Source organism: Alkalimonas sp. NCh-2 (genome assembly GCF_039631345.1).
Classification (GTDB): Bacteria; Pseudomonadota; Gammaproteobacteria; order Enterobacterales; family Alteromonadaceae; genus Alkalimonas; species Alkalimonas mucilaginosa.
Genome location: NZ_JBDIUV010000002.1, coordinates 346,030 through 461,372, shown reverse-complemented (window position 1 = coordinate 461,372; position 115,343 = coordinate 346,030). Strand labels below are relative to the sequence as shown.

Genomic DNA, 115,343 nt, shown 5'->3' with positions numbered 1-115,343 from the left:
AGAGCTTAATAGCTTCGGCTTCAGTGCTATCAGTAAAAAGCACCGGAATATCTTTTTTCACGGCTCCCTGCTGCAGCAAAGCAGCGAACTGCCGGGCACGCTCGGAGCGCTCGCCCACAATAATTCGCGATGGGTGAAGATTATCGTGCAACGCCTTACCTTCCCGCAAAAACTCGGGCGAGAAAATAAGGTTGTTCGTTTGAAACCGGGCCGCAGTGGCTTTGGTATAGCCTACCGGCACCGTAGATTTAATAACCATCAAGGCATTGGGGTTTATTGCCAGCACATCCTGGATCACGGCCTCAACACTCTGAGTATTAAAATAATTGGTCTCGGCATCGTAGTCCGTTGGCGTAGCAATAATAACAAAATCTGCATTGGCATAAGCCAACTGTTTGTCCAAAGTAGCGCTAAATTGCAAATCGTCGCGCGTTAGAAAGCTACTGATATCGCTATCTTCAATCGGCGACTTGCCCGCATTCAGCAAGGCTACTTTTTCCGGCACAATATCCACCGCCACTACCTGGTGGAACTGAGCCAACAACATGGCATTGGACAAGCCGACATAGCCAGTACCCGCAACAGCAATACGTAAAGCTGGCATATTCATAATTCAGCACTCTAATCAGTCGCAAAAAGTTAGCGCGCAATAATAGCATGGACACCTAAAGCTGAAAACGCTTGCTGCAATGCCAGTTTTGCCGGCATATCACCGTGCACAATACGGACCTGTTTTGGCTTTCGGCGCATCCGGCACACAAAATTCAGCAAGCCTTGCTGATCGGCATGGGCAGAATAGCCCCCTAAGGATATAATCTCTGCCCTAAGCGCAATACGTTCGCCATCCATGGTAATAAAAGCGCCGGGGCGGTTGCCAAAGCGCTGCAACTGCGCCCCCAGAGTACCGCGGGCCTGATAGCCAACAAAGATCACCTGATGCACCGGATCGGGCAGCATTTGCTTTAAGTAATTGACCACCCGACCGCCCTGACACATACCACTGGCGGCAATCACAATAGCCGGCATTTGAGTTTGGCTAAGGCGCTGCACCAGTTGCTGATGCTCAGCCACTGAGTCCACGGTAATTAATTGTTCAAAACTCAGTGGGTGCCGCCCTGCCGCCACTTTGGCTTTGGCTTCGTCATCCCAGCAGTCTTTCAGCTGGCGATAAGCCGCAGTAAAGCGGGCTGCCAGCGGTGAGTCGACAATCACCTTAAGCTCATCCCAGCGCAAGTGCCGGTGGATGGACTGGCCTTTTAACCGGTGAATCAGGCTTTCCAACTCGTACAACAGCTCTTGGGTGCGGCCAATGCTAAAGGCCGGAAAAATCACCGTGCCGTTATCCTGCAACGAATGCAGTAACGCCTGTTTTAATCGCTTGGTGCGCTCTTTACGGTTTTCATGCTGCTTATCACCATAGGTACTTTCAATCACCACCACATCCGCTCCAGCCGGTGGCTTCGGCGCTGGCAACAAGGGGGTGTAAGGCGCGCCCAGATCACCGGAAAATACCGTGGTAAACCAGCGCCTGCCAGGCAATGTACGATGGCGGATTTCCAGATAAGCCGAACCCAGTATGTGCCCCGCCACCTGAAAGCGGCACTGCACCTGCACGCCATCTGCTGGCGGCAAATCCAGCCATTGTTTGTAATCCACAGCTACAATTTGCTGTTGCAATAAAGACAAGAAGGTTTCTATCAGGGCAGGGTCACGGGTTACGCCCACTTTCAGTGCATCTTCCAGCACCAAAGGCAGCAACAGCGCCGATGCTTTGGTGCAATAAATAGGGCCACGAAAACCTGCCGCCAACAAATAGGGAATACGCCCCACATGATCAATATGCACATGGGTAACAATTAAAGCCCGGATCCCGGCAAGTGGAAAATCAATCGACGGCTCGCTGGCCGAGCCACCCGGCCCTGCTTCATCGCCCTGGAACAAGCCGCAATCGATCAGCACACTGTAATCTTCCTGCAGCAGGTACTGGTGGCATGAGCCTGTTACGCCGTCTACTGCGCCGTGGTGGAGGAAGCTTGGGAAGCTTATGGTCGTTGACATCCGGGCTCCGTTTTAGTTTTTAGTGTTTGGTTTTTAGTGTTTGGTTTTGAGTTGGCTTGGCTGGTTTTTACTATTTTGGTCAAAAGCTTGATGAGCTCATCGGTTTGCTCTAACAAGCTTGCTACGTGTGGTTGTTTGTTATCGAGATAACCGGTAACACACAAGAGTTCCAACCAATATTTAGTTTCTCTGGACTCTTTACTGGCTATACTCATTTTAGCGATAAAATCCGCTCTCGATTGACCGGCCTGAGCCTCGTTGATGTTCGCACCGATGGAAGTACCGCAGCGAAGCAGCTGCTTAGAGAGGACGTATTCTTTGTGTTCTTTGGTCAAGAACTGATAAAGCTTAACAACCCGAACAGCAAAATCAAAAGACTTACTCAGCACCCTGCTTGACTCAACCGGCATCCAAAGCCCCATCAACGCAATACAAAGCACTATTTATAGATCACAAATGAAACACCAGCAACCAATAATTAAACACTCAAAACTCAAAACTCAAAACTCAAAACTCAAAACTAATGTACTCAGTTTGCTTATGCAAAGCGAAGCACTAATCAAAATCCTCACCAAAATAGTCAAAAGCAGCCAAGCCAGCTCTTAATTCAAAATTCAACATTCACAATTCAACATTCAAAAAAGCTCAGCACCCTGCTTGACTCAACCGGCATCCAAAGCCCCATCAACGCAATACAAAGCACCATTTATAGATCACAAATGAAACACCAGCAACCAATAATTAAACAATCAACACTCAAAACTCAAAACTCAAAACTCAAAACTCAAAACTATCTAACCCGATCCCCCCGCCCCTTACCAGCAACAGTCATAAAAATGTACTTAAAGTAGTCTGCCAGGCTAAGCGACTGCAACATTTTTGCATCCGTTTCCGCCAGCAATACAGGGGTAGACATATCAATTTCATTCACTTGCGCTAAACCGGTAATGCCTGGCCGGGCTTTTAAGACACCGCGCGCTTCGCGCTCAGCAATCAATTCTTCCTGGTTAAACAAACAAGGGCGCGGACCCACCAGGCTCATATCGCCGCAAAGAACATTCCAAAGTTGCGGTAATTCATCCAGCTTGGTTTTGCGTAAAAAACTACCAAAAGGGGTAATGGCACTGCTACTGGCCAAATGACTGGCCACATGCGCAGTATCTTTTTTCATGGTACGAAACTTTACCAGGGTAAAAGGATTTTTGTTGCGGCCGACACGCTGTTGCCGAAAGATAGGCGACCCTGTATCAAAAAAACCAATGACCGTAAGAATAACCAGCACCGGAAAACCAACCACTAAGCCACAAAAGGCAAACACAATATCCAACAACCGAATCAACATAAAACCTCAAAAGCAAAATTCAACACCCAACAATGAGCACTCAACACTCAACACTCAACACTCAACACTCAACACTCAACACTCAACACTATGAAAGCAGCGAGCAATCCCCTCTTCCAAGGTAATCGGCGGTTTCCACCCCAACGTTTCTTTCGTATGAGTGATATCCACCTGCAAATTACCACACAAACGATCAATCACAGCAGACTTGCCGGTTAACTTACCAGCCAAACGCAGCCAGGATACAGGCACCGGCAATAGCCACGGCTTTTTGCCTGCTGCGCGAGTCATTAGTTCAAGCAACTCTGTGGTTGATACGTCCTGATCGTCGCTGACTAAAAAGGTTTGATTGGCGGCATTGGGGTGATCGATACAGGTTACAATTAAATCAACCAGATTATCCAAAGCTACCAGGCTACGTTTATTATGGATTGCGCCGAGTGGTAATGGCAGGTTTTGCTGTGCCAGCTTAGTAAGCTTGCCGAAATTACCTGGTGCATCAGCACCATACACTAAAGGCGGACGAATAATAACAACTTCCATACCTGACTCAGCTGAGATTTTCGTGAGACCTATCTCAGCATCTAGTTTGGAGACAGCATAATCCTCACATGGTGAGGGAGGATCAAATACAGTAAATGGTTTAGGACTAGATATACCATTCACACCAATGGAGCTTAAGAAAATGAAACGTTTTACCCCCCTACGCGCAGCCTCTTCAGCTAAGTTTAGAGTAGCCTGAGTATTTACATGTCTAAACTCAGCCAAAGATATGCCTGCCACATGCGCTTTTGCAGCTATATGAATAATGATGTCAACCTCTTTTATACTATCAAATAACTGAGGTAAGTTAACAATATCATTTATGAAAGGTGTGCTCACCTTGGAGTCATTGCTTTGCCAAGAGGCTCTCACTGGAGCAATAATATCAACAAAGTGTGACTGTAGGCGGATTAATGTTTTTCTTCCTATAAACCCGGTACTGCCGGTTAAAAGTATTTTAGGGTTCAAACATCCCCCTCAACATTCAATAAAAGCTGCTTGTAAACAGATAAGTGGACTTGAACCACAGCCTTAATATCAAACATTTTTTCAGCAAACAAACGACCTTCACGTCCCATCTGAGTGCGCAAAATCTCATCATTAATTAATAGCTCAATGGCATCACTTAAAGCATCAACATCTCGCGCAGGAACTATTATACCAGTAACATTATCTACTACAGCTTCTGCACACCCGGGATTATCAGTAGTTACCACTGGTCGCCCACAGGCAGCAGCTTCTATCAATACTTTAGGTAGACCTTCACCATAATAAGATGGCAAAACTATTATATTTGCATTAGAAAAAAGTGTAGCAATATCTGTTCGATGACCTAGTAACTCTACAACGCCTTCATGCTGCCATTGTATTAACTGCTCATCGGTTATACTATGTGGGTTACCATAATCTGGTGAACCAATCAGTTGAAATTTGCAATCTATTCCTTTTTCTCTTAATTTATTAGCAGCCTCAACATACTCGAAAACCCCCTTTTCTTTAAGTAACCTGCATGCCATAGCAACGACAGGTGTTCCAACAGGAGGAGTGCTCACAGAATACTCATCCAAATCAGCACCTGAGCCCTTAATCATAACTATATTATTGTCTTTTATTTTTGCTGCTGCTTGAATTGTATTGCGATCAAAGGTGTTCTGAAATATAACTTTAATGTTTTTTCCAGAAAGAGCAAATTTATAAGCTAGCTTTGCAAACCTTCTCAAAATTGAGGCCTTCATGGTATCACTAGTAAACACAAACCCCAGACCTGAGATTGCTGCTACAAAAGCCGGTACTCGAAGGGCCCTTGAAACTATACCGCCATATATAACAGGTTTTATCGTTACAGCGTGGATTAGATCAGGCTTCAGAAAGCGAATAAGACGAAAAACATTAGCAACAGTTGCCATTTCAACGAAAGGATTAAGACCACTACGGGTAAATGGAACTTCATGTAATGTAAATCCATATGACCGCAACTCATCTTCGCGCCCAGTGAATGCACAAGCTATGTGTACATCGTAACCATGCTTAAGAGCCTCAATAGCTATTGGCAGCCTATTTACAATAAATGCCCAATCAGCATTTACCAAGTATAAAATCTTTTTTGATTTCAAATCTTACTCACATTCATTATAAATTGATAACCAAGTCTCAACTGCTTTGTCGATAGAAAAAAGATTACAAACTCTTTTCCGACCCATATTAACTAAATGAGTTCTTTCTGATTCTGAAATTGACAAAGCCCGGACGATTGCATCTCGTAACGAACAACTATCAGCAGGCGGAACCAAATAACCGCAATCACCTAAGACCTCCTTAACGCCACCACAATCAGTTGCAACAGCTAATGTACCTGAAGCCATAGCTTCAGCTACTACCAAGCCAAATCCTTCCCAAGAAGATGATAATACAAACAGGTCAGATGCAGACATCAAATGAGGAACATCACTGCGAACGCCAGTGAATATTACATTCTTCTCGATATCTAACTCGATCGCTTTTTCTCGAAGTTGTGCCAACAATGGACCAGCTCCTACAATGAGAAGAAAAATTTGGTGCTCCTTGATGGAGGAAATGACATCCAATAATAATGTAAAATTCTTTTGGACATGCAGCCGCCCTACAGCTAAAACCAGTTTTGCTTTATCAGGTATATTAAACTCGGAACGTACTGTATGTCGAAATGTGATGTCGGGTCTGAATTTTTTTATATCAATACCATTGTAAACCAACTTAATTCTACCAGGTTTAGTTGCTCGATTACTGATAAACGAATCTACAGCTTCTTGACTGACATTAGTAAAGTAATCATTGAATGAATCAGTTACACGATAAAGTGCAACCCTAGAAAACCCACCATCATATGTATTATGCGCAGTACAAACTAAACGACGTAAACTGAAAACCTTTTTATACAACCTTGAAAATATTATCGCGTGAAAAAGGTGACTATGAACTACATCTGGGTTGAAATCTTTTACAACCTTCCTAAACCTGATAACCCCATTGAATATCGAAGCCATCCCTTTAAGACCGAGTGTAATTACTTGGATGTCATTAGACTCTGGTCTAACCTCGATTTCATCTATCATAGAGACTATTGCAACTTTATTACCTTGCTTATGTAATTCTGAAGCAAGTGCACAAACCTGAACTTCAGCACCGCCCATTTTCAAGCCTGATATAACAAAGAGAATATTCATAATTTAAAACCCAAAGTAAGATACACCATAAGGTGTCAAACTGTTGTTTTTGACAGTATCGACAAATGAAAAAGAACCAGCCAGTATGATTACAAAAACCAGAACAACATCCCTATATGAAAATTTTGCCACAATTGCAGCAATTATGAAGGGCAAAAAAGATATGATAAACCTACCAGCTAGAGGTGAAATAAAATACATTGTCAGATACGATAAAATCCCTATGAAAGCCAACCGGACAGTCTGGTCTTGATAAAAGTAATATCTAGATCGTGTGAGTAATATAAAAAAAACAAATGACCACAAAACCAGTGCACCGCCACCGACATTCACACCACTAGTTAAATGCTGTGCAGTAGCCTGTCTAGCACCTAAAAGCTGAGCAAGATAGATAAAAGATATTGAAATTACGAGAGAAAGCATTATCTGTGCAAAGAGCCGTAAATAGTACCTATTACTATAATTTTGCCCGGAAAGAGCAACATCTAGGATATACATTACAAAAAATATAAAAAAAGATGAGTGAACAAAACCAGCTGCGAGTATCACAAGCGCTATAAAATACTCTTTCCTTGTAATCAAAACAGCCCAAATCACCATTGACACTGCCAAACCTTGCCTTAATGTAACAAGCTGCAAGTGAAAAACTTGCGGAAGCAGCAGTAATATCACAAAGGAGAAAAATAGCATAACGCCATTTCGGCTGGACTTAAAAACAAAATATGAAACAGAAAAGCTAATGATAAAAACAAAAACAGATGGCATTTGTTCAGGCGCGAAAAATATCCGCCCAAGGTAGTTGAAAGCCAAAAACAATGGCTCATTAAAAGCTTTCCCTAAAAATGAATCATAGCGCAAGAATATTTCTTCATAGTTTCGTGCGTAAGCAAAATAATTTTCTCGGTCTCTAAAAGCCGCGCTTGGCAAATATGAAAGTACAGCAGAATAAGCTAATGCAAAAATTAGTGATAGTGAATTCATCAAATCCTTATGGGAAATACGAATATCTCTGTCTATCCATTGCATAGAAGTATCTTTTCCCATTTCGTGATAAAGGATTCAACATTGAACTCGGTTGCCTTGCGGAGCGATGAATTACTCATACAGGCATAAAATTCCGGATCGTTGAAAGAATTAATGGCAGTTATCATTGATTCTGCTAGTGATTGAACATCTTCAGCATTGCTTAGCCACCCAGTAATACCATGCTCTATCATTTCACCAGGTCCAGTATTACAGTCAAATGAAACAATTGGCAAACCAAAGCACATAGCTTCTAATAGAACCATCGGGAATCCTTCATACCTAGAGCTCATAACATAGGCAGAAGCGTTCTTATAATAGATATCAATTTCTTTTGTAGCTGGAATTAAATTAACAGAACCAGATAAATTTAATTTTTCAATTTGCACGGTAAGGTCATCACGTCTTTCTCCATTACCAACTATGTTTAGTTTCCATTCTGGATGTACTTTGATGACTATAGACCAAGCTTTTATTAATAAGTCATATCCTTTTTGATCTACCAATCGACCCACAGACAGAAACGATTTGCTGTTGATATTTGCCAACTCATTCGAAACATCGAAAGTTAATGGGTTAGATATAGCAGATACAGAAGCAAAACAAAATGATTCAGCCAACCAAAACTGTTTATCGCGCTCTGTTAGAGTAACAATATTATCAGCACGCAATGCAGCAAGGTGTCTTGCAATTCGTCTAGACCTCCTCCCCAAGTCAACATGGTAATTAAAGTGTTCCCATACTATGTGATTTAATTTCAGATTCCAGACAGCCGGGACAGCATAAATTGCAAGCATTGATTCAACAGTAATTAAACAATTTATTTGGTTAGTTCGTAAATAGGCTCGGAGCTTACGTGTTATTTCAAAGTACGCAGTAAGGCCAGCACCACGCACATTATTTAAGCTGTTGTATTGAATCTTCTCTGAAATTTGGAAAAAGGGTTTATCGCTGCTATAGAGATTAAGTACATGAACATCAAATCCCTTGTCACAAAGCTGATTAATCAGAATTGATGAAACTCTTTCTGTACCGCCAGAGTTACCCATGTCACTTATGAACAAACATATTTTTTTCATCGATATTAAGCCCAAATAACTACTCTATATGAAATGGATTGCCACCAAGTTCTACCAAGGAATGTGAAAGATCGTTAAATTGAGATTTAACCTCCGGCGAAACCAATGTATGTATATTAACCCACTCAACACCGATTAAATTAAAAAGAGCAGCACTACCAATTCCATATACATTAACTGTTTTGAATTTCTTACCAAGCTCAACAATTAAATCTTCTGCTATTAAATTTCCGGGCAGTTTTTCAAATGAATTGAAATAATTAGAGTTATCTTTTGGATGTTGAATGTAAAAAAAGTTCTCTAGACCCTTGAAATATTTTTCTAACTTTACACTCAAATAATCAGCGTTGGTATTCGCAACTACGTGCAAAAGACTTCCGAGAAAAACGTGACATTCATCATTTAAAACGGGCATATCCCTTGCCAGATTATCTTCACCAAATAAAGATATCAGGCTTACATTATCAATTATATTTTTCCTATTCGGGTATATGGAAAAATGCTCAACGGATGATCTTTTCACTTTCTCCAAGCTGTACCTGCAACCCAAAAGAAAGTAAATAATAGCAGTAAATTTTGAGCGCCTTGATATGTAATATATTGAGTCTTTAGAAATATTAGAGGCTCCATCATCAAAAGTTATCAATTTAGAAAAAACACAGTGAGTTAACACTAAATGAGCATAAACATTATCAACGCTGGCCAAGTAGATGCAGTTATATTTTTTGGCTTTAAACAAGCGCTTTATGTCTAAAAAATATTTTGGAAATCTAGTGCGACAGAGGTAAAAAATTGATTTTCTTGATTTATTTTCAAGCTGATGGAAATAGTATTTTTCCTTATCACTTTCAACATGCGTAAAATAAAATATCTCGTAATTAATCAATTTTTTTTCATGTATTATCCTTTGCGCAATTACTGTTTGCAATGCAGTACTACAAATAAAAAGATCCACAAGATACGTACCTTAACATTATTTTTGCAAGCCTTGGCTGTACCGCCTACAAAAAAAGTAAATTAAACAAATCGTAAATGAGTTCGTTATAAAAAGAGTGAAAGCCATCATTTTAAGATTGCTTGATCCCAAAGTCGCAATTAAAACAATATGTAAAGCAGATGAAACGCCTGTACCAATCGAAACGGCGACTGTTTTTCCATGATAAAACAAGTAATTAGCTAGTAGAAAGTAAGGGGCATTCATCGCAATGCCCAGAAGAAAAATGCACGCGTAAACTTTAGACTCAACAAAGTTATCACCAAATACATAAGCATATACTGAGCTTGGTAGCATATAGGCCAGTATAGCCGGCAAGGGGATTACAATTATAATATAAAACAATAATTTTCTGATATCACAAAATTCGAGTGATTTTTTCTTTAAAGCTTCGAAGTAGTATGGAGTTAGCGACTTCTGGGCTGCCATCAATATTATAGCTAATATCGAAGCAATCTGAAATCCAACTGAATATAAACCTAATTGCTCTTCGCTATAGAGGTTGTATACAAACACTCGATCAAGCTGCCCTTTAGAGAAAAGGCTAAGATTATGAATAATCAACGGTGTCCCGAATGATAAAATGAATAGTAAGGAGACTTTTATTTTTCTTCTGTTGATTCTTACTTTTCTGAAGCTTTCAGAGGCTCCACCAGCTACAACCATTACTGCAAGAATAATTGTTAGCAAATTAACGAGCATTACTATGTACAACCTTCCTAATGCGGATGCATTAAAAATTTCAAATAGTAAAACTGTAAGGAAAGCAGAGAATAAACTATTGAAAACCTGTATGTATAAATACTCTTTAACTTTCCTTTGCATTTGCCGAATTGTCAATTGATTCGAAATTATACTCTGCGTATAAGAAACTGATGCACAAACGAAAAGTATTTCACTTGCAGTTACAAAAGAAACAACGCAGATAATCAGATATATAACTGACGAATACAAAACCCCTGTAAAATTTATTAGCCCAATTGCTCGCTTTCCATATGCATAATAATAACGAGCAATAGCGCCATCTTGGCTCAGACTCAAAGCCACAATTAACAATGCTGCTATTACTTGGTAAAGAGATAACTCACCGTAGCCAGCAGGGCCAAGCACCCGAGTTAAATAAGGTAAAAGCAAAAAGGGAATTGCTTTGGAAAAAACTTCCCCTAACATATACAAGAAGCTAGCTTTAAAAATAACTTTTTCCTTTTCTAATTTCTCAAAACAACGAGTTTAAAATAAACTTTGAGACTCATTACTATGACCTGTAATACATTTCTTATAATTCTGAGATTTTCCAATTCCTATTCTATATATTTCATTCAATCTATCAGTAAAAATATACTATTTATAAGTCAATCTTCGACTATTTCTCTAACTTGGGTTTGATAGCTGAAAATAATCTATCGTAACCTTTTTCATTCAAATACCATCCATCTACAGTATGCTTATGTACACTAGAAACATCAAACCCAGAATCTATCAAACTAAAACTACTATTTACATTAGGTATGTTCGTCTAATATGCTGTTGTAGATATCAATGCGAGTACTCAATAGTGAGCTACCCTCTGCAACAGCACTGGAAATAAGCCCTGTCTTCATCGCCATTTTTTTCTACGCTTCTAATTGACAAACTGATAAATATGCGATGAGCATGAACATTCGGCATGTATTTCTCTGTAGGTTTGAAAAAAACTAAAGTGATGAGATTGTATACTATTATAAAGGCAACTAATTATCGTAGATAAAAGATAATTTCTTTTGAACTTATTTAGCGAACAAAACTATAGCACCAATTGCAACATAATAATGTAAGGATTACTCCTCAAAACGACCAGTCTTACAATCAATATTCAAACCCTCAGAAATAGACACTAGAAAAGATCTATTTATAAACTCTACTCCTTTAAATCTACATCTCATTTTATAGGGCCTAGTATCGTTTTAGCAATGCCTCTTACACGGAAGTACTATCGAAATACCAAGAATCAGTACACTGTTATTCATGCACATACCCAGCAATCTGATTATATGTATCCATTAAGTTTAACTGCTGTTCTATTGAGCACAGGTCATTATTTTCTCCGTTAAGAAAAGCTTTAACCAATAAATAAAGGCCGGGTTTATACTTAGTATCAAGCTGATTATCTATCTCCACACTTTCTAAGGCTATGCTCCCAAGCTTTTGAAGTTGTAACTGCTCCATTGGTCGTAAATACAACCTATGTTTGTGGGTAAGAATTTCAATACCCCATCTACCTGGTGCCTGCCAATTTGCATGATAAGAAAATAAAGCACCTGTTCTAGCAACACCAGAACCAGCGAAATTTGCAGACCTCTTATGCCAGTTTAATGATCCGCTTGTATAGCAAGATATCTGCTCAGGTATACCACCTAGATGAAATGCTAAATCAACAACATGGCTAGAATTGGCAGTAAACCACTCCTCCATTACACCATCAGCCTTTGTTAGCTTTTCTATTACATGAGACCATTCCGTAAATTCAAAATTGAATGAAGATACACCACCGTCTGCAGCAATGATTTCCTTTGCCTTCTGAACCGAGCTAAAAAACCTACGGTTATAAGCCACGAAAATCGTTGCACTTGCTGTCTTCGCACTTGATACCAAGAAATGTATTTCTTTACTATTCATACCCCCAGGTTTCTCGACAAGGATTTTTTTTACACCACCTTTCAATAAAGTTAAGCAGCTATCTGCGAGCATTTCGACACCGGTGGCTATTATTGCAAACTCAGGAGCTTTAAGCCCGCTTTCAAGGGCGTTTTCAACCCCCCCTGTGACAACCGATACACCAGTATCTCTCTCAAAACTTGCTGCGGAATCCTTGCCCCTGCCAATAACCATGAAATTCAAATTTAAGTCATTTAGGACCGTGCAGTAAGCCTTCGCCATGCTACCTGCACCGATTAACCAAATCATATTTGCTCCTGGATTTATGTTATTAAACAAGCATCTAGCTGTATACCAAGCTGCTTCGAAATATGATCGAGTACCACGTTAATGAACGGAATGTGAATAGCGCATGACTCCGTGAGCGGTGTCAACTGGCATTGATCAGAAGTAATTAGATCAGCTACGACACTACCTGTCAGTTGACTTTGTAGCAACGGCGTATAAGCTCGCCGCTCACTATCGCTACCTTTGTTACAAAGCCATGATTTATCAATTTCATTTATTAAGTGTATTGAATTACCATTTTCAACTTTCACTTCCAAACAGCAATCCAATTCTTGTCCACATACAATTTTTAATGAATGATTTCCCGCAGTAAGCTCTATGCTCCCAGTAATCTCATAATTGCCAGCACGCTTACTTTCTATCAACCCTGCATCTAACTCAATGCAACCCACTTGAAGCGCAGTATTGCCGATTAAAAATGTAAATAAATCAATAAAGTGAATACTGTTACAAGCCATTCCCCATGAATTGCCTGTTACAGTCATATGAATAGGCATATTTAAATCTAAAAAAGACCTAAGCTCCTGATAAGTTGGAAATATTCGACGAGGGCAGTTTACCCAACTCTTAATTTTCAAATCTTTGAGCAAAGATTGAATAGTTGAATAATCGTCAATTCTCTGAAAAAGCACCTTTTCAAAAATAATGTGATTTACGAGGTTTTTTTGGGTAACCAATAGTGTTTTGGTAACATCTGCTCGTACGTTTGCAGCCGTTGCAATAATACACACGTCAAAATATTGGAGCTCTGGTAAAACAGTCTTATAGCAAATCTGACTGTCTTTATTACCCCACTCGATCTGACGTGACCGATCCTCTGCAATACTCAATGCCTCAAGCGATGGGTCAACTACTGTAATATTCAGGCGACCTGTCGAAAGTAACGCACCTTGTAAATGTCTACTACCCAGTTGGCCAGCGCCAATAATCAATAATTTATGCATGTTCTTCCATATAATGTAAAACGGCTTCTGCAGTTAGAAAGTCCAATTCATGATCAATGTCGACGGACTTATTATTATCCATTACATATGCAAATATGTTTGAAGATAAAAACATCGATTTTTCTTGATAAAACCTGCTAACCCTAGTTAAGTATATTGCACCATTAACTCTGTAATAATCGGGAAGGTCCTGACTTCTTAACTGGCTAACTTCTTTACGAATAAATCCGCTCATAGAGTTATCAGCGGGCAAAGTATTCGACCAAAGTGGCGAGTGTTCGCACCGACAAACCGAAACGACTGCATCTGCTGAGTTAGATCGAAGTAATTCTATGGCACCACGAATATCGACAGCATCACGTATTGGTGATGTAGGCTGGAGCAACATGACAAAATCAAACTCTTCACCTTGGGATCGATAAAAATCTAGCGTGTGTCGAATGACATCTGTACTTGAACTGGTGTCAGTTGCCAGCTCTTGCGGGCGAAGAAACGGTATCTCAGCTCCGGCTTGTTTAGCGACCTCAGCAATAACCTCACAATCAGTTGTTACGATCACACTGGAGAGCTCTCTAACCGCAAGCGCAGCATCTATAGTCCATGTAATTAAAGGCTTACCATTCAAATTTTTAACATTCTTGCCTGGCAGACGCTTACTACCTGCACGTGCCGGGATTACCGCAAGTATTTTCATAAGACTAAAACTCTATAGTTGCTATATCTATTTGCGCACGTTCAAAGTCTTCCTTACGACCTATATCAAGCCAATACTCATGAATTGGAAACATCAACACTTCGCGATTACGCTCAATCGCTTGCTCTAGCAGAGTTGGCATATCCAAGCGTTGGTTCTGCTGCACCGACTTTCTTAGCTCCGGGCTGATAACATAGATACCTGCATTCACAAAATACCGCTGTATCGGCTTTTCTACCATGGAGACAATGCGATTACCTTCACCATTGATTACTCCGAAGGGCACCTGGTATTCATAATCACGAACACACATGGTAGCGCTCGCTGCATTTTTATTATGAAAGGCCAACACTCGCTCAAAATCTACATTGGTCAATACATCACCATTCATTAGAATAAGCGGCAGATCAGCAAGATCGGAAGGTAACAACCCTAAGGCTCCACCTGTGCCCAAAGGGGTTTCTTCGTGAACATAGGTAATGTTTACCTGCCACTTACTGCCATCACCGAAATACTCACGAATCATTTCAGGCATGTAATGTGTAGAAATGTAGAAGTTTACAAAGCCGGCTTTGATGAAATTGTCCAATACTATTTCTAGGATAGGCTTGCCACCTACTTTCAGCAGGGGTTTCGGACAGTTGTCAGTCAAAGGTCGTAGTCTGGTGCCAAAGCCACCAGCCATCAGAAAAACAGGGTTATTATAGGTTTGCTTGTGAAGCAACGCGTACAACGTCTCTAAACCAACAACCTCATTATTTGAAATGATAGGAATAGCATGCAACTGCTTTTTATCCATAAGCTCCAGCAATTTTTCACGCTTTGTGCCTAATATTGCAGTTGTAGGATTCCGGAACATCACCTGATCTATAGGGTCTTCAAGTGAAGCGCCTTTTAAGATGGCCCTACGAATATCACCATCGCTTACAGTGCCGAGCAATTGATTCTTATCGTCAATTACCATCGCCAATTTCAAGGCCTGTTGATTTATAACAGTTAAAACCTGCCGAATGGTTTCATTTGGTGATACCAAGACTTTTTGCCAATCATGACTCATAACTATGCCTTTTCGTTGTTCTGGCTTATCTGACGAAAAAAATCGATAAATGTTACCGGCGCAGAGAACTGAGCAAGTTCCCGACGCTCACGTTTTTCACCAGCGCTAAAACCCAAAGCAACAGCAGTTTTAATGGAGGCAATATTAGATTCAGCTATCCAAGCAATTAATAAGTTATAGCCAGGCCGTATTTTCTGTATAGCTTGCATAATCATAATTTTAGCTAAACCTCTACCAGCCCACTTTTCAGAAATACCGTATGCCAATTCAACCTGCTGCAGCTCAGCAGAATAATCTAAATATAAATAGCCCACGCCTTCATTCCCGGCCTTCAGTAAATATACCTCCCGGCACTCGCTACGCAACGCTTTGCAGAAGTGTTGCATTAATCCCTCTTTATCGGGGGCCTTTTCAAATCCCGACCAATAAATATTTAGTGGCTCAGATTTGAGACTAAGATAAATATCAAAATCTTCGGGACCGGCAGGAACTAATCTAAAGGTTTCGTTACTCATGGGCGAAACTCCTTAACAGATTGCAAACTCGCTCAATATCCTGTGAATTATATCTCGAGTCCAATGGCAGCGACAAAACATGATCTGATAAGTTGTTTCGTGCGACTTGCAATGTTGGCCAATGAATGGCCAAAAAAATATCTTTTTCCATTAATAACTTGCGGACCACATCTCTTCTCTTACACCATAGAGGAAGAAAACTAGGAAAAGCTGGCTTAATATCGATATATAACTTTCGCTCCAATAAGGATTTAGCCAATTCAAGATTAGCCTTTCGAATCGCAGTCTCTTCAGATAGTTTCTGAAAAAAAAGATTCGCCACGTAGCAACTCTTCGCACTTGCTTCAAAAATCCCCTGTTCCGTATCAAGAATCTGTTCTGCATATACAAACTGATCGAGGTAATCAACCTCTCTTCCAAGACCTCGCTGCAGAAAGTCATACTTCCTTGCTTTTGCGAGATACTTGGCGCAGGTAAAGTCATTCAAATACAATTTTGAGATTATACTTAAAGGCCGGTTAGATATGACTTGGCTATAGTCAGCAACAGCCGATATTTTTCTTAAACTATTAAAATAACACCAATGTACTTCACTTGAAATGCCGGGCGGTTGAATCTCAAAAACGTCATCAATTATTAGTGGTAAACGACTTCTCGCTAGAACTGCTTGCAAAGCCGCAGTGCTGTAACCAAAATAACGGACTACATACAAAGCATCGACGTCTGCCGATAAAATGCTTAAGTCAAATGACAGATCAGAAAGGACGGTGTAAAAAGAAACTTCTATATTGTAAGCTTCCAAAACATCCACAACGGCTTGGCACAAATAGTCCGGTATTAAAATACGTTTCCCTTTCAAGCGCATTGATTCTAAAATCCAGCGTAAAGAAGAGCGACCACTGTTAGTTGTACCAAAGTACAGATCTAGCGGAGCAAATTCCTGCTCTCCGCCAATCAATTTACTGTTACTTTTTGAGGTCATAAAATGGCTTGGCAAGCAACATAGTCAGGTCAATATCTATGAGTACATCAACTACCTTTTGTGAGCTATTCCCTTCCCCATATGGATTTGTCGTACTTCTGAGCTGTTTCTGAAAATCTGCAGAGTAAATAGTATTAAATGCACGCCCTATGTCTGCTTTATCAGCACAAACATCAATTGTGCTTTTGGCTCTAACACGCCCTTTTTGCCGGTCACCAATGTTAATCGTTGCAATTTTGAACGACGGGGCCTCAACTATACCGCTAGATGAGTTCCCCACAACAGCATCGACAAACTGCAAGGCAGATAAATAGCGAAGCTGCCCTAGGGATTGAAACGCTATAGCTTTATGACTGTTATCAACCACATACTGCTCAATCATCTGATTAATCATACGACCTCCAACATCGGCATTTGCTTTTGTGAAGATCAAAAGGGAATCATCCAGAATGTCTAATGCATCTAATAGTTGTGAAAAATTCTCTTTCACCTCTGCTACGGCCTGCGTAGTCTCCGGATGGTAAGTTATAAGCAAGTTCTTGTTTTTTAACGGTCGACCTATAGCCGATTCAAATTCGCCTTTAGATAACAATTTCATACGAAGTAAATTATCAAGACCAACTTCACCAACATTAAATACTTTTGACGGCTGCTCCCCCATCTGAATAATTCTTTGTGAATATTCTTCCATTGCAGTGAAATGCAACTGAGAAAGTTTAGTCACCGCATGCCGAAATAATTCGTCGAGAGCACCTTCCGTTAACTCACCGCCATTCAGGTGTGCTACGGGTATACGGAATATGTTTGCCGTGGCAACAACAGGAAGTAACTCATATCGGTCACCCAGAACTAAAATAATATCTGGTTTCAGTTCATCGAATGCTTCTGCAAAGCTTATTTGCGCTAACCCCATGCTTTTGCATACACCTATGGGTGTATCTGACGACAGCAGAATCTCGATCTTTTTATCAACTTTAAACCCATCGGCTTCGATTTGTAAATTAGTCAATCCAAACTCCGGAGACAGGTGGGTTCCGGTAGAGATAATCTGTAGCATTAGCTCTGCAGAGTTCTGAATATCATCCATCAGACATTTGAGCAGACCATATTCAGCCCGGGTGGCTGTGACTACACAAATTTTTCGCATTAGATTAGGTCCCCCACTTGATAGTCTTTGACAGCGGTTGAACCAACTACTTCATCCCAACGCGTTGGAGATATTCCTGTACCGGGACGTTTAATCACCAACATTTCGGCTGATATCAATGTCCCTTTTCTAATAGTGCTGGCTGCCACCAGACTTTTTCGAACCACACTTCGGTTCTTCTTTTCCATTGCCGTTGGTATCTTCCAACCTGAACCAAGCGCCTTCTCAACCCGGCGAATAGCTTTGACCATAGCTGATAGCTCTGCCGGTTCTAAACTTGCTTTATGATCAGGCCCTTCCATAGCAGTATTAAGTGTAAAATGCTTTTCGATAACTTTTGCTCCCAGAGCTACAGCAGCTGTAGGAATTTCAATTCCAAGAGTATGATCTGAGTAACCAACGGTAATACCGGGAAATGCCTGCTGTATCGTCAACATTGCATTCAAGTTCACATCCTCCGGAGCTGTTGGGTAATCCGTAGTCGCATGTAATACTGTAATTGAAGATAAAGGCAAACCGGCTTCAGTCAAAATAAATATCGCGTGCTCTACTTCAGATAAATACCCCATTCCTGTCGAAAGTATGACTGGTTTGCCAAAACCGGCAATATGACGTAAGAAAGGAGTATTCGTCAGTTCTCCTGACCCAATTTTAAATATATCCTGCAAGTCATTTAAAAAAGTTGCACTTTGTTCTTCATCTGGTGTTGACATAAACAAAATACCTTTGGAGTCGCAATACTGCTTCAACTCCTTAAAATCTTCGTAGCTAAGTTCTAAACGTTTCAACATCTGAAACTGAGATTCCTGACGCTGAGTGTTGTGCAATTGGTACTCTGCCATTTCTGCATCTTCAGTAACGAGTAGCTCCGTCTTCCAGGTTTGAAATTTAACAGCATCAACACCAGAACTGGCAGCAGTATCGATTAATTTTTTCGCTAACCGGATATCGCCATTGTGATTAACACCGGCTTCTGCAATAACAAACGTTTTATTTTTCATCTTACCCTCTCAAGCGCGGTAAAGCTGGAATAGTTTCGGCACAGATTGACCATGTTGCTCAAGCCACATTTTATTTAGCTTCTGTCGAGTGTCTGGAAGAAAGTCCAAACCTGCTATGTAAAAAGGAACATGTATTGGAGAGAATTTAGCTTTGAACTTAAACAAACTATCATCGGCAGATGAAGTTCGACCACCGCCCAACATCATGTAGCGACACCCAAGAGATTTTGCGTGCTCAAATGCAGCGTCAAGGAGAAGATAATTACCGTTCTCTTTTACAAGTTCCTGACTGTTGGCTGAAAGATGGTAGTGAGCTAACTCAGAGCAACACATGAAGAACCCTGCTGATAACACCTGTTTCCCTTTCAGAACCCCAATTAGATTGACCTGCTCTAACTTCAGTAATGATTTGAAATATTCTTCTTTAAAAAAGTAAAAATCAGCGGCCTCATTCTTCCGCATTGTTTGATAATACAGCTCCATAAATGACGGAAGCTCTAGTTTATCGATAATAACATCAAGGTTAAGTGCAGCCTTTTTGACAATATTACGTGTAGTCTTTGAGTATAGCGCGCGACGCTCCTCAGTGGATAAAGTGAGATCAACTAAAACTACTTCACGCTCCTGACAATGCATATCGAACAACGCAGGGTACTTTGACAGAGCATTAAATGGATGGAAGCGAATAAATTCACACACAATGCTCTGCGTAGCACAATAAGCTTTATAGTTTTTAAACGCTCTATTCAAGAACACTATGTCAGAGCTGTTCGTCAAGGGTCCACCATATCCATATGATGTTTCTAAATCATATAGCTCTTTTTGCAGAACCTTACCTGCAACTACATTAATTCGACGTTTAATGGAGCGAAATGTGACATAGAATATATCTTCGCTGTAGGTATACTCAAACGGCTCACTGTCGTCAGATACAATGTATAATTCTGTATACTCAGGTTTATAATAGATATCATCAGCAAGACTATTTATCGGCAACAAGTTCATAGCATATCCAAAACTACCGGCGAGCTGGGTAAATTAACCAGATGGCCTTCTAACCATTCTGATACAGCCAGACTGCCTCTGGGTGCATGCTGATACATGGGCAAGCGATGCATCAACTTCCAAATCGGTCGAGTCATCACTCCATTCTCATTAGTGACCTTCAACAACTGCTCACGGCTAGGGACATCCGGGCAAATAACCGCATTTAGCCAGTAGTTTGACTGCGCATAGTCAGGCTCTGAAACAAAGTTAAACTCTGAGTTGGCAAAGTACTGTTGATAGTGTGTGGCAAGGCTGCGTTTTTGTTGCAAGAACTTTGGCAGCACTTCCATTTGCGCGCACCCCAAAGCAGCGTTTAAGTTGGGTAAACGATAATTGAAGCCAGCTTCATCATGGAAAAACTCATAAGGATGAGGTACTTTGGCCGTTGTGGTCACATGCTTGGTGCGTAAACCTAGCGCTTCATCACGGCACAACACCATGCCACCCCCTCCCGTAGTAATGATTTTATTACCATTAAAACTAAGAGCTCCCAGCTCACCTATAGTTCCGGTATGCTTTCCTTTGTAATAAGAGCCTAAGCTTTCGGCTGCATCTTCAACCAAGCTTAGCTGCCACTTCTCACAGACAGCAAGCAACTCATCCAGCTCTGCTGGATGACCAAAAGTATGCATGGGCACAACTGCACGGATCCGGCGCTGATTTGCTTTGTGAAAACAACCCGCTTCATTGGAATAAGCATTCTCTGTTAAGAAATGCTCCAATGCCACAGGGCAGAGCGATAAGCTCACTTTGGACACATCCACAAAAATCGGTTCTGCACCCATGTGATGCAGTGCATTACAGGTAGCCACAAAAGTTAGTGCCTGGGTAATCACATAATCATCTTGCTTTACCCCTGCCATGTACAATGCGGTATGCAGTGCTGCGGTACCATTGACCGTAGCAACAGCTTTTGCCGAACCTGTAAAGCCTTCGATTTTGCGTTCAAACTCATCGACAAACTTGCCTACGCTGGAGACAAAAGTACTCTCAATGGTTTCGCTGACATACTTCTGCTCATTGCCTGCAAATGTTGGCGCATGCAATGGAATAAACTCATTGCTTTGGTATAGCTCGCGAATAAAACTTACTAGCGCTGTACTCATAATCTGGCCTACATTTTACTGTCTAGGTATTTGCCTGTCTCTTTGTGACCGAAACCAGGAATCATGGTGTGAAACAAGGCTACCAGCTCAGGCTTGGTCCAGGCTTTTTGCTGTTTCATGCGACGGATTTCCTGTTCAAATAAGCTAAGCAACTCAGGCTGGTATTCTGGCTTATTTTTAATCACGCCCAGGCTGTCAAACCGCTGCATATCAAGCTCTTCGTTTTCAGTAAAAAACTCTTCGAAGTCTTTTTCACCGGTAGTATCGCTTGATGTAAACAAGCAAGGCCATTTACCTTGCTCAGGCAGGGTTTTAGCCAACTCACGGGCTTCATCTTCGCTGCTGCACAGATGAGGTTCATACCCTCGCTGCTTTAAATATTTAACAGCAATCTCTGCAAAGGTAATTAAATGCAGTGCTTCGCTTAGTTTGGGAAAGAAAATATCACGGTTTTCACCAAAAATGCAGGACATCAGACAGAGTTCACCAGACTCTTGCGGTGTGACAAAATAACGTTTGATATCATTAGGGGCCACTATTGGTTGGCGCTTTTGAATTCGCTGATTAAAACCGTGCAGCAAAGAACCATCTGAAAACGCAACATTGGCAAAGCGGGCCGTAGAAATAGCGATCTCTTCGCTGCGTCGCATCAGAAACATTTCCATGATCCGTTTTGATGCTCCCATCATATTGACAGGATTCGCAGCTTTATCGGTAGAGACACAAAAATATTTTTTTGCTCCCTTTGCAATTGATTGAGCTATGGTTTTGTCGGTATTAAAAACATTTACATCAATCATCCGCATCAAGGTAAATGGGTCTTTTTCACTGCGAACATGTTTTAGCGCAGACAGGTTCAACACGTAGTCGTATTCACCGTCAGCTTCAATGAATGCATCGTACTCAACAGAGCCAATATCCAATGCAAAGGTTTGAAAATCACCGTTGATATAACCGAATGAACTTCGGATATCACGCACCAGCTCTACCATATTGTTTTCGCTGATATCGACAACGTGCAACTTTCTGGGATTGCGCTTAAAGATTTCCTTCGTGACCGCCTGCCCAATAGAACCTGCGCCTCCCAAAACAAGGAAACTAGCATCGCTAACAGACTTACTTAAAGCAGCAGAATATTCATCCATATCCTTGTAGAAAAGTGTTGAATCTCTGCCAATTAAGGATAAAACGTCTAACATCTAAGCTTCCTTATCTGTCTTAAAAAGTATATTGAAAATTAGAACGAGTACAGAAGCAAAAAAACCACCTAGTATTGTAAAAACAATAACAATGAGCGCTCGTCTGGGTGAACTTTTTTGTTCAGGGACGATCGCATGATCAATGGTTTGAAAAATGAACTCTTTTCGAACATTTGCGAGCATTAGTGACTTCGTTTGCTCTTCTATCAAAGAAAAAAGCATAGTGCGGGCATCTGAAAGCGTTGTACTAGCAACTTGCTCATTCAGATAAGCAATACTGCGCTCTGCCTCTTGCAACTCCCTCTGCCGCATTTCCTCATTAATTTCTAGTACAAGATAATCCAGCCACTCTTTAGCTAAATAGGGGGAGTAATGCTCTATCGTAAGACGGACCATTCCACTACTTGCATCTCTAGACACATTAAAAAGCTTCATAAACTCTTCATAGGTTTCTAGTTTGCTTGGCTTAGCTTTACGAGGAGGTTTAACATCTCTAACCCATTGACCTGTAGAAATATTAAATGCTGTTTTATCAAGGATAAGCGTGTTTGTTGCTATATCCCAATCAATCGCCGCCACCACAGGAACAAACAAGTCATATTTTTCAATAAAGCGACCGATAAACTCTCGGCTTCTTAACACCTCTATAGCTAGAGTAGTTTTATCAGCTCCACTACCAGCACCTAAACTAACACCTGCTAAAGCTGCCAAACCGCCAAGTTGACCAGGAATACGCATATTTTGCTCTTGAGCTACAGGTGCAAGTAAAACTTCCGATTTATAGATATTTGGCAAGTTTAAGGCATGAAGTACAGAGCCCACAGCAAAAACAAAGGTAACCGCAATAATAAACCACTTACCTTTCCATAGACTGACAAACAACTCGCGCAAATCAATTTCATCATCATGCACTCTTGAGTCTTTTTTTGAATCTTCAGTGGTCAAGGTTCAGTCCTTCTTATCGTTGCTTCAGACACGCTACCGCCCTTAGGTTTTTGGCCCCTAAAATGCCGCGCGCTATTACTAGTTTTAAGTGTTGAGTTTTTAGTGTTGAATGTTTAGTTTTCAGTGTTAAGTTGAAAGCTAGACAGCTTTTAATTCTTTCAGTGTTACTTCCAGTTCTTGTTCCTGGCCTAACAGGCTTAGCAAGATAAGTGCCCTGTCGCTGCCTTTGCTCGCTTTGTAAATAGCCTGTAGGCCAGCAAAAGGCCCGGCGGTCACTTCCACGGTACTCTCTGGTGCAAATAAAGGCTTAGATGCTTGCGGCCGCTGGGCTTGCTGCTGGATGCTCGCCATTAACTGAGCAGGCACGGTGGCAGGAACACCGCCAAAACGAACAAAGCCATTCACCCCCCTGGTACTGCGGATGGCATTGAAGTTGGCCTGCCCGGCATCCAGGTTTACAAACAGGTAGTTGGGGAATAGTGACTCCGTGACCAGGGTTTTACTGCCTTTTACCAGCTTTTCTTGTTGCCACTGCGGCAAATAGCTATCGTACCCCTGATTTTGCAAATGCAGGGCGGCACGATGCTCTTGTTTTGCTTTGCAATGCAACAGGTACCAGGCGGTCATAACGGCCTCTGATTGGTAACCAAAGCGCGGCCTGGCGAAACCAGACCAGCGCTTATCTGTGATGCGGCCGCCATCAGATCCTCGAAATAGCAGCCAAAGCCACCGCACTTTGATAGAAAATCTGGGTTACTTGCGACCATAGAGTCAGGTTGTCTTTGTACTCGGTATCCAAAGGTACAATAATGGTATCCCCCGGCTCCAGTGAGGCGCGACGGCCGCGTAACCAGCCGTTGCGTGGCAGTACGACAGAGCCATCGGCGCGAATCACAAAGACCCGATTGCCATCCGCCCGCTGCCGCAGCCCGCCGGCCATATTCAGATAGTCATCGACTGAGAGTTCACCATTAAAGCGGTGCGTACTGGCATGTTGCACTTCGCCCATAATGGCAATGGTGCTGTCCATGCGTGGCACATAGAGCACATCGCCATTTTGTACTTGCATATCGGCGGTTGGATCTTCGGCCAGAATGTATGGCAGGTTCACCACCAGGCGCCCCAACGAGCTTTGTGCTTCAATTTGCTGCAGCATCAATAACATATCTTGCGGTGAATTTTGTGCTCTTTCAGTAGACAAAGAGCGGGTTGCCAGCTCACCGCGCAATTGCTCTACCATTTTTTGTAAATGCGCTTTTTCACGCTCACGAATATGTTCACGGGTAAACACGGCCCCTTTGGCAAACGCATTTTGCGTAAGGCCGCCGGCCCGTTGCAATACGCTGGACAGGGTTTCGCCCTGCTGAATGCTGTAACGGCCGGGAAAGCGTACCTCGCCTTTTAGCTCGACTGTAAAGGTGTTGTTCCAGTCGGGAATAGAGAAAATATTGAGCCGGTCACGGCTTTGCAGTGCGAGGTACTCACTGCCGTTCAGGTGGCTTGGCAACGAAACCGCATAGTGCTGAACCCGGCTACCACTGCCTGCAGCTACTGTAGAAACCCGGCTTAGCTCTGCACGCTGGATAAAGGCGGAGTCATTCAGGCCTCCGGCAGCTTTCACCAAATGCGCTACGCCTGCATTTTGAGCCAGAGGGTAGTCGCCCGGAACTTTAACCTCACCACTCACACTGACAATATCTACCGGCTGACCATGGCGGGCCTGATGACGGATAGTGCTAAGTAAAGGATACAATAGCTCCGACCGCGTTAGGTGTACCGATTTCGCCAGGTAGCTTTCGTTGGTAAAAAGCTCCTGTAAAAAAGAGGACATAACCTCTGCCAGCACCTGCTGCTGCATACTCTTTTGCTGTTGTTCACGCTGCTGCTGCATCAACTGTTCATTTAACATCAGCGCATTAAGCGATACGGTGCCATCTTGTTGTTCGCTTTGCAGCAATTCAAAGGAGCGGCTCGCCAGTTCATCGCTGGCCAACCAACGATCTTCCTCATTGCCACTAAAACGTTCTTCCAGTTGTTTTCGTAAATAATCGTTCAGCTTATAACGCTGATGACTGTAGCTGGCATGGTGAAATACCAATAGGGTATCCCGTGCTGCCAGTTGCAGATCATCCGGGCTACCTTTGTGTTCGATAGCTTTGCCAAGATTAAACTGATGCACTTCAATAGTGCCCCGTTGATCCCGCTCACGCACCACCAGGGCGTAATCCAAATCGGTGCTCATCAGTAAGTCAGACCACAGCGATGGCAACAAATCGGAAACCCGCAGGCCATCACGCCAGGCATAATGACCTGGCCGTACCACTGCACCAGCCACGGTGACACTATTGATTGCCCGGGTAGAGGTTGCTCCAATTCGCAGGACATCACCAGCCCGCACGGCTTGTGCCCGGACGGAAGCCTGGGTTAAATCCACATTTTGTAAATCACGCAAATGCTGGGCATTGAAACGCTCCAGCACAGCGGCTTTTGGAAAAGCCCCCTCACGGGCGCCACCCGCCATCGCCAGCAGACTGCCCAGCGTATCGCCGGGTTGTACTTCAAACAAAGCCGGGCGCCGTACTTCACCCCGCACTTGTGCTAAAGCCTGAATAGGTGCAACGAAGACAACATCACCATTTTGCAAATGTATGTCGTTACTGGAATCGCCCCGCAACAGTAAATCGTACAAGTCAAAGTTTGTAATGGTATTGCCGGCCCGGTTCACCCGGATACTGCGTAACGCACCGATATCACTGACGCCACCAGCAACAAACAATGCCTGGGTCACTGTAGTTAATGCTGATACGGTGTAAGAGCCCGGGTGCTTTGCTTCACCGGCAACCATGATGTTGATGGTTCTTAAGGCGCCCATACTCACGGCCGCTTCTACCCCAATCATGCTTTGCTGCACGCGGGTGCGGATCAGCTCTCGCGCTTTGGAAAAAGGCAATCCGGCGACCTGCAGCTGGCCGATTTCTGGAATAGACAAGTAGCCATCGCGGCTCACTTGCAAATGGAGGCTTTGGTTACGGTTGCCAAAAAATTGCAGCAAGACTTCGTCGTCCGGGCCAAGCACATAATTATCCGGGACTGGAATATTGCCAACGGGTGCGAAAGTACTGACTTCTGAATCGAACAAGTTCAAGCCAAATCGTTTCGGCTCATCACTCTTCTCGCGCTTGCTTTGTTCTGTGCTTTCGCTTTGCTGCCTGGGCTGCAGTGTTTCCGGTCGCTGCTGAGATGTGCTGGCACTGCTTCTGCTCTGCAGTTGCTGCAAATCAAAACCATGCTCTCTTGCCAATCGCTCTTGTTCGGCACGAGGCAGTTGTTTGAGCTGCTCCAGCATGGCAGGAGATATATTGGTTGAGGCATTGGCTACGGCTGTTCCGCCGAACAAAATGCATACCAGCAGGAGTTGGAAAAGTTTGGCCACTGCATTACTCCATCTTTTTTGAATTGGCAATTCCACTTAGTAACCGCCGGATTCTACCTTTTATTCATCGCAGATGCTACTGAGCTGATTGATGCCCCCAGCGCACTAAGGGCTTACTCAGACAGCAAAGTCCACATCAACATTGGGCTGATTGCCCATCATATTGGCAATCACCTGCTTCACTGGTGCATGATTAAATACCACCTCAAAGAGCCCCATCACTAAGGGCATGTAGATATCATGTTCACTGGCTTGTTGCCTTACTTCTTTTAAGGTGTTTACCCCTTCGGCCACTTCGCCAAGCTCGGCCACTGCATCATCCAGGCTTTTGCCCTGCCCTAATGCAAAACCAACCCGGTAGTTACGGCTTAACGGTGAAGTACAGGTAACAATTAAATCGCCTATGCCTGAAAGCCCTAAGAAGGTCATGGGGTTGGCACCTTTGGCAACCGCAAAGCGGCTCATTTCTGCCAGACTGCGGGTAATCAGCATGCTTTTGGTGTTTTCGCCCACTCCAAGAGCCGCACTTAAGCCAGAGGCAATGGCATAGATGTTTTTCAGGGTCCCCCCCAACTCGACCCCATACACATCGGTGCTGGCATAGGCACGAAAGCTTTTGCTGCACAAAATATGCTGCACCCGTCCGCACAACGCTGGGTCGTCACTGGCAATCACGGAAGCCGTGATATGACCTTGTGCAATTTCTTTGGCCAGGTTTGGGCCACTAAGCACACCAATGCGACCCCCGGGCAACTCTTCTTGCAGGATTTGGCTCATTAACTTAAAGCTGCTGGCCTCCACCCCTTTGGTGGTACTGATAAGAAGCTGCTCTGTAGTGAGCCAAGGCTTAGCTTGCTGAACCACCTGACGGAAACTGCTGCTGGGAATGGAAACAAAAACGGCTTCGGCACCGGCAATAACCCAGTGCATATCGGTGCTGGCCGTTAGCTGCTCTGATAACTGATAGCCTGGCAGGTAGCGTTTGTTTTCATGCTGCTGGTTCATCGCGATGGCGGTACTTTCATCACGCAGCCATTGACGAACCGGGTAGCCGTTTTCGGCCATAATATTTGCAATCACGGTGCCAAAGCTGCCACCGCCCAAAACTGCGATATGTGCTGTCATGGATTGTCCTGTTTATTCTGCTTATAGCGGTGCTAGCCCTCTGAGTCGATTTGAGTGAGGTTAGCAACAAAGGTTCCAATGGCCGGAGTATACCAGCCTGTGTTGCCGATGCACCAGTGCATGGCTTGGCAGGTGGATCAGCCGAACAGTTGCGCCTGGCTGAACGGCACCCCTTGCTGATCCTTTTGCGACAGCATAGGCGGGCCTTGCAGTGGCCAGGCTATGGCCAGATGGGTATCGTCCCAACGAATGCAGTGCTCATCTTCCGGCCTGTAGTAATCCGTTGTTTTATACAGTACGTCGGAACTCTCTGTTAAAGTTAAAAAGCCATGAGCAAAGCCTGGAGGGATCCAAAGCTGCTGCTGGCTTGCTGCGGATAACTCCACGCCAAGCCACTGACCAAAAGTGGCTGAGCTTTGGCGTAAGTCCACCACCACATCGTAAATGCTGCCTTGCAAGACACGGATCAGCTTGCCTTGCGGTTGCCTGAACTGATAATGCAAGCCACGCAACACCTGCTTTTTGGAGTGAGAGTGATTGTCCTGTACAAAACCATAGCGGCCATTGATCGCTTGCGCAAAACTGCGCAGGTTAAAACTTTCCATAAAAAAACCCCGCTCATCCTGATGCGCTTTTGGCGTCATCAATACAATATCGGGGATAGTCAAAGGCTGAATGTGCATAGGCGTTCAGGGGCTCTGCTAGCTGTTGGGGGTGAATTATAACAGCAGGAGCTTTGCTGGTGTTAGTGACCGTTGCCGCGGGCAACTAGTGACCGCCGCGAAGCGGCTAGTTACCGCTCGCTTTGCGAGCTAGTGACCAGTCGCGAAGCAACGTCATGCGATACCGGACGGCGGCCACTGTCGAGCAGCGTGAAGAATTCGAAGCACGCGAACTTGCTCCCCGACCACGTCATAAACGATAACATAGTTTTGATGAGCAACCAGCTCGCGTGTATCAGTTACGCGGCCAAGACGACCGAGGTTAGGGTACTCGGCTAAGCGCGAAGCTTTTTCTGACAATAGCTCATCGAGAGCCAAGGCTGCGGTGGGGTTATCGGCTTCTATGTAGTCATAAATGGCATCGCGGTCTTGTATTGCCTCAGGCGTCCAAAGCAATTCCATCATTCAGATGATTTGAGCCTACGACGTGTTGAAGCACGACGAGCCGCAAATTTGGCTTCTACTTCTGCGGCGGGCACCAAGTTGCCTGTATTCGCCGAATTCAGGCCGATCTTTACTTGGCGGCGAAACCAATCATCGTGCTCTGTGGCCAGATGCTGTTGCTGTACGAACTCCCGCATGAAATCCCGCAGCAGCTGGGCCCCGCTACGATCGCGAGATTTGGCTGCTTGGGCAAACTGGCTTTTCAACGCTTCATCGACCCGGAAGGTAAAGGTTGCGTCACTCATGGCTACGCCTCATGTGTTACAAATTAAGTACAATGTAGCACCTTGTCTGTTTTCTGTCTATTACAGACTAGACCGTTGCCGCAGGCAACTAGTGACCGGCCCGAAGAGCCTAGTTACCGCTCGCTTTGAGAGCTAGTGACCGCTTGCGTAGCCAGCTAGTTACTGCGTCATCGACGCAAGCAGCTGCTGCCATTCAGGCAAGCAGATGCCAAGTGCATGTTCCAGCTTATCGACACAAAGCCGTGAGTTCAGCGGCCGTTTGGCCAGCGTTAGGTAGTCGCTGCTGGAGATGGGATGAATGGCCTCTGGCTTCAAAGCAAGCGTTTCCCCTTGCTTGATGGCCTGATGAACAATGGCTTTGGCAAAGTCGTACCAGCTGCAGTAGCCACGTGAGGCCAGATGATAGACCCCGCCAGCGATGGGCTGGCCTTGCTGGTAGCGCTGCAGTGTCTGCACACTGATGGCAGCAATCAGGCTGGCTGGGGTGGGTGCGCCGATTTGATCGGCCACAATGCTAAGCTCCGTTTTCTCTTTGGCCAGGCGCAGTATGGTGTTGCGAAAGTTTTTACCATGGGCCGAGTAGACCCAGCTGGTGCGAAAAATTACCGCTTGCGGGCACTGCGCCAGCACCGCAAAATCGCCTTGTAGCTTACTTTTACCGTAGTGGTTGAGCGGGCCGGTTTGGCTGTCTTCTTGCCAGGGCTCGGTGCCTGTTCCCGGGTAAACGTAATCGCTGGAGTAATGCAGCAGATAAGCGCCGTTTATAGCGCAGTAACGGGCCAAGAGTTCCGGCAGATGGGCATTCAATGCCCATGCTGCTTCCTGCTCGGTTTCAGCCTGGTCTACCGCGGTATAGGCGGCGGCATTGATAATCGCCTGCGGCCGATGCAGTGCCAGATAGGCCCGCACTGCAGACGCATTGGCCAGATCCAGGTCTGCCCTTGTTGGTGTAAACAGTTCACCCTGCCCTGCCAGTTGCTGCTTTAGCTCGGTGCCAACCTGACCTGAGCTGCCGGTGATGAGTAGTTTCATAAGTCTCCTGGTTAGCGCGAAGCTGTTAGTGACCGCCGCAAAGCGGCTCCCACCAATCCCGACGAGCCAGATACCACTGCACCGTTTTGCGCAGACCCGTTTCGAACGTTTCCTGAGGCACCCAGCCCAGTTCGCGCTCTATCTTTGAGGCATCGATGGCGTAGCGTAGATCGTGGCCTGGACGGTCTGTTACGAAAGTTAGTAAACTTTCGTAATGTTGAATGTTGAGCGTTGGATTATCAGTGTTGAGTGTTGAGTGTTGAGTGTTAAGTGGAAAAGCACGCTGATGCATCGGCGCTAACTCGTCCAGGATGCTGCAAATGGTCTTTACTACTTCGATGTTTTGTTTTTCGTTGTGGCCGCCGATGTTGTAGGTTTCACCTACCTGGCCTTGGGTGGCAACGCATAAAAGAGCTCTGGCGTGGTCCTCGACGTACAGCCAATCGCGGATTTGCTGGCCATTGCCATAGACCGGTATGGGTTTCCCTGCCAGAGCATTTAAAATGGTGAGCGGGATCAGTTTTTCCGGAAAGTGATAAGGGCCATAATTGTTCGAGCAGTTGCTGATAACGCACGGCAAGCCATAGGTGCGTTGCCAGGCCCGTACCAAATGGTCTGAACTGGCTTTGCTGGCTGAGTATGGCGAGCTTGGGCCATAGGGTGTTGTTTCAGTAAACAAGGCATCGGTGCCGGCTAAGTCGCCGTAGACTTCATCGGTTGAGATATGATGAAAGCGAAAGCTCTGCCGTTTCTCCAAAGGCAGGCTTTGCCAATACTGACGACTGGCTTCCAGCAAGCTGTAAGTGCCCACAATGTTGGTTTGAATAAAAGCTGCCGGACCATCAATAGAGCGATCAACATGGCTTTCTGCCGCTAAGTGCATGATGATATCGGGCTGAAATTGCTGCAACAACTGCTGCATCATGGCCTGCTCGCAAATATCGGCCCGCACAAACTGATAGCGCGGATTATCTGCAATCTGATGCAGCGACATCAGATTACCGGCATAGGTAAGTTTATCAACATTCAGAACCTGATGGGTTGTGTCATTGATCAGATAGCGCACTAGTGCAGAGCCAATAAAGCCGGCACCACCGGTCACTAAAATGCGCATAGTACACCTTTTTATTTTGAGCCAATCAAAGCTTAAAACTGTAAAAGAAAATCAGAGTGTCCGCAAATACAGTTTTTGCGGCATCCGGCGACTTTCTTCGCAGGCTTTGATACAATTTACGCAGATTATAGATTGAGGTAGCTGATGTTTTTCAACAGCCAACGTATTCCAGAGCTTGAAGGGTTGAAATTTGCCGAGCGGATGCAGGTGATGCGCACTGCAGCCGATCGCTTGCCGGTGCCGAAAAAGTTCCTGCTAAACATTATCAAGCTGGTTATTTTATTTGTGTTCTTTCTGCTGATGGCCCAAGCCAACGACTGGCGCATTATTCCTTACGCCATAGCGCTGATTGTAGTGTACCCGGCAGTAACCAGACCGCTGACGTATCTGTTATGCCGGCCGGATTTACCGGCCATACGTAAAGAGCTGGAGCAAGAGGCCGCTAAGCAGCAGTGAGCGGCCCAGATGGCCTGGTTACCGCTCGCTGTGCGAGCTGGTGACCGCTGGCGATGCCAGCTAGTTACCTGCCACAGGCGGCACCACCAGGGTAATTTTCTCATTCAATGACATCGCCAGGTTGTTGTCGTAATAGGCTGCTTCGTTAATAAAGCTCGGGTAGACCTCGCTATCCCCTTCATAGACCAGCTGGTGGCCATCAAACAACTTAAAGATGGGATCACCCGGTTTGATTGGCTTAAAATCCTGATCCTGCACATTGCTGTGCACCATGCCAAGACGCTCGCCCTGCTCATTCACCGGTAGCTTGATGCTGTGCAAATAGCGGTAAGCTTCTACTTCGGCTGGCAACTGCGGTAACTGCTTACGGTTGTATAAATCAACAAAATCCAGAATGTGCTGGGTCATGTCATGCATTTGCTCCAGTACATCTTGCCGGAGCACCGACTGCGGCTGCGGCCCTACTTCGACAATGACACCGTAACGGCCTGTGGTACAGAGCAACTTATGTTCTTCTGCCGGCAAGTGATCTTCATCGCAGCTGATCACCGCTTCCGGCATCTTCATTTTGACATAGCCTGCCAGTTGGTTGTAAAAGTCTCCGGCCTGGGTAAGGATAAGCACCGGTCCCATATTGCTGGTGGTATTGTGTAAATCTATCACCAGGTCGACTTTAGGGTTGCCTTTAGGCCCAAGCACAGCATCAATGACTTTAGCCCGGCTTTGCTCGTAATTACTCAGCTCAGGGTTATCCAGGTCCTCGCGCCGGAACTGGCGATTTAAGTCGGCATCCAGATAACGCTTATTGGCAGCATACGCCTCGGGGTTGGCAAATAAAGTCCAGGCATGGAAGCTTTGGCGCTGCAACCACTCAGGCTTATGCTGGTAGTTTCGGATCAGGTAAATACCTGAGAATTCATTACCATGTGTACCGCCGACAACGGCAACTTGCTTGATGGTCTGCATGCAAAAGCTCCGGTTAACTGAGAACCAGAGCAGTATGCCGTAAAAGAGCGATAATGAGAACCAGTGAACGCAGAAAAAGAATAGAAATGCAGAAAAACAGAATTAATATACAGAAAGGTTAGGCAACTTCGTGCGCTAATTCATAGTCCTGCGCACCAGTTAGCACCAGCTCATTATGCAAGATTTGATTGGCCTGACAGGTGCACTGACCACATTGACTGCCCAGGCCACTGCACGCACGCAGTTCGCGCATAGAACGAACACCATTGGCCACATGTTGCTTAATGGCTTTATCGGTTACCGCTTTACACAGGCAGACGTACATAGATCACCTCATCAGTTGATAGGGTGATCCTAATCTAATTAATAACTATTATCAATAGTATTTATTGATTAAAGACGATAACCTGGTCTCAGGACCGGTCACTAGCTGGCTTTGCCAGCGGTAACCGGCCATAACTAGCCGCTACGTGGCGGTAACGGCAGCTCCGCTGCCTACCGAAACAACACCTTTTCCTGCTGGAACCAGTGCACACAAAAAGCAACCAGGGCACCGGCTACTACTACGGTAGAGATAAAAATCATCAACAACAAGCCATAATCGACGGTGCCTTTGATCAACTCTTTAATGGCAAGGGCCACGTTGGTCAGAGGGACCATGGCCGTAGTAGCATTGAGCTTTACACCAGGCAAAATCGCAGCCACCAGCGGCAACAAAACCACAAAGGACAAGGGGCTCATATAGTTTTGTGCCTCTTTAAAGGTTTTGGCGTAAATGGAAATCGCCAACAGCAAAGAAGCAAAGATCGCGGAAATAGGCAGCAACATCAGGAAAATCAACAACAAATCGGTCGCTGAGATACTGGATAACACAGTGGCTACGACATCCAGGCCGGCAAAGGAGCTGATCACTGCCGCCCAGCCACCAAAACTAATGACAGTAATCAGTGTGGTGGCAAGACCGGTAGTTAACACGGTAAGAAACTTGCCAAGTACAATGGCGGTGCGGCTAACCGGACAAATCAGCAAGGTTTCTAAGGTGCCCCGCTCTTTTTCCCCGGCTCCCATGTCAATCGCAGGATACGAGGCCCCCATCAGGCAAAGAGGGATCAGCACATAGGCAATGAAAGCGCCTATTTTCTCGCCCAAATTTTCACGCTGATCGGCGGTATCAATTCGTTGCACTTCAACCGGCCGTAAAATAGAAGCAAGACGGTCCGGATCGACCCCAAGTTGGCTCAGGCTGGCAATCTGCAGATCTTCTGTAAACTTCCGCATTAATTCATTGAAGTACTGGTACAAAAAGTCAAGCTGAGACGACTGATTGTAAATTAACTGCCACTCGCTCTGCTCAACGGCCTGCTGCTGTTGCTTGAAGTCTGCCGGGATCACCAGCGCCAGATCAAACTCATCCGCACGAATGGCCGCAATAAGCTGGGCTGGCTCAGTCAGATCCGACTCCACCCGCTGAAAGTTTTTATGGTAGAACAAGGCCTCGGCAAAGTGCGGTGCCTGCTCTGGGTTGACGATCACATAGCGGTGCACTTCCTGCATGGCTTTATGGGTTGTACTGCTAAGCACGACGCCCATTAATGCAAACAGTACCGGAAACACCAAAATAGGCAGCAAGATCACAAAAATAAGTGTTTTTCTGTCACGCAGTAATTCTGTAAGTTCTTTACAATACACTTGCCACATCAGGCAGCTCCTTGTGTTGTGGCCAGGTTTGGCTGATTAATCACGGCTAAGAACGCCTCTCTTAAATGCCTATTAGCCGATTGCTGACGAAAATCATCCAGGGTGCCGGAGAATGTACTGATGCCTTTATCAATGACAACCACCCGATCACAGAGGGCGGCGACTTCATCCAGATGGTGTGTTGAAAAAATCACAGGAGTTTTCAGTGTTTTTAAAGATTGAATAAAGTCCAGTACCGTTTGTACCGTCATAATATCCAGCCCTGTGGTGGGCTCATCCAGAATGACCACTTTCGGACGATGCACCACAGCCCTGGCGATGGCTGTTTTTTGTTTCATCCCGGTCGACATACTATCAGCGCGGCGGTTGGCAAAATCATGCATATTAAGCAGCGTAAAAAGCTCTTCAATGCGTTGTTGTAAAGCCGTTTCTTTCATGCCATGCAGGCGACCAAAGTAAGCGATGTTTTCTGTTGCGGTGAGTTTGCCATACAAGCCGGTATCGGCCGATAAAAAGCCAATTTGCTGCCTGGCTTTAAGTGGCTGCTTTAAAACATCCACCCCATTAATCAGCACTGAGCCCGCATCTGGTTTCAGCGCAGTCGATAACATCCGTAAGGTGGTGGTTTTGCCGGCGCCATTAGGGCCAAGCAAGCCCAGCACTTCGCCCTGTTCGCAATGAAAGCTCACATCCCGCACTGAGTGAAACGCGGTTTTGCTGTAGCGCACATCCTGTTTTTCGCTTTCCGACAGCTTGGATGTCTTGCCTACGGCAAAGGCTTTGGCAAGGTGTTGTATTTCTATCATCCTTTCGTCCTTTTTCGGTATGCAACCATTGCCCATGCCATCACAGCCAATGAATGGCATCTGCTCCCGCCGGTGATGATGGCTTTGGTTATGGAAATCCAACGCATTATCAAAGAGAGCCTGCAGAATAGCAATTTGCTTTCAATGTTTTTCACCAGCAAAAATGTAAGTAGATTTAAAGGAATCAGCCTGCTTTTTACAAAAAATAAGGGCACCGGTGATTTAAGGTGCCCTTTGGTTCTGAAAGCCTCGATAAGATTGTTAGTGCTTTCGGATAAAACCAATACCGGCCCGACATGCCATGTCGGGCTGGCAACTAGTTAAAGACCGCACGCAAATGCTGCTCCAGCGAAAGAGCTAGTTCCTCTGGTAATGCCAGATACAAACTATGCGCTTTAATCTGTTCAAAAGTCTCAGGCGTGATCAGCTCCACTTCAAACATCTGGCCATCTTCAGCGAAGTAGTAAGTGGTCTCTGCATTCGGATAGATTTCGCCGTATGTCGACAGCCGGATTAACTGGGAGTTATCTGGGGCTGTTACCAATTGCCACTCGTAATGACGGCTTACATTGATGGTAAAGCGCTGCGCTTCGTTATCTGCCGTGACTTTGCCTTCGGCAAACTCTTGCGGGAAAAACATTTCAGCCACATCCTGGGTGTTCAGCTGTTGCACACTGTCAGCTAACAATGGAGCAGCAGGTTCTGTGTTGTAATCCAACTCACGGCATAACACCGGTTCAGGCAGCTGCATTTCATAGCGATACACCACCTCAGGCCAATCCAGCTCATAGAGGCGGAAATGCTCATAACTGTCTTCAATCAGGGTATTCCATTGCTCACTGCTGGTGTCAATTTTGCTAAAACGGTAACGCAATGGCACACCACTGCCAACAAAGTCGGCATCAATGCTGTTGTCTGTCTGGTTAGTCAGCAGCAGCTCGATATCGTCTTGATGCACCCATTGCTGACGCTCGTTATTCCAGCATTGAGTTACAACAAGATCCCAGTTGGCGTCATCGAAAAGTTGCCCCTGGACGATGGCGATACTGTCTTCACCATAGACCAGCTCTGCATGTGCTCTGGTCAGGGTATCCAGTTTCAGGTAAAACTCACGCGGTTCCGTCCGGAACAAGGAGGCTTTTACCACTTCCCAATCTGCAGCATTCAGTACCGATGCATTAAAAGGTGGTGTGGAGCCTTCACCTTCACTTTCATTGGCATTGCCATACCCCAACTCAAACAGCACTTGCTCTACCCGGGCAGATATTTCTTCGGCATGCTGGCCAAAGAGTTCAAGCACGGATAAATTTTCAGCCTGCATCCGGGCCAGCAGCTCTTGATGCAACTGTTGCACGACCTGAGCTGGAGCCTTGGCATGCATTTCTCCGGCGACCAGCAAGGTTTCAACGATCAGCCGGATATGTAATTTCATCAGAGCAAGGTAATGCTCGGCTTCGAAAACTTTCTGATACACCTCGTTGGCAGGAAGTTGATAAATATCTGCGTGCAACAGGTTAAGATCGGTCAGGAGCTGCTGTTGCTGTGTGCTGTTGTAGCCTTGCTGAATGGCAACCCGCAAGGCATCAAGCGTTAATGTGGTTAATGGATTGATGGCTCCCTGATGCTGCTTTAAAGCACCAATCGCTATTTCATCAGAGTTTTGACTAATGGTGGTCAGTGGGATCAGGTCGCTAGTTTTAGGCCAGTAGGCCAACAGATAATAATCCGGATCTTGGCTGCCAGATGTCCAGTTGAGCTGATAGCTGCCATCCGTGGTGGTAGTGGCAGTTGGCTCACCGTCGTCACAGCGCAGATTTTTATTTAAATCGGCACAGACCTGCACACCAGCCATCGGGCTTTCATAAGTCACTACGCCAGAGATTTGAATATCATGACTGCCGGTATTCCCACCGCCGGATCCGGTATCTTCGGATGAAGAACTGCCTGAGCCGCCACAACCAATCAACAGTGTCGATAGCAGTGACGCGCCTAAAACTTTCTTTAACATTTGACCTCCTAAAAACATGAAATCAACACAGTACACAAACAACATGAACGAATAATGAATGAGAATGCATCGTTTATTTTTTGAGCCAATCTTGTAGTAAAATTCTGGCTGGCGGGTAATCTGCTTGTTTGCTTATGGCTCTGTGCTTACAATAGGTTTGAATAAACGACTTTAGAGGGTTTACCATGCCTGAGCTGATGCTTTATGGCCTGCCGCTGCTTGCTCTGCTGATAGGATACTGCTGGTATGTCGCTATTATTTCGCGGCGCAACGCTGTGCTGGATGCATTATCTGGCATTGATGTGCAGCTAAAGAAACGTCACGATTTAATCCCCAACGTCCTGGCCATTGCCAGACGCTTTATGCAACACGAGCAAGCCTTGCTGGAACAGATCACCCGGTTGCGGTCTGAGGCATTCTCTGCCCTGCAAAAGACCGAACAAAGCCAAAGTGCCAAAGATATTGAGCATCATTTTGCATTGGAGCAACAATTGCAGCAGACCATGGGACGTTTTATGGTGCAGGCCGAAGCCTACCCGGAGCTCACCTCTGCCCAGCCTATGATCACGGCCCAGCACACCTATCAGGAAGTTGAAGCCAACATTGCGGCGGCACGGCGTTTTTACAATACGTCTGTCCGCCGGCTACGCAACAGCTGCGAAATTTTCCCCGGCAGCCTGCTGGTTAAGTTAACCAACGTAGAGCCTTTTCCTTTTTACGAAGCCGATAATGTTGAGCGCCAGAACGTTCATGCTGCCGACTTGCTGGGCTGAGCTTGTTAACTAAAGATGCAGAATACTTCCCACCAACCCGATCACAACAAGGCACTGATGGATGGCTGGCTGAATAAAGCCCAGCGTAGCCGTCAGGCGCTTTCATTGCTGCAGGCTGAGTTGCATGGTTTTGTGCAACGATGGCGCCGTTCGCCTGAAGCTCCCCCTCAGCAGAGCAATGCGGCAGCCAGCAATCAACCCAGTCTGGTGGTGACAGAGCAAGACAGTGCAGCACTGGAGCAACTTAGGCAACAATTGATACGCAGTGCCTGGCCAGTCCGCAAAGTAGCAATCCCTAGCCTGCTGCTGTATTTGTTCCTCTGTGTGTGGCTATTTCCTCTGAACCAATGGTTAAACCTGCTGCTTATCACAATCATCACAGGGCTCTTTTTGTTGTTTCTTACCGTACGCGAGGTTATGCTGCCAAACTACCAAGCTTTTAGTGAGCACTTCCGCCATCACTTTGTGCCTGCATTAGCAAGAAACTTCGCCAATATCAGCTACCAGCAGAACGGGCAACTCGACCCAAGCCTTTTTGTTCAGCGCTTGCACTTTGGTGACAACCGCCTGCACCCCGGCAAAACAGTAGCTCGTTCCGAACAAAGTGATTACTTCCGGGGCAATCATCGTGGTTGCGCCTGGGAACTGGTACAAGTGAGTTTCTACAACCAGCAGGATACTCAGCTGTTTTGTGGCCAACTGGTATTATTGACGCTGCCTAAACATTTTGCCGGCTCTACTTCGATCAATATGCCTTGCCTGGAGAGTTCTGCATCAAGGGTCCATCTGGAAAACAGCGATTTCACTACCCGCTTTTCCGTTATGGCGACGGATCAGATTTCCGCAAGGAGCTGGTTAACTCCGGCCGTCATGACCCGACTGGAACAGTTAAGCCAGCTGTTTAGCGACAAACTAAGAGCTAACCTGAGCGGCAATAGTTTATTGCTGTTGCTGCCGGCGAAGCAACTGGTGGCTCTGCCAGCTATTGACGAGCCCATCACACAAAGCCAGGCTGGGTTAGCTTTTGTGCAAGAACTGCAGCTGTTTCACCAACTGATTGATGCTTTGGTGGCGCAGTTTCCCACAACCCAGGCCTGAGCCGCTGATCGACACCGCCCGCTATAAGGACTATGTATGCGAACCTTTATCTATCTGTTGCTAGCCATTTTTTTCTGGAGCCTGGCTGCTATGGTCGTCCATAAACGGTTTGTCTTTATTGAGCAAAGCGAGGCCGTGGAAGCAGTTATTACAGATGTGCGGTTAAGTAACACACAACGAAGCCGAAACAGGAGCAGAAGCACTGAGACCATAGTGCAATTTCGTACCCCCACCAATCAATTAATAGAACATGCCCCCTACCGCCACCGCTCGAGCAGCCAAAAAGATAAAGGAAAAACCCTGACGGTGCTCTATGCACCGGATCACCCAGAGCAGGTGGTGATCAAAGAGTTTATGACGCTTTGGTTTTTGGCGCTGTTTTGTGGGCTAATTGCAATGGGCTTTACGCTGTTGTGTTTACGGCAACTGCTGCCAGCTTCCCCTCTGACAGCCCAGTGGTTGAAAAACCTGCGCACGGCGGCTTTGGTCCCGGCAGGTTTGTGCTTTGCGCTGGCTATTAAAATACTGCTGTTGCGTTAGCTGTACCGGCTACCTGCATAACCTGGCCTGCTTTGTCACTCTGCAACAGATAAGCTTAGTGCTCCTCCAGCAACCAGTTCAGCGCTTGACTCATAGCAGCAGGGTCCAGCAGTTCAGGGCAGTTCGTGTTAGCGCCTGCTTTCAGCTTTTGCAGCAGTGCTTTTTGATTGTTTACAAACAACTCACCGGACTTTCTGTCTGTCACTTCTGCGCCAAGGAAAGTGGTAAGCCACTCACCGGAGGCAGGTTCAAATAACGCATTGATGTAAACCTTACCTGTACTAACGCCTGTACTCACCCCTTTCTCCAGCACCAGAACCAAGGTATCCTGCTCACAGATCCTGCTATAAAAAGCGTCTGCCAGCACAGGGATTTCATAATCAGGACTATCGGCTACCCAGCTGTCTACCGTCTTACCTGCACTGTTTTGCAAACGCACATAAATATCTTCCTCACCATCCACTATAAAATCCATCGCCTTTTGTTGTGCCGCGACCGACAATGCTGGTACTTGTTGATATGAGCGAAAAACTTCCACCTCAGGGAGGGTTTCTGCTGTTAAAAAGGAGGCTTCGGCAACACGGGCATCAACCGCCTTTTGCTCACTATCGACCGGGTAACAAGCAGCAGCGAAGAAAGTTGCTAACAGCGTAACCAGGAAAGGTTTACTTTTCATCATTGTGTATTGGCTCCTGATGGGGATGGACATAACTCAAAATGCGACAAATTCATAATATTGTTTAGGTTATTACAGCGCTGAGCATAACTGCTGGTGTGTAAATTCACCACCGCAGTGATCGCATCCGCCTGGCTGCAACTGACCCCCTGCTCGGCAATCGTTGCCAGATTATTGGTTTGCCAGAAAAGCAACGCTGAACGAACGGCGTATTTTTCTTCAGCCAGCAATTCTGGCTCGGCAATAAAATCCTGAAAATCGTCCTGCCAAATTGCATTGTGCCGGGTAGTAAAGGTCTCGTAATTGGCTCTGAATGTCAGTTGAATCATACCACGGCCCCGATAGCGCCAACCATCCCCTGAATCAATATCACCATTATTGTATCTATTGCCATAGGCACGATTAGCTATCGCTTCCTGATTGGCTGCCTGGCCGGGTTTTCGGCCGTACAACTCGGCTTCATCCGGATTGGCCCGAAAGTAACTAAAGGTACTTTTCAGGGCGTCAACAGTGTAATTGAGGTTTTCGGTTAAACGCATGGTTGGCCCAACTTCTTGTTGAACCTGACTAAGGAAATGCGCCATTTTAGATTTGGTATTAATAAGGTTGCTGACCGCCGGGTTTTGCAACGCGGCATTCAACTCATCAGCGATAGCATCGATACGGCTTTGCGGAATAGCAGCCGAGTTGAAAATTTGCTGCAGAACCTCTGTCGAAATCTCTGTGATTGCATCACTGCATGGTTCGTCCGGTGGCACACCGCACTCCAGTTGCATAGCCATTGCCTGCTGGGCCGGGCCAATGGGACACATGCCACCCCCGCCGGGCGGGAGGAAAAAGTCATCGCCCGGTGGTAATAAGTTGTCGCCACCTCCGGGGGGAGTCCCAATACCTCCGGGAGGGATCCCAATACCTCCGCCACCGCCACCTCCAGCACCACCGCCGCCATTGCCCGGTATGCCTGCCTCTGAACTATCGTAGTGCCCCATACCACCCGGTTTTGCAGCTGCTATTGTTGCCCTGTCGGCATCCCGCCTGGCTCTGCTGATTGCGGCTTCTGAGGACTGTCCGGCGACCTCTTGACTTAAACCTGCAACCTGATTGCGCTGAGTACCGCCAAAATAACTAAAGGCTGTCAAAGCACTGACCGCGACCAGTGCCACAATAATTGCATACTCAGTAATTCCCTGGCCCTTAGCCCGCAGATTATTAATTAATCCAGCCATGTTTAAATACCTGCCACTTTGCATAATGAATCGAAGCAATAAAAAACCATACATTAACAATGCAGCGAGATAAAAACAATGGTGTTAATATGAAATTGCAAGCATTAGCAACAGCCCAGTGGGGGCTACCCCCAATCCACCGGCTGTCAACAACCAAATACATCGCCTTGACTCTGGAGTAAGCTCAAGGGTTTATACTAAGATCCAGACAGGAGGATGGCGATGAAAATTGGTGAGTTGGTCAAACGGCATGGGGTCAGTGTGGATACCATCCGTTTTTACGAAAAGCAGCAGTTATTAAAACCGAGCGCTCGCTCGGATGCCGGCTATCGGCTGTACCGTGAAGCAGACAGTCAGCGACTAAACTTTATTCTGCGTGCCAAAGCGGTCGGCTTTAGTTTGCAGCAGGTTCGCGAGTTGTTGCAGATAGAAGACAATAAAGCCGAATGGCACTGTGCCGATGTCAAAGACAAAGTGCAGCAAAAAATGCTGGAGATTGAGCAGCAGATGCTGGATTTGAAACAGTTTCATCAGGCGCTGCAGCAACTGGATGCCGCCTGTTGCGGTGGGCCAATAAGTGCTACTGAATGCTCCATCCTTACAGCTCTGGAACAAGGTAAACCACCCCAAACAGAACAACATAAGGAGCACACATCATGCTAAGTTTTATCGACAACTTCTGGCAACTCTTTGTGTTATCAGCTCCCTGGCTGTTGGTTGGTTTGCTGGTGGCTGCCATTATGAAGGCCTGGATCCCAATGGATTGGTTGCAACAGCAGCTCGGGGGCGATGGCGTCAAACCTGTGATAAAAGGTGCTTTGCTGGGCGCCCCATTACCTCTGTGCAGCTGCGGTGTGATCCCGGCAGCGATGCAATTGCGACGCGGTGGTGCCGGCAAAGGAGCGACCGTAGCATTTTTAAGTGCCACACCGGAAACCGGTGTCGACTCGATTTCAGTTTCCTATGTGTTGCTTGGCCCGCTGATGGCCATTGTCCGGCCTGTCGCTGCTATTTTAAGCGCCATTACCTCCGGCCTCTTGGTGGGTAAAGCTACCGGACACGACAGTAACACTAAAACAGAAGCTCCGGTCAAAAGCTGCTGTGCCAGCAACAAAGCTGCCACTCCAGCACCAGAGTCAGTCAAACCGGCTTGCTGCGCTGCTAACAAAGCACCAGCAGCCCAGCTATCCCGGCCACAAAAGCTATGGCTACAAGCCAAAGATGGCATAGCCTATAGTACCGGCAAACTGCTGAGCGATTTTTATCTGTGGCTGATGATTGGCTTATTCTTTGCGGCTCTGGTGCAAACCCTGGTGCCAATGGACGCATTGGCAAAATACGGCAGCAGCATCTGGACCATGTTGTTGATGGTACTGATTTCCGTGCCGATGTACGTCTGCGCAACCGCCTCTACCCCGATTGCTGCAGCCTTGATGATGATGGGCATTTCACCCGGCGCTGCCCTGGTCTTTATGCAAGCAGGGCCGGCTACCAATATAGCGACCATCAGCGTGGTGTACAAAGAGCTGGGTATGCGGGCGCTGGTTGCTTACTTATTTGGTGTCATTGTAATGTCGGTGTTCTTTGGCTGGTTGCTGGATTTTGCATTGCAGTACTTTGATATCTCGGTGCAAAGTGCCATGCAACACCAACACTCGGTGTTGCCCTACTGGCTGGAGCTATCGGCTGCACTCCTGCTTGCCGGCTTGATCGTCCGGATCCTCTGGCAGCAATGGCAGAAAAAACAAAGCATGAAAGCGCATACAGCCTGATCCCGGCATTTGCGACAACAAGCACTTGCACCCTGGCTGTTACCATGCGTATGATGGCTTACACCCCTTGGTGATGCCATCATTTTTTCCGGGAATGCTATGTTACGGTTAGGGATTCTGCTTTTGCCGCTGCTGTACTCTGTGCATCTTATGGCCCATGAGCCTCCAGAGCTAATCTGGTGTCTGGATGATCATTGGCACACTCCGGCGCATGAGCACAAGCCTGAAAGCAAAACAGCACATTTTATGCAAACCATTGCCGAGCGTCTGGCAATCACTATCCGGCCAACCCCCCTGACTCCCTTTAGCCGTTGCTTACGTAAAATGGAGCTTGGTCAGGCCGATCTGATGGTTAGTTTAAATTACAGTGTCGATCGTGAGCGTTTCCTGCACTTAATCCCCTACGATGAAGCACAGCCTGAGTCGCTTTATTTACTGCGCACGGCTGATGATATTGCCAGTTGGGATGATATAAAGCAGCGGAACATTGTGGTGCTTCATGACTATGGGTATAGCCCCGAGTTGCAGCAGATGCTGAGCAAGGATTCGTTCCGTCTGATTCAGGCTGCCTCGCTGGAAGATGCCTTTGCCATGTTGTTGCTGCAAGAAGCCGATGTGGTGATTGGCCCGGCGCAAAGTGCCGTGAATGTGATTCACAACAACCCAAGACTGCACGATCAATTTAAACAAGCCAGTTATCAATTCAACTTCCGCCAGGCCCGCACCATCAACCTGGCTTTCTCCCGAGCCAGCTCCCATCAGGAAATACTGCCCAAATTGCAGCAATTGATACAGCAGATGATTGAGAATGATGAAATAAAGCATTTCCGTCCGCAAACAAAAACGCTGGATTAACCAGAAATCACGAACATCCATGGCTCAAACCTGACAGGCATAATGCTATGATTAGCAAAGTGCCCTGAGGGCACTGCCGCAGCGTTAAAGAATAATTTATTTTAACTGCGCATTGTTGAGTAAATAGTTTATTCATAATAAAGTAGCACTAGTAGGTTGTAGCCATTCGGAATGCCTGAGAGGACGTTGATGTTAAGCAAAAGCAGTCACCCCAAAGATGTACGCCTGGCCTGCCGGCGGCAACAGCACAGCGGCAATACCTCGGGCCTGGCTGCTGGCTTTGTGCAGGCCAATATGGTGATCTTGCCAAAAGCCGATGCCAGTGATTTTCTGCAGTTTTGTCAGCTCAACCCCAAGCCCTGCCCTGTCGTGGCGCTCTCCGCCCAGCCCGGTGATACCGGCATTGCGGCTATTGCTGCCGATTTGGATATTCGCAGCGACTTACCAAGCTACCGGTTGTTTCGCCACGGCGAGCTGGTGCAGGAGCTGCCGGATATTGGCGAGCTCTGGCGCGATGATTTGGTCACGTTTTTCCTGGGCTGCTCCTTCTCGTTTGAAGAAGCTCTGCTGGCTGATGGGCTGGAAATTCGTAACATTACCGAAGGCGTCAATGTGCCGATGTACCGCACCAACATCCGCTGCCAAAGCGCCGGTAAATTCAGCGGCCCTATGGTGGTGAGTATGCGGCCGATGAAACCAGCCGATGCCATTCGTGCCATTCAGATTTGCAGCCGCTTTCCGCAGGTGCATGGTGCACCGGTGCATTTTGGCGATCCGGCCGCCATTGGCATTGCCGATTTAACCCAGCCGGATTTTGGCGATGCCGTCAGCATCAAGCCTGGCGAAGTGCCGGTGTTCTGGGCCTGTGGCGTCACACCGCAACTGGCCATTGCCGAAGCTAAACCAGAATTTTGTATTACCCACAGCCCGGGCTGCATGCTGGTGACCGATATTCCAAATTCAAAATTGGCGTTGTTTTAGCCGGAGGAAGCATGAAATTAAACTGCGATCTGGGCGAAAGTTACGGCAGCTGGACCATGGGCATGGACAGCAGCGTGATGCCTTACATCGATATGGCCAACATTGCCTGTGGTTTTCATGCCGGTGATGCCGACGTGATGCAGCGCACTTTAGCACTGGCCAAACACTACCGGGTTGAAGTCGGCGCTCATCCCAGTTACCCGGATCGACAAGGCTTTGGCCGCCGCTCAATGAACTGCACAGCCGAAGAGCTGGTGAATCTGCTGCATTATCAAATTGCGGCGCTGGATGGCATGGCACAAGTCCATGGCCTTGAGCTGAGCTACGTCAAACCGCATGGTGCCCTCTACAACGATATGATGCGTGACCCTGCTATTCTGCAGACGGTGTTTACAGCCATTCAAAGCTACCACAAACCGCTGGCACTGATGCTGCTGGCCACAGCCGAACAGGCAAAGCATCAGGCCGATGCCGAAGCGCTGGGTATTTCGCTGCTGTTTGAAGCCTTTGCCGACCGGCGTTATACCGATGATGGTTTGCTGATGCCGCGTAGCAAGCCAGGTGCCGTGCTGGATAAAACCGAAGTGATGGCGCAGGTACTGTTGTTGGTGAATGAAGGCGTGGTGATCACGGAAAGTGGCAAGCGCCTCGCGCTTCAAGCCGATACACTCTGTGTGCATGGTGATAACGAAGCCGCCATTGCCGAAGTGCAACATATTCGTCAGTTGTTGCAAGGCTAGCTTTTATGCTTGATTACAGCATTCAGATTGCCGGTGAAAGCAGCCTGATCCTCTACCCGCCGCAGCAGATGTCGGCCGAGGTCAATCAGTGGGTGCTTGCTGCCTGCCAGCAACTAGAGCATGCATTAGCCGATGTGTTGCTGGATGTCACTCCATCCTATGCCTCTATCCTGGTCAGCTACAACCCGCTGCAGACGGATCATTTTTTAGTGAAAGCTCGGATCCGACAGGCCCTGGCGGCACAAAGCGGTGAAAGCCAGCAGGCTGGCAAACTGGTCGAGTTGCCGGTGTATTACAGTGAAGAAAGCGGGCCGGATCTCACCCGGCTGGCGAAGCTGCATCAACTGAGCATCGAGCAAGTGATTGAGCTGCATCAGGCGCCGTTGTACCGGGTCTATGCGATAGGTTTTGCGCCTGGCTTTGCTTACATGGGTGAAGTGGATGAACGCCTTGCCACCCCACGATTGGACAGTCCCCGCGCCAAAGTGCCCAAAGGTGCCGTAGCGATTGCCGATCGCCAGACGGCGGTCTATCCGGCTGAATCCCCTGGTGGCTGGAATCTGCTGGGCCTGTGCCCGCTGCAGCTGTTTGATCCAGCCAAAACGCCCAGCATGCCGGTGGCAGTGGGCGATCAGGTACGCTTTACCGCAATCGACAAAGCCGAGTTTCTGCGCCTGGGAGGCGTATTATGAGCGGTTTTCGTATTGAGCAAGCAGGCCTGCTTTGCACCTTGCAGGATCAGGGGCGTTTTGGTCAAAGCCGGCTCGGCCTGACTACGGCAGGCCCGGCCGATGGCCATGCTTTTCGCTGGGCCAATGCTTTGCTTGGCAATACGCCTGGCAGCTGCGCGCTGGAAATCACACTCGGCGGCTTACAACTGAGCGCCGAACAAGATACTGCCATTGCCGTTTGCGGTGCGGCTATGCCGCTTAGCATCAACGGCAAGCCAAAAGCTTTATGGCAAGGTCATGCCATCAAAGCAGGCGATCGCATTGAGCTGGGTATGGCAACGTCTGGCGTACGAGCTTACCTGGCCGTCGCCGGTGGCTTTAGGGTGCCACAGCAATTTGGCAGCAGTGCCACCGTGCTGCGCGAAGGAATTGGTGGCCTGGATGGTGGCAAGCTACAAGCCGGGCAATTGCTGCCGCTGACGGAGCCAGCTGCGACCATGACTTCACAGCCGCTGTTTGCTCTGCCCGAGCGGTTTTGGCCGGATTACCAGAGCCCGCTGACATTACGCCTGATTGAAGGCTATCAGTGCGAGGACTTTTCGGTCGCAGAGCGGCAACGCTTTTATCAGCACCCCTACCAGATATCGCCTAAATCCGATCGGATGGGCTGCCGGCTGCAGGGCCCGCCACTGCTCTGCCAGCGCAGCAGCCTGCTATCAGAAGGCATCTGTTATGGCGCTGTGCAGGTACCACCGGATGGTCAGCCCATTGTGCTGCTGTGCGATCGGCAAACGCTTGGGGGCTACCCCAAGCTTGGCTCGGTGTTGTCGCTCGATTGCTGGCAACTGGCACAACGTTCGGCTGGCTTTGAGCTGCAATTTGCAGCCATTAGTATCGAACAGGCACACAATTTGCTGCATTTGCAGGAACAACGCTTTTGGCAACAACACAGCCAACTGGAGGTGCTTTGATGAAGCCCTTGCTGTCACTCAGTCGTCAGATCGAAGACTTGCTGGTCGCGCGCAATTTACGCGGCATGCAGCAGCTGCAACGAGCCCTGCGCCCCGGTTATTACCTGCGCGCCGCCCGTATCCTGAATCAATGCCAGGGGGTGATCTTCATTGGTACCGGTTTTCCGGTTGCCGATACCTTTGAAACCGATGGCCCGGTTGGTGCCATAGCCCTGTACGATTGCCTGCAGCTGCTGGGAGCCCGACCTGTGCTGGTGTGTGGCGATCCGCTCTATTCGGTGCTAAAAACCGATTACCATTGCCATCCTCTGCCTATCAACAGTCCGCAAAATCTGGCGGCGCTGGCGGCCGAAGCCCTGCAGCATTATCAGCCACAGGCCGTGATCTCGATTGAACGACCCGGCCGGGCCCGGGATGGTAGGTATTACAATATGCGGGGCGAAGACATCAGTAGCCGCTGCGCCAGCTTCGATGATTTTTTACATCTGGCTGCCTGCCCTACTCTGGCCATTGGCGATGGCGGCAATGAGATTGGCATGGGCAATATCAATGCCGCCGTCAGCAAGCTCAACATTATTCCGGCGGCGACTGAGTGCGATGAACTTTTGCTGGCCGATGTCTCCAACTGGGGCGCTTATGGCCTGATTGCGCTGCTCAGCGTCTGGCGCGAGCAGGATCTGCTGGCGCAGGTGCAACCGCTGCGTATTTTGCAGTATTTATCCGACCGCGGCAGTGTGGACGGTGTCAGCCGACTGAATACCTTGACCGAAGACAGCTTGGATGCCAGTGAAGGCATTGCTGTTATTACCTCTTTACGTGCCCTCTGTGGCTTTAGCTGAGTATGACTATGAGTATTGTGTATTTAAATGGAGACTTTCTGCCGGCTGTTGAGGCCCGCATCTCGCCAATGGATCGTGGCTTTTTATTTGGCGATGGCATCTACGAAGTAGTGCCGTCCTACCAGGGCCACTTTGTTGGCCTGGTGCCCCATCTGGAGCGGATGTTAAGCGGCCTTGAGCAACTGAGCATTGACGCTGGCCTTAGCCTGGCCGACTGGCAGCAGTTGCTGACGGATTTGCTGGCGAAAAACCAGAGCATGGGAGAGAACCTGGGGGTTTATCTGCAGGTGAGCCGCGGCACCGATGTAAAACGCAATCATGCCTTTCCGGCGAATATCCGGCCTACGGTATTTGCCTTTGTGTTTGAGATCCCGCCGGCACCAGTAGCCGATAAAGACAAAGCGCCGCGCTACCGGGTGGTGACCGCCGACGACTTGCGCTGGCAGCGCTGCCATATCAAATCGACCTCTTTGCTTGGCAATGTGCTGCACTACCAGCAAGGCTACGCTCAGGGGGCGCAGGAAACCATTTTATTTAACCGCGAAGGCTTTTTGACCGAAGCGGCCGCCTGCAATGTGTTTGTGGTCAAAGACGGCGTGATTGCTACCCCGCCACTGAGTACTGAGCTGCTGCCTGGCATTACCCGACTGATTTTGCTGGCGATTTTGCGCAAGTACAGCAGCTACCCGGTGGAAGAGCGCGCCATCAGCCGGGCTGAAGTACTGGCCGCCGATGAAGTCTGGTTAACCAGTTCCAGCAAAGAGGTCGCGCCTGTGGTGCAAATCAACGATCAGTGGGTGGGCGATGGCGAGCCCGGCAATATCTGGCTGGATGTACAGACGCTGTTTAGCGCCCATAAATACGAGTTTTAAGCATTAGCACAACGCGTGAACGAAAGAGCCCGCTGCTGCGGGCTCTTTGTCTGCAGCTTTAGTCTGCTTTACGGCTCAATGCCCAGCGCATAATGTCGCCCCAACTGGGCTCTTTGCCGTACATTTGCATGCCACGCAGGAAAATCCGCCCACCGAGCCGACGCATGTAGTACACCGCAGCCAGCAACAATGCCAGCGACAAGCTGAGTTGCCACCAGGGCACCTCCACCATCGACATCCGCACCGGCATGGCGGCAAAGGACGTGACAGGTAGCCAACTCAGCAGCGTCATAGCCCAGCCGGATGGGCTCTCAATCACCAGATAGGTAAAGAGCAGCGGCAACCAGGTGACCATCATCACCACGCCTTTGCCGCTGGTATTGGGATCATCTATCGAGGCAGCAATGGCCCCCATAAAGCAGGCACAAAGTAATAACCCAGCCAATGCAAAGGGAATAAGCCAAAGAATAACCCACCAGTTCAACCAGCTCAGATCCAGGCCGTCACCGGCAATTACAGATATCACTACGAAAAATACCAACATCACCAGCAAGGTGGTGAGCATGGCTTTCAAGGCGCTGAAGCTATGACCAAGCATCTTTCCATCCATCCATTGCTGCGGAGTCACAATGGCATAGAGTTGCTCAGTCACCCGCTGCTGCTTTTCGCCGGTTATGCTCATTAAAATTTGGCCAAAGGCAGTGCTTAGGCCTATCAGCAATAAAATCAGCACGGCAAAGGCAATCATCTTCTCCGGCGTGTCTTCACCTTTAAAGTCATCATCCAAAAAGTTGCGTGCTATTGGCTCTGGCTGTTGCAGCTCGGTCAGCTGCGCATCGGTTAAACCAAAATCACCGGCCCGTTGCATTTGAAAATAGCTTTGCAGTACCTGCTCCAATTGTGGCAGCCATTTACTGCTGGCACCGGTGTACAAGACCCAACTGTTGTCCTGATAGGCCAAAACAGCATGCCAGGTTTGGTGATCGCGCAGTTGCTGCAATTGCTGCGACAGATCGATGCTGGGGCGCTGAAACTCAAACTGTTCGGTATTTTGCACCACCAGTGTGCCAGGCACGGCAATACGGTACTGCTGACGGCTTTCATCGGTCAGATAGACCCAGGCAAAACCGCCCCCCATCACCGCCAGCATCAGCAAGTATGAAATCAGTTGCTGCTTCCATTTAAAGAAGCGCAGAAACTCCCAGCGGGCCACAATCAGACTTTGACGGGATATCATGCCGCGGCCTCCTGTGGCGTTTGCCGCTGATGCCTGGACATAGCGTTCAGGTACAACTGATGCAAATCCGGTTTTTGCATGGCAATTTGCTCCGGCTCAATCCGGCCCAGCAGTTGCTGCAACACAGGGCCAACGTCAGCATCCGGTGACAAGGTCAGCAGTGCCTGCTCTGGCTGAGGCAGCTCCACCCTGGTCACTGCCTCCAGACTGCGCAACCAATCAGCCGGCAACGGCACTTTGCTGCTTAACTGAATTTGCACCTCCGGTTGTGCCTGCTGGCGGATGTCGGCCAGGGTACCAGCCAGCACCACCTCGCCTTTGGCCATCAGCACCATGCGATCAGCCAGTTTTTCCACCATCGCCATCTGATGCGCACTTAATATCACTGTCATGCCGTTTTTCTTGAGCTGCTTGAGGAAATCGACCACTTTTTCCTGATTGATGGGGTCCAGCCCAGAGAAAGGCTCATCCAGAATCACCAGAGCCGGCTTGTGCAGTACCGCTGCAATGAGCTGCACTTTTTGCTGGTTGCCTTTAGACAGCTGTTTCAAATCGTCATGCCGCCGCTCAGTTAGTTCAAATACTTCCAGCCAGTGCACCATCCGGCTCAGTGCTTCCGCTTTGCCAAGTCCATGCAACTGCGCCAAAAACAGCAGGTTTTTTTCGACACTTTTATCACCATAAAGGCCACGGTCTTCCGGCAAATAGCCCAGTAAGCGCCGTGGCACATGCTGAAAGGTTTGGTCCTGATAACACACTGAAATACTGCCGGCATCGGGCTTCGTCATGCCCACCAGCATACGAATAATGGAGGATTTACCAGCTCCGTTCGGGCCAAGTAAAGCAAAAATTTCGCCACTTTGGATCTGAAAGCTAACCTGGTTCACCGCTGTGACCGTGGCGTACTGCTTGGTCACAGCATCAATACGAAGTTGCATCTGAAAGCTCCTTACCAGCCGTTTACACTGGAAAAGACTAGCACTGCGCTCTACAGGAGCCCATCAGAAAAGTGTTAGCAAATATAAAAGCCCGCTTCAGCGACTAAAGATTAAATGCAGCTGATTGCGATGCTCGCTTTTATCCTGCGCATCAAACGGCAGCACCAGATCGTCTTTGCCATTGCCGGTCAGATCGGTGATTAGTACCCGGCTGCTGTCACGTGGTACATCCAGCTCCAAGCGTTCACTGCGCCGGCTAAATAACCGGCCGCTATCCGGGCTGTATAAACGCAAACGACCACTTTCACCAACCAACAGGTGTTTCTGACCAGTACCGGATAAATCGGCCAATTGAAACAGTGGCAAATCAAAACGTACATTGCTGATGCTGACATCTACCCGCGCCTGCTGGCGCAAATCAGCCCGGCTGGCATAACGCCCCTGCTCATTCATCAGGAAAAAATCCACATCCAGATTGGCATTGCCACGCAGCAATACCCGCACTATGGTGCCTACCCCAATGTTGGTGTTAGGGATGTAAAAATCCTGCCGGCCATTGCCATTAAAATCACCAATCACCACATCAATGGGTACATTGTCGGTCTTTACCCGGCCATCCGGCTCCTCGGCAAAGGTCAAGCCCTGTTCATTCAGGCGCCCATAATGAATACGATATTCGGTACTGCGATCCAATACATCGGCCAGCTGTTCCCGCTCCATCACCAGATCAGCAATGCCATCGCCGTTCATATCGCGCACATCAAACAACCGATCCAGCTGCTGCCCCTGATAGCTGCGGCCAGCATCGTTGCGCTGATCCAGGGTTCGCTCTGTCGATAACGGAACTGCCCAGCCCAGAGCCTTTGGCTCTGTCGCAAAGCTACCATCTTCGGCCTGCTCAAACGCCCAGAAACGACCTTGATCGACCACTAACAAATCTTTGCGACCATTACCATTGGTGTCGACCACAAAGGGCCGGCGTGGCTGATAATCCAACCGGTTGCTTTGCCAGCTTTGGATCCGGCTTGGCAGCTGCAATTCATAGTGCCGGAAGCTACCATCCGCGTTTTGGCGCAACAAGTGCGAACTGGTAAAATCCGGTATAAAAAAGTCGCTTAGCTCAGAACCCAGCTCCAGTGTAAAGTTACGCTGGCGCAGTCTGACTGGGTCCAGCACCCGATGCACGGAACTCACCGCTATCAGTCGCTGATAATCACCATCCGGCAAACTCATACGGTACAAACCATCGGTGCCCCAAAAAACCAGCTGCGGCAGTTCATAACCGGCCAATTGGGCTTTGCTAAAAAACTGGGCATTGTCAGGAATGGGCAAACCGCTGACGCTGAAGTTTTTGGTATCCACCAGGCTCAGCCAGCGCTGATACTGATTAAAGCCGGATACCAGCAGATAAGGTTGCTCTGGTAATTTCAGCAAACTGCCATTGGCCGGATGTTCCAGCTGCAGCTGCACCCGCTCCAGCGTCAGTTCCTCGGCAATAGCAGGGTCTGAGCACAGCCATAGCGCGAACAGCCCGATCGATAAAGTTTTGCGCATCATAGGTTTAGCATCCAGCTTTCAAGTGACTGGCCACAAAGTATCATGTGGCCTAAAAAAAACGCAATGATTAGAGTGTAAGCAGATGCATGATAAAACGACAAACGCCGGGTGATGGATCACCCGGCGTGCTTTGAAGTAGTTTTGAGGGCTTATATTCCATCCTGAATCATGGGCGTTGGCAGAGGTACCTGTTTTAGGCGTTCAAGTGCCAATTCCAGCTTAGGGGGATCAAACAGTCTGAGTTTACGCTGCGCCGAACGCTCCCCTCCAGGCCAGTGCCTCACCCCTTGCCGAACAGACTCAACATCTGAAGCAACATGGCCTCGCGCCAACAACCAATCGACGGTAGCTAACAGCTCCATCCCAAACGGGGATTCAAAGCCATCAATCAGCTGGGCGGTTTTTTCCAGCGCAGGCAGATACTCCCTGGCCTCGCTTTTGAGATAGATCTCGACCGTTTTACGTTTGGCATCATTAAACCAGATGGTATCCCAGGGTTCACTGTCACTGATGCGCTTATCGCTTTTCAGATAGCTGCCATCAAGGCTGTCCAACAAGTGCCGCAGCCTGTCGGCATAAGGGCCATAGTTGTTGGCTTTAAACTGCAAATCCAACGGGTTTTTCAGCCCTTCAGCATCAATGACTCGCTCCAGAAACCAGGCCAGTTTTTGAATTTCGAGCAGGCTGCATTCCATCCCCAATACCCAGTAACGACGCACCAGTTCAGCAATAAGCGCTCGAGCAGGAGTTAGTTTTTCCACACCTTTGGTTTTGGCCACATTTTGGTAAACTTTAGCGGGCTCGAAGATAACAACCTCTACACCATCCAAACCCGCCAACGCCTGTTCGATATGAGGTTTTACTACATCCCAGCTCAGGCCACCGTTCCCGGCTCCCAGAGGTGGGATCGCGATAGAACGAATATGATGCTGTTCGATAACGCGGCGCAGATCAGCCAGACCGTCAATAATCCATTGTATTTGTGACCTGGCGCGCCAGTGCTGCTTAGTGGGAAAGTTGATAATCCAGCGCGGCCCCATCAGCTCACCGGTTTCAGTGACAAACATCTTGCCGGTCTTCACCTCGTCTGCCTTGCAGGCCTTGGCGTAGGCAGCCATATTGGCAGGGAAGCGCTCCTTGAACATCAGGGCAATGCCTTTGCCCATCACGCCAACCGTATTGACCGTATTCACCAGGGCCTCGACGTTCGCTTCTAACAGGTTGCCTTGTGTGTAAATAATCATGGATAGCCTCTCAAAAGTACCAACCGGGTAAACAGCGGATATCCAGTTGGACAGCCAGCCCTTCCGCTTGTTCTTGTAGTTCTTGTTGTACTTGTGTTGTATAACACACTGCACCCAGCAGCGCAGAAATGGGCATGTGTCGATAAATCAATGCTTCTGCTTGATACCGCTCAACTTTCTCCGGGTTCTCCGGGTCACGCTCGAAGTTGCGTTGCTGCAACAGTGGCCAGTCGATTTCATGCAGAGAGTGTAGCGCATTATAGTAGTTGGCGGTTACCGGGTAGGCATGGCGGTCAGTAAATACATAGGGTAAGCCCTGCTCTGCCACTTTATGCATACTGGACACCAGAATGACAATATCGGTATTGCTCACTCTTCTCACTTCGCCTCGTCCTGTATGGATGTTGTACAACATCGGCGAAAAAGGCGTGAAGTAAAAAGGAATATAATCGTTCAGGACACCACCAGGCGCTAAGGGGACCTGCCGGTGGCCACGTCGGCCAATCAATTCTTCATTGCCAATAGTTACCCAGTCTGGCGCGCGAGCACCACCATTCCCTGCATGCAAGCCATTTTCCAAAATCCAGGGCAGATTCCGGCGATGCGTAATCCGCCAAATCAAGGCTTTCTCTGGATTCAGGTTAAGGTAATGGTTAGACATGAACCGCTCTATACACAAGTTGTTTTGAGTACGCCAAAGCGCATTAAACCGCAGTGATGGAGGGCTTGCAAGTAGTAGCAGCCAAACTAAGGTCGTAATTGATTTTACCAGCACTGCAACAATGAAAAACGCCGGGTGATGGGAAGCCCGGCGTCACAGATAAACAGCAACCAATTTCCCTTAACGAGCGTTGGTGCTCTCAAAGATTTTATCGGCAGAAGCCGCAACAAAGCCGGTATACAAGATGCCTGGTGCCACTTCGTAGCGACGGGCAAATTCGTAGAAACAGCTTGGAATGGTAGCCGGGCCATCGCTAAATTGCAGGGTAATCAGATCAGCCAGGGTGGAGGATTGCTCCAGCAAGACCTCTTTGCTGCCTTTGATTTCGCCGCCAGAAGTATTCAGCAGGAAGCCACCGTCTTTCAGTGCCTGATTGACCTGCTCCAGCGTCTCGAAGTTCTCCAGCGCATTGACACTGACGGTAAAATGATTGGCGCGGAAGCCCCAGGCTGCCATCCAGGCTGCGTACTCGCTTTCTGCCAGTAGCTTCTCGTAACTGGCATGATCCACTGACCAGTGAGTACCAGAGTACAGGAAGTTATCTGCAGTAACTGCCTCATCCGGGATCTGGGCAACCAGCTCACCGACTATCTGCTGCAACTGCTCAGAGCACTGCTCCAGCAACAACTCAGAGATAAAGACCTTCGGCTGATTGCGATCCGGATGCTCAAAATGCTTGGCATACAGTTTTTTCGCTTCAAAATGGTACTCGCCACACTCTTCGTAGCCAACCGCTTTAAAATGCGCAGCCAGCTTTTCCAACCCGATTTTTTCCAGGTTGAAAGTACGTAAGGCGATGTGGTCATTGATAATGTCCGCTTGCTGAGAGCTTCCCAGCAACTGGTGGACACGCTTGGCAGAAGGCGTTACTTCCAGGTAGTTCTGCCACAGATTTTCAAACAGCTCATTGACGTTGCTATGCATGACGCTCACCTTACTTCTTAACTTCCGGGATGCCCCAGCGGGGCAGCTAGTATAACAAATTTGCTTTCTATCAATACCGCCTTAACGGCGGCCCTTTTCCAGCACAATAAAGCGGGCCAGCTCGCCATCGGACAGTTGCAGTGCATCCGCCAGCTCCGGTTGGATTAACAACAGCCCCTGATGTTCATCAAAGCGGGCTTGTTCACTGAAGCTGGCGCGAAAGCCCTGGGTCTGCGTGTTGCTGACTGCCAGCATCTGGCCGGGCTCAACTTTGGGTACCACCCGTACCGGCACCTTCAGGCTGCTGGCCACGGAGTGGATCTGACCAAGACGGGCTTCGATGGTGGGGCCGGCATCGAATAAGTCGACATAGCCACGATGGACAAAGCCTTCTTGCTGCAACATTTTCAGCGCCGGCCTGGTGTGCTCATGCACCTGACCTATCACTTGCTGGGCTTCTTCCGGTAACAAGCCCACATAAATAGGATGACGTGGCATCAGCTCGGCAATAAACGCCTTTTTACCGACCCCAATCAGATGATCAGCAGTCGGAAAATCGATGGTTAAAAACAGCTTTTGCAACCAGCCCCAAAATGGCGGTTGACCATTGCCGTTCGAAACACCGCGCATTTCGGCAATCACTGTCTCGGCAAAACGCTGTGGATGCTCGGCCATAAACAAAAAACGCACCTTGGATAAAAAACGCCCGGTATAGCCGGTGCGATAGCTTTGGCGCAAAAACAGCGTGCAGATCTCCGAAGCACCGGTGTAATCGTTGCAAAGCGTCAACGTTTTCAGCTGATTTAACACATTCAGCTCGGCCGAGTGATGCATCACCCTATTTTGCTGAAAATGATACAGTGGCGTCTCCAGTCCCACCGCCGCTTCAATCCCGGTGGTACCAACAATACTACCCGTTGCGGTATCCTCCAGCACGAACAGATAGCCCTGTTGGCCCGGCTGCTCGACACAGTCTGCAAAACTGCTTTCAGAGTGGGCAATTTTTTGCTGCAGCCGACCATCGTTGACCGGCAGTGAAGTAAAACCCGGGCCGGACTCTTCTGCGATCTGACGCAGCGCAGCAAAGTCACTGCTTTGAATAGGGCGAATAACCAGCATCCGTTGTTAACCCTGTACGATTTTGGCAACCGCACGCTCAAAGCGGGCCAGGCCTTCGCGGATATCCGCATCCGGGATCACCAGCGATGGCGTAAAGCGCACCACATTGGCACCCGCTACCAGCGCCATCAGGCCTTCTTCGGCAGCCGCAACCATAAAATCACGCGCCTTGCCGGCATAATCGCTGTTCAGTACAGCACCCAACAGCAAGCCCTGGCCGCGAATGGTAGCGAACACCTGGTATTTTTCATTGATCTGAGACAAACCATCACGAAACAGCTGCTCTTTGGCTTTTACGCCAGCCAACACTTCCGGCTGATTGACGGTGTTCAGTGCCGCCAGCGCCACAGCACAAGCTAAGGGGTTGCCGCCATAGGTTGAACCATGAGTACCGACCACCAGGTGCTTGGCGATGGCGGTGGTGGTAAGCATAGCACCAATCGGGAAGCCGCCGCCGAGAGCCTTGGCTGTGGTTAAAATATCCGGCGTGACACCTAACCCCATATAGGCATAGAGCTCACCGGTGCGGCCAACGCCGGTTTGCACTTCATCAAAAATCAGCAAGGCCTTGTGCTGATCGCACAGTGCCCGCACCTGCCGCATAAATTCCACATCGGCTGGCAATACGCCACCCTCGCCTTGCAGCGGCTCAACCATCACCGCACAGGTGCGATCAGAAATCAGTGCTTTTAAGCTGTCGATGTTGTTGAATTCGGCATGCTCGATGGCTTCCGGTTTCGGGCCAAAGCCATCAGAATAAGCCGGTTGGCCGCCCACAGTCACCGTAAAGAATGTACGGCCATGGAAGCCTTGTTTAAAGGCAATGATTTGGTTCTTCTCGTCACCATAGTTGTCTTTGGCAACACGGCGCGCCAGCTTCAGTGCGGCCTCATTGGCTTCGGCCCCCGAATTGGCAAAGTAGACTTTCTCGGCAAAGGTCGCATCGACCAGGGCTTTGGCCAGCAACAAAGCAGGCTCATTGGTCAGCACATTGGATAAATGCCACAGCTTTTCGCCCTGCTCTTTTAACGCAGACACCAGGGCCGGATGGCAATGCCCCAGGCAGTTCACCGCAATACCGCCGGCAAAGTCGATGTATTCCTTGCCTTGCTGATCCCAGACTCTGGAGCCGGCACCTTTGACCGGGATCATCTGAGCCGGAGCGTAGTTTGGAACCATCACATCATCGAAAAGTGCTCTGTTAACCTGTTGCATGAAAAACCTCGTTGCGTGGATTGTCGGTAGGGAACCGGAGAAAAGATGGCCCAGTGTAATCGCCATGACTGCCATTTTGCAGTATCATTCTGTACATTATTACCATTTATTCATGCAATCTGATAAGTCAAGGTGTCGATATGATAAATTCGGACGATGAACAGTTGCTGGCTATCCTTAGAACCAATGGCCGGGCCAGCGTGTCGGATCTGGCGCGGGCGCTCGATGTGTCGCGCACTACCATTCAAAACCGGCTGCAACGGCTGGAGCAGCAAGGGGTGATTCAGGGCTACACGGTGGAGCTGGGCAGTCGCTTTCTCAGTGAACAGGTATCGGCCCATGTGTCGATTAAGGTGCGGCAAAAACTGACCGCCCGCACCAATCTGGAGTTAAAACACATGCCACAGGTGTCAGCACTCTATGCCATCAGCGGTGAGTACGATTTGATTGCCATCGTGCAGGCACAGAATACCGAGCAGCTGAGCCATATTCTGGACGATATCGGTAATCTGGAAGGGGTAGAAAGAACCAACTCATCGGTGATCCTTGAAACCAAATTTAAGCGCTAGGACACGCCCTATAGCTTTTTCTGCCAGAACACTGCCTGTCCCATGGCAGGATCCAGCTCGTAGCCGGCAAAGCCAAACTTCTGATAGCTGGCTTTGGCAACGCTATTGCCTTCCAACACTTCCAGTGTCAGTTTGCAGCAGTTGCGGGCGCGGGCCAGTTGCTCCACTGCCTGCAGCAATGCAGTACTCAGCCCCTGACCACGATAGGCCGGCAGCACCGCTATATCATGAATGTTCATAATGGGCCTGGCTGCAAAGGTAGAAAAGTTTTCCACACAATTCACCAGGCCGGCAGGGACATCATCGACATAGGCAATAAAACTAAAGGTATCGCTGCGCTCGGCCAACCGCTTGGCAAGCTGGGCCTGTACTTCCTCCGACAGAGGCTCCCCGCCCCCCATTGGATCCAGTGCGTACTGGTTCAGTAAATACACCAGTTGCTGGGCTTGTGCTGGATCCTGGTAATCGACGGCTTTGACTTCAATCATCGTTGTCTTCATCCTAATAATTGATAATGGTTAGAATACCCAACAGCATAAAAATGCCGCAAGCAGCGCGACGGGCCCAATCGAGCGAAATTTTTTCCATTAGCCAGCTGCCGGCATAGACCACAGGTACATTGGCGGCCAGCATACCAAAGGTAGTACCCCAAATTACCATCCAGATAGCATCCTCAAAGGTAGCGGCCAGGATCACGGTGGCAATTTGGGTTTTGTCACCAATTTCCGCTAAAAAGAACAAAATGCAGCTGGCCATAAAGGCACCAAATTTCAGCACGCCGGTGTCCTCACTGTCGTCTTTATCCGGAATAAGCAACCAGAGTGCGACCAGAATAAAAGAGCCACCCAGCAGAAAACCCTGCCAGCCTTCTGGAATAAACTGCGCCACCCAGACACCCAGCCAGGCCGAAGCTGCATGATTCAATAAGGTAGCAACCAGAATACCGGCGATAATGGCTAATTTGGAGCGAAAGCGTGCTGCAAGGAATAATGAGAGAAGTTGGGTTTTATCGCCAATTTCGGCAATAGCCACCGCAGTGAACGAAGCAAGAAAAGCATCCATGGGAACGACTCAGCGGGAACATCAACCAAAGACATACAACAGACTCCCGCTTTGGGTCCGTTGCATGTCTCAGGTCTCATCAGTCTGCAGCAAAGCTGCAAATGTTGTTGCCATGTGCAATGAGGCACAAGGATGTTGACAACAACGCCAGTCTGGCCGATTACTCCCCCAAGCGCGGCCGCATTGTAGCCTTGTTTAAAGGCTGATGCAAGTCAGCAGGCAGGGTGTCAGCTTCTCTTACACCCATGTAAACAGAATTCCATAACAACATGATTTAATGATAAAATAAAAATGGCACTTCCTATGCATTAGATTTTAGTGATGAACTATTTGGCTGCATGGAGGCCACTATGAAAGCACTATCAGGTATTGCTGGTTTTATTTGCTTGTTGTCGTTTGGCAGTATTGCAAGCCCAATGGCAGGACCTAAAGCCTGTGATCTTTGGGATATGCAGGTCACTAAAGTGCGCGCCGTTGGCAGCGACAGCTGGTTGGAATTAACGCCGGAAGTCAGTGCGCTTAGCTGCATTGGTGCCTTTACCGGCAACAACAGCAGCTTTCACAATCCAGTGAAGAATCACCCGGACTACTACAATCTGGGATTTAAAAATGATGGCTGGATGAACTACTATGGCAACCAGAGCCCCTATTGGGATACGGATGGAGCTTTTATAACCAGCAACGATATGCTGCAGGATTTACAAGGCTTGGGCCCGATAGATCCAGGTTGGGTCCAGATGGGTAAAGACGATGGCCAGGGCTTTGTGCCCGACTCCAGTCGTAAGGGAGATAAGTCGTACACCTACGAGCAGACTGTCTTTTCGATGAGTGATTGCAAAGACAAAAATGGCCTGGCTGAAACCTGTGTCGGTGGCGATGCGGTTTCCGGTAACTGGCTGTTTTCACCTCCGGCGGTGAGTCCGGAAGAACTGTTTGATATCCTGGGTGGTACTTTCTTCGATCAAATGGCCGTTGTATTTAAAAGCAGTACAGCCTTTGCCATTTATACCTTTAGCATCACGCAATTTGCCGACATCGGCCTGGGGCCCATTTTACCGGGCGAGCAAAAGTTTGAGTTTGCTGGTACCTGGGATATGAGCGACACCTTGATCAATAAAGGTGGGCAAGCGGCAGGCTTGTCAAACTACACCCTGTATGGCCGGGATCCAACGGGTAGCTTTGTGGTACCGGCGCCGGCTACCATTGGCTTGATTGGCGTATCGCTTTTGTTGATGAGGCTGTTCCGTCGGAAAAATTTACATCTTTCCAATTAATGCAGCCGTCACCAAACGAAAAACCACACTTTCCTGGTGTGGTTTTTTTATTCAGAATCTATTCATCCTAAAAAGCTAGTATTAAGGTAGAATGAACTAAACCATTTTTGGGTTTGTCCCATAAATGATAAGTACTTTTTTCCTGGAGTAACGACATGAATGTTCAGTCTCACCGCTTAGCTCAGTTCTCGTACCAATCGCTGCGGTCATCTGTTGCGATAACAGTCATGGTGGTGTTCGCTCTGCTGCTTTCTGCTTGTGCCAGCAAACCCGAGCCACGGATTGACTACGCCCGGGACGTGAATTTTGCTCAATACCAGACCTTTGGCTTTTTTGACAATCCTGAAACCAATACTGAAGAGTACCAAAGCCTGTTAACTGATCACTTTAAATCGGCTCTACGGCGCGAAATGGAAGCCCTGGGCTACCGCTATCAAGCCGAAGGTGCCCAACTGTTGTTAAATTTCGCTTCCAACACAGAAGATAAAACCGATATTCGTTCCAGCCCCTTCCGGGCCAATGTTGGCTTTGGTCGTTACGGCTACCGCTCCGCCTGGCATCTGGGTTTCCCCATTTATCAATCGGACATCGAAACCGTGCACTACAAACAAGGCACCGTTCGGGTAGATTTAGTCGATGCCGCCCAAAACCGTCTGATTTGGCAAGGCGTGCAGGAAGGCCGCTTAACCCGTGAGGCTCTGAAAAACCCGAAGCAGGCAGTGGACGATACGGTAGCACTAATTTTTCAGCGCTTTCCTACCCGGCAGTAACTCAACTGTCCGCCCAAAAGCAGCCTGCGGGCTGCTTTTTAGTGGCAAAAAAAACCGGCCCAAAAGGGCCGGCAAAGTTAGCACTAGGAGGAACAAACTACCCTCTCTTTCGACAGGCTGTGCTAGTATGGCTTGCTAAGATGACAGCTTAATGACGATACCACCACCTTGCTGAACATTAGCCAGCCTAAACAAAAACAAGTGCTGCTCATAGCCTTGCCAATGATCGCTTCCAACCTGACCATTCCCTTACTCTCTTTGGTAGATACCGCTGTGGTTGGCCATCTGGAGCATGCCTGGTATTTAGGTGGCGTGGCCCTTGGCAGTAGTTTAATTAGTCTGCTGTTTTTGCTGCTTGGTTTTTTACGCATGAGTACCACGGGCCTCACAGCTCAGGCTTTTGGTGCCGGGGATACCAAGAAGCAAAGTGACACCCTGCTACAGGCAGCATCTGTTGCCATGATGTTGGCAATGCTGCTGTTAGTGCTGCACCCGTTGGTGATGCCTTTGGTACAGCAGATCAGCCAGGCCAGCAGTGAAGTACTGCAGCAGGCCGGTATTTATTTTCACATCCGCATCTGGAGCGCTCCGGCAGCCCTGCTCAATATGGTGCTGCTCGGCTGGTTTCTTGGGCTGCACAATGCCCGCTACCCCATGTGGTTGCTGCTGCTTAATCAAAGCCTCAACATAGTGCTGGATTTACTCTTTGTACTGGGCTTTGGCTGGAAAGTTGCAGGGGTGGCCGCCGCCTCAGTGATTGCCGATTACACGACCTTGTTGATCGGGCTGCTGCTGGTGCGGCGACTTTGGCAGCAACATCAACTTGCACCCTTTAAGTTTGGGCAACTGAGCCGGCTTACCGGTTATGGACGCTTCTTTGCGCTTAATCGCGATATCTTTATTCGTAGCCTCTGTTTGCAGCTGGTGTTTGTCTTTATCGCCTTTCGAGGTGCCAGCTATGGCGATACCATTGTGGCCGCCAATGCTGTGCTGATTACTTTTCTGATGCTGGTCTCGTATGCACTGGATGGTTTTGCTTATGCCGCAGAAGCTTGTACCGGCAAAGCGGTGGGCGCAAAAGACAGCAGCGAGTTGCAGCAGCTATTTGCCATTTTGGCTGGCTGGGGCCTGATACTTGGTGTTGCTTTTAGCATGGTGTTCTGGTTAGGCGGCTCCACCTTGATTGGCTTATTGACCTCTATCGCTGAAGTGCGACAAAACGCGGCTCATTTTCTGCCCTGGTTAATTGCCCTGCCCCTGATTGCGGTCTGGAGCTATCTGCTGGATGGCATCTACATCGGTGCCACCAAAGCCAAAGCCATGCGCAACAGCATGCTGCTGTCCTTTGCTGGTTTTGTGCTTTGCTACGCCTTGCTGCAAAGGCTGGATAACCATGCGCTCTGGCTGGCACTGTCGGTTTTTATGCTGCTGCGTGGCGTTACTTTGGCTTGGCCCTTGTACCGACAGGGCAACCATTATTTACTAAAAAGCTGAAAAAACACTCAAGCTGTGCAATTTTCAGCCGATAGCATGGATAGGCTATACTTCGTCCAGAATCCACTGAGGTACTTACTTATGGCGATTGCACCTATTCCCCCAAAAGCGGCTGAAGCAAGCAGCAAGCAAGAATCCGCACCTAAATCCGAACTGGATAAAGCCGTGGCGGAACGCGCGGCTAAAGACACAGCAAAAAATGCTCAAAATGCTGCCATTTTGGCGGCCAATGAGCAGGTAAGCTTAAAAGCCAACAGCGAAAGCCTGCGCTTGCTGTACAAAACCGCGCTGGAGGCCATCAACAAAGAGCTGGAGCCGGTGCTGGGTGAAAATGCCGCCCAGAAAACCTATGACTCTGGCATTGATGTCTCGCCGGAAGCAACCGCCGAGCGCATTGTCAGCTTTGCCACCAAATTTTATGGCCGTTACGAAAAAATGACGCCGGATATGGACGAGCAAGAGCGACTGGATAGTTTTTTGCGCATCATTGGTGGTGCCATCGACCAAGGTTTTAATGAAGCGAAAGACATCCTGAAAGGCTTGAATGTGTACGAAGGTGAGATTGAAAGCAATGTCGATGCCACCTACGACTTTGTTCTCAAAGGTCTGGCACAATTTCGTGAGCGCATGGAAGAACTGATGCAGAAAAGCCCTGAGGCTGAATAACAGAACTGACCTGAAAACAAAACCGGGCTCAGTGGCCCGGTTATGATGTTAATCTACTGCCCGTTACAGATTGTCTTCAAACAACTTAAAGATACGGCGGTATTGATCCAGCCAACTGCTTGGCTGCACATAACCGTGATCTTCCACCGGATAAATCGCTGTTTCAAAGTGCGGGATTTCCAGCTCAATAAAGCGTTGCACCAAACGCACCACATCCTGGAAGAACACATTGCGATCGACCATAGGAGCGCTGATCAAAAGCGGGTAGCGCAAACCTTCGGCAAAATAGATCGGCGAGCTGCGCTCATAAGCGATAGGATCTATATCCGGCGTATTAAGGATATTGCTGGTATAGGGGTGGTTGTAATAGGCCCAGTCGCTAACCGGCCGTAAAGCCGCACCGGCTCTAAAGAGTTCCGGCTCGTTAAACATGGCCATAAAGGTCATAAAACCGCCGTATGAACCGCCGTAGGTGCCAACCCGGTTGCGATCAACATGAACGTTTTCCACCATCCAGTTCACACCATCCACCAAATCTTCTACTTCTGGCGTGCCCATTTGACGGTAAATCGCGGTACGCCAGTCACGGCCATAGCCTTTTGATGCCCGATAATCCATATCCAACACCACATAGCCATGCTGTGCCAGCAAATTGTGGAACAAAAACTCACGGAAATACACCGACCAACCCAGATCGCTGTTTTGCAGATAACCAGCACCATGGTTAAAGATCACCGCCCGACGCGGCTCACCATCCATATGGTTCTCTGGCAGGTACAGCTTGGAGTAGATGGGTGCTGCCTGATGACTGGAGGGCACCGGGACAATTTTGGGTGCCTGCAACGGCAAAGCTTTAAAAGCATCGGAAATGGTATAGGTTAAGCGCTGCACCTCCGCTGCTGGCTCTGCCGACGTAACATACAGCTCATGAGGCTTTAGATTGTTGGAGTAACGCAGTAACAGCTGGCTTTCATCTGGTGATAACTGAAAATCAACCGCACCCGGCAAAGTGGTGACTTGCTGCAACTGATTGTTGCTCAGCTGGACTCGAAACACATCGTACTGCCCCGGATGGTTGCGGTTGCCTTTGAAGTAGATAAAGCGGCCATCACGGGTTAAAACCGGATTAGCGACCTCAAAGCGACCTTCGGTAAGCTTTTGTGGCCGGCGCTGATTCAGCGCCTTGGTATACAGATGTGAGTAACCGCTCTCTTCCGACAAATAATACAAGGTATCGCCAGCAGGTAACCAGCCAAAATCATTAAAGGCATAATTGACCCAGGCACTGTCGTGCAACCGGTGCTGCGGTACCAGACGTTTATTGGCAAAATCAACAGTTGCCAACCAACGATCTTTGTTATCAAAGGCTTTTAGCATTACGGCGGCCTGGTTGCCTTGTGCATTCCAACGCATGGCACTCTGTGTCCAGTACCAATCGGTCATAAGACCAATATCGCGGATCACTTTCTCGCTACGGTAACGCTCGCCACGGGCACGGGCATTTTCGGCTTTGACGTCTTTTAACACATCATCGTTGTAACCCGGCAGGCTGCTGTAACTTAAAGTATGCTGGCTGCCATCCGTCAGATCGACCAGGATCAACTGCTGTGGCAATGGTTTGAAATCATGCACCCGCCGACGCACCGACTCCGCAATAATATCACCGCTTGGCGAAATGTAGTTTGGCATGATATCGCGGTCGCTGCTGCTTTGCTGCGCACGAATGGCCACCAGCAAATAGTTGCCTTGTGGTGACAGGCTGGCATCGACGATATGCTTGTCTTTGCCGACATAAATACTTTGTGGCGGCATAGCAGGGTTTTGTTGCTTTAACGCTTGCTCCTGCTGATGACGCTCTGTGCGATTGCGCTGTTGCAAAGCAACAAACTCCAGCAGCTTGTGTTGTTCTTGCGCCAGATAGCTTTCTGGTACGCTGGGGGCTTTCGGCGCATCTTCGGTGCGAATGCTGAATAATTGCTCTGTCAGGCCACTTAAGGGATCCACCGCAAAATACTGCCAGCCACTGCGGTAAGCCAAACGGCCATCGGTTAAAAATTGCAGATGACTTTGCCGGTCCTGGCTGCGGCTTAACTGACGAATAGTACCGGTTTGGCTTTCCTTGATGAATACATTACCCTGGAAGGTATAGGCCTGCAGCTGACCATCGCTGGAATAAATGGCATCGGCAGCGCCCATCTGATGCACTTCCGTCAAAGGGACCAAGCTGCCATTATCCCGGTTTGCCTCTGTTACCGAGCGCTTGTACCAGTCACGGATTTCACTGCCCTCACGCTTGCGCTGGTAGTAAATATACTGGCTGTCTGCAGACCAGAACTCATTTTCAGGTTGCCGCCCCAGCCAATCCGGATCGGCCATGATCTGTTCCATCGTTAACCGGATGCTGGCATCAGCAGCATACAGCTGTTCCAGTTGGATCGGTTCAATGCGATGAGTCAGAGGTTCGTTTTTGGCATGCACTGGTAAGGAAGCCATGCTGGCACCGGCCAGTGCAACCACCAGTATGGAGGAAGTCAGAAGTTTCATAGTGGCACTTTTATGGTTGTTGGAATAACGCCTTTTATACAAAGGCTCAAGTCAGGATGCAAGCAATGCAGGATTAAGCGGGAAAGAAACAGGTTTAGTTGAACCAAAAGCAAGCGGCCAACCCTGCCCGCTTGCTTGAATAATCGGTTTAAAGTGTTAAAACAGCTTAAGCTGCCAGCTCTTCACTTAATGCCGCAATCCGCTGTTCGGCTTTATCCAGCGCAGCACGGGCTGCGTCCTCGCCCATATTCAGGCCTTCTGCATAAATAAAGTGCTGCTCACTCAGGCCAATAAAGTTGAAGAACTGCTGCAAAAATGGTGTCTGGCTATCTGCACCTGTACCCTGATAAATACCACCACGAGTTGCAAAAATAACCACAGGTTTATCGGCCAGTAATCCAACCGGGCCTTGCTCGGTGTATTTAAAGGTAATACCTGCACGGGCAATCCGATCAAACAGAGCTTTCAATTGACTAGGTACACCAAAGTTGTACATTGGTACGCCCAGTATAATGGCATCGGCTTGCTTAAAACGGTCAATCAAATCATCGGAATGGCGAGCCAGTGCGGCTTGCTCCAAAGAACGATCCGCCTCTGGTGTCATCCAGGCAGCAATTTCATTCATTTCCAAATGTGGTAATGGTTCAGCCGCTAAATCAATCCGATCCAACTGCACTGAGGATGGTAACTTCGCGACAAATTGCTCAATCAATTGCGTTGATTTACCTGCTTTACCACTGATAGAGCTTTCTATGACTAATACTGTTTTCATAATGCGTCTCCTACTGGTTAATGCCGCCATAATACCGCAAAAAAATGGAATAAAAATCAAAAAATATAGCCGTTATCTTTCTATAAAATAAAATGAATCCAGTTTCACTATTGCAGCGTATAAAGTGCAGGTTTGTCCATTGTCACCCATTGCACAATCAGGAAAGACGAATGATGTTGAATTTATCCTTGAGTCACAGGCATGATGGTAGCTCTGCTTCGAAACGTGAGCTTGAGATGTCGACGAAAGAAAAAGAAGAAAACGCTTCCGAGATCCGAACGGGTCAATGGGAAGATGCACTAAGCTTTGTTGCAGTGCATCAGGACAAAGCTGCTTATTCAGAGCTGTTTAGTTATTTTGCACCGCGGCTGAAAGCTTTTGGCATGAAAATGTTTGGCAACGAGCAACAAGCCCTGGAAATGGTGCAAGACACCATGCTGAATGTGTGGCGCAAAGCCCGCTTGTTTGACCCAAGCCGCGGCTGTGCTTCCACCTGGATTTTCACCATAGCCCGTAATGTGCGTTTTGACATGTTACGCAAGAAACAAAGCCGTAAAGATGATATCAGTGCCGACGATCTGTGGTACGACGGCAATTACCCCGAGCTGGAAGATTCTGGCAGTCATCAATGGGATACCATCCTGATGACTGAGAAGTTAGCACCTCACTTTGAACGCCTGCCCGAAGCACAGCGTCTGGTGATGGTAAAAGTATATTTGGAAGAGAAGTCGCATCAGGAAGTTTCGGATGAGCTGGCTATCCCGCTTGGCACAGTAAAATCACGAATTCGTCTGGCGCTGGATCGTTTGAGAGAGGCACTCGATGGCACACGCAGTTAAACATCATCCGGGCATCCCGTTATTGGAACAATACGTGGAAGGCACCCTCGAAGCAGATATTGCGTTGGCGGTAGCCGCGCACATTGATTTATGCCCTCATTGCCAGCAACTTTGTCTTGATTTGGCTGCAGAGCAGGGTTTGCTGCTGGAGCAGTCTGCACCACCACCAGAACAGCAGTTGTCCGATGATATGGACGCTATGCTGGCAGAGATTATGGCGCAGCCTCAGCTTGATAGCCGTGAACTACCGCATCAGCTAAGCCCGGTCCAGGTGCAACTGAGAGACAAAACCTTCACTGTGCCCAGAGCTTTAGCCAGGCTGGTTGGCCAGCATACCAAATGGACTCAGCTCGGTAGCATTGCCAACGCTAAACTGCCTGCGGGTGACAAACGCCATGTCTCTTTGCTGTACATTGATAAAGATACTGCTATTCCACAGCACACCCACAAGGGGCTGGAAATCACACTGGTGTTGAGTGGCCGTATCGTGGATGAGCAAGGCAGTTATGGTGTCGGCGATCTGTTGATCAATACACCTGACGACACCCATAGCCCGCGCACCTTGCCAAATGAGGACTGCCTGTGTTTGTCGGTGTTAAGTGCTCCACTCCAGTTCAATAAAGGCATTACCCGTTTATTGAACCCATTGCAGCATTTGTTCTATTAATCCGTCCCGTAAGGGCCAGATGCACCTGGCCCTTTGTCAGCTAATCAGCGCCATACCGCCTTTTAAATTGTACAACTGGCGAAAGCCCAGCCGAGCCAGCACCTGGCATGCAACCAGGCTGCGATTGCCTGTGCGGCAAACCATCAACAATGGTGTATCCAATTGCCAATCGGCGTGACTGAGCAGATGGCACAGCTTAGACAACGGCACCTCCCGTACCAAGCACCCCGTTGGCAAGTAAGGAGCCAGAGCACCTGCACTTTGCTCGTGCGGCTCTCGTACATCCACCACCTGTAGCTGCGGATGTTGGCGCATAAATTCAGCCAACTGCTCAGGCATGATGGTTGCCTTGGCATCTGTCGGCATCACTTCGACCAAGCCACAGAAATGCTGCTCCAATGCTTGCAGTTGGCGAGCCTGCGCATTGGCAGCTTGTTGCCAGTCATCAGGTGGGAGCTCTCCTTGCAACAAGGATCGCAGCACGGGTTGCTCATCACAGGCTATGGCCAGGGTGGTAAAAAAGCGCTGGGCGTAATCGTGGCTGGACAATAACAGCGTATCAGGCAACAGCTGTTGCTGCAGACGCTGTAGACTGCCTTGCAGTGCCCTGGCATCTCCACCGGCCAGATCGGTGCGTCCAACCCCTCCGGGCAACAGTAAATCCCCCACAAAGGCTGCCCGAAGCAGATCCTGCTGATACAGCAAGTAGCTGCTGGCATCAGAGCTGTGTCCTGGCGTGCTAACGCGGCGCAAACGGTATTCACCACATGCGATTGTGTCCCCCTCCACAGGCCAACCTAAGGTGTTGGTGTCCCGACTGCAATCCAGCTGCAACAGGGTACAAAGCTCGCTACGCGCCGAAGCATGGTTCGGGTGCTGGTGCGTATCCAGCACCGCCTGCAGTTGCAATTGCTGGCCCTGGATCATCGCGTGTAAGCGGCCCAGCAAAGGCAACACTGGATCAATCACTACCGCAGCGCGACTCTCCGGGCAAACCAGCAAATAGCTGCACAAGCTTTCATGCTTTAACTGGGTTAAGCCTTTGGTATGCCATTCCAGAGTAGGTGTAGCGTCGGTCAGCACCAGGCAATGTTTTTTTACCACCTCAGCCAGTTCCACAATACGCAAACAGGCCTGCCGGCATTCATCAGGCGTCATGGCTGGACCAAAGGATAAGCGGATAGACCCTTGCGAGCGCCAGGGTTCAAGCCCCATCGCATCCAGCACAAAACTGCTGGGTACTTTCGAGCTGCAGGCAGAGCCTGAGCTGACACGAATGCCGGCAGCATCGAACAAATCCATAATGTCCTTGCTGTAAAAACCAGGTACCGAAAAATTGATGGTTGTCGGCACGCAGTAGGGTGCATCGCTGTTTAGTTCCAGCCTGGGAAATACCTTTTTTAGCGCGCTCAGTAAATCGGCCCGATATTGCCATAGCTGCGGCACTGGCTGAAATACCGAGCCTTCGGTTTTCAATAACTCAGTAAAAATAGCATGTAAGGCGGCAATACCTGGCAGGTTTTCAGTGCCAGACCGCAAGCCACTTTCCTGCCCCCCACCAACGACTAAAGGCTGAAAATGAACCCCTTCACGCAGATACAAAAAACCAATTCCCTTGGGAGCATATAGTTTATGGCCACTAAAAGGAGCGTAATCGATGCTGGTATTGGCAAGCTGCAGCGCCATTTTTCCCAAGGCCTGCACACAATCCACCAACCAGGGAATATCGGTTCGCACGGCTCGAATGCAGTGCTCCAACGCTGTCAGATCTTGCTGCACTCCGGTTTCATTATTAGCGGCCATGGTGCAAATCACCGCCGCCTTGGGCAACTGCTGATGAATAAAGTCTAAATCCAGCAAACCATCTTTATCGACCGGGATTGCACACAGGGTCGCATCCAGGCCAAGCAGTTGATTCCAGTGCTGCAAACTCTGCGGAACCGCTTTGTGTTCGGTCGCACCATAAAGCAATAAGGTATCCGGCCCTGTCCGACCTTCGGCTTTCGCTTTGGTTAGTGCCGAGAGTACCGAGGCCTGAATCCCTTCGGTTGCACCGGAAGTAAACACAATATCGCCTTTACCGGCTCCTATTAGTTTACGCGCCAACTGGCGGGTCGCTTCCAGCTCAACCTTAGCTTTAATACCAGTAGCATGGGTACTGCTTGGATTACCAAAACATTGCATCATATGATGCTGCACCGCCTCGGCTGCACAAGGCAGTACCGGTGTGGTTGCATTGTTATCCAGATAGATTTCGGCGCGCTTTACAGACAGGATTGGTTTCATAACAGCCCAAGCATATAACTAAAAAGAATAAGATATTCCTTTTAATGATACGTCCCTTTTCGCGACTCCACAAGCCTTGGCTACTGCACCACTGACAATAAAAAAACCGCCGCAGCGGTTTTCATCGTTCAGACCAAAATCTTAGGTCATCATTCCATCAGATCATTGGGAATACTGGCACGCAAACCCGACCAGATTTTGCCACTTTCCCAGCCATACTTACGGACTACAGCGATCACTTCATCATGACGGCCCGCTTCAGCGTATGCACGTAACTCCTGATAATAGCTGCGGGCCAGTTGCCGGGCTTCTGGCTGAGAAAAGTAAAAACGGGCAATTTTGTTATAGAGCCCGCGGAACCCATTCAAAATTAGCACATAAATTCGGTTGGAGGAGTGCAGTGCCAATTCATGATTTAAATTGTAGTCAAAATCAGCAAAAGCTTCAGCAGTATCTGGCAATTCATCCGCGCCACCAAAAGACGCCATGGCTTCTTCGCGATGAGTTTTGATAGCACCGCGGATATAAATAGCGCTGATATTGGTTCGGGCAGAGAGTAGCTCATTAACCAAATCCGGCATTTGATCCTGATCCAGCCGGGCCAGGGTTTCCAAAATATTTAACCCCGAAGTCTCCCAGAAGTTATTTACTTTGGTTGGCTTGCCATGCTGGATAGTCAACCAGCCATCCCGCGCCAAACGCTGCAATACTTCCCGTAACGTTGTTCTGGTGACGCCTATCAGTTCTGACAACTCTCGCTCGGCGGGTAGAATAGAACCTGGAGCAAATTTACCATTCCAGATGGAGTCGACGATGTATTCTTCCGCAAAACCGGCAGGGCTTTGTGCTTTGATAAGGTTGGTCATCCAGAAAGATCCACTTATGCTGTTATCGTTATAAAATATCGACTGATTGTACCAGAGAACGGCTACTTAACAAGTGGTGCTGCCAATTTGGCGGGCATTTGGCGTGGCAGTTGTAACATCGTCGGCAATCGCATAGAGTAAGTGCCTCAAAACTCGACTTATCCCGGAGCCAGAATGATGTTTGCATGGCTGAAAAAATTTTCAAAGCAGCGACTAAGCTGGTTATTACTGCTGCTAACCGCGCTCGGATTACAGCTGGCGGCGCTGTACTTTCAATATGGTATGGGCCTGGAGCCTTGCATGCAGTGTGTTTACATCCGGGCTGCTGTGGCTGGTATTTTTTTGGCTGCTTTACTTGGCTTGCTGGCACCGGCAAGTACGCCGGTCCGGCTTTTGGCCGGTCTGGGTTGGCTGGCAGCAGCCGTCTATGGTTGGCAACAAGCACGAAAGCTTAGTGGTATCGAACAGTTGATTGCAGATGGCGGTTTTTACAGCTGCGCATTATTCGCTGACTTTCCTGAGTGGATGCCACTGCACCAGTGGTTCCCCGCGATGTTTGACCCAATCGGGCCTTGCGGTGCTATTGACTGGCAATTTGCCGGTGCGTCGATGGCGGACTGGATGCAATGGATCTTTGTAGCTTATGCGCTGGTGGCGGTGCTGGTGTTACTCAGTCAAGCAGTCCGGCTGAGTACGAACCCATACAAAGGCTGATTCACTGTTACAAAATCAGGCGCCTGAGCGCCTGACTTTGTGCAACGAATTACTCAACGATTGCCAGCAACTCGACATCAAACACCAAGGCACTGAATGGAGGGATCGCGTGGCCGGCACCGCGCTCGCCGTAGGCAAGCTCGTGCGGGATGTACAACCGGTACTTAGCCCCAATTGGCATCATCTGCAAGGCTTCGGTCCAGCCGGCAATCACACCGGATACCGGAAACTCAGCTGGCTCGCCGCGCTGATAGGAGCTGTCGAACACAGTACCATCAATCAGAGTACCGTGGTAATGGGTACGAACCGTAGAGTCACGACCTGGCTTATCACCTGCACCGGCATTTAAGACTTCAAACTGCAGTCCGGACTCGGTAACCGTCACTTCAGCACGCTTGGCATTTTCAGCCAGGAAATCCTCGCCTGCTTTAGCCGCTTGCCCGGCTTTTTCTGCTTGCGCTGCTTGCATACGCTGGCTGATCTCGGTAAAAGCAGCACGGATCAACTCTTCGGATACAGCTGGGGTTTCACCCTTAAAAGCCGCAGTTAAACCTGCAGCGACGGCAGAAATATCCAGGCCATCGAAAGGATTATCGGCCAGTTGCTGACCCATTTGTAAACCAATGCCATAGCTGGCATGCTGCTCTAAAGATGTGTATTGTTCAGACATAAAGCTCACTTTGTAATTGGCGCTGCCGTAACAGCAAAGAACCGCTATAGTACCGCAAACGAAGTCCGCTGTCAGGCCGCCAGTCGTTGCAATTGCTGCCAAAGCGCGCCAACCAGTTGTTGATCGTCCGCATTCAGCTCACCATTGGCAATAGCCTGCTCCAGGCTGGAGCTGACCTGAACCATCACATCCTGCTGATTGAATGGCTGTGCTGCCACCTCCAGGGTGCCAACCGCCAAATCAAAGTGCCCGCGTAAATAGCCGGCAGCAAACAGCTCATCGTCGCTGGCCGTTGGGATCATCTGATCAAAGTAATCGGCTACGGCCGAGACAAAATTGCTGCTATCCGTCATTCTGAGTCTCCAAGTCGATACATCACATAATCATTGTAACCGGTCAGTACCGGTATCAGCCCCTGCAACTCATGATCCAGTCTGGCATCGCCGGTATCGGCCAGCAGTGGCCTGCCTTGCAGTTGCTGCAGTTTGGCTTTGGTGGCTATCAGCCAGATATTATCCCGGCCAATCGCCCGGATCACTGCTGGCGAAAGCTGTTGATTGCCACGGCCAAACACATGGCCCTGGCCGCCGATCAAGGTAATAATAAGCTTACTGGGCCGGTCCTGAACCAGGGTTAGCAATTGGCTGGCGGTCACATCGCTGGCAATCACCTGGCCATTTTCAACCACATCCACCCCAAGCAAGGTATTGGTAAGACTAAGCTGTGCCATCACCGCAGCCACCGTAGAGCCCGAGCCCATCACATAACGCACATCGTCGTCCATCTGACTGACCACCCAGGCAGCCAGATCATCCAGCACCAGCTCTTCGGATTCACGCCCGCCCATTTTCACGCTTTGCACATACTGCAAGGCCGCGGGAATGGACAGTTCACCAAAGCGACGTGCTTTCACCACGCCCTGACGAAATGCCTGTTCATCAATATCCATCACATCGGCCTGACGCATGGACACCAGTTCACCCCGTACCAGGCTGGCCACCAACTTGCCGGCAGCGGTCGGGCTGATGGCATAGACACCGGAGTGAATTTTGCAGCCGGCCGGAATACCAAGCGCAGTCACCTGCTCTGGCAGCACAGCACAAATATTACGGGCAGTGCCATCGCCACCAGCAAACAGCAGCAAATCGATGCCATCGTCGACCAAGGCCCTTGCAGCAGCTTCGGTATCTTCCGCGGTGGTTGGCTGCGCTGCCGGCTGATAACAAACCCTGGTGGTAAATCCCAGCTGCTCTGCCAACTGCTGCCCCATACTGCCCGCCACGGTTTTAATCAGCAGCCTGTCTTTCAGGGGTACCAGCTCATTCAGCGCAGTTTCGCTGCGCTTACCGGCTAACGGCTCCGCACCGAGCGCCAGCGCTTGCTCTGCCACACCATCGCTGCCTTTTAAGCCAACACTGCCGCCCAAGCCGGCCAGTGGATTGACAATCAAGCCCAAACGAAACAACGACGACATAGCCCCTCCAGCCCATAGCGGTAATGGCGCGCATTGTACCCGCTTGTGCCGTTTTTTCCCAGTAGCCGCGCTTGAGTTGCCAGCCGAACTGCCCTAGAGTAATGACATCCTGCCCTTGCTTGTATAATTAGCATGCCAGATTTAGCACAGATTTTTTCCCTGCAACAGAGTACCGCCCGAGCTAAACCCTACCCAGACTACCGCGAAAGGCTGAACTGGTTGCGTCAGTTGGAGCAACAACTCAAAGAACAGCTGGATGCCTTGTGTCAGGCGTTATCGGAGGATTTTGGCCATCGCAGCACTGAGGAAAGCCTGCGCATCGAGTTACTGCCCTGCCTGCAAAGCCTGAGCTATCATCGCCGGCGACTAAAGCGCTGGATGAAGCCACAAAAACGCCATACCAGTTGGCTGTTTCAACCGGCACGCAACTTTATTCAGTACCAACCCAAAGGGGTGGTCGGCATTATGGTGCCCTGGAACTACCCGGTGTTTCTAACCATAGGGCCTTTGATAGCAGCGTTGTCAGCCGGCAACAGAGTGATGCTCAAATTGTCGGAAGACACGCCTGCCACCAACCGGTGTTTGCAGCAGTTGCTGGCGGCCGTCTTTCCCATCGGGCAAGTCGCAGTGTTCACTGGCGATGCAGAGCAAGCCGCTGTTTTTGCCGCTCTGCCTTTTGATCACTTGCTGTTTACCGGCTCCACCGCTGTTGGCCGTAAAGTGATGCAGGCAGCCGCCGCACAGCTTACGCCGGTCACGCTGGAGCTGGGTGGTAAGTCTCCGGCCATCGTGGCCGCGGATGCCAACCTTGATGTGAGTGCTGAGCGTCTGGTGTTTGGCAAGTGTGCCAACGCAGGCCAAACCTGTGTCGCACCGGATTATCTTTGGGTGGATGCAAAAATCCAGCAGCCTTTGCTCGAAGCGCTGACAAGCGCTTTTCAGCGCCTTTACCCGCAAGAGCGGCTGCACCAGGATTTCAGTTGGCTTTGCACCGAACGCCAGCGGCAACGGATGCAGTCGCTGCTGCAACAAGCCGAACAAGCCGGAGCCACTATTATCAGTTGCGCTGAGCACAGCTGGCGGCATTATCTGCAGCAAGGCTCAGGCCTGCTGCCGCTGCAATTGGTGTTAAATCTGCCCGCAGAGCATGCACTATGGCTGGAGGAAATATTTGGCCCTATCTTGCCGGTGAAAAGCTTTCACAGCATCGACCAGGTGTTTGCAGAACTGACCACTCTGCCCCGTCCTTTGGCTTTGTATCTGTTCAGTGCAAACAAAGCTCTGCAGCAACAATTCATCAGACACAGCCACTCCGGCGGTGTTTGTGTCAATGACTGCCTGATGCAGGTAGCACAGGATGATCTGCCCTTTGGCGGCATTGGAGCATCGGGTAGCGGCGCCTATCACGGCCCGGAAGGCTTTACCACCTTTAGCCATGCCAAAGCAGTGCACGCCAAAGGCTGGTGGCATCCGGGCAGGTTGATTTACCCGCCTTACAACAAATCCTGGCTGAATAGTGGATTGCGCTGGTTGTTACAAAGGAAATAGCCGTATTTCACTGAATGAGTTGCATTTTAGCAAATACTGAACTTAACTAAATGAGTCAATGACTTATATTGATGCCAGTAAGGAAACTTTCTATGCAGTTGAACTCCCTTCGCTTCCAGCTTAGTTTTGGAGTGGCCCTTTTGCTGCTGATCAGTATTGCCAGTATGGCCCTGATTGGCTGGCAATCTACTCGCAGTAGCAATCAAAATGCTATCGACCGGTTGGACGCTTCAATGCGCGCCACCGCGGAAACCATTCTTACCGATGCAGCCAGAGTCAATGCTCTGGATACAGCCAGTGTAATGAACCGCAATTACGATGTTGCAAAGAATCTGGCCAGCCTGATGCGCCATAGCGCTGTGGGCTCAGGCAACACACCGTACAGCAGGGAGCAGGTACAACTATTGGCCAGTCACTTGCTGCTGGCCAACCCCAGCGTGTCTTCTATTTACACTCAGTACGAGCCCAATGGCTATGATGGCAAGGACAGCGACTACCAGGGCAGTGGTATTGAACACAGCTCCGATCAAGGTACGCTGGAGGTTTACTGGGTAGCATCTGAGGCAGGTATCGAGTTCATCCGCACCGCCGATGCCAGTGACAAATACCTGAGCAATTTAAATGAATTTGGTATACGGGAAGCCGAATGGTACTTGTGCAGCCGTGATCGGGGCCGGCCTTGCCTGATGGAGCCTTATCAGTATGAAATCCGTCCCGGGTACGAGGTGTTGCTGACATCCCTGGTGTACCCGGTCATGGTCAATGGCACTTTTCGTGGTGTCGCGGGTGTTGATATTAACTTACCTGTTTTGCAGGAGTCCTTACTCAATCAGGCTACCGCGCTGTACGATGGCAAAGCCGATTTGTATCTGTTAAGTGATAAGCAACTGGTGGTTGCCTCCAATCGTTTTGCCAACCAACTGGGGCAATCCCTGCAACAGTTGGATCCTGCCCTAGCCACCGCTTTACAGCAGCAAGGCAGTGGTTTGTTTTCGTATCAGGATCAACTGGTGCTGGCCTACCCCATTCCTATCGAAGCCTCTGGCAGTACCTGGTATACCCTGGTTGCAGTGCCTGAGCAGGTTGCGTTGGCTACCGCACGCGAATTGTCGGCCCAGCTGCAAGAAGATGCCAATGCTACTACAGCTCGTATGCTGCTATCCGGCCTGGGGTTGCTGCTGTTTTTTGTGAGCTTGATGTCGTTGTGGCTGGCTCGTGCTACCAAACCCATTGTTAAAATGAGTCTGTTGATGCAGGAGTTAGCTGGCGCTGAAGGTGATTTAACCCGAACTCTGGATAGTAGCCGTCATCAGGAGTTGCAGGATATGGCGCATGGTTTTAATGCCTTCACCGCCAAGCTGGCACTGATGATCAAAGCTTTGCAGCAATTCTCTGCCCAGTTGCAACAGCAAACCCATACGCTGGTAGATACCAGCCAACACACCAATCAGGCCACACAACTGCAGGCAGCTGAAATTCAGAATGTGGTTTCGGCCATGCATGAAATGACGGCGACAGCCAATGAAGTGGCACAATTGGCCGGCAGCACCGCGGAAGGTGCTCAGAACGCTATTCTGGCCCTTAATGAAGCCAATGGCTTATTTCAATCCACGCTGGATGAGTTCAGGCAGTTGGCGGTAGAGGTAGAGCAGAGTAAAACGCAAATTGAAGGTGTTGCTGGCAGCAGCCAGGAAATTAACCAGATTATTGAAGTCATTCAATCCATTGCGGAGCAAACCAACTTATTGGCTCTGAATGCCGCCATCGAAGCCGCCCGGGCCGGTGAGCAAGGCCGTGGCTTTGCCGTGGTAGCCGATGAAGTTCGTACCCTGGCTGCCCGAACCCACAGCTCCACCGATCAGATCAAACAGTTGATCACCAACTTGCAACACCAGGTAAGTGGTGCCGTGCAACAGATCAGTAAAAACACCGCAGGTATCGAACAAACATTATCCGAAGCTGTGGTTGCTTACGACAAGCTCTCTGCAGCCACGGGGGATATAACTGCCATAGCTGACAACTCTTTTCAGGTAGCCACCGCCGCCGAAGAACAAAATCAGGTAAGCGATGAAATAAACCGCAATATTTCTGCCATTGGTGATGCCACCAGAGAGCTGGAAGAATTGGCTCAACGCAATAAAGATGTCAGTGATGCTATTGATGCAATTACCCAACAAATGGATAACCGGCTGAATCAACTTAAATGTTGAGCAGCCGACTGGAGTCTGTATGAAAAAAACACTACTCTGCTCAGCTTTGCTCGGCAGCACCCTGCTGAGCTACAGCGTTGGTGTTCATGCCAACTGGAGCCTGGATCTGGCTGTAACCAATAACTACTTGTTCAATGGCGTCAGTCAAACAGATAAAAAGCCAGCTTTCCAGCCCGGCTTGCTGTGGGAGGCAGGTAACGGTTTTTATGCCGGTTTCTGGGGCTCGAATGTCGACTTTGGCGAAGGCACCAAAGTCGAGTTTGATGGCTATGTTGGCTATTACCACCAATTTAACGATGTTGGTCTGGATGTCGGGCTGTCCCAATACACCTACCATGGCCGCGGTCACAGCTCCGATCTAAACTTTCGTGAAGTGCATCTGATACTGAACCGGAACCCTTACGAGCTGTCGTTGTGGTACAGCAACGATTACTTTGGTTTTGGTGGTGGCCATCTGGTGGTGAAAATTGCCCGAAGCTTTGTGCTCAGCCCAGGCTGGACACTACAGGCTGGCCTGGATCGCTCGCACTCCTTCGATAAAGACAGCTACGATTGGGAAGGAAAATCCGGCTTTTTTCATGCCGAGCTGGTACTAAGCACCGATCTGGCCGGCTTTATCCTGAGCGCGGGCCTGCACACCACAACCTTAAAAGAGCGTTGGGGCGATGATGCCCTGGTGTTATCGGTCAGCCGCGCTTTCTAGAGGCTCTGCGTGCACCTGAGCCGGCAGGCAAAGGGCACACACCATGGCAATACCGGCGGTAGCTGCTGCAATCACAAAGGTGTGGGTTGCACCAACACCATCCTGCCACAAGATACCGGCAGCATAAGCGCCGACAGCGCCGCCGCCGCCAAAAATGACACCGGCATAAAGAGCCTGACCACGGCTGCGCAATGCTTTCGGGAAATAATGCTGCACAAATTGCATCGCACAACTGTGCGCAATCGCAAAGCTCCCGGCATGCAGTAGCATACTGAGCCCCAGCCAAAGCGGCGAGTGCGCCAGATAAGCCAGCATCAACCAACGCAGCATGGTCAGGCCATAGCAACAGCTCAGCACCAGCCGGTAACTGCGCTGCTTTAATAGAGCCCCCATCCAGAAAAAAGCGACAATTTCAGCCAAAACAGCCAGGCTAATAAAAAGCCCGGTGGCGATGCCGCTGTAGCCTAAATCCCTGGCATAGAGAGTGAAAAAGCCATAAAAAGGGGCAAAGCTCATCTGCAAAATAAAAGCTGCGCCCATAAAGCAGAGAAACACCGGCTGAGTTAATAAGCGGCCAAACCCCTTTTTCTCGGTGCTGCTTTCGGTGGGCGCTGTCAGCTCAGGCAATAAAAATAAACTGCCAATCAAAAGCAACATCAGTAAAGCTGCACCATAAGGCAGCGCTTCGGTCCCAAAGCTTTGCAACAAAACCCCACCCACCAGCACCAGTACAATGTAGCCAACACTCCCACTGCTGCGAATGCGGCTATAACGGCTGGTGTTGTCGTTCAAAAAATGAAAGGTAGTGACTTCCAGTTGCGGCAGGATGGCAGTCCAAAAAAAGCTGAAGATACTAAAACCCAGCAACAACAGCCAAAAACCCTGATCGAAGAAGCTACTAAGCCAGCCGAGCGTGGCAAGCACTGCACCAAGTCGCATAATACGCAGTGGCCGTCCCTGCTGCTCAGCTACCGCAGCCCAGAGACTTGGGCCAACAATACGGGTAGCAGTGACCAGCGCCAGCAAGACACCGATATCGTACGAGCTTAAACCGCGGCCATCGAGAAAAAGCCCCAGATAAGGAATGAAGATACCGAGCACCCCGTAGTAAGCAAAGTAAGCCAGCACTAAGGCTGGCACGGCATGCTGTACTGGCAGTCGGCTCATTCGTCTTGCAGGCGGGCAATATCCGGTGTGTGACAAACCACATCCGGGTTCTGCGCCCGATGCCGTAGCAGGTGATCCATCAACACTATGGCGAGCATGGCTTCGGCTATCGGCACAGCACGGATGCCGACACAGGGATCGTGCCGGCCTTTGGTCAACATCTCGACCGGCTCACCTGCCACATTGATGCTTTGACCGGGGATGCTGATACTGGAAGTAGGCTTTAGGGCAATACTCACCCGGATATCCTGGCCACTGCTAATGCCCCCCAGCACACCACCGGCATGATTGGCGCTGAAGCCCTGCGGGGTTAACTCATCGCGGTGGGTCGAGCCATTTTGCTCCACCACCGCAAAGCCATCGCCAATTTCTACCGCTTTTACCGCATTGATGCTCATCATGGCATGGGCAATATCGGCATCAAGCCGGTCAAATACCGGCTCACCAAGCCCTACAGGTACCCGGCTTGCCACTACATTGACCCGGGCACCGACCGAATCGCCTGCTTTTTTCAGCTCACGCATGTAGGCATCGAGTGCCTCCAGTTTGCCAGGATCCGGGCAAAAGAAAGGATTGTTGTTCACTTCATCCCAATGGGCTTTCTGCATCACGACCGGGTCTACTGCAACCGGGCCCAGTTGGGCCAGATAACCGCGGATTTCCATGCCAAATTTTTCTTTCAGGTATTTTTTAGCGATGGCGCCGGCAGCAACCCGAATAGCCGTTTCACGGGCGGAAGAACGACCACCACCGCGGTAATCACGAATGCCAAACTTATGCCAGTAAGTGTAATCGGCATGGCCCGGCCGGAACACATCTTTGATTTTGGAGTAATCCTGCGAGCGCTGATCGGTGTTTTCAATCAACAAACCAATGGAACAACCGGTACTGATGCCTTCAAACACACCGGATAAAATTTTGACTTCATCCGCTTCCCGCCTCGCAGTGGTGTAGCGAGAAGTACCGGGCTTGCGCCGGTCCAGGTCCTGTTGCAACTCTTCTGCGGTGATGTGCAACCCGGGAGGGCAGCCATCGACAATACCGCCAATGGCTGGGCCATGACTTTCCCCGAAGGTAGTCACCCGAAACAACTGGCCGATACTATTGCCTGCCATTTAAAACTCCTTCAGTTGTTGTTGGCAGCGCACCAGCTCTGCCTTGTCAATGGAAAACACCCCGGTTCCGCCCTGCTCAAACTCCAGCCACTGCAAGCCAACATCCGGCAGCAAGGCCTGCAGCGCCACCATGCTGTTGCCTACTTCACACACCAACACGCCCTGCTCAGTCAGGTGTTCTGCCGCCTGTCGTAAAATTTGCCGGGTTAGTTCCAGACCATCGGCACCAGAAGCCAGGCCGAGCTCGGGTTCATGCAAAAATTCTGCGGGTAAATCGGCCATATCTTCGGCATCGACGTAAGGTGGATTGGTCACAATCAAGTCGTACTGCTGGCCAGCCAGGCCTGAAAAGACATCCGATAGCAGTGGAAATACCCGATGCTCCAACTGGTGCTCCGCAATATTGATTTCTGCCACAGACAGCGCATCCGGACTAATATCCACTGCATCAACTTCCGCTTGCGGAAACTGGTAGGCACAGGCAATGGCAATGCAACCAGAGCCGGTACATAGATCCAGAATTCGTGCAGGCTGATGACCGACCAGCTGTTGCGCAAAACCTTGCAGGATAAGTTCAGCAATCGGTGAGCGAGGCACCAACACCCGCTCATCGACATAAAATGGCAAACCGGCAAAATAAGCCTGCTGGGTCAGGTAAGCGGCTGGAATGCGTTGTTCAATCCGTTGCTGCAGCAATGCCATAAAGGCTTGCCGCTCTTGCATGGTCAAACGAGCCTGAAACAAGTGCTCATCGGTGATCGGCGGCAAAAACAGCACGGCGGCCATCAAATTGGCAGCTTCATCCCAGGGATTATCGGTACCGTGCCCCAAAAAGACCTGCCCCTGATGCATTTTACTGACGGCATAGCGCAACCAGTCCTGGACGCTGTGCAGTTGCTGAAGAGCATCCTCAATCAAAAGCGGCTCAAATAAGGCAGAAGCAAGAGGTTGCGCTGTATCTGTGGTCATAACAATCCAGTTTTAAATGCTGCCGGCAACGGATGTGGTTTGTGTTACCCGGCTAGTTTCATTACACTTGCACCATGCCCAGAAAGAATCAAATCAGCCCGGAAGAAAGCCAGCTTTTTCGCGAGCTTGTCGCGGATACCTCACCCTTGGTGCAGGATAAAAAGTGGCATCATTCTACTCCGGTTGCTGCAAAAACTAAAGCAAAAGCCCGGCTTCCTGCAAAGGAGCAGGCGCTGTTTTATTTCTCTGATCAATACGAAGGCTATGTCAGTACCGGTGGCACGCAAAGCTATGCTGCTCCCGAAGAGGATGCGCTACTAACCAGAGCTTTAAAGCGTGGTCAAATCCAGCCACAGGTCACTCTGGATTTGCATGGTATGACACAGCAGCAAGCCAAGCTTGAGCTGGCATCACTGCTGCACTGGTGTGAGCTACAACAGCTGCACTGCGCCTGTATTGTGCATGGAAAAGGGCTGGGGATTTTAGCGCGGAAAGTGCCCAATTGGCTAATTCAGCATCCGAATGTACGGGCGTTTCACACGGCGCCACGCAGTTGGGGGCGTGATGGCGCCTTGTTGGTCTTGCTCCGTTTGGCAAAAGGCTCAGTGGCAGCCAAGGACAGTGATAACCCCGCTTAGCCCTTCCCGGAAGGCTGGCAATCACACCGGCAGCAGGTTGAGTTCAAATGGGGATGCCGTTTCCAACAGTTGGCCGGTTTTCTCTGGTTCATAGTGCAAACAGGCAACCCCTGCGGTCGCAAATATCGGAGCCTGGCCGCTATAACTAAAGGTTTGCACCAAAAAGCTTACCAATGGCATATGGGATACCAGCAGGATACGCAGCTCAGGTTGAGCCGCCCATAAAGCATCCAGATAAAGCTGGACCTGTTGTGGATCCCCATCGGGCACCAGATCGGATAGCAACTCAAGCTCGCAACCCTTTGCTGCCTGTTTTTGCAACACCAGCTGCGCCGTCTGACAGGCGCGTGTATAAGGGCTGCAGATGATCCGATCAAATGCAGGAAAGTGCAGCTGTAACCAGCCAGCCATTTGGTTTGCTTCTGTGATTCCTTTCACCGTCAGTTGACGCTCAGCATCCGTACTCTGCAATGCTTCAGCCTCACCATGACGCATAATGACCAAGTTGACCATACCATGTCACCTACTACCGAAATGTCACGCCCTGGATACACCAGGCCAAAAATTGTGCGCTATGATAAAGAAAGAAACAGCAATGAGTAACTGTTATTAAGTCATAACTTTGCGCTATGCTATTCCTTAAAGCTATGAGGCTTCATTCCTCACAGTGATCACTCAAAAAACCAGCAGGTCAAACCTTGAAAAAAACCGAGATAAAGCAAAGCCCTAACGATAAGAAGCAGTACAAACACCTGGTTCTGAGCAACGGCCTTGCTGTCTTGCTGGTACATCAACCTGATGCCGAAAAAAGTGCAGCCGCACTTTGTGTACGTGCCGGACACTTTGATGATCCGCCCGAACGGCAAGGGTTAGCGCATTTCACCGAACATATGTTATTCCTTGGTAGCCAAAAATATCCCATTGCCGGTAGTTTCCAGAACTTTGTCAGCCATCATGGCGGTAACAACAACGCCTGGACAGGGACAGAACATAGCACCTATTTTTTTGATATTGACACAGACTACTTTGCAGATGGTCTGCAGCATTTTGCAGATATGTTTAGCGCTCCCTTGTTCGCCGAAAACTACATAGAAAAAGAACGTCAGGCGATAGAGGCAGAATTTACCCTGAAGCTCAAGGACGATGGTCGTCGTATTTATCAGGTGCATAAAGAAACGGTGAATCCGGCACACCCTTTTGCCAAGTTTTCCGTTGGTAACCTGCAAACATTAGCCGATTCTCCGCAGCAAAGTTTGCGCGATAGCCTGCTTGGCTTCTATCAACAGTATTACCTTGCCAATCAAATGACGCTGGTTCTGGTAGCTCCAGATACTCTCCAGGCCCAACAAAGCTGGGCTGAACAATGGTTTGCTGCTTTGCCGCATGGTGATTGCCCACGGGATTGGCTTGAACAGCCGCTGTATCTGCCAGAGCAGCTTGGTATTGAGCTGCTGATAGAACCGCATAAAGAAATGCATAAGTTGGTGCTTACGTTTGCCTTACCAGGGATCCAGCGCTGGTATCCGTACAAACTGGTCAGTTTTATTGCTCACTTGCTTGGTGACGAGGGCCCAGGCTCTTTGTACGCGGTATTGAAATCCGCTGGCTGGATTAATCAGTTAAGTGCAGGTGGTGGTATTGATGGCAGTAATTTTAAAGATTTCAGTATTTCCTGCGAACTGACTCAGGCTGGCATGGCTGCTACCGAGCAGATCATCAGCATGGTATTTCAGTATCTGGCGATGTTGCAACAAGCCCCCTTCCCTGCTCAATTGTACCGGGAGCGTCAGCAATTGTTGCATTGGTCGTTTTGTTACCAGGAACCAAGTACCACCGAACAGACAGCGACCGAACTGGCTGTAAATATGCATCACTATCCAGTGGAAGACATCGTGTTTGGTGATTACCGGATGGAAACACCTCCGGAGTCTTTGTACCGTGAAATTCTAAGCTACTTTCAACCAGACACTATGCGTTTGATGCTGATAGCTCCCGGGCTTAACTGCACTCAGAAAGCGCGCTGGTACCATACCCCCTATCAGGTAAAAGCTATACCTGCCAGTTTCTTGCAATCCCTGTTGCAGGCAACACCTTCAAAACAGCTGCAGCTTCCTGAAGCAAATCCTTATCTGGTGCATGAATTAGCTTTGCTGCCGGCCTCAGCTACCCGGGAAAAACCAGAGTGTCTGTATCAGGACCAGTCCCTGACACTCTGGTTTAAACCGGATGCAGACTTTCATACCCCAAAAGGCCATATTTACCTGCAACTTAGCCTGCCACACAGCATTCAGAGTTGTTGGCACCTGGCCGCAACACGGCTATGGGTAGAGCTGCTGAACGATGAAGTACAGCAGGCATTTTACCCAGCCAGTACCGCCGGGCTTGGTTACAGTCTGCATGTACAAAAACAGGGGATAAGCCTGCATAGTTACGGCCTGAGCAACAATCAAATCCAGCTGCTACTGGATGTCTTGCAGCATATTTGTCACTTTAAAATCATCCCTGGCCGCTTTGCCGAGCTGAAGCAACAGCTCATGCGTCATTGGCGCGACAGCCACAAGAATAAACCTGTTGCCAGTTTATTCAGTCAGCTTTCGGCATTGTTGCATCCGCTTAACCCTGCTATTGACATGCTATTGGTTGAGCTGGAAGCCATGCAGTTGGATGACTTTGCCAACTTTAATCAGCAATTGCTGCAGCCACTGCATATCGAAGCCTTTATGGTGGGCAACTGGCAACCCCATGAAGCGATGGAGCTACAGCAACGTTTGAGCGGTTGGTTAGCGGATAAAGCCAGTTGCCTGCCACTATCAGTTCCCGAGCGCTCCACCCGGGGGCTTGGGCCAGTCTGGCTAACCATTGATGTGGATCACCACGATCATGCGCTGGTAATCTATTTGCCTGCTCAGGATAAATCCCCGCAACATATTGCCCGATTTATGTTCGCCAATCATCTATTGGCACCACGATATTTCCAGCAGTTACGGACCGAGCAACAACTCGGCTATCTGGTTGGTACAGGCTACGTGCCTGTCAATACACTGCCCGGACTGGCATTTTATATTCAATCCCCCACAGCAGACTGCGTACAATTGTACCATGCTACCATTGATTTCTACCGAGCTCTGCTGTTAGAGCTCGAGTCACTCAACCAGCAGGAGTTCGAGGAGTTAAAACAAGGTTTAATGAGCCAATTGCAGGACAAAGATACCAGCTTAAGCAGTAGAGCTAAGCGCCTCTGGTTGGCCATTGGTCAAGATGATTTGCAATTTAGTCTGACGCAACAAATCACTGAGGCATTAATAGCTTTAACAAAACAGGAATTTGTGCACTTTTTTCACCAATTGCTATCACCTGATTACGATGCCATCTTCCTGGCTACCGATGGTGTGCCGCGACACAGCCACCTTAAATTCACCACCAGCGCAGAACTGCTCAGCCAACTGGACGATGCAAGCTGATGTTTGCTTTTGACAGCTTGCTGTAAATTCTATATGTTAACCGTACCTTGGCCAGATACAGCATGCACCAATGCACAATGGCATTAAAACAATAATAACAACTTGTTGCCTCGGGTTGCTTGCCCATCCACGCACTGCGTACGCTCTGAACTGGGAAAGTATGGAGCCTTACGCTATTAGTGGTATTCTACTGCTCTCACTGGGTGCCCTGCTGCTGGCACACTTAAGCATTGTGAGGATGCGGCGCTACCAAAAACGTCTGGAACACAGTGAAGAACGGCTTAGGCTGTCACTTTGGGGCAGCGGTGACGAACTATGGGACTGGAATATCAGACAGGGCAATTTGTATCGCTCTTCTTCCTGGCAAAATCCGGTAGAACTCAAGCCAAGCTCCCAGGACTCCCCACCGAACCGGCAACAAATCCACCCGGATGATCTGGACCGGGTCACGGATGCCCTGAGCAAGCACCTTAGCCAAGAAACACCCTACTTTGAAGCGACCTACCGCATTCTCTCCGATGACCAACAATGGATCTGGGTGCTTGATCGGGGCAAAGTAGTCAGTTACGACCAGCACAACCAAGCCAGCCGCATGACCGGCACCCTAAAAAATATCCAGCACATCAAACTGGCTGAAGAGCGGTTGCAACTGTTTGCTCAGTGCCTGGAGAGTATTTCCGATGCGGTTGTGATTTGTGATACTGCCTTTCGGATCCTGGAAGTGAACCCGGCATTTAGCCGTATCACCGGTAAAAGCAGAGAGCTGGTGTTGGCACAGCAATTCGAGCTATCGTTGTATCCCAGCCGTTATATGCGGGATATTAAGCTGACTCTGGCTCAATCTGGCAACTGGGCTGGTGAGGTACAAGAACAAAAAGCCGATGGGCAAATCTATTTCGCCGAACTTAACTTCAACGTTGTCCGCGATGAGCAAGGCCAAATCCAGCAATATGTCGCCGTATTTTCCGATATCACAGAACGAAAAACCCGGGAAGAACAACTCAGCCGTCTGGCAAACAGTGATACTTTAACCGGACTTCCAAACCGCACCCTCTTTCTAAGCCAGCTAAAACAATTGGTAGAAAAACAAAAACACCACTCACTGCTGATGTTTGATCTGGATAACTTCAAAAAAATTAATGATTCTTTAGGGCATCAATTAGGGGATGAGCTGCTGTGTAAACTAACCGAGCGGTTAAGCCTCTTTCCTCGTAGCAAAGGCCAGCTGTACCGCCTGGGAGGGGATGAGTTCGCTATTCAGTTGGAAAACACCAATGACATTCACACCATTACCTCGCTGGCAAAAGAGTTACTAAAACAAATTAATATGCCTTTTTATATCAATCAGCATGAGCTGGCCATCAGTTGCAGCATCGGCATAGTGCTGTGTCCGGAAGATGGCCAGGATCCGCAGAGCTTACTGCGCAACGCAGATACTGCCATGTACCACGCCAAAAGCGAAGGCGGCAACCGCTACTTGTTTTTTAATGACAGCATGAATAAACAAGCCGTGAAGCGGTTGCAAATTGAAAACTTAATCCGCCACGGCTTAAAAGAGGATTTTTTTACCGTCTACTACCAGCCCAAAATGGATATTCACACCGGCAAACTGGTTGGGATGGAAGCCTTGGTGCGCTTTATCACCCCAAAGCGAGGCATTATCAGTCCAGGTACTTTTATTCCGGTCGCTGAGGAAACAGGCCAGATTGTGGAGATTGGGGCTATCGTACTGAAAAAAGCCTGCCAGGATGTCAAAAACTGGATTGATCAAGAGCTATTTCATGGCAGGGTTGCGGTTAATTTATCGGCGAAGCAATTTATGCTGCCTTATTTGTGTGAGCAAATTGACGACATTCTGCAACAAACTGAGTTGCCGTCTTACCATCTTGAACTGGAAATTACTGAAGGCACTGTGATGCAATCCCCTACCATCGCTATAGATACCATGAAAAAGCTACGCGCCCGGGGCGTGCACTTGGCGATGGATGATTTTGGCACCGGATATTCTTCACTGGCATACCTAAAACAGTTTCCGCTCAATACGCTGAAAATTGATAAAGCTTTTATTGATGACATGAATACGGCCCGAGGCCGTAATATGGTGGATACCATCGTCACGATTGCTCACAACCTTAGCTTAACTGTGGTGGCCGAGGGCGTAGAAGAAAAGCAGCAGCTGTTGCAATTAAAGCAACTTCGCTGCGAAGTGATCCAAGGGTATTACTACAGTAAACCGCTATCTGCCGAAGACTTTACCCAGTTTCTCAGGCAACAGCAGCCTCAAAAAAAGAGCGCCACAGTTGAACAGAGCGCTCTTCGTTCAGCCGCATCGGCCGCCGATTCATAATCTGGCAGTGCCCGACACTAGTCGCTGTCTACCTCGACGTAGCTAAAATCATCACTGCTATCGGCAATGCGTTTTTTACCAAAGACAGTGTGAAACTTACGCTTTTCCTGTACTTTTTGCTTGTACTTTAGCCAGGTTTTTTCAATGGTACTGCTTGGCTCGGCTTCGCCACGACAAACCAGTACAAAATGCTGCTCATCTTCAGTTTCCGGAGCCCGGGTTCCTTGCTCCAAATCCTGCAAAGCGACACCGTGCTTCTCCAGCAAGTTACCTTCTGCCAGAGTAAAGCGCCCTGACCGGGTAAACCCTTTTGGGAAGTTACGGTCATCGAAAAAGCGACGTGGAGCGACAAAACTTTGCTGCATCACTTTTTTCCTCTGCTGCTGATCATTACAATGAATTCATTAAGGGTAGCATGTTTTACAGAGCAAGCAGGCTCTGGGATCACATTCAGCTTGCCCTGCTCAACTGTGCGGAGTATGGTGAACAAAACAGCCCCCGTAAAACAAAAGTTTTTTATCGTGAAGATAAAAATTTCTAAGGAAACAAGGTGGATACTGAGTTACTCAAAACCTTTCTGGAAGTGCACCGCACCAGACATTTTGGCAAAGCTGCCGAAAACCTTTTTTTAACCCAGTCAGCCGTTAGTTTTCGCATTCGTCAGTTGGAACAACATCTTGGCGTTGCTCTTTTCAGTCGCTACCGCAACAATATCCAATTAACTACCGCAGGGGAGCGCTTACTGCCCCATGCAGAAGCCATGCTGGTTACGCTGCAACGCGCCAGGCAAGATGTTGCTATTACCGATGATCAGCAGTTGCAATTAGCCATTGCCTCGACAGCTTCTATTTGGGATGGCTACCTGCTCTCCAGGTTTAACGCCTTACGAGACCAGCTTCCCACCTTCAGTTGGAGGGCAGAAAGTCTTGAGCGAGAGCAAATGATTCGAAGCTTGCTGGAACGTCAATTGGATCTGGCTTTGTTATTCGACCCGCCCAAAACTGATGATTTAATGGTGGAATTGCATACAGAGTTGCGACTTATTCCAGTGATCCGAAGCAATGACAAGCCCACCAAAGCAGCCATGCAAAGCAACTACATTCTGGTAGATTGGGGGACAGTGTTTCAGATCAAGCACGCAGATATCCTGGACGAAAACACCAAAGTAGCGGTAAGAACGAATCATGCAGGTCTTGCTTTGTCACGGCTGCTGCAACAAGGAGGAGCCGCTTATTTACCTGAAACCATGGTTCAGCACCTTCTGGAGCTTGGGCAGTTGCAGCAGGTGGTGGATGCGCCATCAATCCAGCGCAACTTATACTCGGCTTATCTAAAAACCACAGACTCTGTCAGCAGCATTCAGCAGGTATTGAGTGGTCTGAAACAAGTTAGGGTTTAAATAACCAGGCATCGCGGCCACGGGCCCGTACAATAGTTAAACGCTTATGGCTGGTAAAAATTGGCAATAAAAATGGACCAAAAGCCAGTGCAGCTATGGCCCAGCGCCGTGCCCGCATCCCTGCTCTAAGCGCAGCAATGTAAATAGAAATAGCGGTACAAACAAAAACAGCAGGCAACAACAACAAGACTATGTCTCCTGACGGTAGCTAGGCAGATTAGTTTATGAGAACGCCGCTATTCTAACATAGTAAGAGGCACTTGTTGATAGCACAAAACCCTGGCCTGCTAGTTCAACTGGCAGGCTGCTGTCTCCTCTGTCATCCGCTGGTACACCCAGGCACTTTCGCCGCTAAGTAAAGACACCTTAAACCGGCAATAACGTTGCCCTAAGCGCTCATATCTGTCCAATCGCTGCAGTTGCCTAGCACTCACTTCGAGCCGGAGTCCGGAAGTCACTGCGGCCTGGTTGGCAACAACGGTCAGTCCTTGCTTTTGAAAGCCTGGAAGTCCATCCGCAGTCACCGCTACATCCTGGCCAATGATCACCCAACGAAGCCAGCGATTGCGTAAAGTGCCATACACAAACAACTGATACGAGTGTTGCTGGTACTGCATACCTTCTGGCAGAGAGTAACCAAAAGGGCCGAGCAATCGTAGCCACAACAGCCACCAGAAAAATCCTGTGACCAATACAGCAGCAACAAAGGCCATAAGCAATGGTTTAATCGATTTCATTGCCACAGTGTACACCCGGGGCCGGGGCAAAAAAAAGCCCATCCGAAGATGGGCTCATTGAGTTCATGCTTTAGTTCGCTATGATTTCTAGCAAAGTAGAGCTTTGCTCATTTCCTTCATCATCTTTGAAGGACATCACACCCATGTACGGGAATGGTGATGGTGTCAAACCAGTCGTCATCAAAGTGACGTTGTTGTAACGACCTTTGATAGCACGAACCGGAGCAGCGATACGCGATGTCGCATTATCGTGCTCATCCACAATCCAGAATGGCATGGTGTACGTCACTTCTGCCGCGCCTTGTAAATCACGTGGATGCACCCAGACTATATACACATCGCCATTTGCCGAGTTAGCGGCTGGTTGAGGATCGCGCAATACGATGTCTTCAAAACCACTGTTGTTGGTTGACGATGTAACGAATGAACAGCTCCATCCCTGACAACGGTATACATACAGGTCCAGAATTGCACCTGGTACGGATGCCAAGCCCTCGTTCAACATAAAACGCGCGACACGGGTACCCGCAGGGATCTCCAGAATATGAGTGCCTAAACTTGGTTCATTAAACTGGAAAGTACCATCTGGATCCTGCGGAATGGTTCTGCCGCTACCAAAAGGCGCCGACAGACCAACCAGAGATGTTGAGGTAGTACCACTGTAGTTCATCAGGACAGGGAAGCTTACACGACCAGAGCGCGCTGCAACCTGAGCAGAAATTACCTCAGGAGCCTCGATCAAGGTCGGTGGAACAGCCTTCACCGCCACTGGGCTACGGACATCGAACTGACCATTGCTCAAGGTAACGGAACCGAACAACCACTCATTAAACTGAGTTGCTGCAGTGGTTTCAAAGTGTATTGCATACGCCGCCTGGCCATTAGCAGGTACTTCCAGTTGAGAAGATGGTACCCATTCGCCCATAGCGTTCATCGTCAAAGCAGTCGCCTGAATGCCATTTGGAGCTTCCAGTTGAATGCTGTAAACAGAGCTGACGCCGGAGACATCTGTCACTTCGCGGTACACCACACGGCTTTCATTCAACTCAGCGATACCAATGGATGGCAGGTTCAGTTGGCTGGCTTCAAAGTCATAGCCCATCTCTGCAAAGGCAGCACAGCTAAACCCTGTTGCATTAGACACAAAGCTTTCTGCACCTAACCCACACAGGAAAGCAAAGTAGTGGCTGGTATCTACGTCATACACCAAGCCAGGGTTACTGGCACTGGCAGGAACAGCGTGACCGGCACCAAAATCAAATGGGTCCGCGGGGGTAACACCATTTTCTTTAACCACATTCTGCCGTGCAGTCGTCATTAAGGCCGACTTGATCATGGCTGGTGACCATTCAGGATGAGACTCTTTTAACAATGCAGCCATACCCGCAATATGTGGGCTGGACATTGAAGTACCCCCCAGATACGTGAAAGGTGCACCCTGACGGCCCAACATCCGCTCTTCCGAACCAGCAGCCAGGATACGGGTACCAGGCGCAGTGATATCAGGTTTGATGATATCAAACGAAGCCAGGTTAGGACCACGTGAGGAGGATGTCGCCATGACATTGCCTACCTCGGTTTGCTCAGCAAAAACGCCGCTTGCAAAGCGGGCTGACACTGTTTCACCATCGTTCAGTGCCGCAAGCAGTTGCTGGCCATCGGCCAAAGTGATCATAAAGCCCGGAATCTCAAAGCTACCATCACCGCCCATAGCAATAGGGGCACCGGCCACACTGTTAATAACCAGGGCGCCCAGAGCACCTGATGCTTCAGCTGCGGCCAGCTTGAGATCAAAAGCGCAGTCACCACGTTGCATCACGGCTATTTTCCCAGCCAGCTCGGCTGCATTATCCACGCCATCACAGGCCAGAATTGGGCTGGCAACTACCAAGTCGCCAACCACTTCACCCAACACCGACATAGGTGTGGTGGTAGCAGCTTCGATTGCACGATAGATGCCGGTAACTGACTCACCGCTCACCTCAATACCGGCTACAACAGTATTCCCATCGTAGGTGGAGTTGGCCACACTCATTACCCACGGCGCCGGAGTACCCACGGTGCCAGCACCCGGGCCGCTGTTTCCGGCAGAAACCGAGACAAAAACACCAGCTTGGGTGGCACGCAATTTGGCAGCCGCCGCGATAGTGGTTAAATCGGTTAAACTACCACCGATAGAGTAGTTAATGATATCCACACCATCGGCAACGGCAGTATCAATCGCAGCCATGGTATCGCCATAAAAACAACCACGCTCAGGATCGCCTTGCGGATTTACGTAATCACTATTCCAGCATGCCTTGTAGGTAGCAATACGGGCGCGAGGAGCAATACCAGTGACAGTGCCAATAACAGTACCATTCATGGTTGCAGTAACACCCTCGTTGCCAGCTGCTGTTGAGGCAACATGGGTACCATGGTTGTCAGGATCACGTGGCGAGATAAACTCACCAGGCTGCAATTCATAGACAGAGGTAAAGGTGTTATTAAAGTAGCGCGCTCCTACCATCTTATTATTACAGAAGAAGGTGTCATCTTCCCCCGTGTCACACACACCGTTCCAACCTTCCAAAGGCGTATAAGAGCCATCATCAGCAAAGCTTTCGCTTTCAGGCCAGATACCAGTATCGACGATACCTATGACCACATTCTCACCTTTCACTCCCAGGGTGTGCTGACCATTGGCAGCATTTAGTCCCAGAAACTCAGGGGTATTTGCAGTATCAAGTGGCATCGGCTCATCAAGCCAAATACCGACGACATCCGGATGCTGCCGCAAACGTTCTACTTCATCGGCACTTAAACGTGCAGAAAAACCATTAAAGGTGTGAGTGTAAGAATAGAGGATATTCGAAACACCGGCATGAGCAGCCAGGTTTTGATGGAAATCCCTTACCTGTTGCTGATAAGCCTGCATAGCTGGAGTACGCGCATTGTAACGATTTTTACCCGCAGTTAGCTGCGAGTTTGGCCGTAGCTCACCCAGACGAGCAGCTTTCTCAATACCCGATTCACCCCGCACCTGTACAATGTAGGGCGCTTGTGCAGCAGCCTCCGCAGTCAGGCGCAACTGACTGGTATCAACACTCACTTCATAAGGGTTGGCGTGAGCGGCAGTGACACCGCAAGCAGCCAGTATGGCAGATGCCAACATGGTTTTGGTTTGTTTGTTTTGTATCTTCATAATTTTCACTTTTTAGTTGTATTTATTTTCGAGCAAAGAAGTTGCCTGAGTTTCATCGGACACTGTATCTGGTTGAGACCCAATGCATAAGCATGCATCACAACAGCAAAACACAGCAAACGTAAAAAAATCAGACACAATCAGTACAAAATATTACATCAACAGGTAAAAGGCGTGTTTTTTGTCGCTTTTGGCATTGGCATCGTACGAAAAACAGACCAGACCAAATGATTCAGCGTAAAAAAAACTGACACCATTTACTGTGTCGATTAAGCGCGCCGGCGCAACGCCAAGCCAAACAATGCCAACAGCATCAAACCAAAAGTGGCAGGTACTGGTACGGCAACAGATGTATTCCCCAGAAAAACGGTATCAAAGAATGCAATCAGACTTTCATCCGGTGCAGAAAAAACATCAAGAAAACCAAAACCAAAGTCAGTATCAAAAAAGCCCTGGAAAGCAAAGCCGGTAACTGGATCGAGTACATCAAACTGTAAAAACTCAAAACCAGCTACTAAATTGTTGATATCAAAGAGAGCTTCAAAAGTATCACCAAAGCTCTGCATAAATTGAAAACCAAACAATTCCAACTCAAGCCAGCTATCAGAAGCATAGGTTGGCGCTCCCCAGTCAAAGCTATCCGCCACATTCACGCTGACAAAACCAATGGATTGAATCGTGCCATTGTTATTCAGCAGAATATCCTGCGATAAAATGGGAGAGGCATACGCGGAGGGTTGGCTAAACAAAGAGGCAAAGCCAAATAAAAGCACTGCGAGTAAAAGCTTTTTCATTGATGTAACTCCTGGATGTATTGTTTTAATTAGAATGCATAGCTGTTGCATAACTATGCTACCCATTTAAAAGCAGGATACATGCCAGAATACTAAAAAAGATCACTTCAGGTACGAAATACATCGTAAGCAGAGAGATGGTAAAACGAAATAATTGCAACAATATTTAATAGAAATTGAAAGCAAAAAGGCCAGCCGGCTATTGCAGTAGCCGGCTGGCCTGAACGGTTAATTTATCCCATCAATAAAACGTTTTTTGCTCGGCAGCCATCGTCAATAGCAGCTCACAGGGCGTAAAGCGGGCACCAAACTTCGCTTCATAGCCTTGCAGTGTTTCGACCAGTTTGGCCGCACCCAGGCTGTCCATGTAACGGAAAGGCCCGCCAAGGAACGGTGGGAAACCGATACCAAAGATGGCACCAATATCGCCATCACGGGCCGAAGCTATCACGCCTTCTTCCAGGCAGCGGGCTGCTTCATTCAGCATTTGCACCGTGGTGCGCTGCACCAGCTCTTCACTGCTCAGTTTTGGGCTTGGGGTGATACCAAGCAATGGGTAGACACTGGCATCCACTGGTTTCTTGCCTTTGGCTTTGCCGCTGTAGAGGTAAAACCCTTTCGAAGACTTCTTGCCTTTACGGCCATCGGCCAGCAATTTGTCAAAGGCTGCGGGCGCCGCAAAACGCTCACCGAGCTCGCCCTGCAAAATCGGGCCGATTTTAGCACCAACATCGATGCCGACTTCATCCAGCAAGGTAATGGGCCCAACCGGGAAGCCAAACTTAACCAAGGCTTTATCCAGCTTCTCAATCGGCTCACCTTCCAGCAGCAGTTGCGCGGCTTCGTTCATGTAGAGCGCCAAAATGCGGTTGACGTAAAAGCCAGCACCATCTTTAACTACGATCGGCGTTTTGCCTTGTTTTCGGGCAAAAGCTACGGTGGTAGCTATGGTCTCTGGAGAAGTACCTTCATGCGCAATCACCTCGACCAGCGGCATTTTATCCACCGGAGAGAAGTAATGCAGACCAATAACATTTTCAGGCCGCTTGGCTTTGGCAGCGATCTGTCCAATCGGCAAAGAGCTGGTGTTGCTGGCAAAGATGGTGTCTTCTTTGCAGTGCTGTTCGATATCCGCCACCATGCTTTGTTTCAGCTCAAGATCTTCAAATACCGCTTCGACCACCAGATCCACATCCTGGAAACCGCTGTAATCGGTGGTGCCGGTCATCAGCGCCATTTGTTTTTGCAGTTCCGTTCTGCGCATAAAACCACGTTTGGCTTTTTTATCCAGCAACTGATAGCCATAGGCCAATGCATTGGCAATGCCTTGCTGCTGAATATCTTTGATGCGCACCGGTAACCCTGCTTTGGTGGCAGTCACACTGGCAATGCCGCCGCCCATCAGACCGCCGCCTAACACCGCCACCTTGCGTAAAGAACGCGGTTTGGCATCACCTGCCCCACTTTCTTTTTTCATCTCGGTAGTGGCGAAAAACAGTGAGCGCAGCGCTTTGGATTCCGGTGTCATGCAAAGCTCGCCAAAAGCCTTAGCTTCGGCTGCCAGGCCCTGCTGCATGCCTTTATCAATACCAGTGCGGATCACCTGCAGGATTTTTAATGGCGCCGGGTAGTTGCCATGGGTTTTGGCCAGGGTTTGCTTACGCGCCTGATCAAAGACAATGCCACGGCCCGGGCCGGTTTTCTCGAGCAATTTACCTACCAGATTGAGCTTGGGCTCCTGCACAGCTTTCTTGCCGGACAGTGCCAATTGCACGGCTGCATCCAATAGAATACTGTTGGGTACCATGGCATCGGCCAAACCGGCTTTAAGGGCTTGCTTTGCCCGTAATTGCTTGCCGGTCAGCATCATATCCAGGGCTTTTTGCAGGCCAACCAATTTCGGCAAGCGCTGTGTACCACCACTGCCTGGCAGCAGGCCCAATTGCACTTCCGGTAGCCCCAGTACGGTTTTCCCATCGTCACTCACTACCCGCTGATGACAGGCCATCGCCAGCTCCAGACCGCCGCCAAGACAAGGGCCATGAATAGCAGCCACCACAGGTACTTTTAATTGTTCAATCTCGGCAAAGACTTGCTGACCTAAGCGGGCAATGGCTTCGGCTTCTTCAGCACTGTTGCAGCCATCCAGCATGCTGATATCCGCACCAGCAATAAAGGAGTCCGGCTTACCGCTAATCAGCACCACGCCTTTAATGCTGCTGTTTTGCTTAAGCTCCGCTAGCAAGGTTTTAATTTCATCGGCAAAGGTGGCTTTGAGCACATTCATGCGCTCACCCGGCACATCCATGGTGATCACGGCAACGCCATCATCACGTAGCTGCAAAGCAAAGCTGCTAGTTTGTTCAGTCATTATTCGGTCTCCACAATCATGGCAGCACCCAGGCCACCGGCAGCGCAGGCAGTCGTCAGGCCTACCCCGCCGCCACGGCGTTTTAGTTCATGTAAGGTTTGTACCAGCAAACGGGTACCGGTCGCAGCAAAGGGATGGCCGTAAGCCAGGGAGCCGCCATTGACATTAAACTTATCCATATCGATGTCGCCAATGGCTTTATCCAGCCCCAGCTTTTCTTTGGCGAACTTACTGCTGCCAAACATCTTCATATTGGCCAGCGCCTGAGCGGCAAAAGCTTCGTGCATTTCTATCAGGGTTAAATCGGCCAATGTCATGCCAGCACGCTGCAGCGCAATGGGTGTGGCATACGAGGGGCCCATCAGCATGTCTTCCCACACATCGATGGCAGCAAAGGCATAACTACGAATGTAACCAAGCGGTTCATAACCCAGTGCCTTGGCCCGGCTTTCAGTCATCATCAACACCGCCGAGGCACCATCGGTTAATGGCGTGCTGTTGGCCGCTGTGACAGTACCGTATTTGCGATCGAACACTGGCTTTAAACGGGCATAGGAAGCCAGCTCGGACTCCATCCGCACATTGTTGTCCTGTTCAAAAAAGGTTTTATGCGGTGGCACATGGGCTACCATCACTTCATTGGCCATCAGGCCAGATTGCCAGGCTTTGGCGGCCAGGCTGTGCGAACGATGCGCCATTTCATCCTGAGCTTCACGACTGATGCCATGGGTTTTGGCCATTTGCTCGGCGGTCTGGCCCATCGACAGGCCGGTGCTGTACTCAGCCACCGCAGGTGGGACCGGTAACAGGTCTTTTAAGCCCAGTCGCTTTAAAATAGTTAGTTTTTGCCCAAGGGTTCTGGCTTTATTCATATCGACCAGTGCCCTGCCCAGCTTTTTGCTGACGCCAATCGGCAACACTGAGCTCGAGTCCGCACCACCGGCAATCCCCACATCGACCATACCGGCCAGCATGCTTTCAGCCACATTGGCTACCGCCTGAAAGCTGGTAGCACAGGCACGGGTTACGCTGTAGGCGTCGGTATGCACATTCATGCCAGTGCCAAGCACAATTTCGCGGGCAATGTTCGGTGCCTCAGGCATCTGCACCACTTGACCATACACCACTTGCTCGACCAGAGCAGGATCAATTTCAGCGCGGATCAGCAGCTCATTGACCACCATCTTGCCCATATCCAGTGCCGACACCCCATGAAAAGCGGTGGCCTGCTTGGCAAAAGGAGTGCGTAAGCCTCGAACGATGGCGATGCGATCCCCCTGACGTTTTTTTAACTCGATTGGCTTGGTCATAAGTATCCTCATGGTATCGGTAACAGGTCAGACCTGATTTATCCTTCGATTGTAACCACAGTTGTTGGAAATTAAAACACCTGTTTTAAAATCCATGCATTGCAACCTGCTCTTGTCTTTTGCACAATGAACCTTATATAAATGCGTACGTCATAGCATAGCTGCTTTTATTCCCTGCAAAGGTTAAACATCATTATGGTACAAGCTTTTACCGAATTGAAACGCTACCTCGACAGCCAGGTACTGGGCCAACCGGCGCTGACTGAAGGCATTCTTATCGCCCTGCTTGCCAATGGCCACCTGCTGGTGGAAGGGCCGCCGGGCCTGGCGAAAACCCGTGCGGTCAATGCACTGGCTCATGGTGTGGAAGGCGATTTTCACCGTATTCAGTTTACCCCCGACTTGCTGCCCGCCGATTTGACCGGCACCGATATTTACCGGCCGGAAACCGGCCAGTTCGAGTTTCAATCGGGGCCTCTGTTTCACCACATCATCCTGGCCGATGAAATCAACCGGGCACCGGCGAAAGTGCAATCAGCACTGCTCGAAGCCATGGCTGAAAAACAAATCACCGTAGGGCGTACCACCTACCCATTGCCTGAACTCTTTTTAGTAATGGCAACGCAAAACCCGTTGGAGCAAGAAGGCACTTACCCACTGCCAGAAGCTCAGTTGGACCGCTTCTTATTGCATTTGAATGTCGATTACCCGGATGCAGACACCGAGCTGGCTATTTTACAACTGACACGGAACGAAGCACTGCAACAAGCCGACGTCAAAGCACCGCAAATGACCCAGGCGGATATTTTTGCTGCCCGCAAAAGCATTTTGCAGCTGCATTTAGCCCCGGCACTGGAGCAATACATCGTGGCTCTGGTACTGGCCAGCCGCCAGCCTGCCAAGTACGATCAACAGCTTAGTCAATGGCTGGCCTATGGTGCCAGCCCTCGCGCCACCATCGCACTGGAGCGCTGTGCCAGGGCTAAAGCCTGGCTGGATGGCCGTGACTTTGTTACCCCGGACGATATTCAGGCAGTATTCCACAATGTACTGCGCCATCGCATTATTCTGACTTATGCAGCAGAAGCTGAAGGGATTAAAACCGATGCAGTGCTGACGAAAATTCTTGAGCTGGTGCCTGTACCCTGATCATGAGCGATGTCCACCCACAACAATGGCTTCAGCAACTGGCGGCAACCGGGGTTAGTCTCAGCCTGAATGAACTGCTCTGGTATCAGCGGTACACCAAGCTGCTGGATCTCAGACCACAGCAACACATTCAAAGCAAGCTGGCAGGCAGCTACCTGGCGCGTAGTAAAGGCCGAGGCATGGAGTTTGATGAAGTGCGCCATTACCAGGCAGGCGATGATGTTCGCACCATCGACTGGCGGGTGACCGCCCGTACCGGTAAAGCCCATACCAAACTGTTTCGCGAGGAAAAAGAACGGCCGGTCTTTATCCTGACCGATCTTTCCGACAGCATGCACTTTGGCAGCAGTTTATTGTATAAGTCGGTGCAAGCAGCCCATTTAGCCGCCCTTATCGCCTGGCACAGCAAAGCAAGTGGCGACAAACTCGGAGGCCTGGTATTCAGTGAACGCCATCATCTGGAATTAAAACCCCGCAGTCGCTCGGCTGGCGTACTGCATTACCTGCATGCACTGCAAGCGGTATTCACTGAGCAGCGTGGGCGTTTTGGCCTTAAGCTGCCGCAGGCGCTAGGCCAGGTCCGGCGGCTGGTGCGCCCTGGCAGTTTGTTATTCGTATTGTCTGATTTTCAACAGCTGGACAGCGAAGCATTGCGCCATCTAAGTGCCATCCGTCAGCACAACGAAGTGGTCTGTGCGTCTTTATTTGATCCGTTAGAAATGGCGCTGCCCATCGGTGCCCACGGCGATGCCCCGGTGACCGATGGCGAGCACTCAGCCTGGCTTGATCTGGGCAACAACAGTACCCGGCAGCGTTATCAACGTCAGCAACAACAGCTTTCTGCTGCACAACAACAAAGCCTGAAACAACTGGGTTGTCGCTGCCTGCCGATAAGCGCCGCCGAACCGCTGGTCAATCAACTACTCCGGAGCTGGCATGACTGAATCGCATCCTTTGCTGGCTGAGCTGGCGGATATCATCGAAACCGACACGGCACCCGCTATGGGGATAGCGCCTGGCTGGTGGTTGGTGTTATTGCTTGCGCTACTGGCAGCTGCTTTGGTGGTCTGGCTGGCAACGAAGCGCAGACAACAACTATTACGACAAGGAGGATTGCTGGCAGCCCAAACCGAAATGCAGCAATTAGTTGCCAACGAAACCGTTGATCCTGCCGCCATCAATCAGTTGCTAAAACGCCTGATCCGTCATTACGCGCCGAACAGTCCCTTGCTAAGCTGCAACATTTCGGACTGGCAACAGTTTTTGCAAGCACAGGATACAACCGTCACCTGGCCGGATCTAAACGCTTTATTGTATCAACCCAAGCCAGATGCGGCCGATGCGAGACACTTTGCCGATTGCGCTCAGAACTGGCTGGCACAGCAAAGCCTCCCGCAGCTACAACAGCTCGCACAACACCATCTAGCACAACAAAAGGCCGGAGGTGCGGATGTTTGAGCTGAACTGGCCATGGCTGCTATTACTACTCCCCCTGCCTTTGCTGATAAAAAGCAGCGCAACCATGGCCGGCCGGGCGCTAAAACTAAAACCGTTACTGCAGGTTGCCGGACAAAATCAGCGCAGCCAAAGCAAATGGAAACGACCAGCCACCTGGCTGGCCGGTCTGATTTGGCTGGCTTTGCTGTTGGCAGCAACTGAGCCGCGCTGGTACGGCGAGCCGGTACAGATCCCGCAGCAAGCCCGCGACATTATGCTGGTGCTGGACTTATCCGGTTCGATGGAAATCGAAGATATGCGCTGGCAAGGTCGCACCATTAACCGGATTGAAGCGGTGCAAATTCTTACCAGAGAGTTTTTAGAGCGACGGCAGGGCGATCGCATTGGCTTGATCCTGTTTGCCGATGCCGCTTACCAGCTCACGCCGTTAACGCTGGATTTAACCACGGTACAGACCATGTTGGATGAAATCGTGGTCGGCATGGCCGGGCGGCGCACCGCCATCGGCGAAGGCATTGGTCTGGCGGTTAAACGTTTTAATGAACTGGAAAGCTCCAACAAAGTGATCGTGTTTTTAAGCGATGGTGCCAGCAACACCGGCAATATCAGCCCGGAAGAGTCACTGCAGCTTGCCATAGCAGCTGGCGTCCGCATTCATACCGTCGGCATTGGCGCTGAAGAAATGGTGCAACAGGGCTTGTTTGGTCCACGGGTGGTGAATCCTTCACACGATCTGGATGAGCCCTTGTTGATCCGGATGGCGGAGGAAACCGGCGGTGCTTATTTTCGGGCCCGCAACATGCAGGAATTTGAACGCATGTATCAGTTGCTGGACGAGCTGGAGCCGATTGAGCGTGAAACCTTAAGTTACCGGCCACAGCGTAGCCTGGTGCACTGGCCTCTGGCTGTGGCCTTGCTGCTTTCCCTCTGGTTGGCAGCACTTCAAATTCGTTGGCAGGAGCTGTGGTATGCCAATCATTGACCTACACTGGCTAAGGCCTTACTGGCTATTAAGCCTGCTTCCCTTACTGTTGATGCTGGTTTTGCTCTGGCGCTACCGCCAACAGAAAAGCCCCTGGCAACAGCTGATCGCACCGCATTTGCAGCAACACCTGCTGGGTAAAGCCAGCGGAACGGTAAACCGCTGGTCACTGCCGCTACTGGCCTTTTGCTGGTTGTTGGCAGCCATTGCCCTGGCTGGCCCCAGTTGGCAACGTATCGAGCAACCGGCCATTACCGTTAATAAAGCCACGGTACTTATTATTGATATGTCGATGTCGATGTACGCCACCGATATGACGCCCAACCGGCTCAATCAAGCCCGCTTTAAAGCACTGGACTTTATTGATGTCCTTAAGGAGGGCGAACTGGCACTGGTTGCGTTTGCCGGTGACGCCTTTGTGGTCAGCCCGCTAACACCGGATCATAACAATGTTCGATTGCTGCTACCTAACCTGCGGCCTGACATTATGCCGAACCAGGGATCCAACCTGCTCGCAGCCTTAAAAGAAGCAGATAAACTGCTGCAACAAGCGGGCTATACACAAGGCGATATCGTGGCCCTGGTCGATGGCTTTGAGCGGCATAGCGAGCGCGAATTATTTGATCAGGTGTCCCGCATGCGGCATCGCCTGTCAATTATCAGTTTTGGCAGCGAAGAAGCTGCGCCGGTGCAACTGCCAGATGGCAGCTTGCTGCGCGACCGTAACAACCAGTTGGTGCTGCCCAAAGTTCCGGTCAATCAGCTGCGTCAACTGGCTCAACGCGGCGGTGGTGTTTTCCAGCAGGCGCAGCTATCTGACAGTGACATTCAGGCCATCCTCAGCCTGTCCGATTACCGCCAACAAGGTCGCACGGAACAGCAACTGCACAGCCGTGGCGACGATTGGCGCGACAAAGCGGTCTACCTGGTCTGGTTGCTGTTACCCCTGGCACTATGGCTGGGTAAACGAGGTCAGTTGCTGCTGGTTTGCCTGTTACTGCTACCACCGGGGGTGATGGCAGAAGGCAGCCGTAGTCTGTTTCAAACCGACGAGCAACGCGCCATGCACGCCTATCAGCAAGGTGATTATCAGAGCGCTTATCAGCTATTTAGCGATCCTTACTGGCGGGGCCAGGCCGCGTACCGGGCTGGCGATTATCTGGCCGCGGAACAAGCCTGGGCCACACTGAATGACAAAAGCCCTGCCGCCAGCCACAGCTACAATTTGGGCAATGCCTTAGCCAGACAAGGTCGTTTTGAAGAAGCGCTTAGCGCCTATCAATCGGCCTTGCAACAAGACCCGGAGTTGGAGCAAGCCCGGCACAATGCCGAGCTCATCCAGCGCCTACTGGATGAACAACAAGAGCAGCAAGACGGTGATGACAACGGCCAAAGCGATGATCAACAAGAACCATCAGAACAGGGCTCGGACAGCAGCCAGTCTCAGGAAGACAGCTCTGGTTCTTCAGATCCCTCCGCCACCGATGACGGTGCGGATGGCTCTGAGCAAGGGGACAGCCCTGAGCCAACAGACAGCCCTGAGCAAACCGACAGCACCGAGCAAACCGACAGCACCGAGCAAGAAGGCAGCAACGAAGAACAGCAAAGTGAGCAACAGGATCAGGCAGATAGCGAGCAAGCAGTGACAGAACAGCAACAACGCCAGGTGGTGGAGTCCCCCTGGCCCGATGCCGATCCTGAACAACAACAAGAACTGAATAATCTGCTGCGTAAAGTACAGGATGATCCGGCATTGCTGCTACGTAACCGGATGCATATTGAACATCAACGCCGCAGGCAGCAACAGCTGCCGACAGGAGCCCGAGAAGAATGGTAAGAACCCTTTGTCTGTGTTTGTTGATTGTAAGCAACTGGCCCTTGTGGGCAGCCAGCCAGCTCAGTGCCAGCGTCGATAAAAACCCGGCCATGGTCGGTGAGGCCATCGTACTGGAAGTCATCGCTGATGCGCGTTTAAGCGCTGATCAACTCAACTTCCGCATCCTGGAGCAGGACTTTCGAGTCACGGTGCCATCCGTCAGCCAAAGTACCCGGGTGATAAATGGCGAAGCCAGTCACACTACCAGTTGGCGTGTATCGCTGTTTGCCAGGGAGCCTGGTCAGTACACCATACCGGCTTTTCAGGTTGGTCAGGCCCGCAGTCAACCAATTGAACTGGAGGTGCTTGCAGCATCAGCCGCAGGAGATGGTAAATCAGATGTGTTTTTAACCGCCAGCCTGGAACAAAGCCAGCTCTATGTACAGCAAACCGGCTACTACAGGGTGACGATTCATTACCGGGGCGATTTGCAACGCGGCAGCCTGACAGAGCCCAGTATGGAAGGTGCTACCGTCCAACAAATTGGTCGGGATGAAGAAGGCAGTGTGCTGGTCGATGGCGTGCGTTATCGCACCATTAGCCGGCGCTTTGCGATCACACCGCAACGCAGTGGTCAATTCAGTATTACCGCTCCCGAATTTACCGGCGAACTGCTGGACAGAGACAGTAGCCGTAGCAACTTTTTTGCCCGTACCCGTACCGTGTTACAACATGCCGAAGCCATTGAGGTTGACGTTTTGTCGATACCAACGGACTTCCCGGGGGATTGGCTGATAGCGGGCCTGGTCACTTTGCATGAGGAGTGGTCTGGCGATCTTACCACGCTTCGTCAAGGCGAACCCATTACCCGTACCATTACGCTATCCGGGGTGGATGTAGCCGCGCATCAATTACCAGACATCGATTTTACTGCACCGGCAGGCTTTCGGCTGTATCCACAGCAACCGGAGCGCCAGGGCGCACAGCGCAATGGGCGTTTAGTGGCACAAAAAACCTTTACCCTGGCGATGATTCCAACCGATGCAGGCGAGGTGCAATTGCCGGAGCTGCGCTTACCCTGGTGGAACAGTCAACGCCAGATGCTGGATTATGCTACCCTGCCAGCCCGCAGCATTCAGGTATTGCCGGCAGTAACGGCTCAGGCCGATACAACGGCACCCGAACTGTTAACCAGTGGCCAAACCCTTGCCACCGATCTTTCCTCTGCCTCTCCCTGGCATTGGAACTATCTAAGCAGTTTGTTACTCACTTTTTGGTTAATCAGTACAATCCTGCTGCTTTGGTTATGGCGCCGGCCTGAAGCGGGCAAGGGTTCAACCACAGCTCCAGCTCCCAGCTTTAACTCGACAGCTTTGCAAAAAGCTTGTAAGCATCACCAGCCTCAAGTGGCTCGTGATTGCTTACTGTATTGGGGCAAGTCACAGCTGGATCACCGTATCCATACACTGACCTCCTTAGCTGACCAAGTTACAGAGCCGCTGCGTAGCGAGCTGCTGCAGCTTAATAAAGCGCTGTATCATCCCAATGCGGATAACTGGCAAGGCAATAGCCTGTGGCAAGCCTGGCAGAGTTATCAACCAACTCAGCCGGCGAAACCGGAAGCCAGTCAACTAAAGCCATTGTATTCCTAATGCTGCCACCCCGCGGTTTAAACGGCGGGGCTGGTACTTCCATGCATAGCTTGTTAGCATGAGCACTTGCAGTAGAACTACAACAACAGTGTTTATGCAAATAACAGGAGTTTACTTTGGAAACAGGCACGCTTATTTCCCTCGCCATCTATTTTCTTGCCATGCTTGGCATCGGGCTATACGCCTACCGCACCTCTACCAGTGATGTTTCCGGCTATATGCTGGGCGGCCGCCAGCTCGGCCCTGGGGTTACAGCCTTATCCGCCGGAGCCTCCGATATGAGCGGCTGGATGCTTATGGGGTTACCCGGCGCATTTTTTGTCGCGGGTTTTTCCGAGGTATGGATTGCCATCGGCCTGACGGTGGGCGCCTATTTAAACTATTTGATTGTAGCACCGCGCCTTCGTACTTATACCCATGTTGCCAAAGATTCCATCACCCTGCCCGATTACTTTGAGAATCGCTTTAACGATCAAAGCCGGGCGCTGCGACTGGTATCAGCAGTAGTCATTATCGTCTTCTTTACGCTCTATACGGCGGCAGGTGTTTATGCCGGGGGTACCTTGTTTCTGAATGCCTTTGGTCTGAATTATGAGACTGGTTTATTGATTACTGCTGGCGTAGTGGTTGCCTATACTTTATTCGGAGGCTTTCTGGCGGTGAGCATGACTGACTTTGTGCAAGGCTGCATCATGTTTATTGCACTTATCATGGTACCGGTAGCCGCTTTCATCATTTTAGGTGGCTCCGAGCCCGTGATGCAGGAAATTGCCCGGATGGATCAGCCCATGCTCAACCCATTGCATGGTGCTACTGTGCTAGGAGTAATTTCGTTGCTGGCCTGGGGTTTGGGTTATTTTGGGCAGCCACACATTATCGTACGTTTTATGGCGATTCGCTCCATTAAAGACTTTAAGATGGCGCGCCGTATTGGTATGAGCTGGATGATCATTGCCCTGATTGGTGCCATGCTGACCGGTATTATTGGTGCAGTCTATATGGCTACCCAGACAGGCAATTTAGGACCCGCGGCATACCTGGATGAACATGGTCAGCTAGCAGACTCAGAAACCATCTTTATTGTGTTGTCACAAATCCTGTTTCACCCGCTGGTTGGGGGTTTCCTGCTAGCTGCCATCCTGGCAGCTATCATGAGTACCATTTCATCTCAGTTGCTGGTGACATCCAGTTCACTGACCAAAGACTTCTATCTGGCCTTTATGCGTCGTGATGCATCCGATAGTGAGCAGGTATTGGTGGGTCGGATTTCAGTGGTGATCGTTGCGGCAGTGGCGATAGCTCTGTCGCTGAATCCAAGTCAAAACTTGCTGTCACAGGTTGGTAATGCCTGGGCTGGCTTTGGCGCGGCCTTTGGTCCACTGATTATCTTCAGCCTGTATTGGAAACGAATGACTTATGCCGGTGCTTTAAGCGGCATGCTGGTTGGTGCTGGCACAGTACTGTTTTGGATCTATGCCCCGATAACCATTGCCGGTGAAACGCTGAGCAGCTATGTGTACGAAATCGTTCCAGGCACCTTGCTCAGTGCCATCACCATAGTGTTGGTCAGCAAACTGTCGGCTGAACCCTCTGCCAGCATCCTGCAGGATTTTGACAAAATGGAGCGTCGTCTTAAAACCGATATGGACTAAGTCCCCATGCCCTGAGCTTTCGCTCAGGGCACTCAACTTTGGTTGTATTTTTCTCTTGTTTCACCCAACTCAACCAGCTATAAACTAACTTAACTTTAAGATACATCAGCCATTGTTAACTGGCCGCACCGAATGAAAGGAACACAGCACCTATGTATTTCTATGCTGCACGCCAACCCATCCTGGATAGAGACAAAAAGCTTTTTGCTTACGAATTGCTCTTCCGCGATAGTCTCGACAATGTTTTTCCAGACATTGATGGTGATGAAGCCACCTCAAAAATGATCGAAGGCAGTCAGTTTTCCTTTAGCATTGAAGATTTTCTGGATGACAAACTGGGCTTTATTAATTTCACTCTGGATACCATTCAAAAAAAATACCCAGCCATGTTGCCCAAAGAGCAGGTGGTGATCGAGATCCTCGAAACCATCCAGCCTGGCAAACGCCTACTTGCCGAGTGCCAGCAACTCAAAAAAGAAGGTTATACCCTGGCGCTGGATGACTATGAACACCAGAGTGTCTGGCGGCACTTTTACCCTTTTATTGATATTATCAAAATCGATTTCCTTACCACCAGCGTCGATACAATTCAGACCATAAAACAAGCCATTACAGACTATCCTCACATCAAGCTTTTAGCAGAAAAGGTAGAAACAAATCAACAGTTTGAAATAGCTCTCGAGCTTGGCTTTGATTACTTCCAGGGCTTTTTCTTTTCCAAGCCGGAAATGATGCAAACCAAAGCACTGTCACCGGCCCAAATGACCTTGGCCGAACTGCTGTACGAAACCTCTAAACCAGAAATTGATCTAGGCAGTATCACTGCTATTTTTGAGCGCGATGTCAGCCTGTCCTACAAGCTGTTACGCTACAGCAACTCGGCTATTTTTAAGCGTCGCACCGAAGTAGCAACCATTAAGCAAGCCTTGGTGATATTAGGTCAAAATGAGTTGAAAAAATTTCTATCTCTGTTGTTCACTGCCCAGATAAGCAGCGATAAACCGGCAGAGTTGATGCGCTTATCCATGACCAGAGCCAAATTTGCCGAAGGGTTGGCAAAATTACATGGTTCAGACTGTTCAAAGGCCTACCTGACCGGCATGATGTCTTTGATGGATGCATTATTAGACGAATCCATCGAGTCGGTGATGCAGAAACTGCCTTTGGCAAAAGATATCAAAGAAGCCCTGGTAGCAGGTGAAGGCGTTTTAGCCGACTATATGCAACTGATGCAATTGTATGAACATGCCGATTGGCAACAAGCCAGCCTTTTAATCAAGACATTGCAGCTACCTGCAGATAAAGTACCCGATGCCTATCATGAAGCTATTTATTGGGCTAATGAGCAAATGAGAGTGATGGGGGACAGCTAATACCCCATCCTTTATCACACAGAGCTTAGTCGTCAAAACGGACATAATTCGCCATTTGGGCAGCCAGTTTGGGGCCAATGCCACGAACTTCAGTTAACTGTTGCTCATTACGGATAGCACCATGCTCGGCAATGTACTGCTGGATAGCAGCGGCTTTTTGCTCACCAATACCTGGTATCAAGGCCAATTGCTCAGCGCTGGCAGTATTCAGACTAATTTTTTGTACCGCAGCCACGCTCTGAGCCTTATTCATACTGTGCTGAGGCTTCGCCTCCAAAGCGAACAACTGATGACTAACCAGAGCAACTACCATCATAGAAAAAGCAAATACAAATGTTTTCATAATTTTAAACTCCATTTAAGGTTGCTGCACTGCCCGAAGGCAAAGCAATTACCAACTCTTGCAACCTGGAAACACAAGACAAATCACTTTCAGCAACCATTAAGTTAACCAGGTTAAATTAATATAACAATAAAAATAAATAGATCAATTTTTTTTCACACGGAAAGGTGATATTTTTACTGCATGATTCAGCCAAAATTAAGCATGCACCCTCTAAGCTGATAAAGTAGATTACGCGAGGTGCTTATGATGAAAATGCTCCCTGTCTTTGCCGCTTTATCCAGCCTGGTTGCCGGCTCCGCCCTGGCGCATACGCAACACCTTGAGTATGCCAGAGTGACGAAGGTGGAACCCATATACCGCACGGTTGCAAGCCATAGCCCACAACAGGTCTGCCATACTGAAGCTGTTCACTATCGTGGCAACCAGCGTACTGACACCACCCCGGTTGTGTTAGGTGCTATTGCGGGAGGTGCTCTTGGCCATGCGATAGGCCGCAACAAAAGCAACAAGCGGGTTGGCATGGCTGCTGGTGCCGTATTGGGTGGAGCTGTGGTCAGTGATGTGCAACGTCATAACAATCAACCCAGAACCGTCTATCAAGAACGTTGCCGGGTTGTGCAGAGTTCGGTACAGTACCACAATGTATTAGATGGCTATGAAGTCAGTTACAGCTTGCGTGGTCGTCACTACACAACCATGCTGGATTATGATCCGGGACCACGATTACCAGTACAGGTCAGTGTGCGACCCGGTTACTAATCAACCAGGACATCAACCCAGGATGCAAGACAATCATCTGACAATTTTGTGGAGCTAACCATGTTACGTAGTACAACAATCCTGTTTTTGGTTGTCTTACTTTCACTGTTGCCAGTTCAGCATGTTGCCGCAACTGGCTCAGGTATCAGCAAAGAGCAGGCCACTGAGCTTGCAGTTCAAAGTTACCCGGGAAGGGTGCTCAATGTAAAAACAGAGCAGCAGAATTACCGTATCCGGGTTTTACAGCGGGATGGCCGCGTGGTCACTTTGGTGGTCGATGGCAGAACCGGGCGCGTTACAAGGGATGATCGCTAATGCGAATTTTAGTAGTAGAAGACGAGCAATTACTGGCTAACCAGATCCGCAACCACCTGACGGAACAACAGTTTAGTGTGGATATGGCTTTTGATGGCCGTGACGGTGATTTTAAGATCAGTGAATACCCCTATGATCTGGCTATCATAGATTTGGGATTACCTCATCTGGACGGCCTGAGCCTGATACGCAAAGCGCGTAAAAAGGACATCAAAACTCCGATCATTATTCTGACTGCCCGTGGCAGCTGGCAGGAAAAAGTCGAAGGGCTGGATGCAGGTGCTGATGATTATCTGACCAAACCTTTTCATATGGAAGAGTTGCTGGCCCGCTGCAATGCTTTGATCCGGCGTGCGGCAGGTCAACCAGATCCAACCTTATCTGCCGGACCGGTGGCTCTGAACAGCCGTACTCAACAAGTTTGGCTTCATGAGCAAGAAATAAGTTTGACCGCTTATGAATACAAAGTGCTTGAATACTTTATGATGAATCCAAATAAAGTGATTTCGAAAACTGAGTTGACCGAACACATCTATGATCAGGACTTCGATTTGGACAGCAATGTGATCGAGGTGTTTGTACTGCGATTGCGTAAAAAACTGGATCCTGAAGCCGAGTTAAAACCGATAGAAACGTTGCGGGGCCGGGGTTATCGCTTTACCCTGTCGGTCAACTGACTAAGTATCGATTCGCTATGACCTTATCCCTTAAGCTGCGGCAGGGGTTGATCAGCCTCCTGCTGTTCGCCTTTCTGCTGCCCAGCTCATTTCTGGCGATTGAGCGCGCTTTTTATACCCAGTTGGTCACGAATACCGAGCAAAAGCTTGAAGTGCATCTGTATGCTATTTTATCTGAGATCCAGGTATCTGAGAACAAAGTCCAGCTTAGTAATGTAGCACTGGCTCCAGACTTTTCCAGACCAAACTCCGGCTTAAGTGCTTTTATCACCAGTGAACAGGATGTGCTCTGGCAGTCAGATTCATCCATTACCCAGCAATTTGAACCTGAATTGTTGCAGTTATTACCAGGTAAAAGTGACTTTAGAGCGGATCTGCAACACGGTCACAAATATTGGGTGCTGTCGATCGCCCTGTTGTTTGATCAAGGGGAACGTACGATTCCCCTAACAGTTCATGTAGTGCAAGCAGATCATTTACTGAATACCGCACATCAGAGTTTTTTGCATACCTTGATCCGCTGGTATCTGGGAATCGCGTTAGTTCTTTTACTGGTGATGCTGTTGGCCTATCGCTGGACCACCCGCCCTTTATCTATGTTGGATCATGAAATCCGCCGGGTAGAAAGCGGCAAGCAAGAACAGCTGAGCGGTAACTACCCTACCGAGCTGATGGCGCTAAAAGAAGATTTAAACCTGTTGCTAGCCAGCCAGAACCGCCAGAAACAACGTTACCGTCATCACCTGAGTGATCTGGCTCATGCCTTAAAAACGCCATTGGCTGTTTTGCATACATCCCCGCTAAGTGAGCAGCCCGAGCTGAAAGAGCAATTGGATCGGATTGGCGCCATGATCGATCATCAGCTCAAACGCGCCAGCAGCTCAGGCCAGGATGTCTGGAAAAAACAAATTTCATTAAAGCCGGTGCTGGAAAAACTGGTGAAAGCGCTTGGTAAAATATACCAGCATAAGGGCTGTCAGATTGAAGTCGAGTGCCCGGATGACATGGCATTTAAAGGCGATGAAACCGATATGATGGAAATACTGGGTAATTTGCTCGACAATGCGTGCAAGGCTTGCGATCAGAAAGTGCGGTTGCAAGTAAGTAGCCATCCTTTTACGCTGATAGTAGAAGATGATGGTCCGGGCATTCCCAAAGATCGTCGCCAGCAATTATTCCAACGCGGTACCCGGCTGGATACCTACCAGGAAGGTCATGGTGTAGGCTTATCCATTGTCGCCGAGCTGGTCAGCTCCTATAATGGGGTGTTAGCGATCAGCGACAGTGAACTTGGCGGTGCCCGTTTTCATCTGAGCTTTCCAGATATCTGAGTTTCAATACGAGGTCGGTATGAACATGCTTAGCGTTACCCTGCTCTCGGTGAGCTTGCATACAGCAGCGATTGAAGAACTCTGCCCCTGGCCGGAAAGTGGCAGCCAGCAACAACGCTACCAACAACAGCTCAGTTGCTACGATCAGGAGTTGGTGAAGTCCAGACGAACCTTAGCCCAATGGGAGCAACACCATGAGTTTGTACTGCAACAGCACCGCCAACGTACAGGCCGGCCTGCCGCCTACAACAGCTTCAAAAGCTCGCAGCAAAGTTTTCAGCAATTAAAAGAGCAGCAATGCCGCTGGCAATATCAGTTGCAACTCCCCGATGTGCAACTAGGGGCAGCGCTTTACAAACGCTGCCAGCTGCAATTAATTAAGCAGCGAGCTGAGCAACTGGAAGCGCTGGTAGCACAATAATTAAACCAGTTTGTCATCCAAATCATCGCGCAGCTGGGTTTGTTCTTCAGAATCCAGCAATACCGCAATCCAACGGCCATTCGGGCTATTTTCCAGGCCAATCTTCACAATCATGGTCAAGGGGATACTTAGCAGCATACCCACAGTCCCCAACATCCAGCCCCAGAAAATCAACGACAAAAACACCACCAGAGTCGATAACCCCAGTCCTCGCCCCATCAGTCTGGGCTCAAGCATATTGCCTATCACCAGATTGACTGCCACAAAGACTAGTGTGGTTCCCACCGCCAGGCTCAGGCCTCCGTCAACCAATGCGATTAGAACAGCAGGCACAGCAGCAATAATGGAACCAATATTTGGAATGTAATTTAATAAGAATGCCAACATCCCCCACAACAGCGGATAACTCACACCGAGCAACCAAAGTAAAATACCAACCACCATACCAGTCAGGGCGCTCATCAAGGTTTTGATAGCGATATAGCGATTTACTGAGCCTAAAAAGCGCTGCACCTGGGCCAGACGATGCTCAGGATTGGTCATTCCCAGCTGGATTTTGGCAGGAATACTGTGCGCCTCCAACAACATAAAAACCACAATTAACAGAATTAAAAGTGTATTGGTCAGCATGGTTCCCAAGCCAGCTAATAGATTGGTCGCTAACGTCATGGCTGAACCGGGATTAATCTGGCTTAGCACTTGCCGTGGCTCTACCACTAAATGATAATCTGCCAACCAACTCAGCAGTTGTAAAACCACTCCATTTAACCTGGCCTGATACTCAGGCATATTCCGGGTCAAATCCGTTAGCGACTGGCCTACAATGGTCGCAAAGAAAGTTCCAAACACCAGTATAAGCACTATAACCAAACCAATAGCAGCCAGCTTGGGCAGATGCCAGCGATGCAATAGCTGAATCAGTGGACTGCATATGATGGCGATAAAAAGTGCCAGTAAAAAAGGCACCACAATGGCGGCTGCCGCTTTGATGCCTGCCAGGACAATAACCAGCGCAGCACAAGCTACCAGGACTCGGGTCGCATTGGATTCAGGAGCAGTTGTCATAAACATCCTTGCATTCTTTGATCGGGAAAGGCCTAATAAACGTAATGAATAAAAACAACCAGGACTCTTCAATGATGGAATTAAACCCGGCGATTATTCGCATTAAAAATCTGCGGCTGCGTACCTACATCGGTATCAACGAGGACGAAATCAACAACAAGCAGGATGTCGTAATCAACGCCAAAATTCAATACCTGGCCGATGCGGCAGCAAACAGTGACGATATGAGCAAAGCACTTAATTATCGTACCATTACAAAACGAATCATCCAGTTTGTTGAAGACAATCGTTTCTCATTATTGGAAAAACTCACTGCCGATGTGCTGGCCATTACCGCCGAGCACAGTTCAGTGTTGTACGCTGAAGTAGAAATTGATAAACCGCACGCACTGCGCTTCGCCGATTCTGTATCCCTTACCTTGTCAGTGACCAAACAGCGCTGATACCGCTATACTGAGATACAATAAAACATCATGCTAACATCGACAAGGATTTCGCTATGAATGTATTCATTACCGGAGGCACCGGTTTGATCGGCCAAGCCATCATTCATCGGTGGCTACCCGAGCATCAAATCACAGTCTTAAGCCGTGATGCTGGTAGAGTGAAATCGTTGTTTGGCCATGATGTTGCTTGCTGTGAACAACTGGAAGCCGTTGATATTAACCGCTTTGATGCAGTGCTCAATTTAGCAGGTGAGCCCATCGCCAACAAGCGCTGGAGCAAACAACAGAAGTCCAGGATTTGCCAAAGTCGCTGGCAATTAACCGAACAACTTAGTATAAAAATTCAACAGGCCCACAAACCGCCATCAGTTTTTATCAGTGGATCGGCCATTGGTTATTATGGCCGGCAAGATCAGCGTTGCATCGATGAAAATCACCAGGATTTTTACCCGGAGTTCAGCCATGATATTTGTGCGCGGTGGGAAAATCTGGCTCAGCGGGCAGCCAGTGAACGCACCAGGGTATGCTTATTGCGCACTGGTATTGTTTTGGCCGCCCACGGTGGCGCATTAAAAAAAATGCTGCCAGCTTTTCGGCTGGGTTTAGGTGGTCGCATTGCGGATGGTAGCCAGTATATGTCCTGGATCCACCTGGATGATATGGTAGCCTTAATCGACTTTTTACTCAGTCACAGTGAACTATCAGGCCCTGTCAACGCAACCGCCCCCAAAGCGGTGACAAATGCACGTTTTACAGAGCTGCTGGCAGAGCGAATAAAACGGCCGGCCTTTTTGCCCATGCCCGCCGTTATGGTGCGATTATTATTTGGCGAAATGGGCGATTTGCTACTATATGGCCAGAATGTTTATCCTAAAAAACTGCTGGATGCAGGTTTTCAATTCA

112 protein-coding genes (2 of these 112 only partly in view) are annotated in these 115,343 nt (G+C 49.1%); 44 read left to right on the top strand and 68 right to left on the bottom strand.

The annotated features are described in order from the left end of the window. The 31 genes from ABC502_RS07345 to rfbB all read right to left on the bottom strand — a co-directional run. On the bottom strand, positions 1-604 hold the 5' portion of the coding sequence (locus ABC502_RS07345; RefSeq protein WP_330088955.1) for a nucleotide sugar dehydrogenase. Its footprint begins 572 nt before the window's first position; 604 of the gene's 1,176 nt are visible here — the first part of the coding sequence; it begins with the start codon at positions 602-604; its stop codon lies beyond the left edge, outside the window. 35 nt (positions 605-639) lie between these two features. After that, positions 640-2,058, bottom strand: coding sequence for an MBL fold metallo-hydrolase (locus ABC502_RS07340; RefSeq protein WP_345915404.1), 1,419 nt, complete (start codon positions 2,056-2,058; stop codon positions 640-642). Continuing rightward, positions 2,043-2,468, bottom strand: a complete 426-nt coding sequence (locus ABC502_RS07335) for a four helix bundle protein (RefSeq protein ID WP_345915403.1) — start codon at positions 2,466-2,468, stop codon at positions 2,043-2,045. Before ABC502_RS07335 ends, ABC502_RS07340 begins: the two co-directional genes overlap by 16 nt. 380 nt (positions 2,469-2,848) lie before the next feature. Further along, entirely contained in the window at positions 2,849-3,400 is a 552-nt protein-coding gene (locus tag ABC502_RS07330) for a sugar transferase (protein WP_345915402.1), read from the bottom strand. Positions 3,401-3,475: 75 nt separating this feature from the next. After that, positions 3,476-4,411, bottom strand: coding sequence for an SDR family oxidoreductase (locus ABC502_RS07325; protein WP_345915401.1), 936 nt, complete (start codon positions 4,409-4,411; stop codon positions 3,476-3,478). Further along, complete coding sequence (locus ABC502_RS07320) at positions 4,408-5,556, bottom strand: glycosyltransferase family 4 protein (RefSeq protein WP_345915400.1); 1,149 nt, start codon at positions 5,554-5,556, stop codon at positions 4,408-4,410. The genes ABC502_RS07325 and ABC502_RS07320 overlap by 4 nt, the downstream gene beginning before the upstream one ends. A 3-nt stretch (positions 5,557-5,559) precedes the next feature. Then, the gene (locus tag ABC502_RS07315; RefSeq protein WP_345915399.1) at positions 5,560-6,645 is read right to left on the bottom strand and encodes a glycosyltransferase; all 1,086 of its coding nucleotides are present in this window, start codon (positions 6,643-6,645) and stop codon (positions 5,560-5,562) included. A 3-nt stretch (positions 6,646-6,648) separates the two neighbouring features. Continuing rightward, entirely contained in the window at positions 6,649-7,671 is a 1,023-nt protein-coding gene (locus ABC502_RS07310; RefSeq protein ID WP_330086387.1) for an EpsG family protein, read from the bottom strand. Further along, complete coding sequence (locus ABC502_RS07305; RefSeq protein ID WP_345915398.1) at positions 7,659-8,747, bottom strand: glycosyltransferase family 4 protein; 1,089 nt, start codon at positions 8,745-8,747, stop codon at positions 7,659-7,661. The genes ABC502_RS07310 and ABC502_RS07305 overlap by 13 nt, the downstream gene beginning before the upstream one ends. Positions 8,748-8,766: 19 nt before the next feature. Next, entirely contained in the window at positions 8,767-9,702 is a 936-nt protein-coding gene (locus tag ABC502_RS07300) for a glycosyltransferase family 52 (protein WP_345915397.1), read from the bottom strand. Positions 9,703-9,720: 18 nt separating this feature from the next. Further along, positions 9,721-10,917: an oligosaccharide flippase family protein gene (locus ABC502_RS07295; protein ID WP_345915396.1), complete on the bottom strand. Its 1,197-nt coding sequence runs from the start codon at positions 10,915-10,917 to the stop codon at positions 9,721-9,723. An 822-nt stretch (positions 10,918-11,739) separates the two neighbouring features. Beyond that, positions 11,740-12,684 carry a Gfo/Idh/MocA family oxidoreductase gene (locus ABC502_RS07290; RefSeq protein ID WP_330086383.1) on the bottom strand — a complete coding sequence of 315 codons (945 nt, stop codon included), beginning with the start codon at positions 12,682-12,684 and terminating at the stop codon, positions 11,740-11,742. A 14-nt stretch (positions 12,685-12,698) separates the two neighbouring features. Continuing rightward, a complete protein-coding gene (locus ABC502_RS07285; protein WP_330086382.1) occupies positions 12,699-13,667 on the bottom strand; it encodes a dehydrogenase in 969 nt (322 codons plus the stop codon). Further along, the gene (locus ABC502_RS07280; RefSeq protein ID WP_330086381.1) at positions 13,660-14,361 is read right to left on the bottom strand and encodes an acylneuraminate cytidylyltransferase family protein; all 702 of its coding nucleotides are present in this window, start codon (positions 14,359-14,361) and stop codon (positions 13,660-13,662) included. The genes ABC502_RS07285 and ABC502_RS07280 overlap by 8 nt, the downstream gene beginning before the upstream one ends. 4 nt (positions 14,362-14,365) lie before the next feature. Then, positions 14,366-15,418 (bottom strand): nucleotidyltransferase family protein, encoded by a 1,053-nt coding sequence (locus ABC502_RS07275; protein ID WP_345915395.1) that lies wholly within the window; start codon positions 15,416-15,418, stop codon positions 14,366-14,368. A gap of 2 nt (positions 15,419-15,420) precedes the next feature. Then, the gene (locus ABC502_RS07270; RefSeq protein ID WP_345915394.1) at positions 15,421-15,933 is read right to left on the bottom strand and encodes a GNAT family protein; all 513 of its coding nucleotides are present in this window, start codon (positions 15,931-15,933) and stop codon (positions 15,421-15,423) included. After that, a complete protein-coding gene (locus ABC502_RS07265; protein ID WP_345915393.1) occupies positions 15,926-16,915 on the bottom strand; it encodes a pyridoxal phosphate-dependent transferase in 990 nt (329 codons plus the stop codon). The genes ABC502_RS07270 and ABC502_RS07265 overlap by 8 nt, the downstream gene beginning before the upstream one ends. Continuing rightward, on the bottom strand, positions 16,899-18,062 hold the full coding sequence (neuC, locus tag ABC502_RS07260) for a UDP-N-acetylglucosamine 2-epimerase (protein WP_345915392.1): 1,164 nt from the start codon (positions 18,060-18,062) through the stop codon (positions 16,899-16,901). The genes ABC502_RS07265 and neuC overlap by 17 nt, the downstream gene beginning before the upstream one ends. Beyond that, the gene (neuB, locus tag ABC502_RS07255) at positions 18,062-19,063 is read right to left on the bottom strand and encodes an N-acetylneuraminate synthase (RefSeq protein WP_345915391.1); all 1,002 of its coding nucleotides are present in this window, start codon (positions 19,061-19,063) and stop codon (positions 18,062-18,064) included. The genes neuC and neuB overlap by 1 nt, the downstream gene beginning before the upstream one ends. A 9-nt stretch (positions 19,064-19,072) precedes the next feature. Continuing rightward, on the bottom strand, positions 19,073-20,068 hold the full coding sequence (locus ABC502_RS07250; RefSeq protein WP_345915390.1) for a GNAT family N-acetyltransferase: 996 nt from the start codon (positions 20,066-20,068) through the stop codon (positions 19,073-19,075). Continuing rightward, complete coding sequence (locus tag ABC502_RS07245) at positions 20,065-21,219, bottom strand: LegC family aminotransferase (protein WP_345915651.1); 1,155 nt, start codon at positions 21,217-21,219, stop codon at positions 20,065-20,067. Before ABC502_RS07245 ends, ABC502_RS07250 begins: the two co-directional genes overlap by 4 nt. Before the next feature lie 5 nt (positions 21,220-21,224). Then, complete coding sequence (locus ABC502_RS07240) at positions 21,225-22,415, bottom strand: UDP-N-acetylglucosamine 4,6-dehydratase (RefSeq protein WP_345915389.1); 1,191 nt, start codon at positions 22,413-22,415, stop codon at positions 21,225-21,227. After that, complete coding sequence (locus tag ABC502_RS07235; protein WP_345915388.1) at positions 22,416-23,360, bottom strand: Wzz/FepE/Etk N-terminal domain-containing protein; 945 nt, start codon at positions 23,358-23,360, stop codon at positions 22,416-22,418. It abuts the gene before it with no gap. Positions 23,361-23,498: 138 nt separating this feature from the next. Next, the gene (gene rfaH, locus ABC502_RS07230) at positions 23,499-23,987 is read right to left on the bottom strand and encodes a transcription/translation regulatory transformer protein RfaH (RefSeq protein ID WP_345915387.1); all 489 of its coding nucleotides are present in this window, start codon (positions 23,985-23,987) and stop codon (positions 23,499-23,501) included. Between the two features lie 73 nt (positions 23,988-24,060). Then, positions 24,061-26,793, bottom strand: coding sequence for an SLBB domain-containing protein (locus ABC502_RS07225; RefSeq protein WP_345915386.1), 2,733 nt, complete (start codon positions 26,791-26,793; stop codon positions 24,061-24,063). Positions 26,794-26,910: 117 nt separating this feature from the next. After that, positions 26,911-27,918: an NAD(P)H-dependent glycerol-3-phosphate dehydrogenase gene (locus tag ABC502_RS07220; protein WP_345915385.1), complete on the bottom strand. Its 1,008-nt coding sequence runs from the start codon at positions 27,916-27,918 to the stop codon at positions 26,911-26,913. 137 nt (positions 27,919-28,055) lie between these two features. Next, positions 28,056-28,601 carry a dTDP-4-dehydrorhamnose 3,5-epimerase gene (rfbC, locus tag ABC502_RS07215; protein WP_330086371.1) on the bottom strand — a complete coding sequence of 182 codons (546 nt, stop codon included), beginning with the start codon at positions 28,599-28,601 and terminating at the stop codon, positions 28,056-28,058. A 153-nt stretch (positions 28,602-28,754) separates the two neighbouring features. Beyond that, positions 28,755-29,042 (bottom strand): type II toxin-antitoxin system RelE/ParE family toxin, encoded by a 288-nt coding sequence (locus ABC502_RS07210; RefSeq protein WP_330086406.1) that lies wholly within the window; start codon positions 29,040-29,042, stop codon positions 28,755-28,757. Beyond that, entirely contained in the window at positions 29,042-29,329 is a 288-nt protein-coding gene (locus ABC502_RS07205; protein ID WP_345915384.1) for a hypothetical protein, read from the bottom strand. Before ABC502_RS07205 ends, ABC502_RS07210 begins: the two co-directional genes overlap by 1 nt. A 159-nt stretch (positions 29,330-29,488) precedes the next feature. Then, positions 29,489-30,361, bottom strand: a complete 873-nt coding sequence (gene rfbD / locus ABC502_RS07200; RefSeq protein WP_345915383.1) for a dTDP-4-dehydrorhamnose reductase — start codon at positions 30,359-30,361, stop codon at positions 29,489-29,491. 25 nt (positions 30,362-30,386) lie between these two features. After that, positions 30,387-31,475, bottom strand: a complete 1,089-nt coding sequence (gene rfbB / locus ABC502_RS07195; RefSeq protein ID WP_345915382.1) for a dTDP-glucose 4,6-dehydratase — start codon at positions 31,473-31,475, stop codon at positions 30,387-30,389. 144 nt (positions 31,476-31,619) lie between these two features. Between rfbB and ABC502_RS07190 the strand changes: the two genes are divergently transcribed. Then, positions 31,620-31,931: a DUF6170 family protein gene (locus ABC502_RS07190; RefSeq protein ID WP_330086360.1), complete on the top strand. Its 312-nt coding sequence runs from the start codon at positions 31,620-31,622 to the stop codon at positions 31,929-31,931. A gap of 60 nt (positions 31,932-31,991) precedes the next feature. Here the strand turns inward: ABC502_RS07190 and ABC502_RS07185 are convergent, their stop codons facing one another. The 4 genes from ABC502_RS07185 to ABC502_RS07170 form a co-directional block, all read right to left on the bottom strand. Next, positions 31,992-32,897, bottom strand: a complete 906-nt coding sequence (locus ABC502_RS07185; RefSeq protein ID WP_345915381.1) for an aspartoacylase — start codon at positions 32,895-32,897, stop codon at positions 31,992-31,994. A 118-nt stretch (positions 32,898-33,015) separates the two neighbouring features. Beyond that, the gene (locus ABC502_RS07180; RefSeq protein ID WP_330086358.1) at positions 33,016-33,222 is read right to left on the bottom strand and encodes a bacterioferritin-associated ferredoxin; all 207 of its coding nucleotides are present in this window, start codon (positions 33,220-33,222) and stop codon (positions 33,016-33,018) included. Positions 33,223-33,392: 170 nt separating this feature from the next. Continuing rightward, positions 33,393-34,595: an ABC transporter permease gene (locus tag ABC502_RS07175; protein ID WP_330086357.1), complete on the bottom strand. Its 1,203-nt coding sequence runs from the start codon at positions 34,593-34,595 to the stop codon at positions 33,393-33,395. Next, positions 34,595-35,401: an ATP-binding cassette domain-containing protein gene (locus ABC502_RS07170; RefSeq protein WP_345915380.1), complete on the bottom strand. Its 807-nt coding sequence runs from the start codon at positions 35,399-35,401 to the stop codon at positions 34,595-34,597. The genes ABC502_RS07175 and ABC502_RS07170 overlap by 1 nt, the downstream gene beginning before the upstream one ends. Here ABC502_RS07170 and ABC502_RS07165 point away from each other — a divergent pair. After that, complete coding sequence (locus ABC502_RS07165) at positions 35,384-35,725, top strand: hypothetical protein (protein ID WP_330086355.1); 342 nt, start codon at positions 35,384-35,386, stop codon at positions 35,723-35,725. The genes ABC502_RS07170 and ABC502_RS07165 overlap by 18 nt on opposite strands. Here the strand turns inward: ABC502_RS07165 and ABC502_RS07160 are convergent. Beyond that, positions 35,718-37,409 carry a hypothetical protein gene (locus tag ABC502_RS07160; RefSeq protein WP_345915379.1) on the bottom strand — a complete coding sequence of 564 codons (1,692 nt, stop codon included), beginning with the start codon at positions 37,407-37,409 and terminating at the stop codon, positions 35,718-35,720. The two genes, ABC502_RS07165 and ABC502_RS07160, sit on opposite strands and share 8 nt — an antisense overlap. A 185-nt stretch (positions 37,410-37,594) precedes the next feature. On the opposite strand from ABC502_RS07160, the gene ABC502_RS07155 reads away from it, so the two are divergent. From ABC502_RS07155 to ABC502_RS07145, 3 genes are read left to right on the top strand one after another with little or no spacing between them, the layout of a single operon-like run. Next, positions 37,595-38,182 carry a LemA family protein gene (locus ABC502_RS07155; protein WP_345915378.1) on the top strand — a complete coding sequence of 196 codons (588 nt, stop codon included), beginning with the start codon at positions 37,595-37,597 and terminating at the stop codon, positions 38,180-38,182. Between the two features lie 15 nt (positions 38,183-38,197). Beyond that, positions 38,198-39,280 carry a DUF3137 domain-containing protein gene (locus tag ABC502_RS07150; RefSeq protein ID WP_345915377.1) on the top strand — a complete coding sequence of 361 codons (1,083 nt, stop codon included), beginning with the start codon at positions 38,198-38,200 and terminating at the stop codon, positions 39,278-39,280. A 36-nt stretch (positions 39,281-39,316) separates the two neighbouring features. Further along, a complete protein-coding gene (locus ABC502_RS07145; protein WP_345915376.1) occupies positions 39,317-39,820 on the top strand; it encodes a DUF3592 domain-containing protein in 504 nt (167 codons plus the stop codon). 55 nt (positions 39,821-39,875) lie between these two features. Here the strand turns inward: ABC502_RS07145 and ABC502_RS07140 are convergent, their stop codons facing one another. Beyond that, on the bottom strand, positions 39,876-40,499 hold the full coding sequence (locus ABC502_RS07140; protein WP_345915375.1) for a hypothetical protein: 624 nt from the start codon (positions 40,497-40,499) through the stop codon (positions 39,876-39,878). Then, positions 40,496-41,722, bottom strand: a complete 1,227-nt coding sequence (locus ABC502_RS07135) for a hypothetical protein (protein WP_330086349.1) — start codon at positions 41,720-41,722, stop codon at positions 40,496-40,498. Before ABC502_RS07135 ends, ABC502_RS07140 begins: the two co-directional genes overlap by 4 nt. Before the next feature lie 222 nt (positions 41,723-41,944). On the opposite strand from ABC502_RS07135, the gene zntR reads away from it, so the two are divergent. From zntR to ABC502_RS07090, 9 genes are all read left to right on the top strand, one after another. Further along, the gene (gene zntR, locus ABC502_RS07130; protein ID WP_345915374.1) at positions 41,945-42,385 is read left to right on the top strand and encodes a Zn(2+)-responsive transcriptional regulator; all 441 of its coding nucleotides are present in this window, start codon (positions 41,945-41,947) and stop codon (positions 42,383-42,385) included. Then, the gene (locus ABC502_RS07125) at positions 42,379-43,494 is read left to right on the top strand and encodes an SO_0444 family Cu/Zn efflux transporter (RefSeq protein WP_345915373.1); all 1,116 of its coding nucleotides are present in this window, start codon (positions 42,379-42,381) and stop codon (positions 43,492-43,494) included. The genes zntR and ABC502_RS07125 overlap by 7 nt, the downstream gene beginning before the upstream one ends. Positions 43,495-43,593: 99 nt before the next feature. Continuing rightward, entirely contained in the window at positions 43,594-44,349 is a 756-nt protein-coding gene (locus ABC502_RS07120) for a transporter substrate-binding domain-containing protein (protein ID WP_345915372.1), read from the top strand. Between the two features lie 189 nt (positions 44,350-44,538). Further along, positions 44,539-45,330: a putative hydro-lyase gene (locus tag ABC502_RS07115; protein WP_345915371.1), complete on the top strand. Its 792-nt coding sequence runs from the start codon at positions 44,539-44,541 to the stop codon at positions 45,328-45,330. Between the two features lie 11 nt (positions 45,331-45,341). After that, on the top strand, positions 45,342-46,070 hold the full coding sequence (locus ABC502_RS07110) for a 5-oxoprolinase subunit PxpA (protein ID WP_345915370.1): 729 nt from the start codon (positions 45,342-45,344) through the stop codon (positions 46,068-46,070). A gap of 5 nt (positions 46,071-46,075) precedes the next feature. Beyond that, positions 46,076-46,762 carry a 5-oxoprolinase subunit PxpB gene (gene pxpB / locus ABC502_RS07105; RefSeq protein ID WP_345915369.1) on the top strand — a complete coding sequence of 229 codons (687 nt, stop codon included), beginning with the start codon at positions 46,076-46,078 and terminating at the stop codon, positions 46,760-46,762. Continuing rightward, positions 46,759-47,712: a biotin-dependent carboxyltransferase family protein gene (locus tag ABC502_RS07100; RefSeq protein WP_345915368.1), complete on the top strand. Its 954-nt coding sequence runs from the start codon at positions 46,759-46,761 to the stop codon at positions 47,710-47,712. Before pxpB ends, ABC502_RS07100 begins: the two co-directional genes overlap by 4 nt. Continuing rightward, on the top strand, positions 47,712-48,551 hold the full coding sequence (locus tag ABC502_RS07095) for a DUF4392 domain-containing protein (RefSeq protein ID WP_345915367.1): 840 nt from the start codon (positions 47,712-47,714) through the stop codon (positions 48,549-48,551). Before ABC502_RS07100 ends, ABC502_RS07095 begins: the two co-directional genes overlap by 1 nt. A gap of 8 nt (positions 48,552-48,559) precedes the next feature. Beyond that, positions 48,560-49,423 (top strand): D-amino acid aminotransferase, encoded by an 864-nt coding sequence (locus tag ABC502_RS07090; RefSeq protein WP_345915366.1) that lies wholly within the window; start codon positions 48,560-48,562, stop codon positions 49,421-49,423. Positions 49,424-49,481: 58 nt separating this feature from the next. Here ABC502_RS07090 and ABC502_RS07085 read toward each other — a convergent pair whose 3' ends face one another. The 8 genes from ABC502_RS07085 to ABC502_RS07050 all read right to left on the bottom strand — a co-directional run bounded on the left by ABC502_RS07085 (position 49,482) and on the right by ABC502_RS07050 (position 58,378). Next, entirely contained in the window at positions 49,482-50,660 is a 1,179-nt protein-coding gene (locus ABC502_RS07085) for an ABC transporter permease (protein ID WP_345915365.1), read from the bottom strand. Continuing rightward, complete coding sequence (locus ABC502_RS07080) at positions 50,657-51,598, bottom strand: ATP-binding cassette domain-containing protein (RefSeq protein WP_345915364.1); 942 nt, start codon at positions 51,596-51,598, stop codon at positions 50,657-50,659. Before ABC502_RS07080 ends, ABC502_RS07085 begins: the two co-directional genes overlap by 4 nt. 96 nt (positions 51,599-51,694) lie before the next feature. Then, positions 51,695-53,155 (bottom strand): VCBS repeat-containing protein, encoded by a 1,461-nt coding sequence (locus ABC502_RS07075; RefSeq protein ID WP_345915363.1) that lies wholly within the window; start codon positions 53,153-53,155, stop codon positions 51,695-51,697. Between the two features lie 149 nt (positions 53,156-53,304). Continuing rightward, entirely contained in the window at positions 53,305-54,399 is a 1,095-nt protein-coding gene (locus ABC502_RS07070; RefSeq protein WP_345915362.1) for a macro domain-containing protein, read from the bottom strand. 10 nt (positions 54,400-54,409) lie between these two features. Next, positions 54,410-55,060 (bottom strand): DUF4433 domain-containing protein, encoded by a 651-nt coding sequence (locus ABC502_RS07065; protein WP_345915361.1) that lies wholly within the window; start codon positions 55,058-55,060, stop codon positions 54,410-54,412. 180 nt (positions 55,061-55,240) lie between these two features. Beyond that, positions 55,241-56,044: a DUF1338 domain-containing protein gene (locus ABC502_RS07060; protein WP_330086336.1), complete on the bottom strand. Its 804-nt coding sequence runs from the start codon at positions 56,042-56,044 to the stop codon at positions 55,241-55,243. Positions 56,045-56,125: 81 nt separating this feature from the next. After that, positions 56,126-57,163 carry an arginine N-succinyltransferase gene (gene astA, locus ABC502_RS07055; RefSeq protein WP_330086335.1) on the bottom strand — a complete coding sequence of 346 codons (1,038 nt, stop codon included), beginning with the start codon at positions 57,161-57,163 and terminating at the stop codon, positions 56,126-56,128. A gap of 6 nt (positions 57,164-57,169) precedes the next feature. Continuing rightward, positions 57,170-58,378, bottom strand: a complete 1,209-nt coding sequence (locus tag ABC502_RS07050) for an aspartate aminotransferase family protein (protein ID WP_345915360.1) — start codon at positions 58,376-58,378, stop codon at positions 57,170-57,172. 140 nt (positions 58,379-58,518) lie between these two features. Between ABC502_RS07050 and ABC502_RS07045 the strand changes: the two genes are divergently transcribed. Next, on the top strand, positions 58,519-58,947 hold the full coding sequence (locus ABC502_RS07045; protein WP_330086333.1) for an Lrp/AsnC family transcriptional regulator: 429 nt from the start codon (positions 58,519-58,521) through the stop codon (positions 58,945-58,947). An 8-nt stretch (positions 58,948-58,955) separates the two neighbouring features. Here the strand turns inward: ABC502_RS07045 and ABC502_RS07040 are convergent, their stop codons facing one another. After that, entirely contained in the window at positions 58,956-59,435 is a 480-nt protein-coding gene (locus ABC502_RS07040) for a GNAT family N-acetyltransferase (RefSeq protein ID WP_345915359.1), read from the bottom strand. A gap of 13 nt (positions 59,436-59,448) precedes the next feature. Continuing rightward, positions 59,449-60,009 carry a TMEM165/GDT1 family protein gene (locus ABC502_RS07035; protein ID WP_345915358.1) on the bottom strand — a complete coding sequence of 187 codons (561 nt, stop codon included), beginning with the start codon at positions 60,007-60,009 and terminating at the stop codon, positions 59,449-59,451. Positions 60,010-60,359: 350 nt separating this feature from the next. Here ABC502_RS07035 and ABC502_RS07030 point away from each other — a divergent pair, with 350 nt between their 5' ends. From ABC502_RS07030 to ABC502_RS07015, 4 genes are all read left to right on the top strand, one after another. Then, on the top strand, positions 60,360-61,283 hold the full coding sequence (locus ABC502_RS07030) for a hypothetical protein (RefSeq protein ID WP_345915357.1): 924 nt from the start codon (positions 60,360-60,362) through the stop codon (positions 61,281-61,283). 155 nt (positions 61,284-61,438) lie between these two features. Continuing rightward, positions 61,439-62,053: a DUF4136 domain-containing protein gene (locus tag ABC502_RS07025; protein ID WP_330086329.1), complete on the top strand. Its 615-nt coding sequence runs from the start codon at positions 61,439-61,441 to the stop codon at positions 62,051-62,053. 168 nt (positions 62,054-62,221) lie between these two features. Next, positions 62,222-63,547 carry an MATE family efflux transporter DinF gene (gene dinF / locus ABC502_RS07020; protein ID WP_345915356.1) on the top strand — a complete coding sequence of 442 codons (1,326 nt, stop codon included), beginning with the start codon at positions 62,222-62,224 and terminating at the stop codon, positions 63,545-63,547. Positions 63,548-63,628: 81 nt separating this feature from the next. Beyond that, entirely contained in the window at positions 63,629-64,213 is a 585-nt protein-coding gene (locus tag ABC502_RS07015; RefSeq protein WP_345915355.1) for a DUF5610 domain-containing protein, read from the top strand. A 63-nt stretch (positions 64,214-64,276) separates the two neighbouring features. Here the strand turns inward: ABC502_RS07015 and ABC502_RS07010 are convergent, their stop codons facing one another. Next, positions 64,277-66,757 carry a prolyl oligopeptidase family serine peptidase gene (locus tag ABC502_RS07010; RefSeq protein ID WP_345915354.1) on the bottom strand — a complete coding sequence of 827 codons (2,481 nt, stop codon included), beginning with the start codon at positions 66,755-66,757 and terminating at the stop codon, positions 64,277-64,279. Positions 66,758-66,923: 166 nt separating this feature from the next. Next, positions 66,924-67,529 carry an NAD(P)H-dependent oxidoreductase gene (locus ABC502_RS07005; RefSeq protein WP_345915353.1) on the bottom strand — a complete coding sequence of 202 codons (606 nt, stop codon included), beginning with the start codon at positions 67,527-67,529 and terminating at the stop codon, positions 66,924-66,926. 236 nt (positions 67,530-67,765) lie between these two features. Between ABC502_RS07005 and ABC502_RS07000 the strand changes: the two genes are divergently transcribed. Next, complete coding sequence (locus tag ABC502_RS07000; RefSeq protein WP_330086405.1) at positions 67,766-68,368, top strand: sigma-70 family RNA polymerase sigma factor; 603 nt, start codon at positions 67,766-67,768, stop codon at positions 68,366-68,368. Next, a complete protein-coding gene (locus ABC502_RS06995; protein ID WP_330086318.1) occupies positions 68,352-69,035 on the top strand; it encodes a ChrR family anti-sigma-E factor in 684 nt (227 codons plus the stop codon). The genes ABC502_RS07000 and ABC502_RS06995 overlap by 17 nt, the downstream gene beginning before the upstream one ends. Positions 69,036-69,071: 36 nt before the next feature. On the opposite strand, the gene ABC502_RS06990 is transcribed toward ABC502_RS06995, so the two are convergent. Together ABC502_RS06990 and fadR are read right to left on the bottom strand one after the other, a co-directional pair. Then, on the bottom strand, positions 69,072-71,321 hold the full coding sequence (locus ABC502_RS06990; protein ID WP_345915352.1) for an aminotransferase class V-fold PLP-dependent enzyme: 2,250 nt from the start codon (positions 71,319-71,321) through the stop codon (positions 69,072-69,074). A 149-nt stretch (positions 71,322-71,470) separates the two neighbouring features. Next, the gene (gene fadR / locus ABC502_RS06985) at positions 71,471-72,187 is read right to left on the bottom strand and encodes a fatty acid metabolism transcriptional regulator FadR (RefSeq protein ID WP_330086316.1); all 717 of its coding nucleotides are present in this window, start codon (positions 72,185-72,187) and stop codon (positions 71,471-71,473) included. A gap of 174 nt (positions 72,188-72,361) precedes the next feature. Here fadR and dsbB point away from each other — a divergent pair, with 174 nt between their 5' ends. Then, positions 72,362-72,901 carry a disulfide bond formation protein DsbB gene (gene dsbB, locus ABC502_RS06980; RefSeq protein ID WP_330086315.1) on the top strand — a complete coding sequence of 180 codons (540 nt, stop codon included), beginning with the start codon at positions 72,362-72,364 and terminating at the stop codon, positions 72,899-72,901. Between the two features lie 49 nt (positions 72,902-72,950). Here the strand turns inward: dsbB and ABC502_RS06975 are convergent, their stop codons facing one another. The 3 genes from ABC502_RS06975 to ABC502_RS06965 form a co-directional block, all read right to left on the bottom strand. Further along, positions 72,951-73,571, bottom strand: coding sequence for an FKBP-type peptidyl-prolyl cis-trans isomerase (locus ABC502_RS06975; protein WP_330086314.1), 621 nt, complete (start codon positions 73,569-73,571; stop codon positions 72,951-72,953). 71 nt (positions 73,572-73,642) lie between these two features. After that, positions 73,643-73,924, bottom strand: coding sequence for a YfcL family protein (locus tag ABC502_RS06970; RefSeq protein ID WP_330086313.1), 282 nt, complete (start codon positions 73,922-73,924; stop codon positions 73,643-73,645). After that, a complete protein-coding gene (locus tag ABC502_RS06965; RefSeq protein ID WP_330086312.1) occupies positions 73,921-75,045 on the bottom strand; it encodes an ATP-NAD kinase family protein in 1,125 nt (374 codons plus the stop codon). Before ABC502_RS06965 ends, ABC502_RS06970 begins: the two co-directional genes overlap by 4 nt. A gap of 132 nt (positions 75,046-75,177) precedes the next feature. On the opposite strand from ABC502_RS06965, the gene ABC502_RS06960 reads away from it, so the two are divergent. From ABC502_RS06960 to ABC502_RS06950, 3 genes are all read left to right on the top strand, one after another. After that, on the top strand, positions 75,178-76,593 hold the full coding sequence (locus ABC502_RS06960) for an aldehyde dehydrogenase family protein (RefSeq protein WP_345915351.1): 1,416 nt from the start codon (positions 75,178-75,180) through the stop codon (positions 76,591-76,593). A gap of 92 nt (positions 76,594-76,685) precedes the next feature. Further along, positions 76,686-78,803 carry a methyl-accepting chemotaxis protein gene (locus ABC502_RS06955; RefSeq protein ID WP_330086310.1) on the top strand — a complete coding sequence of 706 codons (2,118 nt, stop codon included), beginning with the start codon at positions 76,686-76,688 and terminating at the stop codon, positions 78,801-78,803. 19 nt (positions 78,804-78,822) lie between these two features. Further along, the gene (locus tag ABC502_RS06950; RefSeq protein ID WP_345915350.1) at positions 78,823-79,506 is read left to right on the top strand and encodes a TorF family putative porin; all 684 of its coding nucleotides are present in this window, start codon (positions 78,823-78,825) and stop codon (positions 79,504-79,506) included. Here ABC502_RS06950 and ABC502_RS06945 read toward each other — a convergent pair. From ABC502_RS06945 to prmB, 3 genes are read right to left on the bottom strand one after another with little or no spacing between them, the layout of a single operon-like run. Next, positions 79,483-80,673 carry an MFS transporter gene (locus ABC502_RS06945; protein WP_345915349.1) on the bottom strand — a complete coding sequence of 397 codons (1,191 nt, stop codon included), beginning with the start codon at positions 80,671-80,673 and terminating at the stop codon, positions 79,483-79,485. The two genes, ABC502_RS06950 and ABC502_RS06945, sit on opposite strands and share 24 nt — an antisense overlap. After that, positions 80,670-81,788 carry a chorismate synthase gene (gene aroC / locus ABC502_RS06940; protein WP_330086307.1) on the bottom strand — a complete coding sequence of 373 codons (1,119 nt, stop codon included), beginning with the start codon at positions 81,786-81,788 and terminating at the stop codon, positions 80,670-80,672. Before aroC ends, ABC502_RS06945 begins: the two co-directional genes overlap by 4 nt. Further along, positions 81,789-82,757, bottom strand: a complete 969-nt coding sequence (gene prmB / locus ABC502_RS06935; protein ID WP_330086306.1) for a 50S ribosomal protein L3 N(5)-glutamine methyltransferase — start codon at positions 82,755-82,757, stop codon at positions 81,789-81,791. Positions 82,758-82,831: 74 nt separating this feature from the next. Between prmB and smrB the strand changes: the two genes are divergently transcribed. Beyond that, entirely contained in the window at positions 82,832-83,395 is a 564-nt protein-coding gene (gene smrB / locus ABC502_RS06930; RefSeq protein WP_345915348.1) for an endonuclease SmrB, read from the top strand. A 21-nt stretch (positions 83,396-83,416) separates the two neighbouring features. Here the strand turns inward: smrB and sixA are convergent, their stop codons facing one another. Next, positions 83,417-83,908 carry a phosphohistidine phosphatase SixA gene (gene sixA, locus ABC502_RS06925; protein ID WP_330086304.1) on the bottom strand — a complete coding sequence of 164 codons (492 nt, stop codon included), beginning with the start codon at positions 83,906-83,908 and terminating at the stop codon, positions 83,417-83,419. Between the two features lie 185 nt (positions 83,909-84,093). On the opposite strand from sixA, the gene ABC502_RS06920 reads away from it, so the two are divergent. Both ABC502_RS06920 and ABC502_RS06915 read left to right on the top strand, forming a co-directional pair. Beyond that, positions 84,094-86,856, top strand: a complete 2,763-nt coding sequence (locus tag ABC502_RS06920) for an insulinase family protein (RefSeq protein WP_345915347.1) — start codon at positions 84,094-84,096, stop codon at positions 86,854-86,856. Positions 86,857-87,016: 160 nt separating this feature from the next. Beyond that, a complete protein-coding gene (locus ABC502_RS06915; RefSeq protein WP_345915346.1) occupies positions 87,017-89,203 on the top strand; it encodes an EAL domain-containing protein in 2,187 nt (728 codons plus the stop codon). Between the two features lie 17 nt (positions 89,204-89,220). On the opposite strand, the gene ABC502_RS06910 is transcribed toward ABC502_RS06915, so the two are convergent. Beyond that, the gene (locus ABC502_RS06910) at positions 89,221-89,568 is read right to left on the bottom strand and encodes a DUF413 domain-containing protein (RefSeq protein WP_330086301.1); all 348 of its coding nucleotides are present in this window, start codon (positions 89,566-89,568) and stop codon (positions 89,221-89,223) included. Between the two features lie 185 nt (positions 89,569-89,753). Between ABC502_RS06910 and hdfR the strand changes: the two genes are divergently transcribed. Then, complete coding sequence (gene hdfR, locus ABC502_RS06905) at positions 89,754-90,602, top strand: HTH-type transcriptional regulator HdfR (RefSeq protein WP_345915345.1); 849 nt, start codon at positions 89,754-89,756, stop codon at positions 90,600-90,602. Here the strand turns inward: hdfR and ABC502_RS06900 are convergent. From ABC502_RS06900 to fadI, 6 genes are all read right to left on the bottom strand, one after another. After that, entirely contained in the window at positions 90,592-90,789 is a 198-nt protein-coding gene (locus ABC502_RS06900; protein ID WP_330086299.1) for a hypothetical protein, read from the bottom strand. The two genes, hdfR and ABC502_RS06900, sit on opposite strands and share 11 nt — an antisense overlap. 100 nt (positions 90,790-90,889) lie before the next feature. After that, positions 90,890-91,339 (bottom strand): gamma-glutamylcyclotransferase family protein, encoded by a 450-nt coding sequence (locus ABC502_RS06895; protein WP_330086298.1) that lies wholly within the window; start codon positions 91,337-91,339, stop codon positions 90,890-90,892. 70 nt (positions 91,340-91,409) lie between these two features. After that, entirely contained in the window at positions 91,410-94,523 is a 3,114-nt protein-coding gene (locus ABC502_RS06890; protein WP_345915344.1) for a S8 family serine peptidase, read from the bottom strand. 269 nt (positions 94,524-94,792) lie between these two features. Next, positions 94,793-95,317: a PEP-CTERM sorting domain-containing protein gene (locus ABC502_RS06885; RefSeq protein ID WP_345915343.1), complete on the bottom strand. Its 525-nt coding sequence runs from the start codon at positions 95,315-95,317 to the stop codon at positions 94,793-94,795. Positions 95,318-95,558: 241 nt separating this feature from the next. Continuing rightward, positions 95,559-97,688 carry a fatty acid oxidation complex subunit alpha FadJ gene (fadJ, locus tag ABC502_RS06880; RefSeq protein WP_345915342.1) on the bottom strand — a complete coding sequence of 710 codons (2,130 nt, stop codon included), beginning with the start codon at positions 97,686-97,688 and terminating at the stop codon, positions 95,559-95,561. Continuing rightward, positions 97,688-98,998 carry an acetyl-CoA C-acyltransferase FadI gene (fadI, locus tag ABC502_RS06875; protein WP_345915341.1) on the bottom strand — a complete coding sequence of 437 codons (1,311 nt, stop codon included), beginning with the start codon at positions 98,996-98,998 and terminating at the stop codon, positions 97,688-97,690. The genes fadJ and fadI overlap by 1 nt, the downstream gene beginning before the upstream one ends. Before the next feature lie 195 nt (positions 98,999-99,193). On the opposite strand from fadI, the gene ABC502_RS06870 reads away from it, so the two are divergent. The 8 genes from ABC502_RS06870 (at position 99,194) to ABC502_RS06835 (ending at position 109,080) form a co-directional block, all read left to right on the top strand. Then, positions 99,194-100,147, top strand: a complete 954-nt coding sequence (locus ABC502_RS06870; protein WP_345915340.1) for a MoxR family ATPase — start codon at positions 99,194-99,196, stop codon at positions 100,145-100,147. 2 nt (positions 100,148-100,149) lie between these two features. Further along, positions 100,150-101,091 carry a DUF58 domain-containing protein gene (locus ABC502_RS06865; protein ID WP_345915339.1) on the top strand — a complete coding sequence of 314 codons (942 nt, stop codon included), beginning with the start codon at positions 100,150-100,152 and terminating at the stop codon, positions 101,089-101,091. Continuing rightward, on the top strand, positions 101,084-101,605 hold the full coding sequence (locus ABC502_RS06860; RefSeq protein ID WP_345915338.1) for a DUF4381 family protein: 522 nt from the start codon (positions 101,084-101,086) through the stop codon (positions 101,603-101,605). The genes ABC502_RS06865 and ABC502_RS06860 overlap by 8 nt, the downstream gene beginning before the upstream one ends. Beyond that, positions 101,598-102,587 carry a VWA domain-containing protein gene (locus tag ABC502_RS06855; RefSeq protein ID WP_345915337.1) on the top strand — a complete coding sequence of 330 codons (990 nt, stop codon included), beginning with the start codon at positions 101,598-101,600 and terminating at the stop codon, positions 102,585-102,587. Before ABC502_RS06860 ends, ABC502_RS06855 begins: the two co-directional genes overlap by 8 nt. Beyond that, complete coding sequence (locus tag ABC502_RS06850; RefSeq protein ID WP_345915336.1) at positions 102,574-104,424, top strand: VWA domain-containing protein; 1,851 nt, start codon at positions 102,574-102,576, stop codon at positions 104,422-104,424. The genes ABC502_RS06855 and ABC502_RS06850 overlap by 14 nt, the downstream gene beginning before the upstream one ends. Continuing rightward, positions 104,418-106,055 carry a BatD family protein gene (locus tag ABC502_RS06845; RefSeq protein WP_345915335.1) on the top strand — a complete coding sequence of 546 codons (1,638 nt, stop codon included), beginning with the start codon at positions 104,418-104,420 and terminating at the stop codon, positions 106,053-106,055. The genes ABC502_RS06850 and ABC502_RS06845 overlap by 7 nt, the downstream gene beginning before the upstream one ends. A gap of 116 nt (positions 106,056-106,171) precedes the next feature. Continuing rightward, a complete protein-coding gene (gene putP, locus ABC502_RS06840) occupies positions 106,172-107,707 on the top strand; it encodes a sodium/proline symporter PutP (RefSeq protein WP_330086287.1) in 1,536 nt (511 codons plus the stop codon). A 152-nt stretch (positions 107,708-107,859) separates the two neighbouring features. Further along, positions 107,860-109,080 carry an HDOD domain-containing protein gene (locus ABC502_RS06835; protein ID WP_345915334.1) on the top strand — a complete coding sequence of 407 codons (1,221 nt, stop codon included), beginning with the start codon at positions 107,860-107,862 and terminating at the stop codon, positions 109,078-109,080. 25 nt (positions 109,081-109,105) lie between these two features. Here ABC502_RS06835 and ABC502_RS06830 read toward each other — a convergent pair whose 3' ends face one another. Further along, on the bottom strand, positions 109,106-109,423 hold the full coding sequence (locus ABC502_RS06830; protein ID WP_330086285.1) for a helix-hairpin-helix domain-containing protein: 318 nt from the start codon (positions 109,421-109,423) through the stop codon (positions 109,106-109,108). Between the two features lie 249 nt (positions 109,424-109,672). Here ABC502_RS06830 and ABC502_RS06825 point away from each other — a divergent pair, with 249 nt between their 5' ends. The 5 genes from ABC502_RS06825 to ABC502_RS06805 are packed head-to-tail and all read left to right on the top strand — an operon-like array spanning position 109,673 to position 112,929. Continuing rightward, a complete protein-coding gene (locus ABC502_RS06825; protein WP_330086284.1) occupies positions 109,673-110,185 on the top strand; it encodes a glycine zipper 2TM domain-containing protein in 513 nt (170 codons plus the stop codon). 60 nt (positions 110,186-110,245) lie between these two features. Continuing rightward, positions 110,246-110,500 (top strand): PepSY domain-containing protein, encoded by a 255-nt coding sequence (locus tag ABC502_RS06820; RefSeq protein ID WP_330086283.1) that lies wholly within the window; start codon positions 110,246-110,248, stop codon positions 110,498-110,500. Next, on the top strand, positions 110,500-111,177 hold the full coding sequence (locus ABC502_RS06815; RefSeq protein WP_330086282.1) for a response regulator transcription factor: 678 nt from the start codon (positions 110,500-110,502) through the stop codon (positions 111,175-111,177). Before ABC502_RS06820 ends, ABC502_RS06815 begins: the two co-directional genes overlap by 1 nt. A 17-nt stretch (positions 111,178-111,194) precedes the next feature. After that, a complete protein-coding gene (locus ABC502_RS06810; RefSeq protein ID WP_345915333.1) occupies positions 111,195-112,508 on the top strand; it encodes an ATP-binding protein in 1,314 nt (437 codons plus the stop codon). Between the two features lie 19 nt (positions 112,509-112,527). Further along, on the top strand, positions 112,528-112,929 hold the full coding sequence (locus ABC502_RS06805; protein ID WP_330086280.1) for a lysozyme inhibitor LprI family protein: 402 nt from the start codon (positions 112,528-112,530) through the stop codon (positions 112,927-112,929). Here ABC502_RS06805 and ABC502_RS06800 read toward each other — a convergent pair whose 3' ends face one another. After that, positions 112,930-113,994, bottom strand: coding sequence for an AI-2E family transporter (locus ABC502_RS06800; RefSeq protein WP_330086279.1), 1,065 nt, complete (start codon positions 113,992-113,994; stop codon positions 112,930-112,932). 74 nt (positions 113,995-114,068) lie between these two features. Between ABC502_RS06800 and folX the strand changes: the two genes are divergently transcribed. Both folX and ABC502_RS06790 read left to right on the top strand, forming a co-directional pair. Then, positions 114,069-114,437, top strand: coding sequence for a dihydroneopterin triphosphate 2'-epimerase (gene folX, locus ABC502_RS06795; RefSeq protein ID WP_330086404.1), 369 nt, complete (start codon positions 114,069-114,071; stop codon positions 114,435-114,437). A 56-nt stretch (positions 114,438-114,493) separates the two neighbouring features. After that, positions 114,494-115,343: the 5' portion of a TIGR01777 family oxidoreductase gene (locus ABC502_RS06790; protein ID WP_345915332.1), read on the top strand. The gene runs 44 nt beyond the window's last position; only the first 850 of its 894 coding nucleotides appear in the window; its start codon is at positions 114,494-114,496; its stop codon lies off the right edge, out of view.

Coding starts and splice junctions, on each gene's coding strand:
- ABC502_RS07315 (WP_345915399.1), bottom strand. CDS start 6,645: ATGAATATTCTCTTTGTTATATCAGGCTTGAAAATGGGCGGTGCTGAA.
- zntR (WP_345915374.1), top strand. CDS start 41,945: ATGAAAATTGGTGAGTTGGTCAAACGGCATGGGGTCAGTGTGGATACC.
- ABC502_RS07150 (WP_345915377.1), top strand. CDS start 38,198: ATGCAGAATACTTCCCACCAACCCGATCACAACAAGGCACTGATGGAT.
- ABC502_RS07035 (WP_345915358.1), bottom strand. CDS start 60,009: ATGGATGCTTTTCTTGCTTCGTTCACTGCGGTGGCTATTGCCGAAATT.
- ABC502_RS07030 (WP_345915357.1), top strand. CDS start 60,360: ATGAAAGCACTATCAGGTATTGCTGGTTTTATTTGCTTGTTGTCGTTT.
- ABC502_RS07075 (WP_345915363.1), bottom strand. CDS start 53,155: ATGATGCGCAAAACTTTATCGATCGGGCTGTTCGCGCTATGGCTGTGC.
- ABC502_RS07005 (WP_345915353.1), bottom strand. CDS start 67,529: ATGAAAACAGTATTAGTCATAGAAAGCTCTATCAGTGGTAAAGCAGGT.
- ABC502_RS07265 (WP_345915393.1), bottom strand. CDS start 16,915: ATGACCTCAAAAAGTAACAGTAAATTGATTGGCGGAGAGCAGGAATTT.
- fadJ (WP_345915342.1), bottom strand. CDS start 97,688: ATGACTGAACAAACTAGCAGCTTTGCTTTGCAGCTACGTGATGATGGC.
- ABC502_RS06970 (WP_330086313.1), bottom strand. CDS start 73,924: ATGACGGATAGCAGCAATTTTGTCTCGGCCGTAGCCGATTACTTTGAT.
- ABC502_RS06830 (WP_330086285.1), bottom strand. CDS start 109,423: ATGAAAACATTTGTATTTGCTTTTTCTATGATGGTAGTTGCTCTGGTT.
- ABC502_RS07185 (WP_345915381.1), bottom strand. CDS start 32,897: ATGCAGACCATCAAGCAAGTTGCCGTTGTCGGCGGTACACATGGTAAT.
- ABC502_RS07340 (WP_345915404.1), bottom strand. CDS start 2,058: ATGTCAACGACCATAAGCTTCCCAAGCTTCCTCCACCACGGCGCAGTA.
- ABC502_RS06975 (WP_330086314.1), bottom strand. CDS start 73,571: ATGTCTGAACAATACACATCTTTAGAGCAGCATGCCAGCTATGGCATT.
- rfbB (WP_345915382.1), bottom strand. CDS start 31,475: ATGCGCATTTTAGTGACCGGTGGTGCCGGCTTTATTGGCTCTGCACTA.
- ABC502_RS07115 (WP_345915371.1), top strand. CDS start 44,539: ATGTTAAGCAAAAGCAGTCACCCCAAAGATGTACGCCTGGCCTGCCGG.
- astA (WP_330086335.1), bottom strand. CDS start 57,163: ATGCTGGTTATTCGCCCTATTCAAAGCAGTGACTTTGCTGCGCTGCGT.
- ABC502_RS07285 (WP_330086382.1), bottom strand. CDS start 13,667: ATGCATAAATTATTGATTATTGGCGCTGGCCAACTGGGTAGTAGACAT.
- ABC502_RS06865 (WP_345915339.1), top strand. CDS start 100,150: ATGAGCGATGTCCACCCACAACAATGGCTTCAGCAACTGGCGGCAACC.
- ABC502_RS07180 (WP_330086358.1), bottom strand. CDS start 33,222: ATGTACGTCTGCCTGTGTAAAGCGGTAACCGATAAAGCCATTAAGCAA.
- ABC502_RS07310 (WP_330086387.1), bottom strand. CDS start 7,671: ATGCAATGGATAGACAGAGATATTCGTATTTCCCATAAGGATTTGATG.
- rfaH (WP_345915387.1), bottom strand. CDS start 23,987: ATGACCGCCTGGTACCTGTTGCATTGCAAAGCAAAACAAGAGCATCGT.
- ABC502_RS06950 (WP_345915350.1), top strand. CDS start 78,823: ATGAAAAAAACACTACTCTGCTCAGCTTTGCTCGGCAGCACCCTGCTG.
- ABC502_RS07160 (WP_345915379.1), bottom strand. CDS start 37,409: ATGTTAAAGAAAGTTTTAGGCGCGTCACTGCTATCGACACTGTTGATT.
- ABC502_RS07060 (WP_330086336.1), bottom strand. CDS start 56,044: ATGCATAGCAACGTCAATGAGCTGTTTGAAAATCTGTGGCAGAACTAC.
- ABC502_RS06825 (WP_330086284.1), top strand. CDS start 109,673: ATGAAAATGCTCCCTGTCTTTGCCGCTTTATCCAGCCTGGTTGCCGGC.
- ABC502_RS07135 (WP_330086349.1), bottom strand. CDS start 41,722: ATGGCTGGATTAATTAATAATCTGCGGGCTAAGGGCCAGGGAATTACT.
- neuB (WP_345915391.1), bottom strand. CDS start 19,063: ATGAAAAATAAAACGTTTGTTATTGCAGAAGCCGGTGTTAATCACAAT.
- rfbD (WP_345915383.1), bottom strand. CDS start 30,361: ATGAAACTACTCATCACCGGCAGCTCAGGTCAGGTTGGCACCGAGCTA.
- pxpB (WP_345915369.1), top strand. CDS start 46,076: ATGCTTGATTACAGCATTCAGATTGCCGGTGAAAGCAGCCTGATCCTC.
- ABC502_RS07120 (WP_345915372.1), top strand. CDS start 43,594: ATGTTACGGTTAGGGATTCTGCTTTTGCCGCTGCTGTACTCTGTGCAT.
- ABC502_RS06890 (WP_345915344.1), bottom strand. CDS start 94,523: ATGAAGATACAAAACAAACAAACCAAAACCATGTTGGCATCTGCCATA.
- ABC502_RS06835 (WP_345915334.1), top strand. CDS start 107,860: ATGTATTTCTATGCTGCACGCCAACCCATCCTGGATAGAGACAAAAAG.
- sixA (WP_330086304.1), bottom strand. CDS start 83,908: ATGGTCAACTTGGTCATTATGCGTCATGGTGAGGCTGAAGCATTGCAG.
- ABC502_RS07175 (WP_330086357.1), bottom strand. CDS start 34,595: ATGTGGCAAGTGTATTGTAAAGAACTTACAGAATTACTGCGTGACAGA.
- ABC502_RS07110 (WP_345915370.1), top strand. CDS start 45,342: ATGAAATTAAACTGCGATCTGGGCGAAAGTTACGGCAGCTGGACCATG.
- ABC502_RS07270 (WP_345915394.1), bottom strand. CDS start 15,933: ATGAGTAACGAAACCTTTAGATTAGTTCCTGCCGGTCCCGAAGATTTT.
- ABC502_RS06990 (WP_345915352.1), bottom strand. CDS start 71,321: ATGAAACCAATCCTGTCTGTAAAGCGCGCCGAAATCTATCTGGATAAC.
- ABC502_RS07190 (WP_330086360.1), top strand. CDS start 31,620: ATGTTTTTCAACAGCCAACGTATTCCAGAGCTTGAAGGGTTGAAATTT.
- ABC502_RS07220 (WP_345915385.1), bottom strand. CDS start 27,918: ATGACAGCACATATCGCAGTTTTGGGCGGTGGCAGCTTTGGCACCGTG.
- ABC502_RS07240 (WP_345915389.1), bottom strand. CDS start 22,415: ATGTTAGACGTTTTATCCTTAATTGGCAGAGATTCAACACTTTTCTAC.
- ABC502_RS06945 (WP_345915349.1), bottom strand. CDS start 80,673: ATGAGCCGACTGCCAGTACAGCATGCCGTGCCAGCCTTAGTGCTGGCT.
- ABC502_RS06915 (WP_345915346.1), top strand. CDS start 87,017: ATGGAGCCTTACGCTATTAGTGGTATTCTACTGCTCTCACTGGGTGCC.
- ABC502_RS06960 (WP_345915351.1), top strand. CDS start 75,178: ATGCCAGATTTAGCACAGATTTTTTCCCTGCAACAGAGTACCGCCCGA.
- ABC502_RS07085 (WP_345915365.1), bottom strand. CDS start 50,660: ATGATATCCCGTCAAAGTCTGATTGTGGCCCGCTGGGAGTTTCTGCGC.
- ABC502_RS07250 (WP_345915390.1), bottom strand. CDS start 20,068: ATGAACTTGTTGCCGATAAATAGTCTTGCTGATGATATCTATTATAAA.
- ABC502_RS07095 (WP_345915367.1), top strand. CDS start 47,712: ATGAAGCCCTTGCTGTCACTCAGTCGTCAGATCGAAGACTTGCTGGTC.
- ABC502_RS06965 (WP_330086312.1), bottom strand. CDS start 75,045: ATGTCGTCGTTGTTTCGTTTGGGCTTGATTGTCAATCCACTGGCCGGC.
- ABC502_RS07210 (WP_330086406.1), bottom strand. CDS start 29,042: ATGGAATTGCTTTGGACGCCTGAGGCAATACAAGACCGCGATGCCATT.
- ABC502_RS06995 (WP_330086318.1), top strand. CDS start 68,352: ATGGCACACGCAGTTAAACATCATCCGGGCATCCCGTTATTGGAACAA.
- ABC502_RS07280 (WP_330086381.1), bottom strand. CDS start 14,361: ATGAAAATACTTGCGGTAATCCCGGCACGTGCAGGTAGTAAGCGTCTG.
- ABC502_RS06800 (WP_330086279.1), bottom strand. CDS start 113,994: ATGACAACTGCTCCTGAATCCAATGCGACCCGAGTCCTGGTAGCTTGT.
- ABC502_RS07205 (WP_345915384.1), bottom strand. CDS start 29,329: ATGAGTGACGCAACCTTTACCTTCCGGGTCGATGAAGCGTTGAAAAGC.
- ABC502_RS07050 (WP_345915360.1), bottom strand. CDS start 58,378: ATGCAACAGGTTAACAGAGCACTTTTCGATGATGTGATGGTTCCAAAC.
- ABC502_RS07330 (WP_345915402.1), bottom strand. CDS start 3,400: ATGTTGATTCGGTTGTTGGATATTGTGTTTGCCTTTTGTGGCTTAGTG.
- ABC502_RS06850 (WP_345915336.1), top strand. CDS start 102,574: ATGCCAATCATTGACCTACACTGGCTAAGGCCTTACTGGCTATTAAGC.
- ABC502_RS06870 (WP_345915340.1), top strand. CDS start 99,194: ATGGTACAAGCTTTTACCGAATTGAAACGCTACCTCGACAGCCAGGTA.
- ABC502_RS07100 (WP_345915368.1), top strand. CDS start 46,759: ATGAGCGGTTTTCGTATTGAGCAAGCAGGCCTGCTTTGCACCTTGCAG.
- ABC502_RS07015 (WP_345915355.1), top strand. CDS start 63,629: ATGGCGATTGCACCTATTCCCCCAAAAGCGGCTGAAGCAAGCAGCAAG.
- ABC502_RS06815 (WP_330086282.1), top strand. CDS start 110,500: ATGCGAATTTTAGTAGTAGAAGACGAGCAATTACTGGCTAACCAGATC.
- rfbC (WP_330086371.1), bottom strand. CDS start 28,601: ATGCACATTCAGCCTTTGACTATCCCCGATATTGTATTGATGACGCCA.
- ABC502_RS07290 (WP_330086383.1), bottom strand. CDS start 12,684: ATGATTTGGTTAATCGGTGCAGGTAGCATGGCGAAGGCTTACTGCACG.
- folX (WP_330086404.1), top strand. CDS start 114,069: ATGGAATTAAACCCGGCGATTATTCGCATTAAAAATCTGCGGCTGCGT.
- ABC502_RS07070 (WP_345915362.1), bottom strand. CDS start 54,399: ATGATTATTTACACACAAGGCAACCTGTTAGAAGCGAACGTCGAGGCC.
- dsbB (WP_330086315.1), top strand. CDS start 72,362: ATGATGTTTGCATGGCTGAAAAAATTTTCAAAGCAGCGACTAAGCTGG.
- ABC502_RS06895 (WP_330086298.1), bottom strand. CDS start 91,339: ATGAAATCGATTAAACCATTGCTTATGGCCTTTGTTGCTGCTGTATTG.
- smrB (WP_345915348.1), top strand. CDS start 82,832: ATGCCCAGAAAGAATCAAATCAGCCCGGAAGAAAGCCAGCTTTTTCGC.
- fadI (WP_345915341.1), bottom strand. CDS start 98,998: ATGACCAAGCCAATCGAGTTAAAAAAACGTCAGGGGGATCGCATCGCC.
- ABC502_RS06885 (WP_345915343.1), bottom strand. CDS start 95,317: ATGAAAAAGCTTTTACTCGCAGTGCTTTTATTTGGCTTTGCCTCTTTG.
- ABC502_RS07155 (WP_345915378.1), top strand. CDS start 37,595: ATGCCTGAGCTGATGCTTTATGGCCTGCCGCTGCTTGCTCTGCTGATA.
- ABC502_RS06955 (WP_330086310.1), top strand. CDS start 76,686: ATGCAGTTGAACTCCCTTCGCTTCCAGCTTAGTTTTGGAGTGGCCCTT.
- ABC502_RS07170 (WP_345915380.1), bottom strand. CDS start 35,401: ATGATAGAAATACAACACCTTGCCAAAGCCTTTGCCGTAGGCAAGACA.
- prmB (WP_330086306.1), bottom strand. CDS start 82,757: ATGACCACAGATACAGCGCAACCTCTTGCTTCTGCCTTATTTGAGCCG.
- ABC502_RS07275 (WP_345915395.1), bottom strand. CDS start 15,418: ATGAGTCATGATTGGCAAAAAGTCTTGGTATCACCAAATGAAACCATT.
- ABC502_RS07305 (WP_345915398.1), bottom strand. CDS start 8,747: ATGAAAAAAATATGTTTGTTCATAAGTGACATGGGTAACTCTGGCGGT.
- ABC502_RS07080 (WP_345915364.1), bottom strand. CDS start 51,598: ATGCAACTTCGTATTGATGCTGTGACCAAGCAGTACGCCACGGTCACA.
- ABC502_RS07010 (WP_345915354.1), bottom strand. CDS start 66,757: ATGAAACTTCTGACTTCCTCCATACTGGTGGTTGCACTGGCCGGTGCC.
- ABC502_RS07045 (WP_330086333.1), top strand. CDS start 58,519: ATGATAAATTCGGACGATGAACAGTTGCTGGCTATCCTTAGAACCAAT.
- ABC502_RS07145 (WP_345915376.1), top strand. CDS start 39,317: ATGCGAACCTTTATCTATCTGTTGCTAGCCATTTTTTTCTGGAGCCTG.
- ABC502_RS07065 (WP_345915361.1), bottom strand. CDS start 55,060: ATGTCTAACCATTACCTTAACCTGAATCCAGAGAAAGCCTTGATTTGG.
- ABC502_RS06910 (WP_330086301.1), bottom strand. CDS start 89,568: ATGCAGCAAAGTTTTGTCGCTCCACGTCGCTTTTTCGATGACCGTAAC.
- fadR (WP_330086316.1), bottom strand. CDS start 72,187: ATGACCAACCTTATCAAAGCACAAAGCCCTGCCGGTTTTGCGGAAGAA.
- neuC (WP_345915392.1), bottom strand. CDS start 18,062: ATGCGAAAAATTTGTGTAGTCACAGCCACCCGGGCTGAATATGGTCTG.
- aroC (WP_330086307.1), bottom strand. CDS start 81,788: ATGGCAGGCAATAGTATCGGCCAGTTGTTTCGGGTGACTACCTTCGGG.
- ABC502_RS07090 (WP_345915366.1), top strand. CDS start 48,560: ATGAGTATTGTGTATTTAAATGGAGACTTTCTGCCGGCTGTTGAGGCC.
- ABC502_RS06810 (WP_345915333.1), top strand. CDS start 111,195: ATGACCTTATCCCTTAAGCTGCGGCAGGGGTTGATCAGCCTCCTGCTG.
- ABC502_RS07140 (WP_345915375.1), bottom strand. CDS start 40,499: ATGATGAAAAGTAAACCTTTCCTGGTTACGCTGTTAGCAACTTTCTTC.
- ABC502_RS06805 (WP_330086280.1), top strand. CDS start 112,528: ATGAACATGCTTAGCGTTACCCTGCTCTCGGTGAGCTTGCATACAGCA.
- ABC502_RS07040 (WP_345915359.1), bottom strand. CDS start 59,435: ATGATTGAAGTCAAAGCCGTCGATTACCAGGATCCAGCACAAGCCCAG.
- ABC502_RS06820 (WP_330086283.1), top strand. CDS start 110,246: ATGTTACGTAGTACAACAATCCTGTTTTTGGTTGTCTTACTTTCACTG.
- ABC502_RS07025 (WP_330086329.1), top strand. CDS start 61,439: ATGAATGTTCAGTCTCACCGCTTAGCTCAGTTCTCGTACCAATCGCTG.
- ABC502_RS07000 (WP_330086405.1), top strand. CDS start 67,766: ATGTCGACGAAAGAAAAAGAAGAAAACGCTTCCGAGATCCGAACGGGT.
- ABC502_RS07335 (WP_345915403.1), bottom strand. CDS start 2,468: ATGCCGGTTGAGTCAAGCAGGGTGCTGAGTAAGTCTTTTGATTTTGCT.
- ABC502_RS06855 (WP_345915337.1), top strand. CDS start 101,598: ATGTTTGAGCTGAACTGGCCATGGCTGCTATTACTACTCCCCCTGCCT.
- ABC502_RS06860 (WP_345915338.1), top strand. CDS start 101,084: ATGACTGAATCGCATCCTTTGCTGGCTGAGCTGGCGGATATCATCGAA.
- ABC502_RS06845 (WP_345915335.1), top strand. CDS start 104,418: ATGGTAAGAACCCTTTGTCTGTGTTTGTTGATTGTAAGCAACTGGCCC.
- ABC502_RS07125 (WP_345915373.1), top strand. CDS start 42,379: ATGCTAAGTTTTATCGACAACTTCTGGCAACTCTTTGTGTTATCAGCT.